The following is a 91,165-nucleotide window of genomic DNA, read 5'->3' as shown; positions in this document are numbered from 1 at the left end:
GACCGTGGCGGCGACCGGGGTGGGTTCCGTAGGGATGACCGTCCGTCCGGTGGTGACCGTGGTGGATTCCGCCGTGACGATCGTGCGTCGGGTGGTGACCGCGGTGGGTATCGCGGTGGCGACCGGCGGGATGACCGGGGCGGTGCCCGCGGCGGGTTCCGTCGTGATGATCGTCCGTCGGGTGGTGACCGCGGTGGGTTCCGTGGTGGCGACCGGCGGGATGACCGGGGCGGCGACCGTGGCGGCGACCGGGGTGGGTTCCGTAGGGATGACCGTCCGTCCGGTGGTGACCGTGGTGGATTCCGCCGTGACGATCGTGCGTCGGGTGGCGACCGCGGTGGGTATCGCGGTGGCGACCGGCGGGATGACCGCGGGGGCGATCGCGGCGGGTTCCGTCGTGATGACCGGCGGGATGACCGCGGTGGCGACCGTGGCGGTGACCGTGGTGGGTTCCGTAGGGATGACCGTCCGTCCGGTGGTGACCGTGGTGGATTCCGCCGTGACGATCGTCCGTCGGGTGGCGACCGGCGGGATGACCGTGGGGGCGACCGTGGTGGGTTCCGTAGGGACGATCGTCCGTCCGGTGGTGACCGCGGTGGGTTCCGTGGTGGCGACCGGCGGGATGACCGTGGGGGCGATCGCGGTGGGTTCCGTAGGGATGACCGGGGGCCGCGGCGGGATGACCGGGGTGGGTTCCGTAGGGACGATGAGCGCGGGCGTCGGCCGTATGGCGCGGGGCGCGGGCGGGATGACCGCCGGGACGATCGGCGCGATGACCGGCGGGACCGGGACCGGGAGCCGATCAAGCGGCTGCCGATTCCGGAGGATGTCACCGGTGATGAGATCGACAAGGATGTGCGTCAGGAGCTGCTGAGCCTGCCGAAGACGCTTGCCGATGATGTGGCCAAGAACCTGGTGATGGTGGCGAAGCTGCTGGACGAGGACCCGGAGAGCGCGTACGGGTACTCGCGGGTGGCGCTGCGGCTGGCGTCCAGGGTGGCGGCGGTGCGTGAGGCCGCGGGCTTTGCGGCGTACGCGGTCGGGAAGTACAGCGAGGCGCTGGCGGAGTTCCGGGCGGCGCGGCGGATGACCGGTGGCGTGGAGTTGTGGCCCGTCATGGCGGACTGCGAGCGCGGTCTCGGGCGGCCGGAGAAGGCGCTGGCCATGGCCGGCGAGCCCGAGACGCAGAAGCTGGACCGGGCCGGCCAGGTCGAGATGCGGCTGGTGGCCGCGGGTGCCCGGCGGGACATGGGGCAGGCGGACGCCGCGGTGGTGACGCTGCAGAGCCCGGAGCTCGCGTCGAGCGCGGTGCACCCGTGGACGGCGCGGCTGCGGTATGCGTACGCGGATGCGCTGCTGGAGGTCGGGCGCGAGGGCGAGGCGCGGGACTGGTTCGCCAGGGCGCTGGAGGCCGACCAGGGCGGCACGACGGATGCCTCGGACCGGCTCGCGGAGCTGGACGGGGTGGAGTTCACCGATGCGCTGGAGGACACCGACGAGTCGGATGAGGCGGCCGAGGGCGACGGTGCGCGGGACGATGAGGGTCCCGCGAAGGACTGAGCCGGCTGCTCGTCGTGAGCTGAGCTGAGGTGAGGAAGAGAAGGGCGGGACCCCGTGGTGGGTCCCGCCCTTCTTCGTTTTGCGGTGCGGGTCAGGGGGTCGGCGCGTAAGGGGCGAGGGGGTTGCGGAGGGTGCCGATGAGCTGGAGGGCGCCCGCGGGGTCCTGGAGGTCGACCATCTGCTGGTTGTTGCGCAGCTGGAGCCGGTTGAGGCAGGAGAGGGCGAACTCGTGGGTGAACAGGTCGTATTGGCGGAACTTGTCGGCGAGGTGGGGCGCGGACGCCTGGTAGTCGGTGACGCAGGCGGCGACCGTGCGCCAGAAGGGGGCCTCGTCGAGGATGCCGCGGTCGGCGAGGGTGCCGCTCAGGAAGCGGAAGAAGCAGTCGAAGACGTCGGTGAAGATCGAGAGGAGCTTCTTGTCCTCGGGGACGTCGGCGCGGATGCGTTCGACGGCGGGGGGCAGGACCGCGTGCGGGTCCATGACGGCGATCTCTTCGGCGATGTCCTTGAAGATCACGCGGGCCACGGCGCCGTCCTCGATGACCAGGATGGCGTTCTCGCCGTGCGGCATGAAGACCAGGTCGTAGGCGTAGAAGGCGTGCAGGACCGGGGTCAGGTAGGCGTCGAGGTAGCGGCGCAGCCAGACGGCGGGCTCCAGGCCGGACTCCTCGATCAGGGCGGCGGCGAACGAGCCGCCCTCGTCGTCGAGGTGCAGCAGCGAGGCCATGGTGGCCAGCCGCCGGCCCGGCTCGACGGTGGGTACCGGGCTTTCTCGCCACAGGGCGGCGAGCATCTTCAGATACGCGGAGCCCTTGGCGGTGGCGGCCTCGTACTGGCGGTGGTGGTAGCCGATGGCGGCGCGCTCGCGGATGATCGAGAACCGGGCGGCCCGGAAGGTGTCATCGGCGGCGATCAGGCGGGCCAGCCAGTCGTTGATGGCCGGGGTGGCTTCCATGTAGGAGGCGGACAGGCCGCGCATGAAGCCCATGTTGAGGACGGAGAGGGCCGTTTTGACGTAGTGCTTGGTGGGGCTGGTGGTGTTGAAGAAGGTGCGGATGGACTGCTGGGCGAGGTAGTCGTCGTCGCCGGGGCCCAGGCACACCAGGCGCTGCTGGGCGACCTCGGCGGCGAAGGTGACGGCGAGCTTGTTCCACCACTGCCAGGGGTGGGTGGGGAAGAAGTAGTAGTCGTCGGGGTCGAGGCCGAGGCCGGTGAGGGTGGCGGCGAAGCGGGTGCGGGTGGCGTCGTCGAGTTCGTCGCGGACGAGGGTGTCGTAGTCGAGGTCGGCGCCGGCGGTGAAGGTGGCGTGGTCGCGGTGGGCGGCGAGCCAGATCAGCCGGAGCGGGCTCGCGGCCTCCGGGGTGTAGGCGTGGTACTCGTGGATGCCGAAGCCGAGGCGGCCGTTGTTGGCGACGAAGCAGGGGTGGCCCTCGGTCATGCCGGTCTCGATGGCCTGGAACGGTGATTTCGCGAGCTCGGCGGCGCTGGGCAGGTCGGCGGCGAGCTTGTAGGCGGTGCCGGACAGGGTCGAGCTGATCTCCTCCAGGTAGACCGGCAGGATCTCCTCGCCGAGGCCCAGGGCATTGCGCAGTTCGATGAAGAACTCCAGTGCGTCCAGGGGGAGTTCGGTGTCACCGCGGTGGCGGGTGATGCTGTCGGCGTCGACCTGCCAGTGGTCCAGGGCCTGCCGGCGGGCGGCGAAGCGGTACTCGGTGGTGCCGTCGTCGCTGCATACGCCGTAGTGGCCGTCCCGCGGCAGGCGCTTGGGGGTCAGCAGCCGCTCATGGGCGAACTCGGCGAGGCCCTTGCGGATCAGCAGGCGGTTGGCGCGGGCCCACAGCGCGGGGGTGAGGTGGGCGACGGAGTCCTGGGCGGTCGGCCCGTTGCCGGCGGTCATCGGTGGTCTCCTCGGGTGGCCAGGAACTGTTCGCGGGTGCAGGTGCTGAGGTAGGCATCTTTGGAGGGGAGCGAGACGGTGCGCTGGATCTCGAAGCCGACGGCCTTGTTGAGGGCGTGGACGGCGGTGTTGCCGGCGTCGGGCTCGACGACCACGCGGCGGGTGGCCGGGTCGGCGAAGAGCATCTCCATGACGGTGGTGATGACGGCACGGGTGAAGCCGTGCACGGGGGTGTCGGTGGGGGCCGACAGGAAGTGCATGCCGACGTCGCCGGGTGCGGCGGCATGGATACCGACCAGCTCCCGGTGGGCGGGGTCGTAGCGCTCCATGAGGAAGGCCGGGGTGCCGTTGTGCAGGCCGAGGAAGGCGTCATGGAAGGGGTCGGCGGCTATCCGCGTGAACTCCTTCTCGACCGCGGCGAGGTCGCATTCCTGCATCAGCCAGAAGACGGCCTTGGGGTGGGTGACCCAGCCGTGCAGCAGCTCGGCGTCGCCGGACGGGTCGACCGGGCGCACGGAGAATGCTCCCAGCGCGGGGTCGGTACGGGTGAAGAGCGGGGTGCTCATGCCGGGGTCTCCATGAGGTGGTGCGGGCCGGCCGGGGCGGCGAATTCCTGGAAGGCGACGGCTTTTTCGACCGGGTAGTACTCGCGGCCGAGCAGTTCGCGGATGATGCACGCGTTGCGGTAGGCGGCCATGCCGAGGTCGGGGGTGACGAAGCCGTGGGTGTGCAGTTCGGCGTTCTGCACGTAGATGCCGTGGCCGGTGGTGTCGATGCTGTAGTTGCGCGCCACGTCGTAGCGGCCGGCGTCGTCCCAGGCGATGCGGTCGTGGACGGGGGCGAGGAAGTCGGGTACGCGGTAGCGGTAGCCGGTGGCGAGGATCAGGCCCTGGGTGTCGAGGGTGAAGTCGCTGCCCTGTTCCTCCTGGCGCAGGCCGAGGGTGTAGGTGCCGGAGGTCTCGTCGTAACGCGCCCGGTTCAGCGCGGTGTTGGTGAGGAGACGGGTACGGACGGGGCCGGCCAGGTTCTTCTGGTAGAGCAGATCGAAGATGTCGTTGATCAGCTCGGAGTCGATGCCCTTGTACAGGTGTTTCTGGGTGGCGTTGAGGTGGTCGCGGGTGGCGGCGGGGAGGGCGTGGAAGTAGTCCACGTACTCCGGTGAGGTCATCTCCAGCGTGAGCTTGGTGTATTCGAGGGGGAAGAAGCGCGGGGAGCGGGTGGTCCAGGTCAGCTGGTAGCCGTGGCTGTCGATGTCCTGCAGGAGGTCGTAGTAGATCTCGGCCGCGCTCTGGCCGCTGCCGACGAGGGTGATGCTGTCCTTGGCCTGGAGGGCGGCCTTGGCGTCCAGGTAGTCGGAGTTGTGCAGCAGGTCGCCGCCCAGGTCCCGGCAGGCGTCGGGGACGTACGGCGGGGTGCCGGTGCCCAGGACGAGTTTCCGGGCGCGGTAGGTGGTGCGCTCGCCGGTGGGGAGGTGCTCGGCGTGGACGGCGTAGAGCTCTTCGCTCTCGTCGTACTCGACGGTGGTGACCTGGTGGGCGAAGCGGACGTTGCCCAGTTTGCCGGCCGCCCAGCGGCAGTAGTCGGTGAACTCGGCGCGCAGCGGATAGAAGTTCTCGCGGATGTAGAACGGGTAGAGCCGCCCCGATTCCTTGAGGTAGTTCAGGAACGAGAAGGGCGAGGTGGGGTCGGCGAGGGTGACCAGGTCGGCCAGGAACGGCACCTGGAGGTGGCTGCTGTCCAGCATCATGCCGGGGTGCCAGTCGAAGGACGCTTTGTTGTCCAGGAACAGGCCGTCGAGTCCGTCGATCGGCTCGGTGAGGCAGGCCAGGCCGAGGTTGAACGGGCCGAGGCCGATGGCGATGAAGTCGTAAGGGGCGGACACAGGGTCTCCGAGGGGGATCGGTCGTGGGGGAGGGTCAGCGCGCGCTGAGCGCCGGCCGCGGCTGCTCGGCGAGGAAGCTGCCGGCGTGCTCGGCGATCAGGTCGAGGACGGTGGCGATGTCCTCCAGCGTGGTCTCCGGGTTGAGCAGGGTGAACTTGAGGTGGTGGCGGCCGTCGACGACCGTGCCCGCGACGATCGCGTCACCGGAGGCGAACAGGGCCTCCCGGGCGTGCAGATTGACCCGGTCGCTGAGTTCGGGGTCCTGGTCGGTGCTGGGGACGTAGCGGAAGACCAGGGTGCTCAGCTGGGGCTCGACGACGACGGCGAAGCGGGGGTCGTCGTGGAGGAGTTTCCAGGCCTCCGCGGCGCGGTCGATGACGTCGTCGAAGAGCTCCCCGACGGCCCCGGCACCCATGATGCGCAGGGTGAGCCAGAGCTTGAGGGCGTCGAAGCGGCGGGTGGTCTGGATCGACTTGTCGACCTGGTTGGGGATGCGCTGCTCCGCCATACGGCGCGGATTGAGGTAGTCCGCGTGGTAAGTGACGTGCTGCAGCATGGCGCGGTCGCGGACCAGGACGGCGCTCGAACTGACCGGCTGGAAGAAGGACTTGTGGTAGTCGACGGTCACCGAGTCGGCGCGTTCGATGCCGGTGAGCAGCTCCCGGCGGCGGGAGACCAGCAGGCCGCAGCCGTAGGCGGCGTCGACATGCATCCAGGCGCCGTAGCCGGCGCACAGGCCGGCGATCTCGGGGAGCGGGTCGATGGAGCCGAAGTCGGTGGTGCCTGCGGTGGCGACGACGGCCATGGGTATCAGGCCGTCGCGGCGGCAGCGCGCCAGTTCCTCGGCCAGGCTGTCGGTGCGCATCCGCTTGTTCTTGTCGCTGGGGACGGCGATGACGGCCTCCGCGCCCATGCCGAGCAGGGTGGCCGACTTGCGGATGCTGAAGTGGCTGCATTCGGAGGTGAGGATCCGCAGCCGGGGCAGGACGTCGGTGAGGCGGGCGTCGGCCGGTGCGCCGTCACCGGTCAGTTCGCGGCGGCACGCCTCGTCGCGGGAGAGCAGCATGGCCTGGAGGTTGGACTGACTGCCGCCGCTGGTGAAGACCCCGTCGGCCTGTTCGCCCAGGCCGATCCGGTCGGCCGTCCAGTCGATGAGCCGGCGTTCGATGAGGGTGCCGCCGGCGCTCTGGTCCCAGGTGTCCAGGGAGGAGTTGACGGCGGAGAGCACGGCCTCGCCGACGAGGGCGGGGATCACCACGGGGCAGTTGAGGTGGGCCAGATAGCGCGGGTGGTGGAAGTAGACGGCGTCGCGGAGGTAGACCTCTTCGAGTTCGTCGAGCGCGGCGGCCGCGTCGTACAGCGGTGCGTCGAGGTCGACGCCGGAGACCGTGGGGGTGAGGCCGTCGACGGTGATGCCGGTGAACGGGCGGGCAGTACCGGCGATTTTGGCACTGATCCGTGTGACGCTCTCGGTGACCGCGCTGTGGTAGCGCTGGGCGGTCTTCTCGTTGAGCAGATATGTCCGGCTGTCGGCCGGATCCTCGGCGGGGTGCGCGAGGAGACTCATGAAGGTGTCCTCCCTGGTGCGGACTTGACCACGTCCTGCGCAGGCTGGGGTGCGCGCAGGGGCAGGGAGACCCACCCGTGCGACGTGGTGAGGTAAGGCTAACCTAACCACGCCTCGGGTGGGGTGCGGGTGCCGTGGAGGGGGTGGCCCCGGAGGTTCAGTTCTCGTGGTCGTCCAGGGTGCGCAGGACCAGACCCGTCGCGGGCTTGGGCCCGAAGGAGGTGGACTTCCGTGGCATCGTCACGCCGTGCTCCGCGAGTTGACGGACCGTCTCCTCGGAGGTGGCGCGCATCAGGACCGCGGTGCCGCCGTGCCGGGCGGCCTGCTCGACGGCGGCACCGGTGTGATGCAGATAGCTGATGTCCGACGGGTGGTCAGGGATGTGCCAGACCTCGTCCAGCAGGACGGAGTGCAGCACCGTGGCGTCCAGCTGCCGCCAGGCCTCGGGCCGGTCCCGGCGGATCGTACGGTCCAGCAGGCCGGGATCGGGCCGGTCCAGGAGGTGGAAGGAGTCCGGCCCGCCGGCCAGGACGAAGGCGGTGCCGGGCGTCTCCTCCAGGGCCTCCAGGGCGGCGGACAGCTCGCCGCCCGGCAGGGTACGGGCCCGGAAGGCGCCGGCCAGGTCCGCCAGCGCCTTGGCGGGCGGCAGATGCGGCAGTACGCGGTGGATCGCGCGGACCTGGAGCGGGTAGCGGGCGGTGTCCACCAGCAGCACCAGGCCGGACGCCCAGGGCGAGGCGGCGGTGGCGCCGGGCAGCCGCTCGTACAGCCGCTGATAGGTCGCCCAGCGGTGGTGGCCGTCGGCGATCAGCGCCTGCCGGCGGGTGAGATCGTCGTCGATGGCGGCGAGATCGGCGGGGTCGGTGACCGCCCACAGGCGGTGCGCGAAGCCGTCCTCGGTGGTGGTGGCCAGCAGCGGGTCGCGCTCCACCGTGCGCTCGATGACCGCGGCGGCGCCGGTCGCGGTGCCCTGGCTGCGGTAGGAGAGCAGCAACGGCTCGAAATTGGCGGCCGCCGCGCGCATCAGGGCGGCCCGGTCCTCGACCACCTCCGGGATGACGCCCTCGTGCGGCAGCACCGGGCCGTCCAGGCTCAGCGCCCCGATCAGCCCGCGCTGCAGCACCTCGCCGGAGCGCTGCTCATAGACGTACAGCGCGGGCTCGGCGTCCTGCCGCAGCACGCCCTCGGCGCGCCAGCGGCGCAGGGTGTCGGCGGCCTGGCGGTGGCGGGTGGTGGGGTCCGCGGCGTGCGGGAGGATCAGCCGGACGATGTTGTACGGGTCGGCGGTCTCCAAGTGGCGCACGCCGTCCGGCCGGACCACGACGTCGTACGGCGGGGACGTCACAGCGGTCAGGCTGCTGACCCGTTCCCGGTCGTAACGCAGCCCGCGGAACGGGAGGAGGCGGAGGCCGTCGGTACTCGTCATTGAAGAATGCTATGCCGCCCGGCCGATGAGGGAAGATCGGGGCACAGCCCGTGCGTGGCTGGAAATATCGGGATGCGCGACGGGGAGAACGGGTGTATCCGGCGGCGCCGTGAGCGCGCGTCCGGTACGCGGCGGATCTCTTCGTACGACGTGTGGGAGCGAGGAGCGAAACGGCATGAACGAGCAGGTTCGCAGGCAGCCCGACGGGTGCCGGCGCCCGCTGAGCGAGGCGTACGACACGGCGCTGCTGGATCTGGACGGGGTCGTCTACGCCGGCGGACAGGCCATCGCCCATGCCGTGGAGTCGCTGACGCGCGCGCACGACGGCGGTATGCACCTCGCCTATGTGACCAATAACGCCGCCCGGACGCCGCGGGCCGTTGCCGACCAACTGTCCGGTTTCGGGCTGCCGACCGGTCCGGACGATGTGATCACCTCGGCGCAGGCGGTGGCGCGGCTGATCTCCGAGCAGGTGCCGGCGGGCGCGCGGGTGCTGGCCGTCGGTGGTGAGGGGCTGTGGGTGGCGCTGCGCGAGCGCGGCCTCGACCCCGTCCGCTCAGCGGAGGACGACCCGGCGGCCGTGGTGCAGGGCTTCGACCCCATGCTGGACTGGGAGCGGCTGGCGGAGGCCGCGTATGCGGTGCAGCGCGGGGTGCCGTGGTTCGCGTCCAACACCGATCTGACGATTCCCAAGGAGCGGGGGATCGCCCCCGGCAACGGTGCGTTGGTGGAGGTGGTCCGGATCGCCGCGGGCGGATCGCCGCAGGTGGCGGGCAAGCCGCAGCCGCCGATGCACCGGGAGACGGTGCTGCGGACGGGCGCGCGGCGGCCGCTGGTGATCGGCGACCGGCTCGACACCGACATCGAGGGAGCCTACAACGGCGAGGTCGACTCGCTGCTGGTGCTCACCGGCGTCACCACCCCCGCCGAACTGCTGGCCGCCCCGCCGCAGCACCGTCCCGCGTATGTGGACGAGGATCTGCGCGGGCTGCTGAGGCCGCAGCCGGAGGTGACCGCGGACGACGGCGGGTTCCGGTGCGGCGGCTGGCGGGCCGAGGTGGCCGGCGACGCGCTGGTCGTGACGGGTGAGGGGACCCCGCTGGACGGGCTGCGGGCGCTGTGCGCGGCGGCCTGGACGGCTGCCGGGGACGGCAGTTGCGGGGCGGATGCGGGGAAGGCGTTGGCGCGGATCGGGAAGTGAGAGGTGGGGCCCGGTTCGTGGAGCCGGGCCCCGGCGCGTGGTTCAGTCCGCGTCGGCCGCCGTCGCGGCGGCGGTCAGCTCCGCGATCAGGTCTTCCTCGGTGGCACCGCGGCGCCAGTAGCCGGTGAATTTCACGGCCCTGCGGTCGATGCCGCGCTCGCGGACGAGGTGCCTGCGCACCGCCTTGACGGTCCCGGACTCGCCGGCGATCCAGGCGTACGGCGTGCCCTCGGGCAGTTCGGCGGCGCGCAGCGCGTCGAGCACCCGCTCGCTGTCCGCGCCGGCCGCCTCGTCCCGGACGAGCCAGCGGATGTCGGCATCGGCGAAGGTCGGCAGCCGCTGCCGGTCGTCCTCGTGCGCGATCTCGATCCAGACCTCGGCCCGGGTGCCGGGGGCGAGCCAGGACAGGATGCCGGCGATCGCGGGCAGCGCCGTCTCGTCGCCGGTGACCAGAATCCAGTCGGTGCCGGCCGGCGGCCGGAAGTCGACGCCGCCGTTGTTCTCGACGGCCGGGGCGAGGACGGTCAGCCGGTCGCCGGGCCGGGCCTGGGCGGCCCACCGGGAGGCGGGTCCGCCCGCCGTGGCGGCGGTGTCCGGCCCGGCGCCGTGCAGGGCGAAGTCGACATCGAACTCCCCCGGTTCATGGCGCTGTTCGCGGATCGTGTACGAGCGCATCACCGCGCGTTCGGCCGGATCCTGTGCCCGCCAGGCGGTGTACCAGCCGTCGCCGGTGTCGTCGAAGACCGGCCGGTCCTGGTGGGGCTGCGGGAGGAAGAGCTTGAAGCGCTGGTCGCGACCGCCGGAGGCCAGTTCCGCGAGCCGTTCGCCGCCGAAGGTGATCCGCACCAAGGAGGGGCTCAGCCGTTGGGACCGGACGACGTGCACATCGAAGAAGCGGAACGGTGCGGTGGAGGGGGCGACGGTCGTGGTCATGCGGGAACCTCCCGGGGCGGTGGTGGGGGTGGGTGAGGCCGCGGCGGACCGCTGGGACCCGCGGACGCCGGATCGCCGCGGCCGTACGTCAGTTGGCCTTCCTGGCGCTCTCCATCGCCTTGGCGAGCGACTCGATGAGCGGTGCGGCACCCGCGTAGGAGAAGCGCGGCTCGCTCGACCAGGGGGTGATCTGGCCGGCCTTCACGGCGGGCAGCCTGGCCCAGGAGGGCTTGGCCGCCAGGTCCTTGGGCTGGAGGGTGGCGGTCCGGTTGTCCAGCAGGAGGACATCGGCCTTGTACTTGTCGGCGTTCTCCCAGCTCAGGCTCTCGAAGTAGCCGCCCTTGTCCAGGTGGTCGGGGACGATCAGATCGACGCCGAGGGACTTGTAGTACATGAGGTCGGCGTTGATGCCGGGGTTGGAGGCGTAGAAGAGGTCGGGGCTGCCGGAGCAGGCGAGCACCCTGACCGGGTGGGACTTGGCGGCCTTGCGCAGCGCCGCGGAGGCCTTCTCGAAGCGGGCCTTGGCGTCGGTGACCTTCTTGGCCTTCAGGTCGGCGCCGAGCGACTCGGCCAGGTCGGCGTAGCGCTCGATGATCTTGATGAGCGGGACGCGGGAGGAGGTGAGGGCGACGGTCTTGGCGAGCGGGGTGATCTTGTCCTTGCTGTCGTCCGGCACGAACCACAGCGCGCCCGGCTCGTACATGTTGGTGACCAGCAGATCGGGGCGCAGCGCCGCGTACTTCTCGACGTTGAACTGGTTGTAGGCGTTGCCGATGAGGGTGACCTTGTCGATGTCCAGGTCGCCGGCCTGCGGGTCGGGCTTGCCGTTCTTGAGCTTGGTGGGGCCGAAGACGCCGACGATCTGGTCGTCGATCCCGAAGTCGTGCAGTGCGGCAGCGGTGCCGGTGAAGGCAACGATGCGCTGCGGGGTGTTCTTCAGGGCGACCTTCTGCTGACGGTCGTCGGTGAACGACCACGGGCCCGTCTTGGCGCCGCTGTTGGCGCCCCCCGAGCCCTTGTCCCCGCCGCATGCGGCGAGCAGGGCACCGATGCCGAGGGCACCGCCCGCGGCCAGGATGCCGCGACGGGACGGGGTGAGGCTACGGGAGGTGCTCATGATGGCTGTGCTTCTCTCTGGGAGGGCCTGCGAGTCAAGTGTGAGGGTAGGCTAACCTAACTATCGTGTTGGTTGACAGTCCCCCCGAAGCAACAACGGCCCCGGCTCCTGTGACCCCCCGGCGGCGGCATCTGCCGCGCTCCGCCGGGCTGGTGGCTTCCGTGGCCGTACTGGCCGTCATCGCCTTCCTCGGTATCGCCGTCGGCGCGAAACAGATCCCCCTCGACCAGGTGTGGCACGGGGTGTTCCACTACTCCGGTTCCGACACCGACGTGGTCATCCGCGATGTCCGCTTCCCCCGCACCCTGCTCGGCCTGATCATCGGGGCCGCGCTCGGCCTGGCCGGCACGGTCATGCAGGCGCTCACCCGAAATCCGCTGGCGGACCCCGGAGTTCTCGGCATCAACGCCGGCGCCTCGGCCGCGGTCGTCTCCGCCATCAGCTTCTTCGGCGTCACCTCGCTGACCGGCTATGTGTGGTTCGCGTTCGCCGGCGCCGCGGTGGTCTCCGTCGCGGTGTACGTCCTCGGCGGCACCCGCAGCGCCACACCCGTACGGCTCGCCCTCGCCGGCACCGCGCTGACCGCCGTCCTCGTCGGCTACATCAACGCCGTCAATCTGATGGACACCGCGGCCCTGGACAAGATGCGCTTCTGGACGGTGGGTTCGCTGGCCTCGGCCGGCATGCCGACGGTCAGCCGGATCGCACCCTTTCTCGCGGTGGGCGGCGTGCTCGCGCTGCTGATCGCCCGGCCGCTGAATGCCCTCGCGCTCGGCGACGACCAGGCGCGGGCGCTGGGCGCCCGGCTGACCCGCACCCGGGTGGTGGCGATGCTCGCGGTCACCCTGCTGTGCGGCGGGGCGACCGCCGCCTGCGGCCCGATCGCATATGTGGGCCTGATGGTTCCGCATGCCGTACGGGCCATCACCGGGCCCGACCTGCGCTGGATCCTGCCGTACTCCGCGGTGCTCTCGCCGGTCCTGCTGCTCGGCGCCGATGTCCTCGGCCGGGTGGTCGCCCGGCCCGGTGAGCTGCAGGTCGGCATCGTCACGGCCGTCGTCGGCGGCCCGGTCTTCATCTCTCTCGTACGGCGTCGGAGGATGGCCCAGCTGTGAGCGCGACTGCGAAGCCCGGGAAGGGCACCGAGGAGAGCACCGGGGCGGCGGCGAAGTCCGGGGCCGCGCGCGGCCGGCGGGCGGGGGCGGCCCGGCGGGTCACGGTGGTGCGTACCAGGGGCGGGCACTCGGTGCGCCTGGACGTGCCCGCCGTGGTGGTCGGACTGGTGCTGCTGGCCGTCGCGCTGGTCGCCGGCATCGCGCTGATCGGCTCCGGCGACTACCCGATGACGCCGGCCGAGGTGATCGGCACACTGACCGGTGGCGGCGACCCCGGCCAGGAGTTCATCGTGCAGGACCTGCGGCTGCCGCGGGTGCTGGTGGGGCTGCTGGTCGGCGCCGCGTTCGGGATCGCCGGGGCGGTCTTCCAGACCGTCTCACGCAACCCGCTGGGCAGTCCGGACGTCCTCGGGTTCGCGCAGGGGTCGTCCGTCGGCGCGCTGGTCGTCATCGTCTACTTCCAGGCCGGGACCTTCGCGGTCGCCGCCGGAGCCGTCGTCGGCGGCGTGATCACCGGCATCGCCATCTTCCTGCTCGCCTGGAAGCGCGGCATCCACGGCTACCGCTTCGTGCTCGTCGGTATCGGCGCCGGCGCGATGCTTTACGCGATGGTGCTCTACCTCCTCACCAAGGCGAACATCGTCGAGGCGACCCGGGCCACCACCTGGATGACCGGTTCCCTCAACGGCCGTGACTGGGACCAGCTCTGGCCGCTCGCCGCGGTCTGCGTCGTCCTCGTCCCGCTGTTGCTGTTCCACGGGCGTCCGCTGCGCATGCTGGAGATGGGCGATGACGCCGCGAGCGCGCTGGGCGTACGGGTCGAGCGGGTCCGCATCGTCGTTCTGCTGGCGGCGGTCGTGCTCGTCGCCGCCGCCACCGCGGCGGCCGGGCCGATTTCCTTCGTGGCGCTCACCGCACCCCAGCTGGCCCGTCGGCTGTCCCTGCCACGCTTCCTCAAGGGCGCGGGGAGGGGCGCTCCCCTGCCCGGCCCCAACCTGCTGCTGTCCGCCCTCATGGGTGCCGTGCTGCTGGTCGCCGCGGACTGGACCGCACAGCGGCTGTTCGGCGCCGACCAGTTGCCGGTGGGTGTGCTGACCGGCGTCCTCGGCGGCGGCTATCTGTTGTGGCTGCTGGCCACGGAGCGCAAGGCGGGACGGATATGAGCAGCCGCGTGCCACGGGTGGACGGGCCGGGGGCGGAGAGCCGGCGGGCCGGGCGGTGGTGAGGGGACGGGGCGGACGGCCCGGCGCGGAGGAGTGCCGCGGTCTGCGCCGGGCAACAGCAGAAACACGACAACCCCAGGAGTTCCGAAGTGAGCCGTCTTACGGCTGAGAATGTCACCCTCGCCTACGACCAGCGGGTCATCGCGGAGAACCTCTCGGTGGCCATCCCCGACCACTCCTTCACGGTCATCGTCGGCCCGAATGCCTGCGGTAAGTCCACGCTGCTGCGCGCGCTCTCGCGGATGCTCAAGCCGGCCACGGGATCGGTGCTGCTCGACGGCTCCGCGATCTCCGCACTGCCGGCCAAGAAGGTCGCCAGGACGCTCGGGCTGCTGCCGCAGTCCTCGATCGCCCCGGACGGGATCACCGTGGCGGACCTGGTGGCGCGCGGCCGCTACCCGCACCAGGGTCTGCTGCGCCAGTGGTCGGCCGACGACGAGCGGATCGTCCAGGAGTCGATGGCGGCCACCGGGGTCGGTGAGCTGGCCGATCGCTATGTCGACGAGCTGTCCGGCGGGCAGCGGCAGCGGGTGTGGATCGCGATGGCGCTCGCCCAGCAGACGCCGCTGTTCCTGCTCGACGAGCCGACGACGTATCTGGACATCCAGCACCAGATCGAGGTGCTCGACCTGTGCGCCGAGCTGCACGAGGAGCAGGGGCGGACGCTGGTCGCGGTGCTGCACGACCTCAACCATGCGGCCCGCTACGCGACCCATCTGATCGCCATGAAGGACGGCGCGGTCCTCGCCGAGGGGGCGCCGGCCGACATCGTCACGGCGGAGCTGGTGGAACGGGTCTTCGGGCTCAGCTGCCAGATCGTCGAGGACCCGGAGTCCGGCACCCCGCTGGTCATCCCGGCCGCGCGCAAGCCCCGTAACGGGGGCGCCGGAGGGGGCCCGGCGCCGGCGCAGCAGCAGCGGGCGGGGCGAAGCGGGGAGACGGTCGACGGGGCCGCAACGGGTGGGGTTTCGGCCGACGGAGTCCCGGCGGAGGAGCCGGCCGACGGTGGGCCGACTGACGGGGGTCCGGTCGACGTCGACGCGGTCGAGGGAAAGGAGGCCGACGGGAAGGAGGCCGACGGGAACGGGGCCGTCGGGAGCACCAAGGGAGAGGCTGCGACTACAGCAGCGTCCTGAGGCGCAGCAGGTCGCGCAGGCCGGCCTCCAGCTTGACGCGACCGCTGCCCCAGGCCTTGGCGAAGTTCAGCCTTCCGTCCACCAGGGCGACCAGATCGTCGCCGGCCATGGACAGGCGGATCTGCGCCTTGTGCGGAGGCGGGCCGGGGACGCTGGTCACCTCCTGGATGGAGCCGTCGGACAGCCTCCCGAGGAAGCTCACATCGAGATCCGTGATGCGGCAGCTGAGAGAACGGTCGAACGCGGCCGCGCTGCGGACGTTGCCGTCCGCCGAGGACAGATTCTGGGCCAGCCGGTCGAGAGCGGCGCGGCACTGGTCGAGGGTTGCCATCGCGATCGACGATACGCCAGGTCGGGGACGGCTCGTTCGTCCTTGTCAGCCTTTGCCAAGGTAGCGTCGGGGGCATGGAAGAGCCGACGTCCGGCCCGGAGCCGGAGGCGCCCGCGGGAGCCGCGCCAGGGGAACCCGCACGGCCCGGGGAGCCTGTGCCGAGGGAGCCCGTGCCGTCCGGGGAAGGTGAGGGCAGCGGGGTCGTGCGAGCTGCGGGAGAAGTGGAAGCCGCGGGAGACGTGGAAGCTGCCGGAGGCGTGGAGGCGGGCCATGCCGAGCCGGGCAGCGGCGCGGCCGAGCGGGACGGCCGGCGGGTCCGGCCGGATGCCGTGGCCGAGCCGGGCGGCGCAGCCGAGCCGCAGCCGATCGGGGTAGGGACGACACCGACCGGAGAGGCCACGGTCGATACCACGCTGCGTCGTCTCGCCGATGCCGACCACCTCCCGACGAGCGGGCACCTGCAGGTGTACGAGGATGTGCATCGTGGGCTGCGCGAGGTGCTGGCCGCTCTCGACCAGCACCCCGGGCCGCCCACACCTTCCTCGACTTTCTCGACGCCGCACGACAACAGGAGCTGAACCACAGGTGGCAGGAGTGGCACGACGCCGACTCGATGCGGAGCTGGTGCGCCGCAAGCTGGCCCGTTCGCGCGAGCACGCGAGCCAGCTGATCGCCGCGGGCCGGGTGACCGTCGGCGGTGCGACCGCGACCAAGGCGGCCACTCAGGTGGAGACCAGCGCGGCCGTGGTCGTACGCGAGGACGAGAGCGATCCCGACTATGTCTCGCGCGGCGGGCACAAGCTCGCCGGAGCCCTCGCCGCCTTCGTACCGCTCGGCCTGAAGATCGAGGGCCGGCGGGCGCTGGACGCGGGCGCCTCGACCGGTGGTTTCACCGATGTCCTGCTGCGGGCCGGTGCCGGTCATGTCGTCGCCGTCGACGTCGGATACGGACAGCTCGCCTGGCCGCTGCAGAGCGATGACCGGGTCACCGTCAAGGACCGCACCAACGTACGCGAGCTGACCCTCGAACAGATCGACTCGCAGCCCGTCGATCTCATCGTCGGCGATCTCTCGTTCATCCCGCTGAGGCTCGTACTGCCCGCGCTGGCGGCGTGTGCGGCGCCCGACGCCGACCTGGTGCTGATGGTCAAGCCGCAGTTCGAGGTCGGCAAGGAGCGGCTGGGCAGCGGCGGGGTGGTGCGCAGCGCGGAGTTGCGGGCCGAGGCGGTACGCGCCGTCGCGAGGCGGGCGGCCGAGCTGGGATTTGGCGTACTTGGCGTAACTGCGAGCCCGCTGCCTGGACCTTCGGGAAATGTCGAGTACTTTCTGTGGCTGCGCGCCGGGGCGCCTGCACTCGACCCGGCGGACGTCGACCGTGCAGTGGCGGAGGGGCCTCGTTGACCACTACCCAGGCAGTTGAAGGCAACGCAGCACACGGGAACACCGCAGCCGCGCGGACGGTGTTCCTGCTCGCACACACCGGCCGCCCCGCGGCCATCCGCAGCGCCGAACTCGTTGTCCAGGGGCTGCTGCGCTGCGGCATCGGAGTGCGGGTGCTGGCGGAGGAGGCCGCGGATCTGCCGCTGCCGCCGTCGGTCGAGCGCGTCGCGACGGAGCCGTGCGCGGCCGAGGGCTGCGAACTGCTGGTGGTCCTGGGCGGGGACGGCACGCTGCTGCGTGGCGCGGACTTCGCCAGGACGTCCGGCGTCCCGATGCTCGGCGTCAACCTCGGCCGGGTCGGCTTCCTCGCGGAGGCCGAACGCGACGACCTCGACAAGGTCGTCGACCGGGTCGTCACCCGCGCCTACGAGGTCGAGGAGCGGATGACGCTCGATGTCCTCGTACGCAACAACGGCAATGTCGTCTACACCGACTGGGCCCTGAACGAGGCGTCGGTGGAGAAGGCCGCCCGGGAGCGGATGCTGGAGGTCGTGACCGAGGTCGACGGCCGGCCCGTCTCGCGCTTCGGCGGTGACGGCGTGGTCTGTGCGACGCCGACCGGCTCCACCGCGTACGCCTTCTCGGCCGGCGGCCCGGTGGTCTGGCCCGAGGTCGAGGCCCTGCTGATGGTCCCGATCAGCGCCCATGCGCTGTTCGCCAAGCCGCTGGTCACCTCGCCGCGTTCCGTCCTGGCGGTCGAGGTCCAGCCCAAGACCCCGCACGGTGTCCTGTGGTGCGACGGCCGTCGCAGCATCGAACTCCCCGCCGGCGCCCGCGTCGAGGTCCGCCGCGGCGCCGTACCCGTACGCCTGGCCCGTCTGCATCACGCCTCCTTCACGGATCGTCTGGTCGCCAAGTTCGCCCTCCCGGTGGCGGGTTGGCGGGGAGCGCCGCAGTAGAAACCGTCCGGCGGACCACCGGCTGATCAGCGCCGGACAGCCCCTGTGCGTGCCCCGGGCGGGCCTTTCAGGGGCGGTCCGGCACCTCATCGGGAAACGGGGACCGGCGCGGCGGGGATCGCCCCCGTACCGCCCCTCGCCGGGCGCGTGGGCGGTGCGCCGCCCCCAGCCGTGAGTGGCGCCCTTCCCGTCCTTGCCCAAGCCGCTCACACGGTCCGTCACAGCATCCGGCCACACCACCTGATCTGGGCTCTTGCGACATCCGGCGCTACGATCCGGGGACAGGGGAAGGGGGGCCGGATGGACCGGAACATCCGCACCGTGGAGGACGTACTCACGCTCCTGGACGGCCTGTTCGCGCCGGAGGCCGACCGCTGGACGGCGGAGGGAGCCTCTTGGTGGGACGACTTCTACGCGGACCGCTCCAAGCCGGTGCCGTTCTTCGTGGCGAAGCCCGACGAGAACCTGGTCTCGTACCTCGACCGCGGGCTGGTCACTCCAGGACGCGCCCTCGACCTCGGGTGCGGCCCGGGCCGCAACGCACTCCACCTGGCCTCCGCGGGCTTCGCGGTGGACGCTGTCGACCTTTCCCCGGCGGCCATCGCCTGGGCGGTGGAGCGCGCCCGCGAAGCGGGAGCCGACATCAGGTTCCGCTGCGGCGACGCGTTCACCCTCGCGGACACCGAACTCAACGGCCCGTACGACCTGATCTACGACTCCGGTTGCTTCCACCATCTGCCGCCCCACCGCCGTATCAGCTATCTCGCCCTGCTCGACCGGTCCCTGGCACCCGGCGGCCATCTCGCCCTCACCTGTTTCGCGGCCGGCGAGATGGGCTCCGAACTCGGCGATGCCGACTTCTACCGTCAGTCCGGCCTCCACGGCGGCCTCGCCTACACCTCGGAGTCCCTGCGCTGGATCTTCTCCGATCTGTCGGAGGTGGAACTGCGCCGTATGCACGACGAGGGGCCGGAGTCCCCGCACTTCGGCGAACCTTTCCTGTGGACAGCGCTGTTGCGCCGCACGGACCGGCCGTAGCCGACACACGACACCTGCGGGCAGGCCGGCGAGCAGCCGCAGGAGCCAGACCCTGTCGATCTTGAGCGTCGCGGTCACCCACTCGACTTCGCTCCTGCGCGCATCTCGATTTCGTTGCGGTGCGATACCGGCCCCGGGCGGAGCCGGGGGACCGAGCGCCCTTGCCTCCGCGGCGTTGCCGGGGGACCGCCGTTCCTTCATCGAGGCCAATCCAGATATCGACACAGAGATCAGGCCGAGCAGCAAGGCGACGGTCGTACTCCCGGCGCAGCGGTCCGGCCGCGCTCGCCGCACGACGGGCGGGACGCCGTCCGCACCGGCCGCAAGGAGCAGCGTCTTCCCTGCGCCGACCGCGGTCGCGGTGAGCGGCATCGCCACCCCTGCCTCGGCAAAGGCGGGCACCGTCCCGGTGAATGGGGGACGCCGGCCACGCAGCGCCACATACGCCGTTCCACTCGCCATGAGCACACCCTTCGTTCCTGACTGTGATCAGCCTGACGGCAGAGCGTGATCGCACACCATGCGGAATTCCTCCGTTTTCCGGTGGGGTTTTCCGCAGGGCCGGTGGCAGGAGTGAGGGGAGGCCGTCGCGGGGCGGCCCTTGGACCTCGTAAGGTCGTATCCGTGTTGGAGGAGATGCGGATCCGGTCCCTGGGTGTCATTGACGACGCCGTTGTCGAGCTGTCCCCGGGCTTCACGGCGGTGACCGGCGAGACCGGCGCGGGCAAGACCATGGTCGTCACCAGCCTCGGCCTGCTGCTCGGCGGGCGCGCCGACCCCGCCCTGGTGCGGATCGGCGCCAAGTCGGCGGTCGTGGAGGGCAGGATCAGCGTCGGCCCCGGGGCCCCCGCTGCCGTCCGTGCCGAGGAGGCCGGCGCGGAGCTGGACGACGGCGCGCTGCTGATCAGCCGCACGCTCTCCGCGGAGGGCCGTTCGCGCGCCCACGTGGGCGGCCGCTCCGTACCGGTCGGCCTGCTGGCGGAGTTGGCCGACGACCTGGTCGCCGTACACGGCCAGACCGACCAGCAGGGCCTGCTGCGGCCGGCCCGTCAACGCCAGGCGCTGGACCGCTACGCCGGGGACACGGTTGCGGTTCCGCTCGCCAAGTACACCGCCGCCCACCGCCGGCTGCGCGCCGTCGCCACCGAGCTGGACGAGCTGACGACGCGGGCCCGCGAGCGGTCGCAGGAAGCCGATCTGCTCCGTTACGGCCTCGACGAGATCGCGGAGGCCGAGCCGCAGCCCGGCGAGGACACCGACCTCGCCGCCGAGGCCGAGCGGCTCGGCCACGCCGAGGCACTGGCCACCGCCGCGACCGCCGCGCACGCCGCGCTGGCCGGCAATCCCGAGGACCCCGAGGGCGTCGACGCCACGACTCTGGCCTCCGGCGCACACCGTGCGCTGGAGGCCGTCCGCAGCCACGACCAGGAACTCTCCGCGCTCGCCGAGCGGCTCGGCGAGATCGGCATCCTGATGGCGGACGTGGCGGGCGAACTGGCCAGTTATGCGGACGGGCTGGACGCCGACCCGTTGCGGCTCGCCGCGGTCGAGGAGCGTCGCGCCGCCCTGAACCATCTGACCCGCAAGTACGGCCAGGACATCGCGGCGGTGCTCGCCTGGTCCGAGGAGAGTGCCGCCCGGCTCGCCGAACTGGACGGCGACGACGACCGGATCGGCGAGCTGGCCGCCGAACGGGACGCGCTGCGCACCGAACTGGGCGAACTGGCACAAACATTGACCGATGCCCGCACGGAGTCGGCACAGCGCTTCGCCGACGCGGTCACCGCCGAACTCGCCGAACTCGCCATGCCGCACGCCCGCGTGACCGTCGAGATCCGCCAGACCGAGGTCGCCGAGGACGCCGACGGCATCGAGGTCGGCGGCCGCACCGTGGCCTACGGACCGGCCGGCGCCGACGAGGTCGAACTCCTGCTGGCTCCGCACCCGGGCGCACCGCCCCGGCCGATCGCCAAGGGGGCGTCCGGCGGTGAGCTCTCCCGGGTGATGCTCGCCGTCGAGGTGGTCTTCGCCGGCTCCGACCCCGTACCGACATACCTCTTCGACGAGGTCGACGCGGGGGTCGGCGGCAAGGCGGCGGTCGAGGTCGGCAGGCGGCTGGCCAGGCTCGCGAAGTCGGCGCAGGTCGTCGTCGTCACGCACCTCCCGCAGGTCGCGGCGTTCGCGGACCGCCAGCTGCTCGTGGCGAAGACGAACGACGGGTCGGTCACCAGGAGCGGCGTCACGGTACTGGAGGGCGAGGAGCGGGTCCGCGAACTCTCCCGGATGCTGGCCGGCCAGGAGGACTCCGAAACGGCCCGCGCGCACGCCGAGGAGCTCCTGGAGGCGGCGCGCACGGGGAGCTAGACGTGCGGTCCGGGCATGCGGCGCCGCTCCGGGAGCGCCGTTGACCGGCGCGCACGGGGCGCGGACCGAGCCGTTGCGCCCCCTCGGCCCCGAGATGTGAGCAGCGTCTCCTTCCCGCCTGTGCCGTCGGCCGCCGGCGGGAGCACTCGCGGCACAACCGGGCGGGGACCGCGCACCCACGACTGCAGGCCGACGGCGGCCGGTGAGCCGGCCCGCGCAGTGGCGTTGGTCACGGCGTGCCCGCCGCGACGTCGACCACCCGCCCTCGCTCTGTGCCGCTGTTTGCGCTGGTGTGATGCCCTGCGCCGGGCACGGGGCGTTCGTGATCAGCGCTGCTTACCCCGGATCGGTCATGAGTACACTCGCCCACCATGTGCGAGCTCAGACGGCATATAAAGCGGCACAAAATATGCGATGACCGACCATGCGCCGATGCTTCCGCCAGGCGCACGGGGGTTTCGCGGATGCCGCTCGATGCCGTCATGAATGAGCCGTACCGGACCTCCGTTGTCCGCAGCTGCACCACTTCGGCGCCGGTCTCCGGCACCCCGGGGGCAGTGTGAGGCGCCGCGCGAACCGCGCCCGGCACCGTCAGTCCCGTGACCCGCGCGGCCACTGGCTGCTGCTGATCCTGGTCCTCCCGGTGATGTTCGGCGCCCTGCTCTTCGAGGGCTGGACCACCCACGAGGTCGATGCCGCGAAGACGCGCAAGGACTGCACCAGCCCCGTGCCCAGGTCCGTCGCCAAGGGCGGCCCGGTGCTGCGGTTCCACGACGGCAAGGTGGCCTCGTCCGCGGTGCCGGCCCGTACGGTGGCGCTCACCTACGACGGCGGACCCGACCCCGTATGGACACCCCGGCTGCTCGACCTGCTGCGCAAGCACCACGCCCATGCCACGTTCTTCCTCCGCGGCGCCCAGGCGGCCCAGCACCCGGACCTGGTGCGGCGGATCCGGGCCGAGGGCCATGAGATCGGCTCGAACACCTACACCGGCGCCGCCATGGGCGCGTCCTCGCCGCTGCGCGCCTCACTGGAGCTGTCGCTCACGCAGAAGGCGCTGGCGGGCAGCGCGGGCATCCACACCAAGCTGCTGCGGCTGCCGCAGACCACTGCGGTGGACACCATGTGCGGCGCGGAGTGGAAGGCCGCCGAGAAGGCCGGCGCGGAGGGGTACACCCTGGTCGCCGCCGACCGGTGGTTCCGCAACCCTTCGCAGGGCGTGATCCGGCAGTTCAGCCAGAACGATCTCGCGTACCTGGGAACGAAGGAGCTGCTCGACAACCCGAAGGTCGCCAAGTTCACCACCGTGACGGCGGGAGTCCGGCAGCCCTCGCCCGACGAGCCGGTCTCCGCCGTCGAGCGCTGGACGGGTACGGCCCTGATCTGGGCCAAGGCCCTGGGGCGCGCCTTCGTCAGCGGGATGGCCTGGGTGCTCGCCATTGCGGGCGGGCTGGGGCTGCTGCGACTGGCGATGCTGGTGTTCTTCGCCCGTGCCCACGTCCGGCGGCTGACCCGTTTCCGCCCCGGCTCGCCCCGGCTGCGGGAGGTCACCGACCCGGTGACGGTGCTGGTGCCCGCCTACAACGAAGAGGCGGGCATCGAGTCCACCGTCCGTTCGCTGCTCGCCTCGACCCACCGACAGCTGCAGGTCATCGTGATAGACGACGGGTCGACGGACCGGACGGCGGATCTCGCCGCCCGGATCGACGATCCCCGGGTGGGGGTGATCCGGCAGTCCAACGCGGGCAAGGCGGCCGCCCTCAATACCGGTCTGGCCCATGCCCGGTACGACATCGTGGTCATGGTCGATGCCGACACCGTCTTCGAGCCCGATGCCGTCTACCGGCTCATCCAGCCGCTCGCCCACCCGGTCGTCGGCGCGGTCAGCGGCAATACCAAGGTCGGCAACCGGCGGCGTCTGCTGGGCAGATGGCAGCACCTGGAGTACGTCTTCGGGTTCAATCTCGACCGGCGGATGTTCGAGGTGCTGGAGTGCATGCCGACGGTCCCCGGTGCCATCGGGGCCTTCCGCCGGGACGCGCTGATGGGCGTCGGCGGGGTCAGCCAGGACACGCTCGCCGAGGACACCGACCTGACGATGGCCCTGTGGCAGGCGGGCTGGCGAGTGGTCTTCGAGGAGTCCGCCGTCGCCTGGACGGAGGTGCCCACCTCGCTGAGCCAGCTGTGGCGGCAGCGCTACCGCTGGTGCTACGGCACGCTGCAGGCCATGTGGAAGCACCGCCGGGCCGTCATCGGAATGGGCCCGGCCGGACGCTTCGGACGGCGCGGGCTGAGCTACCTCGCTCTCTTCCAGGTCGCCCTGCCACTGTTCGCGCCGATCGTCGACATCTTCGCGCTGTTCGGGGTGCTCTTCCTCGGCCCCTGGCAGTCGGCCGGCGTCTGGTGCGGCTTCCTGTTCGTGCAGCTGCTCTGCGCCGGATATGCGCTGCGACTGGACGGGGAGAAGGTGCGGGCGCTGTGGGCGATGCCGTTCCAGCTCCTGGTCTACCGGCAGCTGATGTATCTCGTCGTCATCCAGTCGGTCGTGGCCTTCTTGCTCGGCACCCGCCTGAAGTGGCACCGGATGCACCGCTCCGGGACCGCCGCGCAGCAGATCGGGCAGCCGGTGGCACATAAGCGCCTGTCGTCGAGGTGAACGAGCCGGCTGGGGCGGACCCCGTCACAGGGCGCCCGCCCCGCCTCCGGGGGCCCCCGCCGCCCGCCCGCCTGGCCCCAGCCGCCCCAGCTCCCGTACGCAGACGTCGCCCGCCCAAATGCCCCATCACGCACAAATCCCTCATTGCCCCCCTGGATGCCCTTCCTCTGGTGCAGAACCACGGGCCATTTGGTGAAGGGATCGTAAGCATGCAGACTGTGCGCTGATGAATGACTGGCTGGACGGGTCTGCTGACGCCAACCGTTACGGCGGCACAGCGAAGCCCCCGCGTGCCGTCACGGGGCAGATATGGCAGCACGCCCCGTACCCGCCGCAGCCGGCCACCGCCCGACCGCTGCCCGGCCACCCGGGCGGCGAGGACCCGTATGCCGCGGCCGTCCCGGCCCGGACCGACGCTCCTCCGGCCGGCCCGGCGTCCCCGCCCAGCGGTCCCGGCCCGTACGGCGGACGCGGTGGGCCCGTGCGCAGAAGCACCCGGCCGCCGGCCACCCGCCCCACCTGGCGCCGCCGGATCCTACGGCTCGCGGTGCTCCTGATCGCCGTGACCCTGCTCACCTCCGTCGGCACCTACACATGGGCCGACATCAAGCTTGAGCGCGACGTCGACCTCGGCAAGCTCGCCGGCCGGCCGTCACCGGGCAAGGGCGCCAACTATCTGATCGTGGGCTCCGACAGCCGCCAGGGCCTGTCCGGGAAGCAGCTGAAGGACCTGCACACCGGCGGCTCGGCGGACGCGGGCCGCCGCACCGACTCGATGATCCTGCTGCACACCGGCGCCCACGGCACCACGATGATGAGCCTGCCGCGCGACTCCTGGGTGACCATCCCGTCGTACATCCGCCCCGAAACCGGCAAGCATTACGCCGCGTCGAAGGGCAAGCTCAACGCGGCGTTCTCGCGCGGCGGTCCCGAGCTGCTCGTACGGACCATCGAGCACAACACGGGCCTGCACATCGGGCATTACACGGAGATCGGCTTCGCGGGTTTCGTCGGCATCGTGGACGCGGTCGGCGGAGTACGGATGTGTCTGGACAAGCCCGTCAAGGATGAAAAGTCCGGCGAAAACCTCACCAAGGGCTGCCATACGCTCGACGGCCGCGCGGCGCTCGCGTTCGTCCGCCAGCGCCACCAAGAGGCCCAGGGCGACCTCGGCCGCAGTCGGAACCAGCAGAAATTCCTGGCCGCGCTCTCGCACAAAACGGCCACACCCGGCACCCTGCTCAACCCGTCCAAGGTCTACCCCACGATGAACGCGGGCCTCGGCACGCTCATCGTCGACAAGGACATGAGCCTGTGGAACCTCACCTCGCTCTTCGAAGCGATGAAGAGCGTCTCGGCGGGCCACGGCACCCGCATTCATGTCCCCGTCTCCAGCCTCGGCTTCAAGACCCCCCAGGGCAGCGCCGTGAAGTGGGACACGGCACGGGCGAAGAAGCTCTTCGCGGAACTGCACCACGACCAGCCGGTGACGGCCGGGGCGCGGGGCTAGGGCGCGCCTGGAGCGCGTCGTCCCGGCAGGGGGGACGGATGATGCGCCCTAGGGTGACGGGAGTTGAGCGCGGCAGGGTGCCGGGCGAGGGGAGTGACATGGCGACGGTGGCGGGCAACGGCGTGCGGGGGCGGATCTCGGCGCTCCTGGGGGCGGCAGGGACGACCAGGGTCACGTACACGGCGTTGAGGAAGCGGCCGCCGGGTGGTGCCGTCCTGTGGGAGCGGAAGAACTACGCCGGCCGGATCGTGAACCTGCACGCAGGGCTCGCCACGGCCGCCGGTACCGCGCTCGCCGCCGCCACCTCACCGGGACTGCCCGCCCGGACCCGGACCGCCGCGGCGCTGGCAGTACTGGCCGCCGGGGGCTGCGGGGCGTACGACGACGTGTTCGGCGCCAGTGACCCCCGCCGCGGATTCCGGGCGCACCTCTCGGCACTCCGGGACAAAGAAGTCACCAGCGGAACCGTGAAGCTGTTCGGGATCGGCGCCGCGGGGCTCGCGGCGGGGGCTCTCCTCAAGGAGCGCCCGGCCGACAAGCTCCTGGCCGGTGTGGTGATCGCGGGCTCGGCCCACCTGGTGAACCTCCTGGACGTCCGGCCGGGCCGGGCGGTCGGCGCCGTACTGGCCCTCGGCGCGCCCGGATTGCTGCGTCGCGGTCCGGCGGGCCCGTTGTCCGCGGCGCCAATGGGGGCAGCGGCAGCCGTCGTGGGCGATGACCTGGGGGAGCGCACGATGCTCGGGGACGCCGGGGCGCACGCCCTCGGCGCGGCGCTCGGCCTTGCCATCGTCACGGGCAACGGGCGCCGGGGACTGGCCGCACACGCCGCGGGTCTGGTCGCCGCCGCGGCCGCGGGGGACCGCGTCAGCCGGGCGGCCGCGGCGATCTGAAGCCGCTGAGGGGCGAGGCCGTCCGTCCGAAGGCCGTCCGCCCGGGGCCGTCGGTCCGGGGCTGTCCGTCCGAAGGCCGTCCGCCCGGAGCCGGTCAGGAACGGACCACCGCCTTGGCCGGGGAGGCGCCCCGCCCTCCCCGAGCCCGTCGTGCGCCGTCCCGCAGCCCGCCTAACCGGACGAACAACAATGCGCTCCGGACGACGGCGTACGCGCCCCCTGTCGTGGCGCAGGCGCACTCCAGGAGGTGGACTCACTCGAACGAGCCGTGAACCCGCGCGGGCGGTTTGTCGCCCATGTGGGTGATCTGGTGGGTGCTGAGGTGAGACTTCCCACCGGAACGGCGGGCGGACGGTGCCGAATTGACGTCGCCGGGCTGGCATCCTGGGCGCGGTACGCAGTCTCGGGTGTGTTCGCCTCGCCCTGCCCGTCCGCCGGGCAGGAGGATGGTCGCCCTGCGCGCGTCGCAGCACCCCGCAGAAAACGGACCGACTCGACGGTACGGCCCGTCCGCCCCGACCCAGGAGCCCGACCACGTGATCAGCACCCCGACCTCGGCGCACGGGCTGTCGCCGCTGCGCACGGTCCAGGTGCTGGGGCACGGCAGCGCCGGCAGCGCCGCGCATGTCCGCTCGCTGGCCGAAGGGCTCGTCGCGCGCGGGGTGCGGGTGACCGTCTGTGCCACGCCGGAGACCGAAGAGGCCTACGACTTCACCGGCGCGGGCGCGCGGTTCGTGTATGTCCCTCCACGGGCGGATCCGGCGAGCGTGGCCTCGTTGCGCAGCGCCTGCTGGGATGCCGACCTCGTGCATGCGCACGGTCTGCGGGCCGGTCTGCGGGCCTCGATGGCGTTGCGGGGACTACGCGGCCCCCGGGGCGGGCGACGGGTTCCCCTGGTCATCACCTGGCACACCAAGGCGCACATCGTCGGCGCACGGGCCGGGCTGGTGCATCTGATGGAGCGGCGGGTGGCGCGGGCGGCCGCCGTCGTCCTGGGAGCCTGCTCCGACCTCGTGGACCGGGCGCGCGATCGGGGTGCGCGCGACGCACGGCTCGCGCCGGTCGCGATTCCGCGCCCCCGGCCCGGCGGCGTACCGGCCGAGCCCGAGTGCCACGACCGGATGCGCCACAAGGAGCGGGCCGAACTGGGCGCGGTGGACCGCCCGTTGCTGCTCGCGGTCGGTCGTCTCGACCTGAGCCAGGGGCATGACCTGCTGCTGGACGCGTCGCATGCCTGGTGCGCGCTCGACCCGCAGCCGTTGGTCGCCATCGCGGGGGAGGGCGAGCAGCGGGCCGCGCTGCAGCGGCGGATCGACGCCGAGCAGTTGCCCGTCCAGCTGCTCGGCCGTCGCGACGATGTGCCCGAACTCCTCGCCGCCGCCGACCTGGTGGTGCTGCCCAGCAGGTGGGAGGCCCGCTCGCTGATCGCCCAGGAGGCGCTGCGGGCCGGGGTGCCGCTGGTCGCCACCGACACCGGGGGCACCCGCGAACTGGTCGGCCGGGCCGCGGAACTGGTGCGTTACGGCGACGCCGCCGCCCTGGCCCGTACGGTTCTCGCGCTCCTCGCCGACCCCGCACGGCGGGATGCGCTCGCCGCGGCGGGCCGTGCCCAAGCGGCCGGCTGGCCCAGCGAGAACGACACCGTCACCCAGGTCCTCAGCGTCTACGACGAGCTGACCCAGCCGATTCAGCCGGTGTAGCCGAGTCGGCCGATGCCGCCGAGCCAACCGGTCCGACCTGGTCCCACCGGTTCAGCCGAGGGGGACGGCGGCCACGCGGGTCGCGGGGCAGCAAGCCGTCCCGCGGAATGCCGCCCCGCTGAATCCGGCCCCGGCGACCCGCTCCCGTGGCCGCCTCCAAGGGGCGCCACCTCCCGCGGCAGCCGCCCCCGACCCGCCGCCCGTCACGGCTTGTCCGTATGGCGCCTGGCGCGCAGGGCCAGCCGCAGGCCCAGGACCGTCTGCGGATCGTCCAGGTCCGTGCCCAGCAGCTGGGCGATGCGGGCCAGCCGGTCGTACAGCGTCTGCCGGTTCACATTCAGGTCGCGGGCGGTCTCGGCCTTGCGGCCCGCGCTGGCCAGATAGGCCTCCAGCGTCGGCAGCAGCGGCTGACGGGCACCACGGTCATGGGCGAGCAGCGGCCCGATGGCGCGCTCCACGAAGTCGGTGAGTACTCCCTGCTCGCCGTGTTCGCGCATCCGCCACAGCAACAGCTCGATGTCCAGGCGGCGCGCGTCGTACCAGGGCTGTTCCGGCAGCCCCTGGGCCGCGGCCGCCGCCTCCGCGGCATGCCGCAGGCCGGGGCCCGCCGCCGCCCAGTCGCCCGGTGTACCGACCACGACCACCGGGCGGTGCGCGGCCGGCCGGTCCAGGCCCGCGCGGACGACTCCGGCGCGCAGTGCCTCGGCGATCCGGTCGGCGAGCGCCTCGCGGTCCTGGCCGGCGCGCAGTGCGATGAGCATCGGGACCCGGCCCTCCACGGGGCGTACGCCGAGGAGCACGGGCACTCCGGGGGCGGCGAGTTCCTCACGCAGGGCCTGGGCCAGGAGCGCCCAGCTGCCGGGGGAAGGAAGGCCGGCCGGCAGTCGCATCACCACCGGGAGCACGGGTTCCGCGCCGGGGCGGAAGCCCAGCAGACGGGCCTGGCCGGGCGCCTCGGACGCGGAGATCCGGTCCTCCGCCAGGTCGGCGAGGAAGTCGCCGCGGCCCCGGGCGGCGAGCACCTCCTCCTGGCGGGACTGCAGCATGACGACGGCGAGGAGACCGGCCGCGCGCTCGGCGGCGATCCGGTGCACCGGCGCCAAGGGGGCGTTCACGGGCAGCAGGACGAGGCGGGCACGGACCGCGTCGGGGCCATGGCCGCCGCCCGGGACGTCGATGCGGACGCCGGTGTCGCGCAGGCCCTCCCAGGCCAGCAGCGGATCGGCGTCCGCCGGACCGTCGTCGTCGGCGTCCGGGCCCGCCGCGTACAGCGGGCTGCCGTCGGGGGCCTCCAGACAGAGCGGGTTGCCGGTGAAGACGGCCAGCAGCCGGAGCACCTCGGGAGCGCCGCCGCCGCGCAGCAGCACGTCCGTACAGCGCCGCAGGATCTCGTCGGCGCGCCGCAGCAGCGCGTAGTGGCTGTTGATGATCTCGGTGTGGATCGCTTCGGTGACCGTGACGTACGGAACCTCGCGGTGCAGCTGGATCAGTGGCAGTCCGCAGTCCCGTGCGGCGTCGACCAGCGCGGCCGGCAGGGATTCGAAACGGGAGCCCAGCTCCACGACGAGCGCGGCGATCTCGCGGTCCGCGAGCTTGCGGATGAAGGCGCGCTGTTCGGACGGCCGGGCACCCAGTCCGAGCCCGGTGGTCAGCAGCAGCTCGCCGCCCTTGAGCAGCGAAGCGATATGCGGGACCTCGCCCGCGTGCACCCAGCGCACCGGGCGGTCCAGCCGGTCCCCGCCGGCCAGGACTTCCGGCAGACCGCGTCGCAGCGCGGGCAGCTCCAGCGCCCTGCGTACCGTGATCTCGGCTTCGATCTTCGCTTCCGGCCCCATGGCGTGGAACGGTACCCGTAGTCCGCTATCCGGAGCTGCGTGGCCCGGATCGCGGTCCCGCGTCGCACCGGGGCGGGGGCACGGCGGTACACCGGCCCGCCCCCGCCGCCCCCTCATGCCGACTCCCGCACCACCAGCCGTGCCCCCGTGATCACCGGCGCGAGCGCCGCCGGATCGGTCCCCCGCGCACGCTTCGCTCCCGGCGCTCCCTCCGTCCCCTCGGCCTTCCGCGGATCCAGCAGTCGCAGCAGCAACCGGGCCATCAGCCGCCCCATCTCCTCCACGTCCTGCCGCACCGTGGTCAGCGGCGGATCCGCCCAGGCCGCCGGCTCCAGATCGTCGTAGCCGACCACCGCCACGTCGTCCGGCACCCGTCGCCCGCGGGCCCGGAGCGTGCGCAGCGCGCCGTTGGCCATCAGGTCCGAGCAGGCGAAGACGGCGTCCAGGTCCGGTGAGGCATCGAGGAGCGCGGCCATGGCCCGCTCGCCGCCCTGCGCCGTAAAGCCTCCGTCCGCGATCAGCCGTGGATCCGGCTCCGATGTGCCGAGCGCATCGCGGTAGCCGTCGAGACGGTCCACCGCGGAGGTCTGGTCGAGCGGTCCGGTGATCACGCCGATCCGGCGGCGGCCGCGGCCGAGGAGATGGCGTACGGCCTGGCGGGCGCCGTCGCGGTTGTCGGTGTCGACGTACAGCGCCCGCGGCGCGCGGTCGGCGCCCGCCCAGTCGGGCCGGCCGCCGTAGACGGTGGGCAGTCCGGCGCGCTCTGCCATGGCCGGCAGGGGGTCGTCGCGGTGCAGCGAGAACATCAGCGCACCGTCGACATGCCCGGCCGACAGATAGCGGCCGATGCGGTCGTAGTCGGCGCGGTGCTCGACGAACATCAGCAGGAGCTGGGTGTCCGCTGCGGCCAGTTCGCGGCTGATGCCGCGCAGCTGGCGTCCGAAGAACGGATCGCTGAAGACCCGGGTCTCCGGCTCCGCGATGACCACGGCGACCGCTCCCGTGCGGCGGGTGACCAGGGAGCGGGCCGCGCTGTTCGGTACGTAGCCCAGCTCGGTCACCGCCTCGCGGACCCGTTCCTGGACCGCGGCCCGTACGCCCGCACCGCCGTTGACCACGCGGGACACCGTGGCGCGGGAGACCCCGGCGAGCGCCGCGACCGCCTCCAGCGTCGGGCGCGGACCGTTCGGCTCAGACACCATTCAACTCCTTTTTCCACACGGTGACTTGACGGTATGCCGTCGAGTCGGCAGGGTTCACTGCGCACGATATGAGAGCGCTCTCACACTGGATTGCCCCACGGAACTCCACACCCCCCACCGCCCGAAAGAATGTCATGAGCATGAGATATCGGCCCGGAAGCCGGGTGCACAAGCGGCGGCAAAAGCGGGCAGGAGCCCTGCTCTTCGCCGCGAGCACCGCACTCGTCACCACCTGTGCCCTCACCCTCCCGACGGCGTCCGCCGAGGAGGCGGCCCCCGCCCCGCACGCCGCCCCTGGCGCGAAAGCCGGCCCCACCGCCTTCCAGGAAGTCTGGCGTACGGACTTCGACGGTGCCGCCGGATCACGCCCCTCCGCCGACGACTGGATCACCGACACCGGCACCGGCTACCCCGGCGGCCCCGCCAACTGGGGCACCGGCGAACGCGAGACCTACACCGACCGCCCCGAGAACCTCCAGCTCGACGGCGCGGGCCACCTCAAGATCACGGCCCTCAAGGACGGCGCCACCTGGACCTCGGGCCGCATCGAGTCCCGGCGCACCGACTTCGCCGCCCCGGCCGGCGGCACGCTCCGCATCGAGGCGAGCATCCGGATGCCCGACGTCTCCGGTGACGGCGCCCTCGGCTACTGGCCGGCGTTCTGGACGCTGGGTGCCGACTACCGCGGCAACTACCAGAACTGGCCGGGCATCGGCGAGTTCGACATCATGGAGAACGTCAACGGCCTCAACAAGGTCTGGGGCACGCTGCACTGCGGCGTCAACCCCGGCGGGCCGTGCAACGAGACCCAGGGCAAGAGCAATTCCCGCGAGTGCCCGGGCAGCGCCTGCCAGGCCGGATTCCACACCTACGCGCTGGAGCTCGACCGCACCGACGGCGCAGCGGAATCGCTGAACTGGTACGTCGACGGACAGAAGTTCCACACCGTGCACGCGTCCGAGATGGATGCCGACACCTGGGCGAAGGCCACCCACCACGGCCACTTCCTGCTGCTCAACCTCGCCATGGGCGGCGCGTTCCCGGACGGCGTCGCGGGTTTCGCCACCCCCACCGACGCCACTCGGCCCGGCGGTTCCCTCCTCGTCGACCATGTCGCGGTCTCCGTCCAGCAGCCCGCACAGGCCCGTACCGACCGGCCGTCCCGGCGTCCCGCCCCGCAAGGAGCCACCTCATGATCACTCGCCGCAGCCTGCTCGGCGGCCTCGCCGCCGGTGCCGCCACCGCCTCCGGTATCGCGGTGGCCGGCCGTGCGATCGGCGCCACCGCACCGGCCGGTGCCCCGGCCCACGCGTCCGGCCGCGCCGCGGCCGGAATGCCGCTGCACCTCGTCAACAACTCCGGCGAGTACGCCAATGCGTCGGTATGGGTCTACATCGTCGGCAACGACGGCACCCAGCAGGTGCGCGTCACCCCGGACGGCGAACTCAAGCCCGTCGCGATGGCCGACAACGGCTCGGACGGTTTTACCGACTACGCCATACCGCTCGCCGCGAGCGGCACCACGACCCTGCAGCTGCCGCAGATGTCCGGCCGGATCTACACCGCGCTGGGCGGCAAGCTCAAGTTCAAGGCGGTCGAGGACGGCAACGGCAAGGCCGCGCTCGCCTACCCGGCCGGCTGGGTCTCCGCCGACCCCAACTTCGACGTCCTCCACGACTGCGCCGAGTTCACGTACAACTCCGGCGGGATGTTCTGCAACACCACGATGGTCGACATGTTCAGCGTCCCGCTCGCGATCAAGCTCACCGGGGCCAAGGAGCAGACCACCGGCACACTCAAGGACGGCGCCCGCGCCAAGGTCTTCTCCGACGTCAAGGCCGCCGAGGGCTTCGACCGCCTGGTCATCGGCGACAAGCGCGTGATCGCCCCCGGCCACGGCCTGGACAGCGGACTGTTCGCCAAGGACTACTTCGCCCCGGCCGTCGACGAGGCCTGGTCCGCCTACGCGGGCAAGGACCTGTCCGTCACCACCGACGCGGGCACCTTCACCGGCCGGGTCAGCGGCGGAAAGCTCACCTTCACCGGCCCCAAGACGGTCTCCTTCGACAAGCCGTCCACCCGCGATGTCCTCTTCTGCGACGGCACCCTCGCGGCCCCCAACGACGGCACCCTCGGCCCGGTCGCCGCCATCCTGGGCGCCGCCCTCAACCGCTCCACCCTCACCTCGCAGGCACACCAGCCCACCACCGACCCGGCCGCCTTCTACCAGCAGCGGCTGACCAACCACTATGCCCAGGCCATGCACGCCGCGACGCGGGACGGCAAGGCGTACGGCTTCGCCTTCGACGACGTGGCCGGCTTCGCCTCGTACATCGAGGACGGCGCCCCGAAGGAGATCACCCTCACCCTGACCCCCTTCTGACGCAAAAACGGTGCCGCCCCGGTCCACCAGGGCGGCACCGTCCGCGCCGGGGGTCAGCCTCCGTAGGCCCCGCTGGCCGTCAGCCGCAGCGCCGTGTCGATCAGCGGAACATGGCTGAACGCCTGCGGGAAGTTCCCCACCTGCCGCTGGGCCCTGGGGTCCCACTCCTCCGCGAGCAGTCCCAGGTCGTTGCGGAGCGAGAGCAGCTTCTCGAAGAGCTTGCGGGCCTCGTCCACCCGGCCGATCATCGCGAGGTCGTCGGCGAGCCAGAACGAGCACGCCAGGAAGGCGCCCTCCTCACCCTCCAGACCGTCCACCCCGAGATCGTCCGCACCGGACGTCGGGTAGCGCAGCACGAAGCCGTCCGCGGTGGACAGCTCCCGCTGGATCGCCTCGATCGTGCCGATGACGCGCTTGTCGTCCGGCGGCAGGAAGCCCATCTGCGGGATCAGCAGCAGCGAGGCGTCCAGCTCCTGCGAGCCGTAGGACTGGGTGAAGGTGTTGCGCTCCTTGTCGTAACCGTTCTCGCAGACGTCCCGGTGGATCGTCTCGCGCAGGTCCTTCCAGCGCTCCAGCGGCCCGTCGACGTCCCCGGACTCGATCAGCTTGACCGTGCGGTCGACCGCGACCCAGGTCATGACCTTGGAGTGCACGAAGTGCCGGCGCGGGCCGCGGACCTCCCAGATGCCCTCGTCCGGCTCGTCCCAGTGCTTCTCCACCCACTGGATCAGCTTGAGCTGGAGCAGCGAGGCGTAGTCGTTACGGGCCAGACCCGTCATGTGCGCCAGGTGCAGCGCCTCGGTGACCTCGCCGTACACATCGAGCTGGAGCTGCCCGGCGGCGCCGTTGCCGACCCGCACCGGACGTGAATTCTCGTATCCGGGAAGCCAGCTGAGCTCGTTCTCGCCCAATTCACGCTCGCCGGCGATGCCGTACATGATCTGCAGGTTCTCCGGATCGCCGGCCACCGCCCGCAGCAGCCACTCCCGCCAGGCCCGCGCCTCTTCGCGGTAGCCGGTGCGCAGCAGGGAGGACAGGGTGATCGCGGCGTCCCGCAGCCAGGTGAAGCGGTAGTCCCAGTTGCGGACGCCGCCGATGCACTCCGGCAGCGAGGTCGTCGGCGCCGCCACGATCCCGCCGGTCGGCGCGTATGTCAGCGCCTTCAGCGTGATCAGCGAGCGCACCACCGCATCGCGGTAGGGGCCGTGGTACGTGCAGTGCTCGACCCACTCGCGCCAGAACTCCTCGGTCGCCTCCAGCGACGCCTCGGGCTCCGCCACGGCCGGCGGCGGCTTGTGGGAGGGCTCCCAGCTGATCGTGAACGCGATCCGCTCACCCGGCGAGACGGTGAAGTCGGAGAACGTCGTCAGGTCCTTGCCGTACGTCTCCGCCGCGGTGTCCAGCCACACCGAATCGGGGCCCGCGACCGCGACCGTCCGCTCGTCGATCTTGTGCACCCAGGGCACGACCCAGCCGTAGGAGAACCGCATCCGTAGCTGCGAGCGCATCGGGACGCGGCCGCTGACGCCCTCCACGATGCGGATCAGCTGCGGCGCGCCATCACGCGGCGGCATGAAGTCGATCACGCGGACGGTGCCGCGCGGGGTGTCCCACTCCGATTCCAGTACGAGCGAATCGCCCCGATAGCGGCGGCGGTCGGCCGGTGCGGGCCGTCCCCCGGGGCCGTTGACCGGCCCCATCCGCCAGAATCCGTGCTCCTCCGTGCCCAGCAGCCCTGCAAAGACCGCCGGGGAGTCGAAGCGGGGCAGGCACAGCCAGTCGACCGTGCCGTCCCTGCACACTAGAGCGGCGGTTTGCATATCGCCGATAAGTGCGTAGTCCTCGATGCGCCCGGCCACGTGCATCTCCCGTCGAACTGGAGTCACGCCCCCCATGGGACGTTGTGATCTGTCCGTCCTGCCCATGAAACGTCGCCGAGCAGCGGGACCGGAAATCGGGCTGGGGGCACCGCCCAGCGGTAGCTGGGGGAGGGTGGTGCCATTCCGGACGGCTCGTTGCGAGTGTCCGAGCAGGATACGACGCACGTGGGTGATCCGCGCGACCCTCGCGACGAGTGAAGCGGTCCAAATGGGTGGCCTCCGTCACGTGACAGTGTCATCCGGGCCGCCACCGCCAGGTTCCCATGTGTGGCCGGACACGACCATGCCCGGTCGCTGATAGCCTGGTACCCCGTGGACCGGTGGGACGCAGATAGATGTCACGGCAGAAGTCACGGCACCCCCGAACCGCAGCGACGGCACCCTGAATCCCAGGCCCCACGCCGCTTCGCACCTCTCCACCTCGCGACCACGGGAGCTCCCTCTTGGCCATGCCGCCCAAATCCACGACGACCAAGCACCTCTTCGTCACCGGGGGCGTCGCCTCCTCGCTGGGCAAGGGGCTCACCGCCTCCAGCCTGGGTGCTCTCCTCAAGGCGCGCGGTCTGCGGGTCACGATGCAGAAGCTCGACCCGTACCTGAACGTCGACCCGGGAACGATGAACCCGTTCCAGCACGGCGAGGTCTTCGTCACCAACGACGGTGCCGAGACCGACCTGGACATCGGCCACTACGAGCGGTTCCTGGACGTCGATCTCGACGGCTCCGCGAACGTGACCACCGGCCAGGTCTACAACACCGTGATCGCCAAGGAGCGGCGCGGCGAGTACCTCGGTGACACCGTGCAGGTCATCCCGCACATCACCAACGAGATCAAGCACCGCATCCGGCGGATGGCGACCGAGGACGTCGATGTCGTCATCACCGAGGTCGGCGGCACCGTCGGTGACATCGAGTCGCTGCCGTTCCTGGAGACGGTCCGCCAGGTCCGCCACGAGGTCGGCCGGGACAACGTCTTCGTCGTGCACATCTCGCTGCTCCCCTACATCGGCCCCTCCGGTGAGCTGAAGACCAAGCCGACCCAGCACTCGGTCGCGGCGCTGCGCAACATCGGTATCCAGCCCGACGCGATCGTGCTGCGCGCCGACCGCGAGGTCCCGACCGCGATCAAGCGCAAGATCTCGCTGATGTGCGACGTCGACGAGGCCGCGGTCATCGCCTGCCCGGACGCGCCGTCGATCTACGACATCCCGAAGGTCGTGCACGCCGAGGGCCTGGACGCCTATGTCGTGCGCAAGCTGGACCTGCCGTTCCGCGACGTGGACTGGACCCAGTGGGCCGATCTGCTGCAGCGCGTCCACAACCCCGACCACGAGGTCAAGGTCGCGCTGGTCGGCAAGTACATCGACCTGCCGGACGCCTACCTCTCGGTCACCGAGGCACTGCGGGCCGGCGGCTTCGCCAACAAGACCCGCGTGAAGCTGAAGTGGGTCACCTCCGACGACTGCAAGACCCCGGACGGCGCCGCCGAGCAGCTCGCCGACTGCGACGCCGTGTGCATCCCCGGCGGCTTCGGCGACCGTGGTGTGGACGGCAAGGTCGGCGCGATCACCTACGCCCGGGAGAACAAGCTCCCGCTGCTCGGCCTGTGCCTGGGCCTGCAGTGCGTGGTCATCGAGGCGGCCCGCAATCTGGCCGGCATCGCGGGCGCGAACTCCACCGAGTTCGACCCGGCCGCCGCCGACCCGGTGATCTCCACGATGGCCGAGCAGATGGACATCGTCGCAGGTGAGGGCGACATGGGCGGCACGATGCGGCTGGGTATGTACCCGGCCAAGCTCGCCGAGGGCTCCATCGTCCGCGAGGTCTACGACGACCAGCCGTACGTCGAGGAGCGCCACCGCCACCGCTACGAGGTCAACAACACCTACCGCGCCGAGCTGGAGAAGAAGGCCGGGCTGCAGTTCTCCGGTACCTCCCCGGACAACAAGCTCGTCGAGTACGTCGAGTACCCGCGCGAGACGCACCCCTACCTCGTCGCCACCCAGTCCCACCCGGAGCTGCGCTCCCGCCCGACCCGCCCGCACCCGCTCTTCGCCGGGCTGGTGAAGGCCGCGGTCGCGCGCAAGACGGGCACCGCGAAGTAAGCACACCACGGCGGATACGGTTGCCGGGGTACGGCCTCTTCCGAGGTCGTGCCCCGGTTTCTGCGTTGGTACAGGCAACACACAGGAGGACGCGCCATGACGATCAAGGACACCCCGGAGGAGTGGACGGTCATCGCGTCCAGGACGCCGTTCACCGGAAACAAGACCAGCGTGCGCACCGACGAGGTCGTCATGCCGGACGGCAGCTCCGTCACGCGCGACTACCAGGTCCACCCCGGGTCCGTGGCCGTCCTGGCCCTCGACGACACGGGCCGGGTGCTGGTGCTGCGCCAGTACCGCCACCCCGTACGCCAGCGGCTGTGGGAGATCCCCGCCGGGCTGCTCGACGTCCCCGGTGAGAACCCGCTCCACGCGGCGCAGCGCGAGCTCTACGAGGAGGCGCACGTCAAGGCCGAGGACTGGCGGGTGCTGACCGATGTCTACACCACGCCCGGCGGCTGCGACGAGGCCGTACGGATCTTCCTCGCCCGGGGTCTGTCCGAGGCCGAGGGGGAGCGGTTCGAGGTCTCCGAGGAGGAGGCCGACATGGAGCTGGCACGGGTGCCGCACGACGAGCTGGTCCGTGGGGTGCTCGCCGGTGATCTGCACAACAACTGCCTCGTCGTGGGGGTGCTCGCGCTGACCGCGGCCCAGGGCGGCGACGGCCTGGACGCACTGCGGCCGGCCGATGCCTCGTGGCCGGCCCGCCCCTTCGAGGCCTGAGCCGCCGGGCCCGCCGCGAGCCGGTCGGATGATCCACCGATCCGATCGGGTGACTCAACCGCCCTGCTCTGCAGGGGAGGTGACGGCCCGTGAACTACGCTCGGCAGCGTTCCGTCCCAGCGGCGGACGCGTACGCGCAGGTGGACGGGAGCGTGACCGGTGACGGATCAGGCGGTGGGCGGGGGGCACCTCCCGCCGGAGATGGTGGACGGGGCCGCCACAGCGGCACCCGGACAGTGGGCATCGGGGCCCCGCAGGGACGGTGCCGCCGGCCGCCCCGCCGCCCCCGCGGCCGTCACCGCACCCGCCCCCACCGGGTTCGCCGGCCGCCGCCGCGAGCTCAAGGCACTGCACGCCGATATCGCCCGGGCCGGCCTGGACACCCTCTCCGGCCACAAGGGCGCCCGCAGCCGGGTACTGCTGATCGCCGGCCGTCCAGGATCCGGCCGTACGGCCCTGGCCGAGGAGCTGCTGCGCGAGCTGGCCGACGGACATCCCGACGGGGTGCTGCGGGCCACGCTGACCGGGCCGGGCGGCGAACCGGCCGACACCGCCCGCACCGCGCGTGACCTGCTGGCCGCGCTCGGCCTCGACGCCCCGCCCGGCGCCGCCGAGGACGACCTGACCGAGCAGCTGCGCCAGGCCCTCGCCGGGCGTCGTGCGCTGCTCTTCCTGGACGACGCACCGGGCGCGGAACAGGTCGAACCGCTGCTCCCGGACGCCCCCGACTGCCTGGTCGTGGTGGTCGCGCAGGGGCCGCTGACCGGCATTCCGGACGTCCGGCCGTGCGCCCTGGGCGGCCTGGACAGCGCGGCCGGTGTCGAGATGCTCAGCCGGTACGCCGGGCCGACCCGGATCACCGTCGATCCGCGGACCGCCGACAGCGTCGCCGAGGACTGCGGCGGCCAGCCCGCCGCGCTGGTGCTGGCCGGTGCCTGGCTCGCCGCCCGCCCCAAGTCCTCGGTCGCCGATCTGCGCCAGGCGCTGCACGCCGTCCCGCTGCCCCCGGACCTGCCCACCGGCGCCCGCCCGCTGTTCCGCGCCTTCCGGCTCGTCTACGACGCGCTGCCGTCGCCCGCCGCCCGCATACTGCGGCTGATCACCCTGGCGCCGGCCGGCCTCGTGGACGCACATATCGCCTCCGCGCTGGCCGGCTGCTCGGTGGCGGCGGCCGCCACGACGCTGGGCGACTTCGCCACGCTCGGCCTGCTGCGGCCGGTCGCCGCCGAGGAGGACGGGGCCGCCGACGGCGGTACGCCCGACCTCGCCCTGCGCCCCCAGTACCGCCTGCCCGGCTGCCTCGGCCCGCCGGCCGGCGAACTGCTGCGGGAACACGAGCGCCCGGCCGACGTCCAACTGGCCCGCGCCCGGATGCTGGAGCGGACCGTACGGCTGCTGCAGTCCTGCCGGGCGATGGGCGAACCGGCCGATTCCCCCGCGCGGCAGAAGGTCGCCGGGCTGCCGCGCTCGCTGCGTTTCTCCTCGAAGGGCGCCGCCGCGCACTGGCTGCGCAGCCGCCGTGGTGCGCTGCTCGACGCCGCCCGGATCGCCGTCGCGGACGGTGAACTCGACACCCTGGACCGGCGGTTGATGGCCGCGCTGACCCGGACGCTGCTCGCGCACGAGGGCCCCGAGGCCGCCGCGCCGGACCTCTATGCGCTGCACGGGCTGGTCCTCCAGGTCGCCGAGCGGCGCGAGCTGCCGCGGGAGAGGGCCGCCGCCCTGCTCAACCTCGCGGACCTGGACGGGCAGGCGGGACGTACCGATCAGGCGCTCGCCCGCTACCGGGGTGCGCTGGAGGCGGCCCGCTCGGTGCAGGATCCGGTGGCGACCGGCCGGGCGCTGGAGTCGCTGGGCGGCACGTACACCGCGCTGGGGGACTGGCAGCGGGCCGCCGACTGGTACGGGAGGGCGCTGGAGCTGCGGCTGGCCCGGGGCGAGGGCGGGGACGCGGCGCGGCTGCACGGCCGGATCGGCGGGGCGCACACCTACGCGGGCCGGTGGGGCGAGGCGCTCAAGGCGTGGCGGGCGGCCGTCGGGACGTACCGCAGGACCGGCGATGTGGCCGGCCAGGCGCGGGCGACCGGTGAGCTGGCCCGGGTGCAGGAGTACGCGGGACGGCCCGAGGAGGCGCTGCGGACGTGTCTCGAAGCCCTCGACATCGCCCGGAAAGCGGGCGACGGACGACTGGAGGCGGCACTGCAACTACGGATTGCGGACACCCTCGACCGGCTCGGAGATCCAGCAGCGGCACGGCTCCATCGGGCCGTGGGAGAGCGACTCCTCGAAGATCACTCCAAGTGACCTGCGAAATCGGTAGTGCTTCTCGCAAGATTTAATGCTTTGCAAGGCTAGACAACGAGAGCTCCTTCAATAGACTGGCCGGGCCGCGTTCGGCGCGGTCAGTTCCGTCATGCATCGCATGAGGGGATAATTCCTCCTGCACCCTCTCTTTCAAGGACCGTGATCGACGTGAAGGTCGGCATCCCCCGCGAGGTCAAGAACAACGAGTTCCGCGTGGCAATCACGCCCGCCGGAGTCAACGAACTCGTCCGCCACGGCCACCAGGTCTTCATCGAGAAGGACGCCGGCGTCGGCTCGTCCATCACGAACGAGGAGTACGTCTCCGCCGGTGCCACCATCCTGGACACCGCCGATGAGGTCTGGGGCACTGCTGACCTGCTGCTGAAGGTCAAGGAGCCGATTGCGGAGGAGTACCACCGCCTCCGCAAGGACCAGACGCTCTTCACCTACCTGCACCTGGCCGCCTCCCGGGAGTGCACGGACGCGCTGCTGGAGTCCGGCACCACCGCGATCGCCTACGAGACCGTCGAGACGGCCGGCCGCCAGCTGCCGCTGCTCGCCCCGATGTCCGAGGTCGCGGGCCGGATCGCCCCGCAGGTCGGCGCCTACCACCTGATGCGCCAGGCCGGCGGCCGCGGTGTGCTGCCCGGTGGTGTCCCCGGTGTCCACGCGGGCAAGGCCGTCGTCATCGGTGGTGGCGTCTCCGGCTGGAACGCCGTGCAGATCGCCGTGGGCCTCGGCTTCCACGTCACCCTGCTCGACAAGGACATCAACAAGCTCCGCGAGGCCGACAAGATCTTCGGCACCAAGGTGCAGACGATCGTCTCCAACGCCTACGAGCTGGAGAACGCCGTCGTCGAGGCCGACCTCGTCGTCGGTGCGGTCCTGATCCCCGGCGCCAAGGCCCCCAAGCTGGTCACCAACGAGCTCGTCGCCAAGATGAAGCCCGGAAGTGTTCTTGTCGACATCGCGATCGACCAGGGCGGCTGCTTCGAGGACTCCCGTCCCACCACGCACGCCGAGCCGACCTTCACGGTCCACAACTCGGTCTTCTACTGCGTCGCCAACATGCCCGGCGCCGTGCCGAACACCTCCACCCACGCGCTCACCAACGCCACGCTGCCCTACATCGTGGAGCTGGCGAACCGCGGCTGGGTCGAGGCGCTGCGCCGTGACCCGGCGCTGGCCAAGGGCCTGAACACGCACGACGGCAAGGTGGTCTACCAGTCCGTCGCCGAGGCCCTCGGCCTCGAGCACGTCGAACTGCGCACCCTCCTCGGCTGAGGCGTCAACGAAGCGCGTCAACGCTGCATATCCGGCCGGGCCTTGTCGACAAGGCCCGGCCGGTTGCGTGCGGGCAGTGCGGAACGCCTTATTCCGGAACGCCGGCCCCCAACTCGCCGCGAACGTGACCCTTTAGCCGTTTCGCGCACCCCTGAAACTTCAGTCCGACGCCACTTGCGCCCTTGACATCGGGGGTCCGGTTACCGACACATCGTGCCGGGTCCGGCGGATTGTGTTGCTGCGGACGCCCGACACGCCATAGAGTCGCCAACCGTCGGCATGGTGCCACGCTGACCTATCGATAAAGTTTCCTGGTCACATCCAAGGAGGTAAGACGACTTGTGAATGAGTCGACATTTTCTCCCGGAGGTGGTCAACCAGGAGTGGTTGCACGGGGCCAGGGTCCCTCGGGGCTCGAGGCTGTCGGCTCCGTTGCGGTCCACACCTTCGCAGCCCACCAGAGCATTTCCACGACAGCCCACCAGAGCATGGACGGCCATCACGTGAACGCCATGGCCGGCGACCGGGGCAGTGGAGAACCCGCCCGTCTCGCCGACTACGACGACCTGCCCCAGGGGCACTTCTACGATCCGGACGCGGAGTACGAGCCGGACCCCGAGTACGCCGCGACGCTCGCGCCGGACGCCGCGCGCCAGCGCCGCGAACGCGTCGGCCCGACCGGACGCCCGCTCCCTTACTTCCCCATCCCGGGACCGCTGTCCGACCACGGCCCCGCCAAAATCATCGCCATGTGCAACCAGAAGGGCGGGGTCGGCAAGACCACCTCGACCATCAACCTGGGTGCCGCGCTTGCCGAATACGGACGACGGGTGCTGCTCGTCGACTTCGACCCGCAGGGCGCCCTGTCGGTCGGACTCGGCGTCAACCCGATGGAGCTCGATCTGACGGTCTACAACCTGCTCATGGAGCGGGGGATGTCGGCCGACGAGGTGCTCCTGAAGACCGCGGTTCCCAACATGGACCTGCTGCCCAGCAATATCGATTTGTCTGCGGCAGAGGTGCAGTTGGTCAGCGAGGTCGCGCGCGAGTCGACCCTGCAGCGGGCCCTGAAGCCGCTGCTGGCCGACTACGACTACATCGTCATCGACTGCCAGCCCTCCCTCGGTCTGCTCACCGTCAACGCCCTGACGGCGGCTCACAAGGTCATCGTGCCGCTGGAGTGCGAGTTCTTCGCGCTGCGTGGTGTCGCGCTGCTCACCGAGACGATCGAGAAGGTCCAGGAACGGCTCAACCCCGAGCTGGAGCTGGACGGCATCCTGGCGACGATGTACGACTCCCGCACGGTGCACAGCCGTGAGGTTCTGGCACGTGTCGTCGAGGCCTTCGACGATCACGTCTACCACACCGTCATCGGCCGTACGGTCCGCTTCCCCGAGACCACCGTCGCGGGCGAGCCGATCACCACGTACGCCTCCAACTCCGTCGGCGCCGCCGCCTATCGTCAGCTCGCCAGGGAGGTGCTCGCCCGGTGTCACGCCGAGTGAGTCTGCCGGGAGCCGACGAACTGTTCCGTACCACCGGGGGAATGGGGCTGCAGCCCTCCAGCCCCCGTCGGCAGGCGAACGGCTCCACGGCCAACGGTGAGGCGCCCCGGGTGCCCGCACCGGCCGGCGAGCCCGATACGGCGGAGGACGGGCCGGAGACGGCCACCGCGGCACGGCAGCGGCGGTCCGGGGGCGGCTGGGACACCCCGGCGGCGACGGCCGGCGACGGCGGACCGGCCACGCCGCCCCGGGTGCCCGCCGTCGGGTCCCCGGCCGAGCACAGCGGCCGCGAGAGCGACGGCGACCCCGCCAAGAGCCACCGGGCTCAGGCGGGGCAGGGCGGCCAGGCAGGTTCCGACGCGACCGCCCAGGCCGGTGGCCAGGCCCGCCGGCGCGGCGGCTCCCGCGGCGCCAACCGCCGCCCCAGCGGCCGGGAACGGCACGACGAGAAGATCACCGTCTATGTCTCCGCCGAGGAGCTCATGGACCTCGAACATGCGCGGCTGGTGCTGCGCGGCGAACACGGCCTCGCCGTCGACCGCGGACGGATCGTCCGCGAGGCGGTCGCCGTCGTCCTCGCCGACCTGGAGTCGCGCGGCGACGCCAGCATCCTGGTGCGGCGGCTGCGGGGGCGCTGACGCCCGGCCCCCGCACACGCGTGGGGCGCGGCCGCTCCGGCACCGCCGGGTGCCCCCGTCGTGGCCGCTCGCCGTTGTGGCGGAGTTTTCCTGTGACGGTCGCCCTGGTGCCGAAACGTCACGCCGCGCGGGACCGGCCGCGTCGGGTCGGCCATGGCGCGGGCGCCGCGAGATAGCCTGCCCCCTCGGCGGGGTGTCCCGCCCGTGACCAGCCCGTCGCCCCGGCACGGGACCGCAGCACCATGGACCGCGATGCCGACGACCAACGACGATGCCCCTGCGCCCCGCGCCCGTAGACCGCTCGGGCGCGGGGCGGCCGCGGGTCCGGTGGGACCGGAGGCGCCTGCGGCCCCGGACGAGTCCGTGGTGCGGGAGGCGGCGGGTGTGCCGGGCACGCCCGAGGTGTCCGAGCCCGAGGTGTCCGATGGGCCTCGGGTTCCGGACGGGCCCGAGGTGTTGGACGAGCCCGTGGCGCCGGAAGAGCCCGAGGCGCCGGAAGAGCCCGAGGCGCCCGCGGCGGACGAGGCGGACGAGGCGGACGAGGCGCCGGAGGTTTTCGACGCGTCACGGGCAGCTGCCCCCGAGGATGCCTCCGCTGCCGACCCCGATCCCGGCCCCGATACCGACACCGATACCGATCCCGCCGGGACGCCACCGGGGACCGGCGACGGCAGGTTCACCCTGCGGCTGGAGAACTTCGAGGGACCCTTCGATCTCCTCCTGCAATTGATCTCCAAGCACAAGCTGGACGTCACCGAGGTCGCGCTGTCGAAGGTGACCGACGAGTTCATGGCGCACATCCGGGCCATGGGGCCGGACTGGGATCTGGACCAGACCACGGAGTTCCTGGTCGTCGCGGCGACGCTGCTGGATCTCAAGGCGGCCCGGCTGCTGCCCGCGGCCGAAGTGGAGGACGAGGCGGATCTCGCGCTCCTGGAGGCCCGTGATCTGCTCTTCGCCCGGCTGCTGCAGTACCGCGCCTACAAGCGGATCGCGGACATCTTCAGCGGCCGGCTGGCGGACGAGGCCCGGCGCTATCCCCGTACGGTCGGGCTGGAGCCGTACCTTGCCGAGCTGCTGCCCGAGGTGGTCATCAGCACGGGGGCGGAGGGCTTCGCCAAGCTCGCGGTGAAGGCGATGCAGCCCAAGGCCCGGCCGCAGGTCTATGTCGACCACATCCATGCGCCGCTGGTGAGCGTGCGGGAGCAGGCCGAGGTCTTGATGGCCCGGCTGCGGGAGGCGGGCGAGGCCGACTTCCAGGAGCTGTGCGCGGACGCACCGGACACCCTCACCGTCGTGGCGCGCTTCCTGGCCCTGCTGGAGCTCTACCGGGAGCGGGTGGTGGTCCTGGAGCAGGAGGAGGCCCTGGGGGCGCTGAGCGTCCGCTGGACGGGCGCGGAGGGCGCCGAGCCGGTGGTCACGGACGAGTTCGACCAGGAACCGGGGCAGCGCGCCGCCGAGGCGGAGCAGGGAGTGCACACAGCGGAGGAGCGGGAATGAGCGGCGTGGCCGGCGACGGGGCGTACGACATCACGGAGACCGGCGCGGACGGCGTCCCGGGGGAGCGGCCGGAGGCACCGGCCGGGGCGCTGGGCGTCGCCGAGCTGGCGCTCAAGCCCGCGCTGGAGGCGGTCCTCATGGTCGTCGACGAGCCGGCGACCGAGGAACACCTGGCCAGGGTGTTGCAGCGGCCCCGCCGCGCGGTCGCGCTGGCGCTGCGCGAGCTGTCCGACGACTACGCCCGCCAGGGGCGCGGCTTCGATCTGCGCCTGGTCGCCGGGGGCTGGCGGTTCTACTCCCGTGCCGAGTACGCGGATGCGGTGGAGAGCTTCGTCCTGGACGGGCAGCAGGCCCGGCTCACCCAGGCCGCATTGGAGACTCTGGCCGTGGTCGCGTACCGTCAGCCGGTCAGCCGTTCCCGGGTCTCGGCCGTACGCGGCGTGAACTGTGACGGTGTGATGCGCACGCTCCTCCAGCGCGGACTGGTGGAGGAGGCGGGGACGGAACCTGAAACAGGTGCGATCCTGTACAGGACGACGAATTACTTTCTGGAGCGAATGGGCCTGCGCGGCCTGGACGAGCTCCCGGAGCTCGCACCGTTCCTCCCGGAGGCGGAGGCGGTCGAGGGCGACTCCCCGGAAGGTATCCCGTCGTTCGACGTAGACGACAGCGGCGACTCTCAGACGGATCATTGATGCGAAGCAGCGGCAGGAACAACAGGGACAGCGGCCGGGGCGACCACCGCGGCGCCGGTGGGGGCACCCCGCGGCCGAAGGCCGGGGGGAAGAGGGACGACGCGCAGCGCGCGGGCCGTCCCCGTCCCGAGGAGCGCCGCTACGACGTGGGCGGATCCGGTGGTCCCGGGGGCTCCTCGGACCGCAAGGACGAGCGCGGCGGCGGCGCCAAGAGCGGCGGCGGTGCCAAGAGCGGCGGCGGTGCCAAGAGCGGCGGCGGTGCCAAGAGCGGCGGCAGCCGGGGCGCGGCGGCCCGTGGCGGCGCCAAGGGCGGCCCGCGTACGGGCGCTGCCTCCAAGGGGTCCGGCCCCGGTGCCAAGGGCGGCCCGCAGCGCGGCCGCGGCCAGGCGCCCGCACGGCCCCGTGAGTACGACGCCCAGGTGGAGGAGCGCAATCGCGCCCGCCACAACAAGCCGCAGATCAAGACGCCCAAGACGTTCGGCGACCAGGAGGGCGAGCGGCTGCAGAAGGTGCTGGCCAGGGCCGGTATGGGCTCGCGGCGGGCCTGCGAGGAGCTGATCGACCAGGCGCGCGTCGAGGTCAACGGCCAGGTCGTCATGGAGCAGGGCGTCCGGGTCGACCCGGAGAAGGACGAGATCAAGGTCGACGGCCTGACGGTCGCCACCCAGTCGTACCTCTTCTTCGCGCTGAACAAGCCGGCCGGTGTGGTCTCCACGATGGAGGACCCCGACGGCCGCCAGTGCCTGGGCGACTACGTCACCAACCGCGAGACGCGGCTGTTCCACGTGGGCCGGCTGGACACCGAGACCGAGGGCATCATCCTGCTCACCAACCACGGTGAGCTGGCGCACCGCCTGACGCACCCGCGCTACGGCGTGAAGAAGACCTACCTGGCCGCGATCCAGGGCCCCCTCCCGCGCGACCTGGGCAAGCAGCTCAAGGACGGCATCCAGCTGGAGGACGGCTACGCCCGCGCCGACCACTTCCGGGTGGTGGAGAACACCGGCAAGAACTACCTCGTCGAGGTCACGCTCCACGAGGGCCGTAAGCACATCGTGCGCCGGATGCTCGCGGAGGCCGGATTCCCCGTCGAGCGGCTCGTCCGCACGAGCTTCGGCCCGATCCCGCTGGGCGACCAGAAGTCGGGCTGGCTGCGCCGGATGACCAACACCGAGGTCGGCATGCTGATGCGTGAGGTCGAGCTCTAGGAGTCCAAGGGTCTCCGCGGGGCCGCACGGCAGGGAAATGGCTTGCGGCGCCGCCCCACCACCCCTTAATGTCACAGTGACATTAAGGGGTGGTTTTTTTCATGGTGTCCAAGGGGTCCGCCGCTACCGGCTCGCTGATCGGGCTGGCGCTCGGTGACGCGCTCGGCTTTCCCACCGAGTTCAACGATGTGCCCTCGATCCTGGCCAAGTGCGGTCCGTGGCGGCGGATGCCGCTGCCCGATCCCGCGTTCGTCACCGACGACACCCAGATGACGCTGGCGCTGGGCCGCGGACTGCGCACGGTCCTGGGCCGCGGTCCGCTCACCGCGCAGGCCCTCGTGGGACCCGTGCGCGAGGAGTACGTCACCTGGTGGCGCTCGCCCGACAACAACCGGGCGCCGGGCGGCACTTGCCTGCGGGCCTGCCAACTGCTCAGCGACCGCGACCGGCCCTGGGCCGAGGCCGCCCAGATGGGGTCGAAGGGCTGCGGCGCCAATATGCGGGTCGCGCCGATCGGGCTCGTCCCGGGGCTGAGCCCGCAGCAGCGCTCCGGTGCCGCACAGCTCCAGTCCGCGCTGACCCATGGGCACCCCACCGCGCTCGCCGCCGCCGATCTGACCGCCTACGCCGTACGCGCCCTCGCCGACGGCGCACCGCCCGCCGAACTGCCCGGCCTGCTGCGCGCATACGCCCAGGACCACCGCACCGTCTACCGGGAGGCCTGGCTCGGCGACCTGTGGCGGCGGAGCCAGGACGCCTCGAAGACGGCCTTCAGCGCGCGCGGCTGGGACGACTGCCTCGGCGTCCTGGACCGGCTGGACGCGGCGCTCGGTGCCCGGGACCCGGAGGCCGACCCCTGCCTGGCCACCGGCGCCGGCTGGATCGCCGAAGAGGCGCTGGCCACCGGCCTGCTGTGCTTCCTGCTCTTCCCCGACGAGCCGCTCACCGCGCTGCGCCGGGCCGCCTGCACCTCCGGCGACTCCGACTCGATCGCCTGCCTCACCGGTGCGTTCGCCGGCGCCCACCTCGGGGCCGGCGCCTGGCCCGAGGAGTGGGCCGCCCGTATCGAGTACCGCGACGAGCTGCTGGCACTGGGGGAGGCCTGGGATGCGTGAGAACCCGACAGCCGTCGGCAGGGCGGCCGTCCTCCGGGAGGCCGGGCTGCCCGCCGTCGACCTGGGCGCCGTGGTCGCGGAACAGGACGATCCGCTGGTCTTCGCGACGGTCTCCGGCGCGCATCTGTACGGCTTCCCGTCCCGGGACTCCGACGTCGATCTGCGCGGCGCCCACCTCCTGCCGGCCGCCGATCTCCTCGGGCTGCACGAGCCCGAGGAGACCCGGACCCGGATGTGGCACCAGGGCCGCACCGAGCTGGATCTGGTCTCGCACGACCTGCGCAAATTCGCCCGGCTGCTGCTGCGGCGCAACGGCTACGTGCTGGAGCAGCTGCTCTCGCCCCTGGTCGTGCACACCACTCCCGTGCACGACGAGCTGATCGCGCTGGTACCGGACCTGCTCACCGCCCACCACGCCCACCACTACCGGGGCTTCGCCACGACCCAGTGGCGGCTGTTCGGGAAGACCGGCGAGCTGAAGCCGCTGCTGTACACGCTGCGGGTGCTGCTCACCGGCATCCACCTCATGGACAGCGGCCGGGTGCAGCCCCATCTGCCCACGCTGGCCGGCGAGTTGGCCGCGCCCGCCTACATACCGGAGCTGATCGCGGCCAAGGAGGAGGCCGAACACGGCGCGGCCGGTGAGGTGGTGGACCCGGCGCGGCTGCGTACGGACATCGAGGCGCTGCACGCCCGGCTGGACGCCGCCCAGGACGCCACCGCCCTGCCGGACGCCCCCGGCGCCCGCGAGGCGCTGCACGACCTCATCGTCCGGGCCAGGACGGCGGGCGCCTCAGCCGAGCGCTGAGGCCTTCCGGGCCCGGAACAGGAAGTCGGCCACCCGTCCGCGGTCCGGCTCGGCCGGCAACGGCGAGCCGGACACCGCGGCCTCGGCCTCCTCGGACAGCCTCGCCATCCGGCGCTCCACCCGGTCCCAGGCCACCTCACCGCGCCTGACCGCCAGCAGCTCCTCCCGGTCCTGGCCGACGTCCAGCGTGAGCACGCCGGTCCGGAGCAGATCGCGGGACGAGGCCAGCAGCCTCAGCAGATGCATGGCGTGCTTCCAGCGGGGCGCGCCGTGCTGCCGTACGTCGGCGCGCAGCTGCTTGAGCTGACCCCCGGCGTAGCCCGTGAAGGTGCGGTGGGCCTGCCGGGACAGGAAGGCGTCGCGCAGCGCGAGCAGCTCGTGGCCGGTGGCGTCGATCCGCTCCACCAAGGGGGAGTGCAGACACTCCAGGATGGTGGGGTTGGCGCGCAGCGCCAGATGGCAGAACCGTTCCAGCTCCCAGGAGAACTCCTCCTCGCGCGGTCCCTCCACATGGGTCGGCGGCTTCTCGAAGCCCCAGAAGAGCGGGGTGGGTGCGAGATACACCCCGCGCCGGTCGGTGTCACTGGACTCCGTGGCCAGACCGAAGGCGCGCGAGCCCATCACACATGCGTAGACGGTGTGCTCGGCGACCAGGGTGTGAGCTGCGGCGGCTGCGGACATGGCGGCGATTGTCGCTGGTGGGATGGCGAATGTCACCAGGTTTCGGGGGCGGAATGCTCCCCTCCGGAAGCCTGGTCACTATCGGTGGGCGGCCGGTCGCGGGGCGCACGGACCGCCGCCCCCGCCCTGCGGCCGTCTCGCCGGCCGGCCGCCGCGTACGGATTGTCCGTGCGGCTGGTTACGCTGATCAGTGCGCGCACAGGGGCGTGGAGCGGCACAGAACGCAGGGGAGCAGTGACGTGGCGGTACGAGCGGTCCGCGGGGCCGTCCAGCTGGAGCGGGACGACGCGGGACACATGCAGGAGCAGGTCGGCGAGCTGCTCACCGCCATCCTGGAGCGCAACGACCTCCGCGCGGACGACCTGATCAGTGTGTGGTTCACCGCCACCCCCGATCTGCACAGCGACTTCCCGGCCGCCGCCGTGCGCGCCCTGGGCATCACGGACGTCCCGCTGATCTGCGCCCAGGAGCTGGACATCACCGGCGCCATGGAGCGCGTGGTGCGGGTGCTCGCCCATGTCGAGACCGGGCTGTCCAAGGCCGGGATCGCCCATGTCTACCTCGGCGCGGCCGGGGCGCTGCGAAAGGACATCGCGCAGTGAGGACCGCACTCGTCATCGGAACGGGCCTGATCGGCACCTCGGCGGCGCTGGCGCTCCATGCGCGCGGCGTCCAGGTGTTCCTGGAGGACCACGACCAGGCGCAGGCCCTGACGGCCGCCGCGCTCGGTGCGGGCACCGCCGAGGCGCCCCCGGGACCGGTCGATCTGGCCATCGTGGCCGTGCCGCCGGCCCATGTCGCGGCGGCGCTGGCCGACGCCATCCGGCGCGGGGTGGCCCGCGCCTACATCGACGTCGCCAGCGTCAAGGGCGGCCCGCGCCGCGAGCTGGAGGCGAGGGGCTGCGAGCTCTCCGGCTACCTCGGCACGCATCCGATGGCCGGCAAGGAGCGCTCCGGCCCGCTGGCCGCCACCGCCGACCTCTTCGAGGGCCGGCCCTGGGTGCTCACCCCGACCCGCGACGGTGACACCGAGGTGCTCAACCTCGCCCTGGAGCTGATCGCCCTGTGCCGGGCCGTCCCGGTGGTGATGGACGCGGACGCCCACGACCGCGCCGTCGCCCTCGTCTCGCACACCCCGCAGCTGGTCTCCAGCCTCGTGGCCGCCCGCCTCAAGGGCGCCGACGAGACCGCCGTACGGCTCTGCGGCCAGGGCATCCGGGATGTGACCCGGATCGCGGCCTCCGATCCGGGGATGTGGATCGATATCCTCTCCGCCAATCCCGGCCCGGTCGCCGATGTGCTGGGCGAGCTCGCCGCCGACCTGGACGAGACCGTACGGTCCCTGCGCGCCCTGCAGTCCGCCGACGAGGAGAAGCGCGGCGGCGGCGCCGGCGGCATCGAGGACGTGCTCCGCCGCGGCAACGCCGGCCGGGAACGGGTGCCCGGCAAGCACGGCGCCGCCCCGGCCACGTACGAGATCGTCGCCGTCTACATCGGCGACCAGCCCGGCGAGCTGGCCCGGATCTTCGCCGACGCAGGCCGGGCCGGGGTCAATATCGAGGACGTCCGGATCGAGCACGCCACCGGCCAGCAGGCCGGCTTCATCCAGCTCATGGTCGAGCCACAGGCCGTTCCGGTGCTGACCGCGGAGCTGCGGGAGCGGGGCTGGTCCATCCGGCCATGACACCGTGGACGGCGCCGTGCGGGTGAGCCAGTAACCTTGTCCGAGGCCCTTATGGCCCTTGGACCCCCGCCCCGTGTACAAGAAAGGTGTTCGTCACCGTGGAAACCGCCGCTCGGACCGCCCCGGCAGCAGTGATTGTCGCCATCGACGGCCCCGCAGGCACGGGCAAGTCCAGCACGTCCAAGGCCGTCGCCGCCAAGCTGGGCCTCGGCTACCTCGACACCGGCGCCCAGTACCGCGCGATCACGTGGTGGATGCTGGCCAACGGCATCGACGTCAATGACGCGATCGCGGTGGCCGACGCCTCCGCCAAGCCCGTGATCGTCTCCGGCACCGACCCGTCCGCGCCGACCATCACGGTCGACGGCCTGGACGCCGCGGGCCCGATCCGCACCCAGGAGGTCACGGCCGCGGTCAGCGCGGTCAGCGCCGTTCCCGAGGTGCGGGCCCTGATCACCGATCTGCAGCGCAGCATCGCCGCCGAGGCGCCGAACGGCATCGTCGTCGAGGGCCGGGACATCGGCATCACCGTCCTGCCCGACGCCGACCTCAAGGTCTTCCTCACCGCCTCCCCCGAGGCGCGCGCGGCCCGCCGCAGCGGCGAGCTCAAGGGCAAGGAGGCCACCGACCTGACCGCCACCCGCGAGGCGCTGATCAAGCGGGACGCCGCCGACTCCGGCCGGAAGACCTCCCCGCTGGCCAAGGCGGACGACGCCGTCGAGGTCGATACCACCGAGCTGACGCTGGAGCAGGTCATCGAGTGCCTGGTCACCCTCATCGAGGGCGCCGGCGCCGAAAAGGCAGGGCGGGTCGCCCGGTGACCGACAGCGGCGGGGCCCCGAGCGAGGCGGGCGCCGCGGTCGGCCGGCGGATCGGCATCGGCCTGATGTACGGGCTGTGGCGGCCGCGGGTGCTGGGCGCCTGGCGGGTGCCGTCGGCCGGCCCGGTGATCCTCGCCGTCAACCACTCGCACGGCATCGACGGCCCGATGCTGATGGGCACCGCGCCGCGGCCGGTGCACTTTCTGATCAAGAAGGAAGCCTTCGTCGGCCCGCTGGACCCGTTCCTGCGGGGCATCGGGCAGCTGAAGGTGGACCGCAACACCGCCGACCGCAAGGCGATCACCGACGCCCTCGGGGTGCTGGACCAGGGCGGCGTGCTGGGGATCTTCCCGGAAGGCACCCGCGGCGAGGGCGACTTCGCCTCCCTGCGGGCGGGCCTGGCGTACTTCGCGGTGCGCTCCGGGGCCCCGGTGGTGCCGGTGGCAGTGCTCGGCAGCACGGAGCGGCACAGTCGGCTGACGCCGGCCGTGCCGCCGCTGCGGTCCCGCGTCGATGTCGTCTTCGGTGACGCCTTCGAGGCGGGCGACGGCAGCGGGCGGCGTACCCGTAAGGCGCTCGACGAGGCGACCGTACGGATCCAGGAGCGGCTGACCGCCCACCTGGCGGGGGCCAGGCGCCTGACCGGGCGCTGACCCACACTTGAGTAGTGGGCCGCGGACGAGCGGCCCACCGATCACGATGATGAACGAGGAACGGACTTCATGAACGACCAGATCCCTACCGGCGACGAGCACGGTGCGCTTGGCGACGCCGAGTACGCGGAGTTCATGGAGCTCGCCGCGGAGGAGGGCTTCGACCTCGAGGAGGTCGGGGGTGACATCGCCGCGGCCGGCCACGGCCCGCTGCCCGTCCTCGCCGTCATCGGCCGCCCCAACGTCGGCAAGTCGACCCTGGTGAACCGCATCATCGGCCGCCGTGAAGCGGTCGTCGAGGACAAGCCGGGCGTCACCCGCGACCGCGTCACCTACGAGGCCGACTGGAACGGCCGCCGCTTCAAGGTCGTCGACACCGGCGGCTGGGAGCAGGACGTCCTCGGCATCGACGCCTCCGTGGCGCTGCAGGCCGAGTTCGCCATCGATGCCGCCGACGCGGTCGTCTTCGTCGTCGACGCCAAGGTCGGCGCGACCGACACCGACGAAGCCGTCGTCAAGCTGCTGCGCCGCGCCGGCAAGCCGGTGGTCCTGGTCGCCAACAAGGTCGACGGCCCGTCGGGTGAGGCCGACGCCGCCATGCTGTGGTCGCTGGGCCTCGGCGAGCCGCACCCGGTCTCCGCGCTGCACGGCCGGGGCACCGGCGACATGCTCGACGCCGCCCTCGACGCGCTGCCCGAGGCGCCCGCGCAGACCTTCGGCACCGCCCTCGGCGGCCCCCGCCGGATCGCGCTGATCGGCCGGCCGAATGTCGGCAAGTCGTCGCTGCTGAACAAGGTCGCCGGCGAGGAGCGGGTGGTCGTCAACGAGGTTGCCGGCACCACCCGCGACCCGGTCGACGAGATGATCGAACTGGGCGGCAAGACCTGGAAGTTCGTGGACACCGCCGGTATCCGTCGCCGGGTGCACCTCCAGGAAGGCGCCGACTACTACGCCTCGCTGCGGACCGCGGCGGCCGTCGAGAAGGCCGAGGTCGCGGTCGTCCTGATCGACGCGTCCGAGTCCATCAGCGTCCAGGACCAGCGCATCATCACGATGGCCGTGGAGGCCGGACGCGCCCTGGTCATCGCCTACAACAAGTGGGACACCCTCGACGAGGAGCGCCGCTTCTACCTGGAGCGGGAGATCGAGCGGGACCTCGTGCAGATCCCCTGGGCGATGCGGGTGAACGTCTCCGCGCGCACCGGCCGCCACATGGAGAAGCTGGTCCCGGCGGTCGAGACCGCGCTGGCCGGCTGGGAGACCCGTGTCCCGACCGGGCGGCTGAACGCCTTCCTCGGTGAGATCGTCGCCTCCCACCCGCACCCGATCCGCGGCGGCAAGCAGCCCCGCATCCTCTTCGGCACCCAGGCGGGCACCAAGCCGCCGCGCTTCGTCCTGTTCGCCTCCGGCTTCCTGGAGGCCGGCTACCGCCGCTTCGTCGAGCGGCGGCTGCGCGAGGAGTTCGGCTTCGACGGGACGCCGATCCATATCTCCGTGCGGGTGCGCGAGAAGCGCAGCAGGAAGAAGTAGCGCCGGCTCCCGGGCCGTCCGGACCGATCAGTGTCCGTGCGGCCGGGCGTCCCGCTGTGCCGGTGGCAGCGCCGCCGGGAGATGACCCCCCGGGTGGTACGACTGCCGGCTCACGACCTCCCAGTGGCCCGTGGACGCCGCCGTACGGCTCCAGTTCCCGGCATCGCGCAGCGCCTCCGAGGTCTCCGGCTCGTCCGTACGGTCCCCGGGCAGCGCCCGGAAGGAGCGGCGGTACTCGGCGTACAGCGCGTCATAGATCGGCGTGGCCGAACCATGGTCCGTGGTGCGCCTCGTCCCGTGTTCGTGGGACGGGCGCATGCCGGGGATCGGGTGGGCGTAGGGGGCGCGGGAGGAGGGGTCGTATGCGTGCACGTATGTGCCAACGACCTCGCAGGCCGCGGGATGCGGCTTTTCTGCGGAAATGGCTGATCGCGAGGGCATGACCGTCCGGGATGACGGTCCTGCTCCCGCGATCGGGTGCCGAGGGGCTGTCAGGTGCCGGCCAGCGGCATCTCGGCGGCGACCAGGGCGCCCTTGGCCGCGGCGTCCTCCAGTGCCTGGCGCATCAGGTCCTCGCGGGGCTGGTGGCCGATGGAGCCCGCGGGCGCCGCGTACATCACCACCGACTGCGCCTTGTTGGCCGCGGCGCGCCAGCCGTCGGAGACGGCCAGCGGCTGGTGGGCCTGCCACCAGGCGGCCTGCTGGCCGGCGCTGCCCGGCTGCAGGACGGCGTGCAGTTTGCCCATGGCCAGCAGCGCGGACCAGCCCGGGTTCGGGCCCGGGAGCTGGTTCATGTCCGTCACCGGGTGGAAGCCCTGCTCCAGGAGCAGCGGAAGGAAGGCGTCGTCCGGACCGGCCGAGCCGGGACGGGCGATCGGGCCGTCCGGCTCGACCACCAGGGCCGGGCGCAGGTCGCTCTCGATCAGCACCAGACCGCAGGTGATTCCGAGGGTCGCCTGGCGTGGGGCGGTGGGGAGCGGGACGGCCGGGGCGGGGTTCTGCGGGGCGGCCGTGTCCTCTCCGGTGATGGAGCGCACGGCTCCCTGGAGCTGCTCCTCCGACACCGGGACGACCTGCGAGGGGATGCAGGTGGCATGGGCGAACGCGAGCACCGCGGTCTCCTCGCCCACGAACAGGACGGTGCTGGTGCGCTCCTGCTCGCTGTCACCAGGGGTCCGGCAGGAGGTGCAGTCGTAGCTGCCGGGGGCGTCGCCACCGGCCAGCAGGCGGTCGGCTTCTTCGTCGCCGATCTCGGCGCGAACGTCGTCGCTGACGTCGAGCATGCGCGGCACGGGTGGCTCCTCGATCTCTGTGCTTCTGCCGGGTGGTCGCCGGCTCGTACAAGGACAACGGGTGACCTGCGGCAGGAGTCACGCGAGGGCGGGAACAGAATCGAACCAATCCCCGCACAGCGGAAAACCGTGGAAAGCCGCCTCAGAAGCGGTCACATAACGCCAACTCTTGCGCAGAACCTGGTGCAGTCGGCGGCGTTCCGTACACCGGACCGGGTGGGGGCGGGGCCCTGAGGGCGTGGCGCGCTGGTCAGCGGCCGACTGCTGCTTACCGTCACCGGCTATGTCGGACAACTCTTCGGCGCCTCGGCGCTTCGTGGGATCCGTCGGGCTGCTCACCGCGGCGGCTGCCGCCCTGGTGCTGTGCCTGCCCGGCGCCGCCGCCGCTGACGGGACCGGCGGCGGCCCCGGCGGCAAGACGTCGCACACCTGCGCCGGCGACCAGTGGCCGTGGGGCTGCCTGGCCGAGTGCGAGAGCAGTGGTGACTGGCACGTCAACACCGGCAACACCTTCTACGGCGGGCTGCAGTTCTGGCAGCCCACCTGGGAGGCCTTCGGTGGCCTCGACTTCGCGGAGCGGGCCGACCTGGCCTCCCGCGACGAGCAGATCAAGATCGCGAAGAGGGTGCAGGCCGCGCAGGGGTGGGGAGCCTGGCCCGAGTGTGCCCGGCGTTACGGGCTGACCGCCCCCGTCCGGACCCATACCGTCCGGCGCGGGGAGACGCTCGGCGAGATCGCCCACAAGTACCGCGTGAAGGGCGGCTGGAAGGCGCTCTACAAGGCCAACCGGAAGGTCATCGGACGCAATCCGAACCGGCTGTCGGTCGGCACCGAGCTGCGGCTTCCCCATAAGGCGTCGTCGAACTCCGGTCCGGCTCGCGACTCCTGACGGGCGGACGACCGCAGTGCGACGACCCCGCCGGGGGCCGCCCGGTCCCGATCCGCCGGAAGGCCTGGTGACACGGCGGAGGCGGAGGGGATTCGAAGCCGGGAGGTTCCATGCCCCGGCTACCGATGACCTAACTTTTGCGGAACAACTTGGCGAAAGGCCCAACCAGGAACCCCTCTTCGCGGTCCTACCGTTCAGCAGGGGATGCGTCGCGCCGTCGGGAGGGGGGCGCGACGTGTCCCACGGGGAGACCAGAACGACCGGAAGACCAGGGGACACGGGGACGGATGCACATCTCATTCCTGATTCATAATGCCTACGGCATCGGGGGAACGATCCGGACGACGTTCAACCTTGCGCGCACGCTCGCCGAGCGGCACGACGTCGAGATCGTGTCCGTACTGCGCCACCGCGACGAGCCGGTCTTCGACCTCGGCCCGCGGGTCGCGCTGCGGCATCTCGTGGACATCAGGGAGAACAGCCCCGACTACGACGGTGCCGATCCCGCACATGCCCGGCCCGCGAGGATATTTCCCGCCGCCGAGGGCCGTTTCGGCCAGTACAGCGAGCTCACCGACCGCCGGATAGCCCAGCATCTGCGCCGGACGGAGACGGACGTGGTGGTCGGCACCCGGCCCGGACTCAATGTGCACATCGCCAGGCAGGCGCGCCGCGGCCCGGTCCGGATAGGCCAGGAGCATCTCACCCTGGACACCCACAGCCGGGCGCTCAAGCTGGCACTGCGCGGCGCCTATCCGCGCCTCGACGCGGTCACCACCGTCACCGAGGCCGATGCCCGTGCCTACCGCCGGACGCTGCGGCTGCCCGGGGTGCGCGTCGAGGCGGTGCCCAACAGCGTGCCGGAGCCGGCTCTCACGCCCGCCGACGGCAGCGGCAAGTGGGTCGTCGCGGCCGGCCGGCTCGCCCGCGTCAAGCGCTATGACGTCCTCATCCGGGCCTTCGCCCAGGTCGCCGCCGAGCGTCCCGACTGGCGGCTGCGGATCTACGGCGGCGGCGCCGAGAAGGCCGCACTGCGCACCCTGATCGACGAACTCGGCCTGTACAACCATGTCTTCCTGATGGGCCCGGCCAACCCCCTGGAGCCCGAGTGGGCCAAGGGCTCGATCGCGGCGGTCTCCTCCAGCCTGGAGTCCTTCGGGATGACGATCGTCGAGGCCATGCGCTGCGGTCTGCCGGTCGTCGCCACCGACTGCCCGCACGGTCCCGGCGAGATCATCGACGACGGGGTGGACGGCAAGCTGGTGCCGGTCGGCAATCCGGAGGCGCTGGCGGGCTCGCTGCTCACGCTGATCAACGACGACGCCGCCCGCAAGCGGATGGGCGGGGCCGCGCTGGCCTCGTCGGCCCGCTTCGACCCCGCCGCGGTCGCCGGACGCTATGAGGAGCTCTTCGGCGAGCTGCTCGCCCGCGGGCGGGGCAACCGGCTGCGCGGCAGCCTGCATCGCGCCCGGGGAGCCCTGCTCAGCGGCGCATACGCCACCAAGGATGCGGCCCGCGCCGGGCTGAGAGGGGTGCGGACGGTATGACGGCGTCGAGCCAACTGACCGTGACCGGAGACGAGATGAAGGAGTCCTCTGCCATCGATCAGGAACCCATGGTTCCGGCGAGCGAGGGAACCGACGGCCCCGAGCGGCCGGAGGAGCGGGGCGACGAGGGGGAGCCGGTGGAACTGCGGGCCGACTGCATCGCGGACTCCGCGGGCGGCCTCACCTTCGACCTGAACGCCCCTCAGGACACCCCTGCCGCCTGGAGCGCGGCGCTGGTGCTGCGGCTGCGCGGCGGCGACGGTGCGGACGACGAGGTACGGCTGCCGCTCGGGCCGAACGGCGCCGGGCGCCTGCGCGCCGTGCTGCCCAGCACCGTCGCCCTGGCCGAGGGCCGCTGGAACGCCTACGCCGACCTCGGTGACGGCCGGGACCCGCGGCGCCTGCTGCCGGGCGTCAACGACCTGCGGTCGCTGGTGGACCGCAGGCCGCTGGCGGGCATCGGCCGGCTCGGTGTGCGCATTCCGTACGCGACCAAGTTCGGCAATCTCGCGCTGCGCAGCTGGCTGCGCGGCCCGCACGCCGAAGCCGGTGACATCCTTGTCGCGCCCGGCGGCATCACGGTCTCCGGCCGGCTGTACGGCGCCTCCGCGGGGGCCGGTGCCCGCGCCGAGGCCCGGGCGCGCCACCACCCCGCCGCCCCGGACGCCGAACCGGCCACCGTCACCGTCCCGCTGACCGTCGAGGGCCCGGAGTTCCGCTTCACGCTGCCCTACGAGGAGCTGGCCGGCCGGTGGGAGCACGGCAGCGAGCCGTGGGACCTGTGGCTGCGCCCCGCCGAGGGCGCCGGGCCGGTGCGTATCGCCCGCCTCCTGGACGATGTCGCCGACAAGAAGCAGGTCTTCAGCTACCCCGCGCTGCCGGTGCGCACCGATGCGGAACAGCTCAGGATCGGCCCGTATTACACGCTCGACAACGACCTGGCCGTACGGGTCGCGGGTCCTGCCGAGAGCTGACGGAGCACCGCCCGCGGTCGTGGGGACGAACCGAGGACCGTAGCTGTCCGCAAGGGCTGCGAGACTCGGGCCATGTTGGAGACCTCGGCACGTCTGCTCCGCCTGCTCTCGCTGCTGCAGGCCCACCGGGAGTGGTCCGGCGCGGAGCTCGCCGGCCGGCTCGATGTCACCCCGCGTACGGTGCGCCGGGACATCGACCGGCTGCGCGAGCTGGGCTACCCCGTCCACTCCGCGCCCGGGACGGCCGGCGGCTACCGGCTCGGCGCCGGCGCCGAGCTCCCGCCGCTGCTGTTGGACGACGAGGAGGCGGTGGCGGTCGCGGTCGGGCTGCGGACCGCCGCGGCAGGGGGCGTCGAGGGCATCGAGGAGGCCTCCGTACGCGCGCTGGCGAAGCTGGAGCAGGTGCTGCCGCACCGGCTGCAGCGCCAGGTCGGTGCGCTGAACGCCTTCACCGTCCCGCTGCTCGGCAGCGGCGGTCCCCGGGTGGACCCGAACCTCCTCACCGAACTCGCGCACGCCTGCCGGGACTGCCACCGGCTCCGCTTCGACTACACCGCGCACGACGGCACGGTCTCCCGCCGCACCGTGGAACCGCACCGCCTGGTCTGCGCCCGGCACCGCTGGTACCTCGTCGCCTGGGACGCGGACCGCGCGGACTGGCGCACCTACCGGGCCGACCGCCTCACCCTCACCCCGCCGCACGGGCCGCGCTTCACGCCCCGCACACCGCCGGCCCAGGATCTCGCCGCGTATGTCTCCCGGGGCATCTCCACCCATGCGTACGCACAGCAGGCCACCGTGCTGCTGCACGTCCCGCTGGAGCAGGCCGCGGAGCGCATCGGCCCGGCCGCCGGGACGCTCGAAGCCGTCGACGACCAGTCCTGTCTGCTGCGTACCGGGGCGCACAGCCTGGAGGTGATGGTGTTCCACATCGTGCTGACGGGCTTCGACTTCGAGGTCCGTGAGCCGCCGGAACTGCTCGACCGCATTCGGGAGGTCAGGGACCGGCTCTCCCGGGCACTGGCGGCACCGGCGTCGGCTGCTTCCCCACCTCCGGGTGGTGCAGATCGAACGCGGGGGACTCGGAGCGGATCTTCGGGAGGGTGGTGAAGTTGTGCCGGGGCGGCGGCGAGGAGGTCGCCCACTCCAGGGAGCGGCCGAAGCCCCAGGGGTCGTCCATCGAGACCTTGGTGCCGTAGCGCATGGTCTTCCAGACGTTGTAGAGGAACGGCAGCGTGGACAGGCCGAGCAGGAAGGAGCCCACGGTGGAGAGGGTGTTCAGGGCCGTGAAGCCGTCGGCGGCCAGATAGTCGGCATAGCGCCGCGGCATGCCCTCCACGCCCAGCCAGTGCTGGACGAGGAAGGTGGTGTGGAAGCCGATGAACAGTGTCCAGAAGTGGATCTTTCCCAGCCGCTCGTCGAGCAACTTGCCGGTGAATTTCGGCCACCAGAAGTAGAAGCCCGCGTACGTGGCGAAGACGACCGTCCCGAAGACGACGTAGTGGAAGTGGCCGACGACGAAGTACGAGTCGGTGACATGGAAGTCCATCGGCGGTGAGGCGAGGATGACGCCGGTCAGCCCGCCGAACAGAAAGCTCACCAGGAACCCGATCGACCAGAGCATCGGCGTCTCGAAGGACACCGAACCGTGCCACATGGTGCCGATCCAGTTGAAGAACTTCACCCCGGTCGGCGCCGCGATCAGGAACGACATGATGGAGAAGAAGGGCAGCAGCACCGCCCCCGTCACGAACATGTGGTGCGCCCAGACCATCACCGACAGGGCCGTGATGGCCATCGTCGCGCCGATCAGCATGACGTAGCCGAAGATCGGCTTGCGGGAGAAGACCGGGATGATCTCCGTGATGATGCCGAAGAACGGCAGCGCGATGATGTAGACCTCGGGATGGCCGAAGAACCAGAACATGTGCTGCCACAGCAGCGCACCACCCCACTGCGCCTCGAACACCACCGCCCCGAACTGCCGGTCCGCCTCCAGCACCAGCAGCGCCGCCGCCAGGACGGGGAACGCCATCAGCACCAGGATCGAGGTGAAGAGGATGTTCCAGGTGAACACCGGCATCCGGAACATCGTCATCCCTGGCGCCCGCAGCACGATGATCGTGGTGATGAAGTTGACGGCGCCGAGGATGGTGCCGAAGCCGGCCAGCGCCAGCCCCATGATCCACATATCGGCGCCGACGCCGGGGGAGCGGACCATCGAGTTCAGCGGGGCGTACGCCGTCCATCCGAAGGCCGGGCCGCCGAACGGGGTGAGGAAGCTGCCCAGCACGATCAGGCCGCCGAAGAGGAACAGCCAGTACGAGAACATGTTCAGCCGCGGGAAGGCCACATCGGGCGAGCCGATCTGCAGCGGCATGATCTCGTTCGCGAAGCCGGCGAAGGCGGGGGTGGCGAACAGCAGCAGCATGATCGTGCCATGCATGGTCAGCGCCTGGTTGAACTGTTCCGCGTCGATGATCTGCAGCCCGGGGCGGGCCAGTTCGGCGCGCATCACCATCGCCAGCAGACCGCCCACCAGGAAGAATCCGAACGCGGTGATCAGGTAGAGATGCCCGATCTTCTTGTGGTCGGTGGTCGTCAGCCAGTCGACGAGCACCGACCCGCGGCTCTGCGCCCTGAGGGGACGGACGTCCGCCCGGTCGGTGTCCGTAACCATCCGCTGCACCTCGTTCGTCGAAGGTGTACTGGGGCCCGGGACATGATGCTCGCGCGGGGGGCACAGAGCGAGGTGGCGCTCCGGTCCGTTCCGGTGGCATCGGACGGGCCGGCGGACGGGGCCGGCGCACGGGGCCGGGGAGGGCGCGGGACCGGCTAGCGGGGCGATGTGCGGGAAATGTGTGCGGAGTGTGTCTCGTTGGACAATTCCCGGACGGCCGATAAAGGACGTCCGGTAAGGGGAATCCGGGGCTTTCGGGGGATTGTTTTCGGACGGCTTGTCGCGTGGCGCCGAGTTGACCGCGCCCGTTTTGTATTTGATCAAGGTGGAATTCCGGCTGTTTAATTTTCCACCCGGTTGCGCCGTCACACGGCGCGTAAGGGTGACATAGGTTCCGGCAAACGCCGGAGCGTTCGCTGTGACACAAGTGTGACCAATGCCGGACCGGAAAGTCACCGAGGCGTGCGAGGGCCGGGCTTCCGCGGGCCGTCGCGGGCGCCTACGGTGGCTGTCATGGCTGACGTACCGAACCTTCCGGACAACCCTCAGGACGACATCGAGGCGTATGTCGGCCTTGCTCAGCAGGACGCCGAAGAGCAGGCCAGGGGGCGTGGCTGGACCACCGTCCGCTCGCTGCCCCCGGGCGCGATCATCACCATGGAGTACCTGGCCGGCCGGCTCAATTTCGAGGTCAAGGACGGCACGGTGCACCGCACCTGGCAGGGCTGAGCGCCGCACATACGACGAAGGCCCCGGCCGCTCCATCGGGAGCGGCCGGGGCCTTCGCTGCGGGGGTGGGGTGTGCGTACCGGCCCCGCGGCTCGTGGAGCGCTCAGCCGCTCGCGTTGCGGCCGCGCCCGGAGGTCGGGCTCAGCGGTGTGGTGCGCGGAACACGGTCCGCGTGCGGCGGTCGCCGGCTGCCCGCAGGGGTGACCGGGGCGCGCTCCGAACGGATGGTGTACGGGCGCGGTGGGTGGTGCGGCCAGCCGTCCGGGGTGTGGGCGGCGGACCGGCCGCCGGTACCCGCGGAGATCGTCTCGCGGACCAGCACCTCGCCGTCGGGGGCGATGCGCTGCCGGGACACCCCGGGAGCCAGCGAGCCGACCGGCAGCGGGCCGCGCAGCGAATCGGGGCGCAGTCGCAGCCACAGCCGCAGCAGGACGCCCATGAGGCGGTCCTCGAACCAGGTGACGCCCGGCTCCAGCCACGGCATCGCCAGCAGCACCAGCAGCCCCGCTGCCCAGCCGAGCAGCACATCGCTGACCCAGTGGGTGCCGAGGTAGACGGTGGTCATGCCGACGCCCAGCGCGCCCAGCGCGGCGATCACCGACAGCGTGCGGCGGCGCAGCGAGGTGGTCGCCAGGTAGGCCAGCACGCCCCAGGTGACCACGGCGTTCGCGGTGTGGCCCGACGGGAATATGTCGCCCCCGAGCCACATCTCGTTGGCGCCGACCACGGTCGCGTAGTGCGGGCCGAGCCGGCCCATGCCGAGCTTGGCGGCGCCCACGGTGATGTTCAGCAGCAGCAGCGAGGCGCCGAGCACCAGCAGCGGGTGGAGGTTGCGCTGGCGCCAGCAGCGCCAGCCCAGCCAGGCAGCCACGGCCACCGCGGTCGGTCCGCGCTGCCCCAGTACAACGAAGTAGTCGAGGAAGGCATGGATCTCAGGCCATTGCTTGTAGGGCCTGAAGAACATGACTTGCCAGTCGAAGGTGACCAGCCATGAAGTGGCCAGCACTCCTGCCACGATCGCGAGGTACACCGCCAGCGTGCCCCCGAACAGCCATAGGCGGGTCCGGGTCATGCGGGGCGGTCGGACGCGATCGGTCGGGCGCTGCTCCTCCATCTGGTCGAGCTTGTCATCGGTACGCACTCAATCGACGTTACCGCGTGTGATGTAGGTGCTTGGTCAAACTGTGCGCTTTGTAATGACGATGTGATGTGGAATGCGTCTCAAACGAGGCTTCGCCGCAGGGATTTGGAAGGGAATTCGCGGCGATTCTCAATCCCTTCCCGGGATCCGCGTGTCGTCACCCCGAGCGCCTTATCTGCTTTTCTCCGGCAGAGTTTATCCGTCCTTTGCCCGGGGGTCGTGCGAAGTTTCCCTGGAGCGCCGGTGACGGAAAGGGATCATTCGGTCACGGGGAGTCTCCGGGCGTCACGGCGGCCCCGAACCGTTCAGCCAGAACGCCCCGTACGCCGCGGAGCCCGCCGCCACCAGGCCGATGACCAGCCAGGACCGGACCGGGCGCCACCGTGCGAGCCCCACCGCCGGCGGCAGCAGCAGCGGATAGGCCGGCAGCATCAGCCGCGGCTTGGACCCGAAGTAGCCCTTGGCGGTCAGCGCGAGCAGCAGCACCGTCCCGCCGTAGACCGCCAGCGGCACCGGCTGGCCCTGCCGGACGCCGTGCACGTACAGCCAGATCACCAGCCCGACGCCGATGAGCAGCCCGAGTCCGGCCGCGAACGCGGGCCCCGACAGCTGGTGCCAGACGAAGGTGCCGAACCCGATTCCCCCGTCGAAGCCGTTGCGCCAGCCCGCCTGGACGTCGAGATAGCCGGTGAACGAGCCCTGCCGCGCCGCCACCCACAGGAAGTAGCCGCACCAGCCGAGCGGGGCGAGCAGTACACCGGGCAGCATGCCCGGCTGGGCGCGCAGTGCCGCGCGCCCCCGTACGCCGCCGGCCCGCCGGCGCCACAGCGTCACCGCCGCGGTGATCCACACGGCCGCGACCACCGCCGCACCCACCGGCCGGGTCAGCCCGGCCAGCGAGGCCAGCGCCCCCGCCCACCCCCAGCGCCCGGTCAGCACGGCGTACATCCCCCAGGCCGCGAACGCGGTGAACAGCGACTCCGAGTACGCCATCGACTGCACGATGCCGACCGGCAGCGCGGCCCACAGCGCCGCCAGGGCGATCCCGGCCCGCGGCCCGTGCAGCCGCTCGCCGGTCGCGTAGAGCGCCCAGGCCGCGGCCAGCGACGCCAGCCAGGCCACCACCATCCCGGCGTCGGCCGGCGACAGTGGCGAGAGGGCCGACAGCCCGCGCTCCAGCCACGGCAGCAGCGGGAAGAACGCCAGGTTGGAGTGCACATCGCCGTTGGGCAGCTGCACGGTGTAGCCATAGCCCTGCTCCGCGACCCGGGTGTACCAGAGCGCGTCCCAGCGGGCGGTCAGCAGCGTGTGCCAGTCCTTGCCGTTGACCGCGGACCAGGCCGCGAGGACGACGAGCCCCAGCAGCCGGATCGCGGCGAAGGCCGCCAGCGCGGGCGCGGCCCGGCGCAGCGCGGCCCGTACGGCGGGGACGTCGCACAGCGGCCGGCCGGGAACGGCAGCGGAGGCAAGATCGTTCATCCGGACGATTATCCAGGTGGCCGAGGAACGATTGCCGACGGCGGGGTGGGGAACGGACGGCGCTGCGATGAGCGTCTCATCGTGAGGTGAGCCACGCGGCACCCTGTCGGACTCGCGTAGTCTGACGTCCCTACTCGCTTGTGCCGCCGGTTCCCCCGGGGCGCTTTCGCGCCCTGATCCGTGGCCGCGAGGGCATGACTGGAGGTGCTGCATGTCCGGGACGACCGCGTCCGGCAGTGGACGGACGGCTGGTGTTCCCCGGCTTTCAGGCGGCGGTGCGAACCGCTGGACCGTGCTGATCGTGCTCTGCGTCAGCCTGCTCTTCGTCGCGCTGGACACCACGATCCTGTACGTCGCCGTGCCCTCCGTCACCGAGGACCTGCGGCCGGGCCCGGTGGAGCTCCTCTGGATCGTCGACGTCTACCCGCTGATCGCGGCGTCGCTGCTGATCCTCTTCGGCACCCTCGGCGACCGTGTCGGCCGCCGGCGCATCCTCCTTCTCGGCTATGGCCTCTTCGGCTTGGCCTCGGCCGCCGCCGCGCTCGCGCCCAACCCGCAGATCCTGATGGTGGCGCGCGCCCTGCTCGGCATCGGCGGCGCCATGATCATGCCGGCGACGCTGTCGATCCTGCGGCAGGTCTTCCCCGACCGGCGCGAGCGCGCGGTCGCCATCGGCGTGTGGAGCGCGGTGGCCGCGGTCGGCGCCGCGGTCGGTCCGGTCCTCGGCGGCTTCCTGGTCGAGAACTTCTGGTGGGGCTCGGTCTTCCTCATCAACATCCCGATGATGGCCGCGATGCTGCTGATAGGCCGGTGGCTGCTGCCGGAGTCGCGCGGTGAGCGCAACGGCCCCTGGGACGTGATCGGCGCGATCGTCGCGGCGCTCGGTGTGCTGGGCATCGTCCTCGGCGTCAAGCGGATCGGCAGCGGTGCGCCCGTCTGGGGCCTGACCACGCTCCTGCCCATCGCCCTCGGCGTCCTGCTGCTGATCCTGTTCGTACGCCGCCAGCGCCGGCGCAAGCACCCGCTGATCGACATGCGGCTGTTCGCCAGGCCCGCCTTCGGTACCTCCGTCGGCTGCATCGTGCTGGCCATGCTCGCCCTGGTGGGCCTGCAGCTGATCGCCGTCCAGTACCTCCAGCTCGTCCTCGGGCTGAGCCCGCTGGAGACCGGTCTGCGGATGCTGCCGCTGGTCTTCGCCGCGATGGCCGCCGGTCTGACCGGCTCGAAGATGCTGCAGGCGCTCGGCCCGCGCGCCATGGTGTCCCTCGGCTTCGTGCTGACCGCCGTCGCGGTGCTCTGTCTGACCGCGATGAGCAGCCAGGACCGCGCCTGGCTGCTGTCCCTGGGCTTCGTCCTGCTCGGCTTCGGCTTCCAGTCCACGCTGTTCGGGGCGTACGAGTCGATGCTCAGCGAGGCTCCCGCCGAGCAGTCGGGCGGCGCCGCCGCGATCGGGGAGACCTCCTACCAGCTCGGGGCCGGTATCGGTGTCGCCCTGCTCGGCAGCGTCATGAATGCCGCCTACGCCCCGGGCCTGGCCCATGTCGACGGTGTTCCCAAGCGGGTCTCCGCCTCGGCCGCGCACTCCCTCGGTGAGGCCTACAAGGTGGCCGCCCCTCTGGGCGAGACGGCCAAGGCCGCGCTGCGTGAGACCGCCCGGGAGTCCTTCGTCCGCGGGCTGCACATCACCCTCGTCGCCAGCGCCGTGCTGCTGCTGGTCGGTGCGGGGATCGCGCTGCGGCTGCCGCGCCGGGCGGCGGACTCCACGGAGCGGGCGGAGGCGGACGGGGAGCCTGCTCCGGGCGACGGTGCGGCCGGCGCCGGCCTCGGCAACGGGGAGCCCGCCCCGGCGAGCTCCGGCCGCTGACCGGCGTTTCTCCTCTTCCGCGGCCGCCCCGCCGCGCGGCGGTGACCCTTGCCGCGCGGCACCGCGGGCCGTACCGTCGGGAGCGAAATAACTACCACTGCTAGTTTTTCGCGAGCGCTGAACCCGCCGGAGGCCCGCCATGTCCGCAAAGCCGTCCTCAGAGTCCTCGACGGTCCCGCCGTTCGACCCCAGCGACCCCCTGGGCCTCGACGATCTGCTGACCGACGAGGACCGCGCCGTCCGCGACACCGTCCGCGGGTGGGCCGCCGACCGTGTCCTGCCGCAGATCGCCGACTGGTACGAGCGCGGCGAACTGCCCGGCATCCGTGAACTCGCCCGCGAGCTGGGCTCCCTCGGTGCGCTCGGGATGTCCCTGACCGGCTACGGCTGCGCGGGCGCCTCCGCCGTCCAGTACGGCCTGGCCTGCCTGGAGCTGGAGGCCGCCGACTCCGGTATCCGCTCGCTGGTCTCCGTCCAGGGCTCGCTCGCCATGTATGCGATCTGGCGCTTCGGCTCCGAGGAGCAGAAGCAGCAGTGGCTGCCCGGGATGGCGGCCGGCGAGATCATCGGCTGCTTCGGCCTGACCGAGCCCGACCACGGCTCCGACCCCGCGGCGATGCGGACGTACGCCAAGCGCGACGGCGGGGACTGGGTGCTCAACGGGCGCAAGATGTGGATCACCAATGGCTCGGTGGCCGGAGTCGCGGTGGTCTGGGCCCGTACCGACGACGGCATCCGCGGCTTCGTGGTCCCCACCGACACCCCGGGGTTCTCGGCCCCCGAGATCAAGCACAAGTGGTCCCTGCGGGCCTCGGTGACCAGCGAACTCGTCATGGACGACGTACGGCTGCCGGCCGACGCGGTGCTCCCCGAGGCCACCGGACTGCGCGGCCCGCTCGGCTGTCTCAGCCACGCCCGCTACGGCATCGTCTGGGGCTCCATGGGGGCCGCCCGTGCCAGTTTCGAGGCGGCGCTGGACTACGCGAAGACGCGCGAGCAGTTCGGCAAGCCCATCGGCGGCTTCCAGCTCACCCAGGCCAAGCTCGCCGACATGGCCGTCGAACTGCACAAGGGGATCCTGCTGGCCCATCATCTGGGGCGGCGGATGGACGCGGGGCGGCTGCGCCCCGAGCAGATCAGCTTCGGCAAGCTGAACAACGTACGGGAGGCGATCGAGATCTGCCGCACGTCGCGGACGATCCTCGGCGCCAACGGGATCTCGCTGGAGTACCCGGTCATGCGGCATGCGACCAACCTGGAATCGGTGCTCACCTACGAGGGCACCGTCGAGATGCACCAGCTGGTGCTCGGCAAGGCGCTCACCGGTCTGGACGCCTTCCGGTGAGCGGCCTCGCCCGTTGACGCAGGGCGCTGCATGATCCGGGGGCCCGCACACCGGCGGCTGCCGCCGCGGGCCCCCGGACCCCCGGCCGGAAACACGCGGGTCGCGCTCAACTCTGGTTGAAGAAGCCGCCGTTGCGGTGGGCGCGGGCCTCGCCGCTGACGACCTTGTAGTCGGCGGGGGTCAGCAGGAACACCCGGGTGGCGACCCGCTCGATGGAACCGCGCAGACCGAACGTCAGACCGGCCGCGAAGTCCACCACCCGCTTGGCGTCGGAGGACTCCATGGAGGTCAGATTGACGATCACCGGGACACCGTCCCGGAAGAGCTCGCCGATGCCGCGGGCGTCCCGGAAGCTCTCCGGGGTGACCGTGGCGATACGAGTGCCCTGGTCCTGGGCGGTCTCGTCGGCCACCCGGACCCGGGGGTCGGTGACCCAGGGGCTGTCGCCCGAGTCACCGGCATCGGGTCCCTCGGCGTAGTCGTCGTCGTAGTAGCGCTCGTCATCACTGTCGTCGACGAGGCCAAGCCAGGCGCTCGCCTTGCGCACCGATCCCATTGACGCCTCCTCTCACCCGCGGTGTCTGTGTGTGTACCCCTATCGTCGTCCATCAGGCCGACAGTGTGCCAAGTGGATAGCCGCCGCACGGGGGGTTCGTGACACATCTGGTGCAAAGAGGGTGGCGCGTCATCACCTTATGCGCCCCGTAAGGAAACTGACAGTATGAAGAACGCCACGGTCGGTACCTGACCGTCCGTCGACGGAAAGCGGTCACCGGAAGGCGGACCTGACCCGGGGGTCGGTTCGTGCGCGGGACCAGGGCAGCTGCCCCACCGTCCCACGGCCCCGGGTCAGTGGATCTCCGGCGGACTGATCCGCGAGGTCGTGATCGCCGAGGGGCCGGTGCCCCACTTCTTCAGGATTCGCCCGTAGGTGCCGTTCTTCTTCAGCCGGTTGACCGCGGCCCGGAAGGCGGGCGCCAGCGGGGTGCCCTTGGCGAACGCGAAGCCGACGTCCAGTCGCTTGAACTCATTGAGGAACCGCAGGCCCGGCTGCCTGCGCACGGCGTAGCGCAGCCCGTTGATGGTGCTCATCACGACATCGGTGCGGCCCTGCTGGAGCGAGATCCACAGTGCGCCCTGCTCGGCATAGGTCTTGACGTCGTAGGGCTTCTTGCCCGCCGCCGTGCACCGGTGCCGGTTCTCCTCCAGCGTCGCCTCGAAGGTGGTGCCCGCGCCGGTGGCGACCGTCAGCCCGCACAACTGCTCCAGCGAGTCGACCTTCTTCAGCGGGCTGTCCTTGCGGACCGCGAAGCCCTGGCCGTCGTTGATGTACGTCACGAAGTCGATGGTCTTGCGGCGCTCGTCGGTGACGCCGAAGTTGCCGGTACCCACGTCGTACTTGCCGCTGCCGAGAGCCGGCAGGATCGCCTCGAAGCTCGCCACCTCGCGGTCGATCCGCAGCCCGAGGACCTTGCCGACCGCGTCCGCGAAGTCGATGTCCTGGCCGGCCAGGGTCTTGCCGTCGGCCAGATAGGTCGCGCCGGGCGGGGTGCCGACGCTGGTGGCGAGGGAGAGGCTGCCGCGCGCGCGGACGTCCGCGGGGAGCAGTTTCGCCGCGGCCGGGTCCTTCCTGACGTCCGAGACCACATCCGTGGTGGGGAGCTTGGCGTCGGCGGCCGACGGGCCCGCGGCACCGGCAGCGCCCGACGGGCCGCCCGAGCCGCAGGCGGTGAGGGCCAGGGCCGCGGCGGCCAGGAGCGCGGCGGTGCGCAGTGCGGTGGTGCGGGGGGTGAGGGTCATGGGCGCGGGACCTCCAGGTGCTTTTCGAACGGCAGCGGGCCGATCGACTCCGGGGCGGCGGACAGGTCGAACAGGGGCCGGTAACCCGCCGCCAGATAGAGGCCCTTGGCCTCGGGCTGGCGGGGGCCGGTGGTCAGGAAGACGCGGGTGTAGCCGCGGCCCGCGGCGTCCCGCTCCAGGGCGTCGAGGACCCGCCGGGCCAGCCCGCGCCTGCGGTGCGCGGAGTGCGTCCAGATCCTTTTGAACTCCGCGGTGCGCGCGTCATAGCGGCGGTACGCACCCCCGGCCACCGGGCTGCCGTCCTCCAGGAGCAGCAGGAACGCACCCCCTGGCGGGGCGAACTCCGCTGCCGGGTACTCCAGGCTCAGATCGACGGGTTTCTCGTACCGGGTGCTGTATTCGTGGGCGAGTTCGTCCAGCAGGGGACGGGCGAGCGGATCGTTGACCGTGGTGTGCCGGATCGTCGGACGGGTGGTTCGCGGCTGACCGGGTGGGGCGGTCACCGGGCCGCCTCCGGGACCGGCCGCGGCACCGGCGCCGTGGGGGCGGACGGCCACGGGAGCGCGTCGGGCAGTTCGTCACGCAGCTGCGGCAGCACCTCGGCGGCGGTCAGCCGCAGGACCTCGGCCTTGCGGGGGAAGGGCAGTCCGGCGCTGTCCACGGAGAAGAACTGCAGTGCATGGCCGTAGGCGGCGTGCTGCCCACGGATCTTGTCGGCGATCCGTCCGGGCGAGCCGACCAGGGCCGGGCCGTGGTCCGCGGCCTCGTCCAAGGAGCGGAAGGGTGTGTTGTTGCCCGGTACGTCGCGGGCGGCGACGGCCGCTTCGTAGTAGGGCGCGAACTCCCGGCGGGCGGTGCGGTCATCGGCCGCGGCATAGAGCGTGCCGCCCGAACCGACCAGCGCCGCCGAGGGATCGTGTCCGTAGTCCGCCCAGCGGGCGCGGTAGCGGTCGATCAGCTTGGCGTAATTGGCCACCGGCTGGATGACGTTGGCGGCGAGGACCGGGTCGCCCCACAGGGCGGCCAGCTCCACCGAGCGTTCGCTGGTGGCGCTTCCGTGCCAGACGGTGGGCGGCTGCTGGTGCGGGCGGGGGAGTGTGGTCGCGCCGTCGAGCGGCGGCCGGAAGTCGCCCGACCAGGTGACCTGCTCCTCGCTCCACAGCCTGCGCAGCAGCTCGTAGTTCTCCTCCTGCAACGCGTACTGGTCATCCGGCTCCCGGGCGAAGAGCCGCCAGGGCTCGGGGGCGTTGCCCTTGCCGATGGTCAGCTCCAGCCGCCCGCCGGAGAGCTGGTCCACGGTGGCGTAGTCCTCGGCGACCCGTACGGGGTCGAGGGTGGACAGCACGGTGACGGTGGTGAAGAGCCGGATGCGGTGCGTGCGGGCGGCGATCGCGCCCAGTACCGCGGGCGGTGAGCTGGACAGGAACGGCGCTCCGTGCCGCTCCCCGACGCCGAAGGCATCGAACCCCAACTCCTCTGCCAGAACAGCGAGTTCAATGACCTCCTGGAGGCGGTCGTGCGGGGTGAGGAGGCGCCCGGACAGCGCGTCCGGGACGTTGTCGATCAAAGTCATGACGCCGAAGCGCATACTGCGCCCTTCTTGGAGCACGCCGAAGGAACAACAAGACAGGAAAAGGCGAAGGCGAACTGCGGGTGTGGCGAGGGGAGGGGTGCGCCGGACGGCGGCGCGAAGTGTGAAGGCGCGCGGTTGACGGAAGAGGAAGAACCGCGGAACGGCCCGGCCTTATCGGCGGCGGGCTTCAGGGCAGGGCGTCAGCTCAACAGGACGACGACCACACACGACCGAAGTCGATGTGGTCGCGGGTGACCAGCCGCTGCCAGAGATACATGCGACTAAGTGGAACAGGCATCCGTTTCCGCGTCAACCATGAAGTGATCCACGGCTCACAGTCCGGACGGCCTTGACAGCGAGGCGTGTTCACCCCATAGCCTCAAGGGCCGGTCGTGCTGAGGGGCACGGCCCGTTCCGCCTGTGTGAAGGCGCCCTCCACTCCCGTGCTCGCTCTCGGCATCCACGGAGCCTTCGCATGCCTTCCGACACCCTCGCCGCTCCCCCCGAATCCGCCGCGGCCCCGCCCGACGGCACACCCCGCACGGCCCCCCGGATCGTGCCCCGCCGCCGCACCGGCCAGTGGGCCGCGGCCGTCGTCGTCCTCGTCCTGCCGGCGCTGGCCGTCACCTCCGTCGTACGCAACGACGCCTTCCAGTGGGACGTGGTCGCCGACTACTTCCTGACCACCGCCGTCCTGCGCGGCCTGGGGCTCACCCTCTGGCTGACCGCGGCCGTCATGGCGCTGGGCTTCGTACTGGGCACCCTGCTCGCGACGATGCGGCTGTCCGCCAACCCCGTGCTGCGCGGCGTCAGCTGGGGGTACGTCTGGCTCTTCCGGTCGATGCCGGTCCTGGTGCAGCTGCTGTTCTGGTTCAACATCGGGGCGCTCTACCCGACGGTCCTCGGCATCAAGACCGTCAACCTGCTCGGCCCGGTCACCATCGCCGTGGTCGGCCTCACCCTGCACGAGGCCGCCTACGCCGCCGAGGTGGTCCGCGGCGGCATCCTCTCCGTCGACAAGGGCCAGCTGGAGGCCGCTCAGTCGCTGGGGCTCGGCGCCTGGCGGCGGCTGCGCCGCATCGTGCTGCCGCAGGCGATGCGCGCCATCGTGCCGCCGGCCGGCAACATGCTGATCGGCACCCTCAAGGGCACCTCCATCGTCAGCGTCATCGCGGTCCAGGACCTGCTCTACTCCGTCCAGCTGGTCTACCACCGCACCTACCAGGTCGTCCCGCTGCTGCTGGTCGCCACCCTGTGGTACGTCGTGGTCACCTCCGTGCTCGGCGTCGGCCAGTACTACCTGGAGCGGCACTACGCCCGCGGTACGGCCGGTGCCCGATGAGGCCGGACCTGGGTGCGCCGGCGCGGCCGTCCGTCGTGATCGTGGGGGCCGGGCCGCGCGGCACCGGACTGATCGAGCGGATCGCCGCCAACGCCCCTGAGCTTCTCGGCGACACGCGCCTCGACCTGCATCTCGTCGATCCCCATCCGCCCGGCGGCGGCCGTATCTGGCGCGCCGGACAGTCGCCGCTGCTGTGGATGAACTCCACGGCCGAGGACGTCACCATGTTCACCGACGAGAGCGTCGAACTGGACGGGCCGGTGCGGCCCGGCCCCTCGCTCGCCGAGTGGGCCCGCGCGGTGCGGGACGGTGAGATCTCCGTCGCTCCCGGACCGGCCGGCGGCGTCGCGGCGCTCGGGCCCCGCGACTTCGCCGGACGGCGGCTGCAGAGCGCCTATCTGAGCTGGGTGTACGAGCGGTCGGTGGCCGCGCTGCCGCCGGCCGTCGCCGTCCATGAGCACCGGCAGCGGGCGGTACGGGTCTCGGGCTCGCGCGACGGGCGGCAGCAGGTGCATCTGGCAGGCCGCAGCACACCGCTCCCCGCCGACCTCGTGGTGCTCACACTGGGGCATCTGGAGTCCGAACTCACCTCGGAACAGCGGGAGTTGACCGACTTCGCGAACCGGCACGATCTGACGTATCTGCCGCCGGCCTTCACCGCCGACAGCGAGCTGAGCGCACTGCGGCCCGGTGAGCCGGTGCTCGTCCGCGGCTTCGGGCTGGCCTTCGTCGATCTGATGGTGCTGCTGACCGAGGGCCGCGGCGGTACCTACACGACCGGCGCCGACGGGGAGCTCGTCTACCGGCCCTCGGGGCGCGAGCCCGTCCTGCACGTCGGGTCACGGCGCGGAGTGCCCTACCACTCCAAGATCGGCTATGAACCGGACGGCGAACGGCCGCCGCTGCCCCGCTTCTTCGGGCCCGCGCAGGTCGATGCGCTGCTCGCCCGGCCCGAGGGGTTCGACTTCCGGCTCGATGTCTGGCCCTTGATCGACAAGGAGCTGGGCTTCGCCCACTACCACCGGCTGTTCACCGCCCATCCCGGGCGCACCCGGATGAACTGGCCGGACTTCGAGGAGAAGTACGCCGCCGCCGACCCCGGCAGCGCCGCACTCCAGGCCCTGGTCGGCGCCGCGGTCCCGGACCCCGCCGACCGCCTGGACCTGGATGCCCTGGACCATCCGCTGGACGGCCTGCGCTACCCCGACACCGAGGCGCTGCAGGAGGGGCTGCGCGGCTATATCGAGGCCGACCTGGCCCGCCGTCACGACCCCCTGCACAGCCCCGACCTGGCGGTCTTCCTCGCGCTGCTGTCGGTCTACGGCCAGCTGGTGCGGATCGGCGACCACGGCCCCTGGTGGCACGGCTTCTTCAGCTACCTCGCCTCCGGCCCGCCCGGCCCCCGGCTGCGGCAGCTGCTCGCGCTGTCCCGGGCCGGGGTGGTCCGCTTCCTCGGCGCCGGCACCACCGTCACCGCCGAGGCGGGGCGCGGGGTGTTCCGTGCGCGAAGCACCAGTGTGCCGGGGGAGTCGGTCGAGGCTCGGGCGCTGGTGGAGGCGCGATTGCCGGCGGCGACCGTCGAGCACACCCGCGACGCCCTGCTGCGCGCCCTGTACGCCGACGGCGCGGCCACGACACCCACCGGGCTGCTGGCGGTGGCCGCCGCCGACGCCCGGATCCTGGACCGGACCGGCCGCCCGCACCCGCGCCGCTTCGCCCTCGGCCCGCACACCGACGCCCGCTCCGGCGGTGCCTTCGCCCGGCCCCGTACCAACGCACCCGCCTTCCGGCAGAACGACGCCACCGCGCGGGCGCTGCTCACCTTCCTGCGGGACCGGGCCGCCCCGCCCGTTCCCGTCACCGTCCCCGCCTCCGGCACCGCACCCACCCCCGAGGACTCCCATGCCGCTGACCTATGACCCACCCCTGGAACGGACCGCACCCGAGCGGGCCGGACCATCCCCTACGGACGACCCGGCGGCCCTGAAGGTCGTGCCCGTACGCCACCCCTGGCGCTGGGCCGCGATCGTGGTGACGGCGGTGCTGATCGCCCAGTTCGTGCACGGCCTGATCACCAACCCGGCATGGGAATGGGGGGTGTTCGCCCAGTTCTTCACCGCGGAGACGGTGCTCAAGGCGGTCTGGACCACCCTTCAGCTCACCGTCTACGGCACCGCCCTCGGCTTTGCGCTGGGCATCGTGCTGGCCTTCATGCGGCTGTCCGCGAGCCCCTTCCTGCGGTGGGTCGCCTTCGGCTACATCTGGGCCTTCCGCTCCATCCCGCTGATCGTCCAGCTGCTGTTCTGGTTCAACCTCGCCTATCTCTACAAGCGCCTGGACTTCGGTATCCCCTTCGGCCCCGGCTTCTTCCACTTCGACACCATGGGCCTGGTCGGTGCGATGGGCGCGGCGGTGCTCGGGCTGGCGCTGCACCAGGCCGCGTACGCAGCCGAGATCGTGCGCGGCGGGGTGCTCGCCGTGGACGGCGGACAGCTGGAGGCGGCCGCCGCGCTCGGCATCCCCCGGCTGCGGCAGCTGCGCCGGATCGTGCTGCCGCAGGCGGCCCGCTCGATCCTGCCGAACGCGACCAACGAGGTCATCTCCCTCTTCAAGGGCACCTCGATCGTCTCCGTCATGGCGATCGGCGAGCTCTTCTACCAGGTCCAGGTCACCTACGGACGGAACGGCAGGGTCGTGCCCCTGCTGATGGTCGCCACCGCCTGGTACATCCTCCTGACCACCGTGCTCTCCGTCCTCCAGCACTACGTCGAACGTCACTTCTCCAAGGGAGCCACCCGATGAGCGCGCAGGGCGCCATGGTCGACATCCGCTCGGTCCACAAGAGCTTCGGCTCGCTCGATGTGCTCAACGGGGTGGACCTCGAGGTCCGCACCGGCGAGGTCACCGTCGTCCTGGGACCGTCCGGCTCCGGCAAGTCCACCCTGCTGCGCACCATCAACCACCTGGAGAAGGTCGACAGCGGCTCGGTGAGCGTGGACGGCGCGCTGGTGGGCTACAAGCGGTCCGGGGACAAGCTCTACGAGCTGCGCGAACGCGAGATCCTCAAGCAGCGCACCGAGATCGGCTTCGTCTTCCAGAACTTCCACCTCTTCCCGCATCTGACCGTGCTGGAGAACATCACCGAGGCACCCGTCGCCGCGCTCCGGCGCCCGAAGAAGGACGCCGAGAAGACCGCGCGGGCGCTGCTCGCCCGGGTCGGGCTCGCCGGCAAGGCGGACGCCTATCCCAGGACGCTCTCCGGCGGCCAGCAGCAGCGCGTCGCCATCGCCCGTGCGCTCGCCCTGGAACCCAAGCTGCTGCTCTTCGACGAGCCGACCTCCGCGCTCGATCCGGAGCTGGTCGGCGAAGTCCTCGATGTCATCAAGGACTTGGCGCACCAGGGCACCACGATGATCGTCGTCACCCATGAGATCGGCTTCGCCCGCGAGGTGGCCGACACCGTCGTCTTCATGGACGACGGACGGATCGTCGAGCAGGGCCCGCCCGGCGAGGTCCTCGACCGTCCGCGCCATGAGCGCACCAAGTCCTTTCTCGCCAAGGTCCTTTGAACATGAGGAGTCATCCGTTGATCCGCCGCCGCACCCTGACCGCCGTCCTCGTGCTCGCCGCCGGCTCCGTGGCGCTCACCGCCTGCGGCGGCACCGCCGCGTCGGGCGGGAGCAGCGTGAATGCCGCCGCCGGAGGCCGGGGTCCGAAGATCAATATCGGTCCCGACCAGCACCGGATCCATGGCACCAAGGACCCGCGGAGCGCCGCGCTGGTGCCCGCCCGGGTCCGGAAGACCGGTGTGCTGCGGATCGGTGTGGGCGCCGAGTCCAGCCCGCCGCTGAGCTTCTACGCCACCGATGACAAGACCCTCATCGGTGTCGAGGAGGACATCGCCACCCTCGTCGCCGACACCCTCGGCCTCACCCCCCGCTTCGACCCGCTGTCCTGGGAGAACCTCTTCGTCGGCCTGGACAGCGGCAAGCTCGACGCGGTCTTCGCCAATGTCACGGTCACCGAGGAGCGCAAGGAGAAGTACGACTTCGCCACCTACCGGCTCGACCAGCTGGCCATGGAGGCCAAGAAGGGCAGCGGCTGGAAGGTGCGCGGCGCCAAGGACGTCGCGGGGAAGACCATCGCGGTGGGCACCGGCACCAACCAGGAGAAGATCCTGGTCGACTGGAGCAAGGAGAACGAGAAGGCCGGCCGCAAACCGGTCGACATCAAGTACTTCCAGAAGCCCTCCGACACCTACCTCGCGCTCCAGTCGGGGCGTATCGACGGCTACTTCGGCCCGAACCCCACCGCCGCGTACCACGTGAACACCGCGGGGCAGACGGAGATCACCGGAACCTTCTCCGGTGGCGGCGACCGCGTCCAGGGCAAGATCGCCGCCACCACCAAGAAGGACAGCGGCCTGGTCAAGGCCTATGCCGCCGCCCTGCGGAAGGTCATCGACAACGGCCGCTACGGCAAGGTGCTGGCGCGCTGGGGGCTGACCGGAGAGCACCTGAAGACCTCGCAGATCAACCCGCCCGGCCTGCCCAGGACCGCCGGCTGACCGGCGCCCGGCGCAGAAAGGAAGCCCCGCCCATGTCCCTGCCCCCACGCCCCCTGCATCTGGCCGTCGCGCTGGACGCCCCGCAACGCCCCGACGACCAGGCCCCCTACGACGCGGCGCACTTCGTGGCGCTCGCCCGGCTCGCCGAGCGCGGCACCCTCGACTTCGTCACCCTCGGCGACAGCTTCGCCCGCCCCGGACTCGACGCGCTCGCCGTACTGGCCCGGGTCGCGCCCGCCACCGAACAGATCGGTCTGGTGCCCACCGTCAGCACCACCCACACCGAGCCGTTCCATGTCTCCACCGCCGTCTCCACCCTGGACTGGGTCAGCCGCGGCCGGGCCGGCTGGTCCGTCCAGGTGTCCACCACCGAGGCCGAGGCCGCGCTCTTCGGCCGCCGGAGCGCGGCGCCGCCCGCCGAGGTCTGGCGCGAGGCCGGTGAGGTCGCCGATGTCGCCGCCCGGCTGTGGGACAGCTGGGAGGACGACGCGGAGATCCGCGACCGGGCGACCGGCCGCTTCATCGACCGGGACAAGCTCCACCGCGTCGACTTCACCGGCAGCTCCTTCTCCGTCCGCGGCCCCTCCATCGTGCCCCGGCCCCCGCAGGGCCGGCCGGTCATCGTCGTCGAGGTGAGCGCGGCGGGGGAGGACGCCGCGGCGCCGGCGGACCGGACCGCCGGGGAGGTGGCCGCCGCCCATGCCGATGTCGCGCTGGTCCGTGCGGAGGATCCGGGGACCGCCGGTGCCGTTCGCGCCGAACTGCGCGCCCGCGCCCGCGCACACGGCCGGGACCCCGACCGTCTGCTCGTCCTCGCCTCGCTGCCGGTCGGGCTGGACAGCCCGGCCGACGCCGTGGGGCTCGCCGACCTGATCGGCGACTGGCACGCCGACGGCGCCGCCTACGGCTTCCACCTGCGGCCCGCCGACCCGGCACGCGACCTCGCGCGGCTCGTCGACGGCACCGTCCCCGTGCTCCGGCACCGCGGCCTGCTGCGTCACTTCCACCCCGGTACCACGCTCCGCGAGCGCCTCGGACTGCCGCGCCCCGCCAACCGCTATGCCGCCCGAGAGGCCTCTTGATGTCCCCGACCGAACCGGACTCTCCGGCCCGCAAGCAGATCCATCTGGCCGCGCACTTCCCCGGCGTCAACAACACCACGGTCTGGGCGGACGCCCGGTCGGAGAGCCAGATCGCCTTCTCCTCCTTCGAGCATCTGGCCCGCACCGCCGAGCGCGGACTGTTCGACTTCTTCTTCCTGGCCGAGGGGCTGCGGCTGCGCGAGCACAAGGGCCGCATCCACGACCTCGACGTGGTCGGCCGGCCCGAGTCGCTCACCGTGCTCAATGCGCTGGCAGCCGTCACCGAGCGGCTGGGCCTGGCCGCCACGGTCAACGCCACCTTCAACGAACCGTATGAACTGGCCCGCCGGCTCGCTTCCCTCGACCACCTCAGCGGCGGCCGGGCGGCCTGGAACGTCGTCACCACCTCCGACGCCTTCACCGGCGAGAACTTCCGCCGCGGCGGCTACCTCGACCGTGCCGACCGCTACACCCGCGCCGCCGAATTCGTCGCCACGGCACGCGAGTTGTGGGACTCCTGGACGGACGACGGGCGGCCCCGTCCGGTCGACCACCACGGTGCGCACTTCACCGTCCGCGGGGAGTTCACCGTGCCGCGCAGCCCGCAGGGCCACCCCGTCGTCATCCAGGCGGGGGACTCGCCCGAAGGCCGGGAGTTCGCCGCGTCCGCCGCCGACATCATCTTCACCCGGCACAGCGGGCCGGAGGCAGGCCGCGCCTTCTACGCCGACGTCAAGGGCCGGCTCGCGGCGTACGGCCGGCAGCCCGGCGACCTCAAGATCATGCCGGGGGTCACCTTCGTCCTCGGCGACACCGCGGCCGAGGCCCAGGAGCACGCCGCCGAGATCCGCCGGCAGCAGGTCTCCCCGCAGAACGCGCTGCTGGCGGCGGAGCAGATCTGGGGCGTGGACCTGTCCTCGTACGACCCCGACGGGCCGCTCCCGGACATCGACCCGGACCCGGGCAGCGAGCTGGCGCAGGGCCGCGTCAGGATCGCCGATCCGAAGGCCGTGGCCGACAAGTGGCGGGCGCTGTCGCAGGCCAAGGGCCTGTCCCTGCGGGAGACGGTCATCGAGACCACCGGCCGGCAGTCGTTCATCGGCACACCGGAGGCCGTCGCGGCGGAGATGGACACCTTTGTGCAGACCGGCGCCGCCGACGGCTTCATCCTGGTGCCCCATCTGACCCCGGGTGGTCTGGACGCGTTCGTCGACCGGGTCGTACCGCTCCTCCAGGAGCGCGGTGTCCACCGCACCGAGTACTCCGGCACGACGCTGCGCTCCCACCTGGGGCTGCCGGAGCCCGCACACCCCGCAGCGAAGGGCCGACGGTCATGACCACCCCCGCCCACCGGGAAGGGCAGGACGGGCACACCGGGCGCCTGGCCACCGTGTCCCCGCCGTACGGCCGCTCGCCTGGGCCGGTACCCACCGGCCCGCCGGTGGCGGGCACGTTCCGGCCCGGCGAGGGCACCGGCCCCGACGGCGCACGGGTGGTGCACCGGCCGGGGTGTGGAACCGGACCGTCCGCTGATCCGTCCCAGCCCTGACCGAGGGGGTCAGCGCCGCCCCGGCAGCCGTCAACGAGGCTGCCGGGGCGGAGTGTTGCGGGCTCCGGCACGGTGACACTCGTGTATCCGGCACAAGTCTTTCGGGTGGCCCTCTTGCGCTGCGGGGGTGGTGCGCCCGAAACTCCGCTCAGCGCTTGTCAGGGGCACGCTGAAAAATGAACGTGCGGATTCCCGCGTGCCCTTCGGCTGCGCCTCACGGGCTGCCCACCGGCGGCCCCCCGATCCCCCTCGGAGGAATCAGTGAGGAACGAGCGCACCACCCCCCGCAGCGGCGTAGCGAGACGCACCCGGCTGATCGCCGTCGCGTCCGGACTGGTGGCCGTCGGCGCCATCGCCATGCCGACCGCCAACGCACAGGACCCCGCCCCCGCAAGGACGTTCAGCGCCACCCAGCTCACCGCCGTCGGCAAGGCGGTGCGCACCGCGGACGTCGCGGGCACCGCCTGGCGGATCGACAGCAAGACCCACACCCTGGTCGTCACCGCCGACCGCACGGTCTCCCAGGCCGGGATAGCCAAGATCGAGCAGGCCGCGGGCGGCAACGCCGATGCGGTCCGTATCGACCGCATCGCGGGCACCTTCCGCAAGTTCATCTCCGGCGGCGACCCCATCTACGCCCCCAGCTGGCGCTGCTCGCTGGGCTTCAACGTCCGCAGCGGCAGCACCTACTACGCCCTGACCGCCGGGCACTGCACCGACGGCAACCCGCCGTGGACCACCAGCTCCAGCGCCAGTATCGGCCCGACCGCGGGCAGCAGCTTCCCCGGCAACGACTACGGCATCATCAAGTACACCGGCTCGGTGTCCCATGAGGGCACCGTCGGCAGCCAGGACATCACCAGCGCCGCCACCCCCTCCGTCGGCCAGTCGGTCACCCGCCGGGGCTCCACCACCGGTATCCACAGCGGCAAGGTCACCGCGCTGAACGCCACCGTCAACTACGGCGGCGGTGACGTCGTCTCCGGACTCATCCAGACCACCGTCTGCGCCGAGCCAGGCGACAGCGGCGGCCCGCTCTACTCCGGGAGCACGGCGCTGGGCCTGACCTCCGGCGGCAGCGGCGACTGCACCTCCGGCGGCACCACGTTCTTCCAGCCCGTCACCGAGGCACTGAGCGCCTACGGCGTGAGCGTCTACTGACGCCGGCCGGCTGACTTCCGTACGGACGGCCCCGGTGCGCACCGAGGCCCGCACGGAGGGACGTCTGCACCGATCGCCGGGCCCGGGTCCGGCGCTACAAGGGCCCCCGTCCGCCGGCGGACGGGGGCCCGGGCGCGCCTGGCGCCGGCCTCGACCGCCTTCCCGGGCCGGGCATACCATGGAAACCAGGCGATTCGGACGCTGTACGGCACATTTCAGGGAGCCGTGATGGTCGAAGAACTGGTGACGGCCGGGGTGGCACTGGCCTCCGTGGGTGCCGTGTATCTCGTGGCGGCGGCGCGGGTGGTCAAGCAGTACGAGCGGGGTGTGGTGCTCCGGCTGGGGCGGCTGGCCTCCGAGGTGCGCGGGCCGGGATTCACCATGATCGTTCCGGGCGTCGACCGGATGCGCAAGGTCAATATGCAGATCGTCACGATGCCGGTGCCCGCCCAGGAAGGCATCACCCGGGACAATGTGACCGTCCGGGTCGACGCGGTCGTCTATTTCAAGGTCGTGGACGCCGCCGATGCGGTCATCCGGGTCGAGGACTACCGCTTCGCGGTCTCGCAGATGGCACAGACCTCACTGCGGTCGATCATCGGCAAGAGCGAGCTGGACGACCTGCTGTCGAACCGGGAGAAGCTCAACCAGGGCCTGGAGCTGATGATGGACAGCCCGGCCATCGGCTGGGGGGTGACCGTCGACCGGGTGGAGATCAAGGACGTCTCGCTGCCGGAGACGATGAAGCGGTCGATGGCCCGCCAGGCCGAGGCGACCCGGGACCGTCGCGCCCGCGTGATCAACGCCGACGCCGAGCTGCAGGCCTCGAAGAAGCTGGCCGAGGCGGCCGAGGCGATGTCCGACCAGCCCGCGGCGCTGCAACTGCGACTGCTGCAGACCGTGGTGGCGGTCGCCGCCGAGAAGAACTCCACCCTCGTCCTGCCGTTCCCCGTGGAGCTGCTGCGGTTCCTGGAGCGCTCCGGGCTGCAGGCCCAGGCGCAGACCGCGGCGGCCGAAGCGGAGCGGGGCGCCGCACAGCCGCCGGGCGGCCCGGCCGCGAAGCCCGGGCCCTCGCGCTCGCGTGCGGCCGTCGAGACCGGCGAGGGGGGCGCGCTGCCGCCGGAGCTGGAGGATCTCCCGGAGGCGGAGGAGCTGCCGTAGCGACGGTGTGTGATAAGTCCCTGATGTCCGCCTGATCGCCGTACGTGCCTGTTGATGTGGTTACTTACGGCGATCTCCGCTGTGCGGGGGCCGGTTCCGGCCGCCGATTTCCGGCCAGCTATAGTCCTCACACGTTGCCGTCCGTCGAGCGCCTCGCGCGCCTGCTGATGTCCGCACTCGAGACCGAGGTGTGCGGGCATCGGTGTGACCGTCGTGTGGTGAATCCGTGAACTCCCATATATGAGACCGGAACTCGGTCTTGTGCGCGAGTGAGGCGGATGGGAATACTCGGCTCCGCGCATTGGCATGGACGCAACTCCCCCAGTACCCGCTCGTCGGGCGAATCCGTTCCTGCCTTGATTCCTCACTCTCCGGGCCCGTGCAACTCCTCACAGTTTCCGGGCCCTTCCCCCCACGGAGGCTCCGAGTTGAAGCACCGTCGCATACCCAACCGACGCGCCGTCGTCGCAGGTGCGGGAGCCCTTGCGCTCGCCGCCACCGCCACCGTCACCCTCGCCAACGCCAATGCGTCCCAGGGTCCCGCGCCCACCCCGGCGCTCGCCAAGCTGACCTCCGCCGCGGCGTCCACCCTGGCCTCTCACCTCAAGACGGACACGGCCGGTGCGTTCTATGACGCCAAGGCCAAGAAGCTCGTGGTCAACGTCGTGAACAAGGCCGCGGCCCGCGCCGTACGGGCAAAGGGGGCGGAAGCCAGACTTGTCGCCCATACCTTCGCCCAGCTCGACTCGGCCCGGCAGACGCTGAAGTCGAAGGCGACCATCCCCGGCACGTCCTGGGGCATCGACCCGCAGAGCAACAAGGTCGTGGTGACCGCCGACCGCACGGTCAAGGGCACCAAGCTGGACCGGCTCACCAAGGTCGCCAAGAGCCTCGGCGACAAGGTCGAGGTGCGCCACAGCAAGGGTGAGTTCAAACCCTTCATCGGCGGCGGCGACGCGATCTGGGGGAGCGGCGCCCGCTGCTCGCTCGGCTTCAACGTCGTCAAGGACGGCCAGCCGTACTTCCTGACGGCCGGCCACTGCGGCAACGAGATCAAGAGCTGGTCCGACAAGCAGGGCGGCTCGGCGATCGCGACCACCGAGGACTCCAAGTTCCCGGGCGACGACTACTCCCTCGCCAAGTACACGGGCGACACCGCGCACCCGAGCGAGGTTGACCTCTACAACGGCAGCACGCAGAAGATCACCAAGGCCGCGGAGGCCACCGTCGGTGAGAAGGTGCAGCGCAGCGGCAGCACCACCCAGGTGCACGACGGCACCGTCAAGGCGCTGAACGCCAGCGTCAACTACCAGGAGGGCACGGTCGACGGTCTGATCCAGACCGATGTCTGCGCCGAGCCCGGTGACAGCGGTGGCGCGCTCTTCGACGGTGACGCCGCGATCGGCCTCACCTCCGGCGGCAGCGGTGACTGCTCCGCCGGCGGCGAAACCTTCTTCCAGCCGGTCCCGGAGGCCCTGAAGGCCTACGGCGCGGAGATCGGCTGACCCGCGGCGCACCGCACCGCCCGGCGCCCGGTGCCGGCTCCAGGACGCGCTCGACGTCCGGGGACGGCGCCGGCCCGCGGTGCCCGCCGCACGCGACGGTCCCCGGGCACCCCTCTCCGGTGCCCGGGGACCTGCAGCCGCTCCGGTCAGAATTCGAAGACCGCGTCGCTGTCGTTGTTCATCGCACAGGGGTTGGCGAAGGTGTAGGTGTACGAGACCCGCTTGCCCTGCCACACACCGTCCGCGGTGACCACGATGGGGGCCCACTCCTTGGTGCACAGGCGATCCGATGCGGTGGTGGTCACCGCGTTGAAGTCACCTGCCACCGCGCGCAGTTGGGCGCAGGCGGATTTCGGGTTCGGGTGGCTTCCAGTCGCCACCGGCATACAGCTGAGCGTCACCGCGCGCTGCACCGTGGCGGTCGCACGGCTTTCGCCCTGGCCCATCGTCAGCACCAGTTCCGTCGGGGCGTAGAGGCCACCGGTCCGCGTCGGCTGCGCCGGGGCGGCGGCCTGTGCGGTGGTGGCCAGCGTGCCCAGAACCAGCGCCGCGCCAAGCGCGACCGCCCCAGTGATGTACCGCATGACGAACACTCCCTTGCTCGAAGGTGCAGATACCGGACGGGAGTCTGGCCCAACCGCATCCCGAAAGCATCTTGAGTGAGCACAAGGCGATCGCTTTGAGTCATTAGCTGAAAGCTGAGAGTAATGGCGCGAACGGGCCGGGGGCGGTGCGGGGCGGTCGGGTGAAAAGGGGGGTGCGGCCAGCGGGGATGCTGTGCCGGTCATGCCCGCGGCAAGGGCCGCCCGGACCCGGAAGGAAGGAATCCGGCCGCCGACCGGCCGTTCGGGCGGGTTTCGATCTCCGGCGATTGGCCGAAGAGGGGGGCCGGAGGCGCCCTCCGTGCGGCCCGGCGCGCCCGCCGAGGTAAGAACCGGCCATCGGTCGCTCGCCTTACCTGCGCGGCGCCTGCCGTCTTGGCGGCGCGGGGGTGCGCTGCCTTACCGGCGTGGCGCCCGCTGCCGGCCCGCCGCCCGCTGTCTTGCCGGCCCGGCCCGGAGACGGTCGCGGGTGTCATCGCGGTGCTCGCCTCGCGGGACGGTGCGTTCATCACCGGCACGGAGATCCGGATCGACGGCGGAACGCATATGTGAGCCAGGGGCGTGGACGGATTCCCGGCCGGGATTCCCCTGCGTCTTCCCGTACGGGGCCGTAGTCCTGCCGGACGTCAGGCCTGGCGGACGTCCCGTCCGGCGGACGTCACGCCTGGCCGGTTTCGAACCGGCTCACCTTCCCGTCCTCCACCGTGAACCGCCAGCGGGTACGCATCTCGCCCCAGGTGTCGTTGCGGTAGTCCGCCACGAGGGACAGTCCCTCATGCGACTCGGACTGCACGTCCATGTGTCCTCGGGTGGTGAAGATCTCCCGCTCGCACCACTCGCGCAGATCCCGGTCGGACCCGTCGTCGGACATGGTGGCGTCCGGGGTGAGGGCGGCGAAGAACGCCTGCTCGTCATTGCTGTTGACGGCCGTGACCAGGGCCCGCACCGCGGGGTGGGACAGCCGGTTGGCGGAGATGGTCATGAGGAGGTCTCGCCCTTCTTGCGGAAGATCGAAAGTGCCAGGGTGATCAAGGTGCCGCCCACCGCCCAGGCGGACAGCACCAGGAGCGGGCCGGTGACCGCGTTGCCGCGGAAGTAGGCGAGGGAGCGCGCGGCCCAGGTGCCCGCCCCCGGAGGGAGGGCGGGACCGAGGGCACGCCAGAACGGCGGCAGCATCGGATAGGGGTAGGCGCCGCCCGCGCTCGGGTTGCCGAGGACGACGATCAGCAGGATCGCCAGGCCGATGCCGATGATGCCCAGCAGGGCCTGACAGGCCAGGGTCGTGGCACCCACCGCGAAGACGACCAGGGCGCCCAGTCCCCACAGCCCGAAGAAGGTGCCGGGCAGCGCGCCGAGGACCGGTCCGACGATGATCGCGCCGGCCAGCCCGGCGGCGATCGCGAACAGGGCGAGCGCGGCCAGCCGGATGACCGCCCGGTGCCCGTTGGAAGGACGCGCCCCGGCGCTGATCGCGAGGATCGCGGCGCACAGATAGCCGCCGACGCACCAGCCGACGACGAGGTAGAAGGACGACAGGCTGCGGCTGTCGCCCAAGGCCGCCGGGGTCACATCCACCGTGCGTACGGTGCGGTGCTCGGCCTTCTCCGCCGAGCGGACGACCAGTTCGACCGCCTGGGCGAGGGAGGCGCCACCGCCGCCGGCCACCAGCAGCCGGTCGGTGCTGCCGTGCGGGTCGACGATCAGTGCGCCGTCGATCGTCCGGTCCGCGAGCTGCCGGCGCGCGGCCTGTTCGGAGGGCAGTGCGCGCGGGTCCAGGGGAGAGCCGGGCAGCCGGTCCAGTGTGTCCACCGGTTTCCCGCCGGCCTGCGCGGGGGCGACGACGCCGAACGGGACATCGGCCGGCCGGGGGTGGTGGAAGGCGCCGGTGTACGACGTGATGAACGCGATCATCAGCCCCAGCACCCCGAGCACCAGCAGCGAGGCATGGGGTGTCACCGCGCTCTTCACCTCCCTGAGGAAGGTGGTGCGGGTGCCGTCGTCCGTCGTGGCCATGCGGTCGCTCCTCGCCACACTTCCGGCTGCCGGTCCGGTGCTTTTTGGTGCTTTTGCTCAGCTATCTTCCGGTCGGTGGTAGGGGTGTGCAGAGCGGGTGGGGCTGATCGGTGGATGTGCGAGGACGCCCCGCTCGGCACGTCTTCGTACGAATGTTCGATGAGCGGGTTATGGTGGAGAGGAGGAACGGGGGACACAGGGTCAGCCGGGGGGCGGATGAGGTACAGGAGGTGCGGATGCTTGGGTTCACGCATCTGCACACCGCTTCGGGGTTCTCCCTGCGCTATGGCGCCTCCCATCCGGAGCGGCTCGCCGAGCGCGCCGCCGAACGCGGGATGGACGCCCTCGCACTGACCGACCGGGACGGGCTCTCCGGGGCCGTACGGTTCGCCAAGGCCGCCGCCGAGGCCGGAATCCGCCCGCTGTTCGGCACCGAACTCGCCGTGGCGGAACACGCGTCGGGGCCCGCGGCCGGCACCGCCACCGCGCGGCGACGCACCCCGGTGCGCGGCGGCGCCTTCCTCGACGAGTCCGCCGCCCGCGCCGTCTTCCTGGCCCGCGACGGAGCGGCCGGCTGGGCCGCCCTGTGCCGGCTGGTCTCTGCCGCCCACGCCGGCCGGGCCGAGCAGCCCGTTCTCCCGTGGAGCTCCCTGGCATCCGCCACGGACGGGCTGACCGTGCTGCTCGGGCCGGACTCCGAGGTCGGCCGGGCGCTGGCGGCCGGCCGACCCGACCGCGCCGCCCGGCTCCTCGCTCCCTGGCGTGAGCTGTACGGCGAGGCACTGCGCCTGGAGGTCGTCGACCACGGGCGGCCCGGCAGCGGCCCCGGCTCCCCGCGGCTGGCCGCCCGCACCCTCGGCTTCGCCGTCGACCAGGGCGTCCGCGCCGTCCTGACCAACGCGGTCCGCTATGCCGACCCCGGCCAGGGGCCGGTCGCCGACGTCCTGGATTCCGCCCGTCGTCTGGTGCCGGTGGACCGGCGCCGGCCCGAGGCCTGGGACAGCGGCGAGCGCTGGCTCAAGGACGCCGCCACGATGAGCCACACCGCCGAGCGGATCGCCGAGGCGGCCGGATACCGGCGCGACCTGGCCCACCGGCTGCTCACCATGACCGAGGAGACCGCCGGCGCGTGTCTGGTCGACCCGCAGGACGACATCGGGCTCGGCCGTGTCCACTTCCCCGAACCGCGGCTGGTCGGCGCGGGCCACCGCACCGCCGCCCGGGTGCTGCGCTCGCGCTGTGCCGCCGGGATGGTGCTGCGCGGCTACGACCGCGACCGCGGGCGCTGGGCTCGGCTGCACGACGAGCTGCGCACGATCGAACGGCTCGGCTACCCCTCGTACTTCCTGACGGTCGCTCAGGTCGTGGACGACATAAGGGAGATGGGTGTCCGGGTCGCGGCCCGCGGGTCCGGCGCCGGGTCCCTGGTCAACCACCTCCTCGGCATCGCACACGCCGACCCGGTCGAGCACGGGCTGCTGATGGAGCGCTTCTTGTCCGAGCGCCGGGCGGCGCTGCCGGACATCGATATCGATGTCGAGTCCGCCCGCCGGCTGGAGGTCTACCGCGCGATCTTCGACCGCTTCGGCGCCGAGCGGGTCGCCACGGTCTCGATGCCCGAGACCTACCGCGTACGGCACGCCGTACGGGACGTGGGCGCCGCCCTGGGCATGGATCCGGCGCAGGTGGACCGGCTGGCCAAGGCCTTCCCGCACATCCGCGCCCGCGATGCGCGGGCGGCGCTGGCCGAGCTGCCGGAGCTGCGCGGGGTGCGGGAGGCCGGCGGTGAACAGCTGTGGCAGCTGGTCGAGGCGCTGGACGCGCTGCCGCGCGGGATCGCCATGCACCCGTGCGGGGTGCTGCTCTCCGATGCCACGCTGCTGGACCGTACGCCGGTCGTCCCGACCAGCGGCGAGGGCTTCGCGATGTCCCAGTTCGACAAGGAGGACGTGGAGGACCTGGGGCTGCTCAAGCTCGATGTGCTGGGCGTACGGATGCAGTCCGCGATGGCGCATGCGGTCGCCGAGATCAGCCGGGCCGGCGGGCGCCGGATCGATCTCGACGACCCCGCGCAGGTGCCGCCCGGTGACCGGGCGACCTACGACCTGATCCGCTCGACCGAGACGCTCGGCTGCTTCCAGATCGAGTCGCCGGGCCAGCGCGACCTGGTCGGCAGGCTGCAGCCCGCCACCTTCCACGACCTGGTGGTCGATATCTCGCTGTTCCGGCCGGGGCCGGTCGCCGCCGATATGGTGCGGCCCTTCATCGAGGCCCGGCACGGCCGTCAGCCGGTCCGCTATCCGCACCCGGACCTGGAGGAACCGCTGCGCGAGACCTACGGGGTGGTGGTGTTCCACGAGCAGATCATCGAGCTGCTGCGGATCATGACGGGCTGCGCACGGGACGAGGCGGACGAGAAGCGGCGTGCGCTGTCGCATCCGGAGCTGCAGGGCAGGCTCCGTGCCTGGTTCGCGCAGCGCGCCGAGGGGCGCGGTTACTCGTCCGAAGTCATCGCGCGCACCTGGGAGATCGTCGAGGCCTTCGGCTCGTACGGCTTCTGCAAGGCGCATGCGGTGGCCTTCGCGGTGCCCACCTACCAGTCCGCCTGGCTCAAGGCGCACCACCCCGCGGCCTTCTACGCCGGGCTGCTCACCCATGACCCCGGGATGTACCCGAAGCGGCTGCTGCTCGCGGATGCGCGGCGGCGCGGGGTGCCGGTGCTGCCGCTGGATGTGAACCGGTCGGCGGTCGCCCATCGGATCGAACTGGTGTCCGGTTCCGGTGCCGGCGAACCCCGTTCCGGCGCGGTCTGGGGGCTGCGGCTCGCGCTCTGCGATGTGCACGGCATGAGCGAGGCCGAGGCGCGGCGGATCGCGGCCGGGCAGCCCTACCACTCCCTTCAGGACCTGTGGCAGCGGGCCAGGCCGAGCCGCCCGGTGGCCGAACGCCTCGCCCGGGTGGGCGCGTTGGACGCCTTCGGCGCGAACCGGCGGGACCTGCTGCTGTACCTCGCCGAGCTGCACCACCAGGGGCGGCAGGCGTCCGGTGGTCAGCTGACGCTGCCGTCCGGGGCCCTCGACGCCGCGGGCACGGAGCGGGCGGCGCCGGCCGATCCGGTCGAGCCCGCGGGGCTGCCCGACCTCAGCGATGTCGAACGGCTCAGCGCCGAGCTGGGCGTCCTCGGCATGGACACCTCCCGCCATCTGATGGCCGACCACCGGGAGTTCCTCGCCGAGCTGGGCGCGCTGCCGGCCCGGCTGCTGCGAAGCGCCCGGCACGGCGAGACGGTGCTGGTCGCCGGCGCCAAGGCGGCCACCCAGACACCGCCGGTCCGCTCCGGCCGCCGGGTCATCTTCACCACCCTCGACGACAGCACGGGACTGGTCGACTGCGCCTTCTTCGACGACAGCCACGAGGCGTGCGCACACACGATTTTCCACTCCTGGCTGCTGCTGGTGCGCGGTACGGTCCAGCGGCGCGGTCCGCGCAGCCTCAGTGTGGTCGGCGCCGCCGCCTGGAACCTCGCCGAGCTGGCCGAACTCCGCCGTGAGGGCGGGCTGGAGGCGGTCGCCGCCCGGCTCGCGACGGGACCGGAGAAGCCGGACGAGGCGGCGGCCGGGACGGACGACGGGCCGGCCGGGCCGGGCAAGGGGCCGGGGGAGGGACCCGCGACGGACCGGGAGCCCGCGCCGGCCGCCGCCCCGGGCCGCACCATCCGGCTGGAGACCGGCTATGAGCTGCACCCGTGGGCCGACCTCCAGCCCCCGGGCGAACGCGCCGCCACCGGCCGTAAGTTGTGGCACTCCAGCCCGGGGAGCGCGGGATGACCGCCGCGCCGAGGCCGCCCGCCGCACCGCCGGAGCCCCCCGGCGCCCCGCGGCGGCCGAGCCTGCTCCACGTACGGTTCCGGACCGCCGACGACACCCCCGTGAGCGCCGAACGGTTCGAGCAACTGCTGCGGCTCCTGGCGCAGTTCACCCCGGTGATCGAGGCGCTGCCGCCGGACGCCGCGCTGGCGGATGTGCGCGGTGCGCTGCGCTACTTCGACCGGGACGCGGCGGGCATCGCCGAGCTGGTGCGGGTGCGCGCGCTGGCCTGGCACGGCGTACGGTGCACGATCGGAATCGGCGCCAACCCGCTGCTCGCCCGGATGGCGGCCCAGGGGGCGGCGCCCGGGGAGATCCGGGCCGTCCCCGATGACACCGAAGCCGTCGCCGCGTTCCTCGGCCGCCGGCCGGCCTCGGCGCTGCACGGTGTCGGCCCGGCGACCGCGCGCGCCCTGTGTGCGTACGGGCTCGACAGCGTCGGCCGGATCGCCGCCGCACCGCCCGCGACCCTGCAGCGGATCCTCGGCGCGAAGACCGGCCGCGTCGTGTACGAGCGGGCCCGCGGTATCGACCCGACGCCGGTGACGCCCAACGCCGCGGCCCG

The 91,165-nt window shown here is 71.9% G+C and carries 75 protein-coding genes and 2 pseudogenes (1 of these 77 cut by a window edge); 53 read left to right on the top strand and 24 right to left on the bottom strand.

Annotated elements, in window-relative coordinates:
- Nucleotides 1–874, top strand: an 874-nt coding sequence (locus ACWGI6_RS20755; RefSeq protein WP_453268881.1) for a hypothetical protein, incomplete at its 5' end; no start/stop codon positions are given.
- A complete protein-coding gene (locus tag ACWGI6_RS20750) occupies nt 811–1,560 on the top strand; it encodes a hypothetical protein (protein ID WP_453268880.1) in 750 nt (249 codons plus the stop codon). The genes ACWGI6_RS20755 and ACWGI6_RS20750, both read left to right, overlap by 64 nt.
- Before the next feature lie 91 nt (nt 1,561–1,651).
- Here ACWGI6_RS20750 and ACWGI6_RS20745 read toward each other — a convergent pair whose 3' ends face one another.
- The 5 genes from ACWGI6_RS20745 to ACWGI6_RS20725 form a co-directional block, all read right to left on the bottom strand.
- A complete protein-coding gene (locus ACWGI6_RS20745; RefSeq protein WP_453268876.1) occupies nt 1,652–3,457 on the bottom strand; it encodes an IucA/IucC family protein in 1,806 nt (601 codons plus the stop codon).
- Nucleotides 3,454–4,023 carry a GNAT family N-acetyltransferase gene (locus tag ACWGI6_RS20740; RefSeq protein ID WP_453268875.1) on the bottom strand — a complete coding sequence of 190 codons (570 nt, stop codon included), beginning with the start codon at nt 4,021–4,023 and terminating at the stop codon, nt 3,454–3,456. Before ACWGI6_RS20740 ends, ACWGI6_RS20745 begins: the two co-directional genes overlap by 4 nt.
- Nucleotides 4,020–5,339, bottom strand: coding sequence for a lysine N(6)-hydroxylase/L-ornithine N(5)-oxygenase family protein (locus ACWGI6_RS20735; protein ID WP_453268874.1), 1,320 nt, complete (start codon nt 5,337–5,339; stop codon nt 4,020–4,022). Before ACWGI6_RS20735 ends, ACWGI6_RS20740 begins: the two co-directional genes overlap by 4 nt.
- Before the next feature lie 34 nt (nt 5,340–5,373).
- Nucleotides 5,374–6,906: a pyridoxal phosphate-dependent decarboxylase family protein gene (locus ACWGI6_RS20730; protein ID WP_453268873.1), complete on the bottom strand. Its 1,533-nt coding sequence runs from the start codon at nt 6,904–6,906 to the stop codon at nt 5,374–5,376.
- 157 nt (nt 6,907–7,063) lie between these two features.
- Nucleotides 7,064–8,332 carry a DUF1015 family protein gene (locus tag ACWGI6_RS20725; protein ID WP_453268872.1) on the bottom strand — a complete coding sequence of 423 codons (1,269 nt, stop codon included), beginning with the start codon at nt 8,330–8,332 and terminating at the stop codon, nt 7,064–7,066.
- Between the two features lie 175 nt (nt 8,333–8,507).
- On the opposite strand from ACWGI6_RS20725, the gene ACWGI6_RS20720 reads away from it, so the two are divergent.
- Nucleotides 8,508–9,533 carry an HAD-IIA family hydrolase gene (locus tag ACWGI6_RS20720; RefSeq protein WP_453268871.1) on the top strand — a complete coding sequence of 342 codons (1,026 nt, stop codon included), beginning with the start codon at nt 8,508–8,510 and terminating at the stop codon, nt 9,531–9,533.
- A gap of 42 nt (nt 9,534–9,575) precedes the next feature.
- On the opposite strand, the gene ACWGI6_RS20715 is transcribed toward ACWGI6_RS20720, so the two are convergent.
- Nucleotides 9,576–10,466: a siderophore-interacting protein gene (locus tag ACWGI6_RS20715; protein WP_453268870.1), complete on the bottom strand. Its 891-nt coding sequence runs from the start codon at nt 10,464–10,466 to the stop codon at nt 9,576–9,578.
- 88 nt (nt 10,467–10,554) lie between these two features.
- Nucleotides 10,555–11,583: an ABC transporter substrate-binding protein gene (locus tag ACWGI6_RS20710; protein WP_453268869.1), complete on the bottom strand. Its 1,029-nt coding sequence runs from the start codon at nt 11,581–11,583 to the stop codon at nt 10,555–10,557.
- Between the two features lie 65 nt (nt 11,584–11,648).
- On the opposite strand from ACWGI6_RS20710, the gene ACWGI6_RS20705 reads away from it, so the two are divergent.
- From ACWGI6_RS20705 to ACWGI6_RS20695, 3 genes and pseudogenes are all read left to right on the top strand, one after another.
- Nucleotides 11,649–12,698 (top strand): FecCD family ABC transporter permease, encoded by a 1,050-nt coding sequence (locus ACWGI6_RS20705; protein ID WP_453268868.1) that lies wholly within the window; start codon nt 11,649–11,651, stop codon nt 12,696–12,698.
- Nucleotides 12,695–13,861, top strand: coding sequence for a FecCD family ABC transporter permease (locus tag ACWGI6_RS20700; RefSeq protein WP_453268867.1), 1,167 nt, complete (start codon nt 12,695–12,697; stop codon nt 13,859–13,861). The genes ACWGI6_RS20705 and ACWGI6_RS20700 overlap by 4 nt, the downstream gene beginning before the upstream one ends.
- A gap of 149 nt (nt 13,862–14,010) precedes the next feature.
- A pseudogene (locus ACWGI6_RS20695) lies at nt 14,011–14,811 on the top strand (ABC transporter ATP-binding protein); the annotation flags it as partial.
- A 229-nt stretch (nt 14,812–15,040) separates the two neighbouring features.
- Here ACWGI6_RS20695 and ACWGI6_RS20690 read toward each other — a convergent pair.
- On the bottom strand, nt 15,041–15,388 hold the full coding sequence (locus ACWGI6_RS20690; protein WP_453268866.1) for an SCP2 sterol-binding domain-containing protein: 348 nt from the start codon (nt 15,386–15,388) through the stop codon (nt 15,041–15,043).
- A gap of 239 nt (nt 15,389–15,627) precedes the next feature.
- Between ACWGI6_RS20690 and ACWGI6_RS20685 the strand changes: the two genes are divergently transcribed.
- The 9 genes from ACWGI6_RS20685 to ACWGI6_RS20645 all read left to right on the top strand — a co-directional run bounded on the left by ACWGI6_RS20685 (nt 15,628) and on the right by ACWGI6_RS20645 (nt 27,885).
- A complete protein-coding gene (locus ACWGI6_RS20685; protein ID WP_453268865.1) occupies nt 15,628–15,966 on the top strand; it encodes a hypothetical protein in 339 nt (112 codons plus the stop codon).
- 7 nt (nt 15,967–15,973) lie between these two features.
- Nucleotides 15,974–16,789, top strand: coding sequence for a TlyA family RNA methyltransferase (locus tag ACWGI6_RS20680; RefSeq protein ID WP_453268864.1), 816 nt, complete (start codon nt 15,974–15,976; stop codon nt 16,787–16,789).
- On the top strand, nt 16,786–17,727 hold the full coding sequence (locus ACWGI6_RS20675; protein ID WP_453268863.1) for an NAD kinase: 942 nt from the start codon (nt 16,786–16,788) through the stop codon (nt 17,725–17,727). Before ACWGI6_RS20680 ends, ACWGI6_RS20675 begins: the two co-directional genes overlap by 4 nt.
- A 300-nt stretch (nt 17,728–18,027) precedes the next feature.
- Nucleotides 18,028–18,765: a class I SAM-dependent methyltransferase gene (locus ACWGI6_RS20670; RefSeq protein WP_453268862.1), complete on the top strand. Its 738-nt coding sequence runs from the start codon at nt 18,028–18,030 to the stop codon at nt 18,763–18,765.
- A 636-nt stretch (nt 18,766–19,401) separates the two neighbouring features.
- Nucleotides 19,402–21,129, top strand: coding sequence for a DNA repair protein RecN (gene recN, locus ACWGI6_RS20665; protein WP_453268879.1), 1,728 nt, complete (start codon nt 19,402–19,404; stop codon nt 21,127–21,129).
- Between the two features lie 559 nt (nt 21,130–21,688).
- On the top strand, nt 21,689–23,785 hold the full coding sequence (locus ACWGI6_RS20660) for a bifunctional polysaccharide deacetylase/glycosyltransferase family 2 protein (protein WP_453268861.1): 2,097 nt from the start codon (nt 21,689–21,691) through the stop codon (nt 23,783–23,785).
- A gap of 226 nt (nt 23,786–24,011) precedes the next feature.
- Nucleotides 24,012–25,295: an LCP family protein gene (locus ACWGI6_RS20655; RefSeq protein WP_453268860.1), complete on the top strand. Its 1,284-nt coding sequence runs from the start codon at nt 24,012–24,014 to the stop codon at nt 25,293–25,295.
- A gap of 98 nt (nt 25,296–25,393) precedes the next feature.
- Nucleotides 25,394–26,185, top strand: coding sequence for a hypothetical protein (locus tag ACWGI6_RS20650; RefSeq protein WP_453268859.1), 792 nt, complete (start codon nt 25,394–25,396; stop codon nt 26,183–26,185).
- 536 nt (nt 26,186–26,721) lie between these two features.
- On the top strand, nt 26,722–27,885 hold the full coding sequence (locus ACWGI6_RS20645; RefSeq protein WP_453268858.1) for a glycosyltransferase family 4 protein: 1,164 nt from the start codon (nt 26,722–26,724) through the stop codon (nt 27,883–27,885).
- A 203-nt stretch (nt 27,886–28,088) separates the two neighbouring features.
- On the opposite strand, the gene ACWGI6_RS20640 is transcribed toward ACWGI6_RS20645, so the two are convergent.
- Both ACWGI6_RS20640 and ACWGI6_RS20635 read right to left on the bottom strand, forming a co-directional pair.
- Entirely contained in the window at nt 28,089–29,720 is a 1,632-nt protein-coding gene (locus ACWGI6_RS20640; RefSeq protein ID WP_453268857.1) for a PucR family transcriptional regulator, read from the bottom strand.
- Between the two features lie 113 nt (nt 29,721–29,833).
- Nucleotides 29,834–30,922, bottom strand: a complete 1,089-nt coding sequence (locus ACWGI6_RS20635) for a LacI family DNA-binding transcriptional regulator (protein WP_453268856.1) — start codon at nt 30,920–30,922, stop codon at nt 29,834–29,836.
- Nucleotides 30,923–31,056: 134 nt separating this feature from the next.
- Between ACWGI6_RS20635 and ACWGI6_RS20630 the strand changes: the two genes are divergently transcribed.
- Complete coding sequence (locus tag ACWGI6_RS20630) at nt 31,057–32,118, top strand: glycoside hydrolase family 16 protein (protein WP_453268855.1); 1,062 nt, start codon at nt 31,057–31,059, stop codon at nt 32,116–32,118.
- Nucleotides 32,115–33,305 (top strand): beta-1,3-glucanase family protein, encoded by a 1,191-nt coding sequence (locus ACWGI6_RS20625; protein ID WP_453268854.1) that lies wholly within the window; start codon nt 32,115–32,117, stop codon nt 33,303–33,305. The genes ACWGI6_RS20630 and ACWGI6_RS20625 overlap by 4 nt, the downstream gene beginning before the upstream one ends.
- 53 nt (nt 33,306–33,358) lie before the next feature.
- Here the strand turns inward: ACWGI6_RS20625 and ACWGI6_RS20620 are convergent, their stop codons facing one another.
- Nucleotides 33,359–35,170, bottom strand: coding sequence for a glycoside hydrolase family 15 protein (locus tag ACWGI6_RS20620; protein WP_453268878.1), 1,812 nt, complete (start codon nt 35,168–35,170; stop codon nt 33,359–33,361).
- 464 nt (nt 35,171–35,634) lie between these two features.
- Between ACWGI6_RS20620 and ACWGI6_RS20615 the strand changes: the two genes are divergently transcribed.
- The 11 genes from ACWGI6_RS20615 to ACWGI6_RS20565 all read left to right on the top strand — a co-directional run bounded on the left by ACWGI6_RS20615 (nt 35,635) and on the right by ACWGI6_RS20565 (nt 49,070).
- Nucleotides 35,635–37,290 carry a CTP synthase gene (locus ACWGI6_RS20615; RefSeq protein WP_453268853.1) on the top strand — a complete coding sequence of 552 codons (1,656 nt, stop codon included), beginning with the start codon at nt 35,635–35,637 and terminating at the stop codon, nt 37,288–37,290.
- A 96-nt stretch (nt 37,291–37,386) separates the two neighbouring features.
- On the top strand, nt 37,387–38,013 hold the full coding sequence (locus ACWGI6_RS20610) for an NUDIX domain-containing protein (protein WP_453268852.1): 627 nt from the start codon (nt 37,387–37,389) through the stop codon (nt 38,011–38,013).
- Between the two features lie 159 nt (nt 38,014–38,172).
- A complete protein-coding gene (locus ACWGI6_RS20605) occupies nt 38,173–40,317 on the top strand; it encodes a tetratricopeptide repeat protein (RefSeq protein ID WP_453268851.1) in 2,145 nt (714 codons plus the stop codon).
- Nucleotides 40,318–40,485: 168 nt separating this feature from the next.
- Entirely contained in the window at nt 40,486–41,601 is a 1,116-nt protein-coding gene (gene ald, locus ACWGI6_RS20600; RefSeq protein ID WP_453268877.1) for an alanine dehydrogenase, read from the top strand.
- A 488-nt stretch (nt 41,602–42,089) separates the two neighbouring features.
- Complete coding sequence (locus ACWGI6_RS20595; RefSeq protein ID WP_030078562.1) at nt 42,090–43,106, top strand: ParA family protein; 1,017 nt, start codon at nt 42,090–42,092, stop codon at nt 43,104–43,106.
- The gene (locus ACWGI6_RS20590; RefSeq protein ID WP_453268850.1) at nt 43,091–43,744 is read left to right on the top strand and encodes a hypothetical protein; all 654 of its coding nucleotides are present in this window, start codon (nt 43,091–43,093) and stop codon (nt 43,742–43,744) included. Before ACWGI6_RS20595 ends, ACWGI6_RS20590 begins: the two co-directional genes overlap by 16 nt.
- Before the next feature lie 252 nt (nt 43,745–43,996).
- A complete protein-coding gene (locus ACWGI6_RS20585) occupies nt 43,997–45,244 on the top strand; it encodes a segregation and condensation protein A (protein WP_453268849.1) in 1,248 nt (415 codons plus the stop codon).
- Nucleotides 45,241–45,939: an SMC-Scp complex subunit ScpB gene (gene scpB / locus ACWGI6_RS20580; protein ID WP_453268848.1), complete on the top strand. Its 699-nt coding sequence runs from the start codon at nt 45,241–45,243 to the stop codon at nt 45,937–45,939. The genes ACWGI6_RS20585 and scpB overlap by 4 nt, the downstream gene beginning before the upstream one ends.
- On the top strand, nt 45,939–47,147 hold the full coding sequence (locus ACWGI6_RS20575; RefSeq protein ID WP_453268847.1) for a pseudouridine synthase: 1,209 nt from the start codon (nt 45,939–45,941) through the stop codon (nt 47,145–47,147). The genes scpB and ACWGI6_RS20575 overlap by 1 nt, the downstream gene beginning before the upstream one ends.
- 101 nt (nt 47,148–47,248) lie before the next feature.
- On the top strand, nt 47,249–48,262 hold the full coding sequence (locus tag ACWGI6_RS20570; RefSeq protein WP_453268846.1) for an ADP-ribosylglycohydrolase family protein: 1,014 nt from the start codon (nt 47,249–47,251) through the stop codon (nt 48,260–48,262).
- On the top strand, nt 48,255–49,070 hold the full coding sequence (locus tag ACWGI6_RS20565; protein WP_453268845.1) for a nucleotidyltransferase domain-containing protein: 816 nt from the start codon (nt 48,255–48,257) through the stop codon (nt 49,068–49,070). Before ACWGI6_RS20570 ends, ACWGI6_RS20565 begins: the two co-directional genes overlap by 8 nt.
- Here the strand turns inward: ACWGI6_RS20565 and ACWGI6_RS20560 are convergent.
- Nucleotides 49,056–49,751 (bottom strand): nucleotidyltransferase domain-containing protein, encoded by a 696-nt coding sequence (locus ACWGI6_RS20560; RefSeq protein ID WP_453268844.1) that lies wholly within the window; start codon nt 49,749–49,751, stop codon nt 49,056–49,058. The two genes, ACWGI6_RS20565 and ACWGI6_RS20560, sit on opposite strands and share 15 nt — an antisense overlap.
- 239 nt (nt 49,752–49,990) lie before the next feature.
- Here ACWGI6_RS20560 and aroH point away from each other — a divergent pair, with 239 nt between their 5' ends.
- From aroH to der, 5 genes are all read left to right on the top strand, one after another.
- Nucleotides 49,991–50,353 (top strand): chorismate mutase, encoded by a 363-nt coding sequence (gene aroH, locus ACWGI6_RS20555; RefSeq protein ID WP_393907060.1) that lies wholly within the window; start codon nt 49,991–49,993, stop codon nt 50,351–50,353.
- The gene (locus ACWGI6_RS20550; RefSeq protein ID WP_453268843.1) at nt 50,350–51,435 is read left to right on the top strand and encodes a prephenate dehydrogenase; all 1,086 of its coding nucleotides are present in this window, start codon (nt 50,350–50,352) and stop codon (nt 51,433–51,435) included. The genes aroH and ACWGI6_RS20550 overlap by 4 nt, the downstream gene beginning before the upstream one ends.
- 86 nt (nt 51,436–51,521) lie before the next feature.
- A complete protein-coding gene (cmk, locus tag ACWGI6_RS20545) occupies nt 51,522–52,256 on the top strand; it encodes a (d)CMP kinase (protein ID WP_453268842.1) in 735 nt (244 codons plus the stop codon).
- The gene (locus ACWGI6_RS20540; protein WP_453268841.1) at nt 52,253–52,909 is read left to right on the top strand and encodes a lysophospholipid acyltransferase family protein; all 657 of its coding nucleotides are present in this window, start codon (nt 52,253–52,255) and stop codon (nt 52,907–52,909) included. The genes cmk and ACWGI6_RS20540 overlap by 4 nt, the downstream gene beginning before the upstream one ends.
- 69 nt (nt 52,910–52,978) lie before the next feature.
- A complete protein-coding gene (gene der, locus ACWGI6_RS20535; protein WP_453268840.1) occupies nt 52,979–54,439 on the top strand; it encodes a ribosome biogenesis GTPase Der in 1,461 nt (486 codons plus the stop codon).
- Between the two features lie 27 nt (nt 54,440–54,466).
- Here der and ACWGI6_RS20530 read toward each other — a convergent pair whose 3' ends face one another.
- Nucleotides 54,467–54,811: a hypothetical protein gene (locus ACWGI6_RS20530; RefSeq protein WP_453268839.1), complete on the bottom strand. Its 345-nt coding sequence runs from the start codon at nt 54,809–54,811 to the stop codon at nt 54,467–54,469.
- 119 nt (nt 54,812–54,930) lie between these two features.
- Nucleotides 54,931–55,731, bottom strand: a complete 801-nt coding sequence (locus ACWGI6_RS20525; RefSeq protein WP_453268838.1) for a hypothetical protein — start codon at nt 55,729–55,731, stop codon at nt 54,931–54,933.
- Between the two features lie 283 nt (nt 55,732–56,014).
- Here ACWGI6_RS20525 and ACWGI6_RS20520 point away from each other — a divergent pair, with 283 nt between their 5' ends.
- The 4 genes from ACWGI6_RS20520 (at nt 56,015) to ACWGI6_RS20505 (ending at nt 60,251) form a co-directional block, all read left to right on the top strand.
- On the top strand, nt 56,015–56,620 hold the full coding sequence (locus ACWGI6_RS20520; protein ID WP_453268837.1) for a transglycosylase family protein: 606 nt from the start codon (nt 56,015–56,017) through the stop codon (nt 56,618–56,620).
- Between the two features lie 287 nt (nt 56,621–56,907).
- Entirely contained in the window at nt 56,908–58,167 is a 1,260-nt protein-coding gene (locus ACWGI6_RS20515; protein ID WP_453268836.1) for a glycosyltransferase family 4 protein, read from the top strand.
- Nucleotides 58,164–59,141 (top strand): hypothetical protein, encoded by a 978-nt coding sequence (locus tag ACWGI6_RS20510; protein ID WP_453268835.1) that lies wholly within the window; start codon nt 58,164–58,166, stop codon nt 59,139–59,141. Before ACWGI6_RS20515 ends, ACWGI6_RS20510 begins: the two co-directional genes overlap by 4 nt.
- A gap of 72 nt (nt 59,142–59,213) precedes the next feature.
- Nucleotides 59,214–60,251, top strand: a complete 1,038-nt coding sequence (locus ACWGI6_RS20505; RefSeq protein ID WP_453268834.1) for a helix-turn-helix transcriptional regulator — start codon at nt 59,214–59,216, stop codon at nt 60,249–60,251.
- Here ACWGI6_RS20505 and ctaD read toward each other — a convergent pair.
- A complete protein-coding gene (gene ctaD / locus ACWGI6_RS20500) occupies nt 60,139–61,821 on the bottom strand; it encodes an aa3-type cytochrome oxidase subunit I (protein ID WP_453268833.1) in 1,683 nt (560 codons plus the stop codon). The two genes, ACWGI6_RS20505 and ctaD, sit on opposite strands and share 113 nt — an antisense overlap.
- Before the next feature lie 513 nt (nt 61,822–62,334).
- On the opposite strand from ctaD, the gene ACWGI6_RS20495 reads away from it, so the two are divergent.
- A complete protein-coding gene (locus ACWGI6_RS20495) occupies nt 62,335–62,550 on the top strand; it encodes an I78 family peptidase inhibitor (RefSeq protein WP_088796989.1) in 216 nt (71 codons plus the stop codon).
- A 103-nt stretch (nt 62,551–62,653) separates the two neighbouring features.
- Here ACWGI6_RS20495 and ACWGI6_RS20490 read toward each other — a convergent pair whose 3' ends face one another.
- A complete protein-coding gene (locus ACWGI6_RS20490; RefSeq protein ID WP_453268832.1) occupies nt 62,654–63,691 on the bottom strand; it encodes a phosphatase PAP2 family protein in 1,038 nt (345 codons plus the stop codon).
- Nucleotides 63,692–63,976: 285 nt separating this feature from the next.
- Nucleotides 63,977–65,170 (bottom strand): hypothetical protein, encoded by a 1,194-nt coding sequence (locus ACWGI6_RS20485; protein ID WP_453268831.1) that lies wholly within the window; start codon nt 65,168–65,170, stop codon nt 63,977–63,979.
- A gap of 211 nt (nt 65,171–65,381) precedes the next feature.
- Between ACWGI6_RS20485 and ACWGI6_RS20480 the strand changes: the two genes are divergently transcribed.
- Nucleotides 65,382–67,034: an MFS transporter gene (locus ACWGI6_RS20480; RefSeq protein ID WP_453268830.1), complete on the top strand. Its 1,653-nt coding sequence runs from the start codon at nt 65,382–65,384 to the stop codon at nt 67,032–67,034.
- 139 nt (nt 67,035–67,173) lie between these two features.
- Nucleotides 67,174–68,379: an acyl-CoA dehydrogenase family protein gene (locus ACWGI6_RS20475; protein WP_453268829.1), complete on the top strand. Its 1,206-nt coding sequence runs from the start codon at nt 67,174–67,176 to the stop codon at nt 68,377–68,379.
- 106 nt (nt 68,380–68,485) lie between these two features.
- On the opposite strand, the gene ACWGI6_RS20470 is transcribed toward ACWGI6_RS20475, so the two are convergent.
- The 4 genes from ACWGI6_RS20470 to ACWGI6_RS20455 form a co-directional block, all read right to left on the bottom strand.
- Nucleotides 68,486–68,935, bottom strand: coding sequence for a cell division protein SepF (locus ACWGI6_RS20470; protein WP_393907044.1), 450 nt, complete (start codon nt 68,933–68,935; stop codon nt 68,486–68,488).
- Between the two features lie 293 nt (nt 68,936–69,228).
- The gene (locus tag ACWGI6_RS20465; RefSeq protein ID WP_453268828.1) at nt 69,229–70,179 is read right to left on the bottom strand and encodes an ABC transporter substrate-binding protein; all 951 of its coding nucleotides are present in this window, start codon (nt 70,177–70,179) and stop codon (nt 69,229–69,231) included.
- Nucleotides 70,176–70,682 (bottom strand): GNAT family N-acetyltransferase, encoded by a 507-nt coding sequence (locus ACWGI6_RS20460; RefSeq protein WP_453268827.1) that lies wholly within the window; start codon nt 70,680–70,682, stop codon nt 70,176–70,178. Before ACWGI6_RS20460 ends, ACWGI6_RS20465 begins: the two co-directional genes overlap by 4 nt.
- On the bottom strand, nt 70,679–71,767 hold the full coding sequence (locus ACWGI6_RS20455; protein WP_453268826.1) for an LLM class flavin-dependent oxidoreductase: 1,089 nt from the start codon (nt 71,765–71,767) through the stop codon (nt 70,679–70,681). Before ACWGI6_RS20455 ends, ACWGI6_RS20460 begins: the two co-directional genes overlap by 4 nt.
- A gap of 460 nt (nt 71,768–72,227) precedes the next feature.
- Here ACWGI6_RS20455 and ACWGI6_RS20450 point away from each other — a divergent pair, with 460 nt between their 5' ends.
- From ACWGI6_RS20450 to ACWGI6_RS20405, 10 genes are all read left to right on the top strand, one after another.
- Nucleotides 72,228–73,094, top strand: a complete 867-nt coding sequence (locus ACWGI6_RS20450) for an amino acid ABC transporter permease (protein WP_453268825.1) — start codon at nt 72,228–72,230, stop codon at nt 73,092–73,094.
- Entirely contained in the window at nt 73,091–75,013 is a 1,923-nt protein-coding gene (locus ACWGI6_RS20445) for an FAD/NAD(P)-binding protein (protein WP_453268824.1), read from the top strand. The genes ACWGI6_RS20450 and ACWGI6_RS20445 overlap by 4 nt, the downstream gene beginning before the upstream one ends.
- Nucleotides 74,997–75,896 carry an amino acid ABC transporter permease gene (locus ACWGI6_RS20440; RefSeq protein ID WP_453268823.1) on the top strand — a complete coding sequence of 300 codons (900 nt, stop codon included), beginning with the start codon at nt 74,997–74,999 and terminating at the stop codon, nt 75,894–75,896. Before ACWGI6_RS20445 ends, ACWGI6_RS20440 begins: the two co-directional genes overlap by 17 nt.
- Nucleotides 75,893–76,663 (top strand): amino acid ABC transporter ATP-binding protein, encoded by a 771-nt coding sequence (locus ACWGI6_RS20435; protein ID WP_393907037.1) that lies wholly within the window; start codon nt 75,893–75,895, stop codon nt 76,661–76,663. Before ACWGI6_RS20440 ends, ACWGI6_RS20435 begins: the two co-directional genes overlap by 4 nt.
- A gap of 2 nt (nt 76,664–76,665) precedes the next feature.
- Nucleotides 76,666–77,661, top strand: a complete 996-nt coding sequence (locus ACWGI6_RS20430; protein WP_453268822.1) for a transporter substrate-binding domain-containing protein — start codon at nt 76,666–76,668, stop codon at nt 77,659–77,661.
- A gap of 32 nt (nt 77,662–77,693) precedes the next feature.
- The gene (locus tag ACWGI6_RS20425) at nt 77,694–78,743 is read left to right on the top strand and encodes an LLM class flavin-dependent oxidoreductase (RefSeq protein ID WP_453268821.1); all 1,050 of its coding nucleotides are present in this window, start codon (nt 77,694–77,696) and stop codon (nt 78,741–78,743) included.
- Nucleotides 78,743–80,080: an NtaA/DmoA family FMN-dependent monooxygenase gene (locus tag ACWGI6_RS20420; protein WP_453268820.1), complete on the top strand. Its 1,338-nt coding sequence runs from the start codon at nt 78,743–78,745 to the stop codon at nt 80,078–80,080. The genes ACWGI6_RS20425 and ACWGI6_RS20420 overlap by 1 nt, the downstream gene beginning before the upstream one ends.
- A 473-nt stretch (nt 80,081–80,553) precedes the next feature.
- Nucleotides 80,554–81,453, top strand: a complete 900-nt coding sequence (locus ACWGI6_RS20415) for a S1 family peptidase (protein ID WP_453268819.1) — start codon at nt 80,554–80,556, stop codon at nt 81,451–81,453.
- Between the two features lie 228 nt (nt 81,454–81,681).
- Entirely contained in the window at nt 81,682–82,614 is a 933-nt protein-coding gene (locus ACWGI6_RS20410) for a slipin family protein (protein ID WP_453268818.1), read from the top strand.
- 428 nt (nt 82,615–83,042) lie between these two features.
- On the top strand, nt 83,043–84,119 hold the full coding sequence (locus ACWGI6_RS20405) for a S1 family peptidase (RefSeq protein WP_453268817.1): 1,077 nt from the start codon (nt 83,043–83,045) through the stop codon (nt 84,117–84,119).
- Nucleotides 84,120–84,265: 146 nt separating this feature from the next.
- Here ACWGI6_RS20405 and ACWGI6_RS20400 read toward each other — a convergent pair whose 3' ends face one another.
- Complete coding sequence (locus ACWGI6_RS20400) at nt 84,266–84,703, bottom strand: subtilase-type protease inhibitor (RefSeq protein ID WP_393907031.1); 438 nt, start codon at nt 84,701–84,703, stop codon at nt 84,266–84,268.
- A gap of 468 nt (nt 84,704–85,171) precedes the next feature.
- On the opposite strand from ACWGI6_RS20400, the pseudogene ACWGI6_RS20395 reads away from it, so the two are divergent.
- Nucleotides 85,172–85,273: pseudogene (locus ACWGI6_RS20395) on the top strand (short-chain dehydrogenase); the annotation flags it as partial.
- 106 nt (nt 85,274–85,379) lie between these two features.
- Here the strand turns inward: ACWGI6_RS20395 and ACWGI6_RS20390 are convergent.
- Together ACWGI6_RS20390 and ACWGI6_RS20385 are read right to left on the bottom strand one after the other, a co-directional pair.
- A complete protein-coding gene (locus tag ACWGI6_RS20390; RefSeq protein WP_453268816.1) occupies nt 85,380–85,703 on the bottom strand; it encodes a nuclear transport factor 2 family protein in 324 nt (107 codons plus the stop codon).
- On the bottom strand, nt 85,700–86,734 hold the full coding sequence (locus ACWGI6_RS20385) for a DUF3533 domain-containing protein (protein ID WP_453268815.1): 1,035 nt from the start codon (nt 86,732–86,734) through the stop codon (nt 85,700–85,702). Before ACWGI6_RS20385 ends, ACWGI6_RS20390 begins: the two co-directional genes overlap by 4 nt.
- Nucleotides 86,735–86,970: 236 nt before the next feature.
- Here ACWGI6_RS20385 and ACWGI6_RS20380 point away from each other — a divergent pair, with 236 nt between their 5' ends.
- Together ACWGI6_RS20380 and ACWGI6_RS20375 are read left to right on the top strand one after the other, a co-directional pair.
- Entirely contained in the window at nt 86,971–90,561 is a 3,591-nt protein-coding gene (locus ACWGI6_RS20380) for a DNA polymerase III subunit alpha (protein ID WP_453268814.1), read from the top strand.
- Nucleotides 90,558–91,165, top strand: partial view of a DNA polymerase Y family protein gene (locus ACWGI6_RS20375; protein ID WP_453268813.1) — the 5' portion only. The gene runs 490 nt beyond the window's last position; the window shows 608 of its 1,098 coding nt (coding positions 1–608); its start codon is at nt 90,558–90,560; its stop codon lies beyond the right edge, outside the window. Before ACWGI6_RS20380 ends, ACWGI6_RS20375 begins: the two co-directional genes overlap by 4 nt.

This window comes from Streptomyces sp. NPDC054786, assembly GCF_053611685.1.
Note: the sequence above shows the minus strand (reverse complement) of the source record. Positions and strands in the feature narration are given on the sequence as shown.

Bases quoted from the DNA above. Each gene is read 5' to 3' on its own strand.
- ACWGI6_RS20745 (WP_453268876.1), bottom strand. From the start codon at position 3,457: ATGACCGCCGGCAACGGGCCGACCGCCCAGGACTCCGTCGCCCACCTC.
- ACWGI6_RS20740 (WP_453268875.1), bottom strand. From the start codon at position 4,023: ATGAGCACCCCGCTCTTCACCCGTACCGACCCCGCGCTGGGAGCATTC.
- ACWGI6_RS20730 (WP_453268873.1), bottom strand. From the start codon at position 6,906: ATGAGTCTCCTCGCGCACCCCGCCGAGGATCCGGCCGACAGCCGGACA.
- ACWGI6_RS20725 (WP_453268872.1), bottom strand. From the start codon at position 8,332: ATGACGAGTACCGACGGCCTCCGCCTCCTCCCGTTCCGCGGGCTGCGT.
- ACWGI6_RS20720 (WP_453268871.1), top strand. From the start codon at position 8,508: ATGAACGAGCAGGTTCGCAGGCAGCCCGACGGGTGCCGGCGCCCGCTG.
- ACWGI6_RS20715 (WP_453268870.1), bottom strand. From the start codon at position 10,466: ATGACCACGACCGTCGCCCCCTCCACCGCACCGTTCCGCTTCTTCGAT.
- ACWGI6_RS20710 (WP_453268869.1), bottom strand. From the start codon at position 11,583: ATGAGCACCTCCCGTAGCCTCACCCCGTCCCGTCGCGGCATCCTGGCC.
- ACWGI6_RS20690 (WP_453268866.1), bottom strand. From the start codon at position 15,388: ATGGCAACCCTCGACCAGTGCCGCGCCGCTCTCGACCGGCTGGCCCAG.
- ACWGI6_RS20670 (WP_453268862.1), top strand. From the start codon at position 18,028: ATGGACCGGAACATCCGCACCGTGGAGGACGTACTCACGCTCCTGGAC.
- recN (WP_453268879.1), top strand. From the start codon at position 19,402: ATGCGGATCCGGTCCCTGGGTGTCATTGACGACGCCGTTGTCGAGCTG.
- ACWGI6_RS20655 (WP_453268860.1), top strand. From the start codon at position 24,012: ATGAATGACTGGCTGGACGGGTCTGCTGACGCCAACCGTTACGGCGGC.
- ACWGI6_RS20650 (WP_453268859.1), top strand. From the start codon at position 25,394: ATGGCGACGGTGGCGGGCAACGGCGTGCGGGGGCGGATCTCGGCGCTC.
- ACWGI6_RS20640 (WP_453268857.1), bottom strand. From the start codon at position 29,720: ATGGGGCCGGAAGCGAAGATCGAAGCCGAGATCACGGTACGCAGGGCG.
- ACWGI6_RS20635 (WP_453268856.1), bottom strand. From the start codon at position 30,922: ATGGTGTCTGAGCCGAACGGTCCGCGCCCGACGCTGGAGGCGGTCGCG.
- ACWGI6_RS20630 (WP_453268855.1), top strand. From the start codon at position 31,057: ATGAGCATGAGATATCGGCCCGGAAGCCGGGTGCACAAGCGGCGGCAA.
- ACWGI6_RS20625 (WP_453268854.1), top strand. From the start codon at position 32,115: ATGATCACTCGCCGCAGCCTGCTCGGCGGCCTCGCCGCCGGTGCCGCC.
- ACWGI6_RS20620 (WP_453268878.1), bottom strand. From the start codon at position 35,170: ATGCACGTGGCCGGGCGCATCGAGGACTACGCACTTATCGGCGATATG.
- ACWGI6_RS20615 (WP_453268853.1), top strand. From the start codon at position 35,635: ATGCCGCCCAAATCCACGACGACCAAGCACCTCTTCGTCACCGGGGGC.
- ACWGI6_RS20610 (WP_453268852.1), top strand. From the start codon at position 37,387: ATGACGATCAAGGACACCCCGGAGGAGTGGACGGTCATCGCGTCCAGG.
- ACWGI6_RS20595 (WP_030078562.1), top strand. From the start codon at position 42,090: ATGGACGGCCATCACGTGAACGCCATGGCCGGCGACCGGGGCAGTGGA.
- ACWGI6_RS20585 (WP_453268849.1), top strand. From the start codon at position 43,997: ATGCCGACGACCAACGACGATGCCCCTGCGCCCCGCGCCCGTAGACCG.
- scpB (WP_453268848.1), top strand. From the start codon at position 45,241: ATGAGCGGCGTGGCCGGCGACGGGGCGTACGACATCACGGAGACCGGC.
- ACWGI6_RS20575 (WP_453268847.1), top strand. From the start codon at position 45,939: ATGCGAAGCAGCGGCAGGAACAACAGGGACAGCGGCCGGGGCGACCAC.
- ACWGI6_RS20570 (WP_453268846.1), top strand. From the start codon at position 47,249: ATGGTGTCCAAGGGGTCCGCCGCTACCGGCTCGCTGATCGGGCTGGCG.
- ACWGI6_RS20565 (WP_453268845.1), top strand. From the start codon at position 48,255: ATGCGTGAGAACCCGACAGCCGTCGGCAGGGCGGCCGTCCTCCGGGAG.
- ACWGI6_RS20560 (WP_453268844.1), bottom strand. From the start codon at position 49,751: ATGTCCGCAGCCGCCGCAGCTCACACCCTGGTCGCCGAGCACACCGTC.
- der (WP_453268840.1), top strand. From the start codon at position 52,979: ATGAACGACCAGATCCCTACCGGCGACGAGCACGGTGCGCTTGGCGAC.
- ACWGI6_RS20520 (WP_453268837.1), top strand. From the start codon at position 56,015: ATGTCGGACAACTCTTCGGCGCCTCGGCGCTTCGTGGGATCCGTCGGG.
- ACWGI6_RS20515 (WP_453268836.1), top strand. From the start codon at position 56,908: ATGCACATCTCATTCCTGATTCATAATGCCTACGGCATCGGGGGAACG.
- ACWGI6_RS20510 (WP_453268835.1), top strand. From the start codon at position 58,164: ATGACGGCGTCGAGCCAACTGACCGTGACCGGAGACGAGATGAAGGAG.
- ACWGI6_RS20505 (WP_453268834.1), top strand. From the start codon at position 59,214: ATGTTGGAGACCTCGGCACGTCTGCTCCGCCTGCTCTCGCTGCTGCAG.
- ctaD (WP_453268833.1), bottom strand. From the start codon at position 61,821: ATGGTTACGGACACCGACCGGGCGGACGTCCGTCCCCTCAGGGCGCAG.
- ACWGI6_RS20495 (WP_088796989.1), top strand. From the start codon at position 62,335: ATGGCTGACGTACCGAACCTTCCGGACAACCCTCAGGACGACATCGAG.
- ACWGI6_RS20485 (WP_453268831.1), bottom strand. From the start codon at position 65,170: ATGAACGATCTTGCCTCCGCTGCCGTTCCCGGCCGGCCGCTGTGCGAC.
- ACWGI6_RS20480 (WP_453268830.1), top strand. From the start codon at position 65,382: ATGTCCGGGACGACCGCGTCCGGCAGTGGACGGACGGCTGGTGTTCCC.
- ACWGI6_RS20475 (WP_453268829.1), top strand. From the start codon at position 67,174: ATGTCCGCAAAGCCGTCCTCAGAGTCCTCGACGGTCCCGCCGTTCGAC.
- ACWGI6_RS20470 (WP_393907044.1), bottom strand. From the start codon at position 68,935: ATGGGATCGGTGCGCAAGGCGAGCGCCTGGCTTGGCCTCGTCGACGAC.
- ACWGI6_RS20465 (WP_453268828.1), bottom strand. From the start codon at position 70,179: ATGACCCTCACCCCCCGCACCACCGCACTGCGCACCGCCGCGCTCCTG.
- ACWGI6_RS20455 (WP_453268826.1), bottom strand. From the start codon at position 71,767: ATGCGCTTCGGCGTCATGACTTTGATCGACAACGTCCCGGACGCGCTG.
- ACWGI6_RS20450 (WP_453268825.1), top strand. From the start codon at position 72,228: ATGCCTTCCGACACCCTCGCCGCTCCCCCCGAATCCGCCGCGGCCCCG.
- ACWGI6_RS20445 (WP_453268824.1), top strand. From the start codon at position 73,091: ATGAGGCCGGACCTGGGTGCGCCGGCGCGGCCGTCCGTCGTGATCGTG.
- ACWGI6_RS20440 (WP_453268823.1), top strand. From the start codon at position 74,997: ATGCCGCTGACCTATGACCCACCCCTGGAACGGACCGCACCCGAGCGG.
- ACWGI6_RS20435 (WP_393907037.1), top strand. From the start codon at position 75,893: ATGAGCGCGCAGGGCGCCATGGTCGACATCCGCTCGGTCCACAAGAGC.
- ACWGI6_RS20430 (WP_453268822.1), top strand. From the start codon at position 76,666: ATGAGGAGTCATCCGTTGATCCGCCGCCGCACCCTGACCGCCGTCCTC.
- ACWGI6_RS20425 (WP_453268821.1), top strand. From the start codon at position 77,694: ATGTCCCTGCCCCCACGCCCCCTGCATCTGGCCGTCGCGCTGGACGCC.
- ACWGI6_RS20420 (WP_453268820.1), top strand. From the start codon at position 78,743: ATGTCCCCGACCGAACCGGACTCTCCGGCCCGCAAGCAGATCCATCTG.
- ACWGI6_RS20410 (WP_453268818.1), top strand. From the start codon at position 81,682: ATGGTCGAAGAACTGGTGACGGCCGGGGTGGCACTGGCCTCCGTGGGT.
- ACWGI6_RS20400 (WP_393907031.1), bottom strand. From the start codon at position 84,703: ATGCGGTACATCACTGGGGCGGTCGCGCTTGGCGCGGCGCTGGTTCTG.
- ACWGI6_RS20390 (WP_453268816.1), bottom strand. From the start codon at position 85,703: ATGACCATCTCCGCCAACCGGCTGTCCCACCCCGCGGTGCGGGCCCTG.
- ACWGI6_RS20385 (WP_453268815.1), bottom strand. From the start codon at position 86,734: ATGGCCACGACGGACGACGGCACCCGCACCACCTTCCTCAGGGAGGTG.
- ACWGI6_RS20380 (WP_453268814.1), top strand. From the start codon at position 86,971: ATGCTTGGGTTCACGCATCTGCACACCGCTTCGGGGTTCTCCCTGCGC.